This window comes from Paraburkholderia sp. GAS348 (assembly GCF_050434205.1).
GTDB lineage: Bacteria > Pseudomonadota > Gammaproteobacteria > Burkholderiales > Burkholderiaceae > Paraburkholderia.
Map to the genome: position 1 here is coordinate 339,953 of NZ_JBNPVT010000001.1, position 115,343 is coordinate 455,295.

General features: G+C 60.8%; 102 protein-coding genes and 6 pseudogenes (2 of these 108 running past the window's edge). 52 read left to right on the plus strand and 56 right to left on the minus strand.

The genetic code is table 11. The features are described 5' to 3' along the window. A protein-coding gene (locus P3T22_RS01620) for a methyl-accepting chemotaxis protein (protein WP_429324035.1) crosses the window boundary here: on the plus strand, positions 1-754 show its 3' portion. 422 nt of this gene lie to the left of the window's left edge; only the last 754 of its 1,176 coding nucleotides appear in the window; its start codon lies beyond the left edge, outside the window; the stop codon is at positions 752-754. A gap of 211 nt (positions 755-965) precedes the next feature. On the opposite strand, the gene P3T22_RS01625 is transcribed toward P3T22_RS01620, so the two are convergent. Then, positions 966-1,487 (minus strand): hypothetical protein, encoded by a 522-nt coding sequence (locus P3T22_RS01625; RefSeq protein ID WP_429324036.1) that lies wholly within the window; start codon positions 1,485-1,487, stop codon positions 966-968. A gap of 216 nt (positions 1,488-1,703) precedes the next feature. Here P3T22_RS01625 and P3T22_RS01630 point away from each other — a divergent pair, with 216 nt between their 5' ends. Then, the gene (locus P3T22_RS01630) at positions 1,704-3,467 is read left to right on the plus strand and encodes an FAD-dependent oxidoreductase (RefSeq protein ID WP_063500391.1); all 1,764 of its coding nucleotides are present in this window, start codon (positions 1,704-1,706) and stop codon (positions 3,465-3,467) included. A 32-nt stretch (positions 3,468-3,499) separates the two neighbouring features. On the opposite strand, the pseudogene P3T22_RS01635 reads toward P3T22_RS01630, so the two are convergent. From P3T22_RS01635 to P3T22_RS01645, 3 genes and pseudogenes are all read right to left on the minus strand, one after another. Beyond that, positions 3,500-3,840 (minus strand): annotated as a pseudogene (locus P3T22_RS01635) (VOC family protein); the annotation flags it as partial. An 80-nt stretch (positions 3,841-3,920) separates the two neighbouring features. After that, positions 3,921-4,607 carry a hydrolase gene (locus P3T22_RS01640; protein ID WP_063500390.1) on the minus strand — a complete coding sequence of 229 codons (687 nt, stop codon included), beginning with the start codon at positions 4,605-4,607 and terminating at the stop codon, positions 3,921-3,923. A 29-nt stretch (positions 4,608-4,636) separates the two neighbouring features. After that, the gene (locus tag P3T22_RS01645) at positions 4,637-4,978 is read right to left on the minus strand and encodes a carboxymuconolactone decarboxylase family protein (protein ID WP_063500389.1); all 342 of its coding nucleotides are present in this window, start codon (positions 4,976-4,978) and stop codon (positions 4,637-4,639) included. Between the two features lie 280 nt (positions 4,979-5,258). On the opposite strand from P3T22_RS01645, the gene P3T22_RS01650 reads away from it, so the two are divergent. Further along, complete coding sequence (locus P3T22_RS01650; RefSeq protein WP_063500388.1) at positions 5,259-6,014, plus strand: TrmB family transcriptional regulator; 756 nt, start codon at positions 5,259-5,261, stop codon at positions 6,012-6,014. A gap of 178 nt (positions 6,015-6,192) precedes the next feature. On the opposite strand, the gene P3T22_RS01655 is transcribed toward P3T22_RS01650, so the two are convergent. From P3T22_RS01655 to P3T22_RS01710, 12 genes are all read right to left on the minus strand, one after another. Then, a complete protein-coding gene (locus P3T22_RS01655; RefSeq protein WP_063500387.1) occupies positions 6,193-7,029 on the minus strand; it encodes an AraC family transcriptional regulator in 837 nt (278 codons plus the stop codon). A 123-nt stretch (positions 7,030-7,152) separates the two neighbouring features. Then, positions 7,153-8,667 carry a DHA2 family efflux MFS transporter permease subunit gene (locus P3T22_RS01660; protein ID WP_063500386.1) on the minus strand — a complete coding sequence of 505 codons (1,515 nt, stop codon included), beginning with the start codon at positions 8,665-8,667 and terminating at the stop codon, positions 7,153-7,155. A 210-nt stretch (positions 8,668-8,877) separates the two neighbouring features. Further along, positions 8,878-9,555 (minus strand): glutathione S-transferase, encoded by a 678-nt coding sequence (locus P3T22_RS01665; protein ID WP_063500385.1) that lies wholly within the window; start codon positions 9,553-9,555, stop codon positions 8,878-8,880. A gap of 151 nt (positions 9,556-9,706) precedes the next feature. Continuing rightward, positions 9,707-11,347, minus strand: a complete 1,641-nt coding sequence (locus tag P3T22_RS01670) for an AMP-binding protein (RefSeq protein WP_063500897.1) — start codon at positions 11,345-11,347, stop codon at positions 9,707-9,709. 71 nt (positions 11,348-11,418) lie between these two features. Next, positions 11,419-11,814 (minus strand): RidA family protein, encoded by a 396-nt coding sequence (locus P3T22_RS01675; RefSeq protein WP_429324037.1) that lies wholly within the window; start codon positions 11,812-11,814, stop codon positions 11,419-11,421. Further along, a complete protein-coding gene (locus P3T22_RS01680; RefSeq protein WP_063500383.1) occupies positions 11,811-12,254 on the minus strand; it encodes an acyl-CoA thioesterase in 444 nt (147 codons plus the stop codon). The genes P3T22_RS01675 and P3T22_RS01680 overlap by 4 nt, the downstream gene beginning before the upstream one ends. Beyond that, positions 12,251-13,441: an acyl-CoA dehydrogenase family protein gene (locus P3T22_RS01685; protein ID WP_063500382.1), complete on the minus strand. Its 1,191-nt coding sequence runs from the start codon at positions 13,439-13,441 to the stop codon at positions 12,251-12,253. The genes P3T22_RS01680 and P3T22_RS01685 overlap by 4 nt, the downstream gene beginning before the upstream one ends. 19 nt (positions 13,442-13,460) lie before the next feature. Then, positions 13,461-14,312: an enoyl-CoA hydratase family protein gene (locus tag P3T22_RS01690; RefSeq protein WP_429324038.1), complete on the minus strand. Its 852-nt coding sequence runs from the start codon at positions 14,310-14,312 to the stop codon at positions 13,461-13,463. Between the two features lie 181 nt (positions 14,313-14,493). After that, on the minus strand, positions 14,494-15,051 hold the full coding sequence (locus P3T22_RS01695) for a MarR family winged helix-turn-helix transcriptional regulator (protein ID WP_063500380.1): 558 nt from the start codon (positions 15,049-15,051) through the stop codon (positions 14,494-14,496). Beyond that, on the minus strand, positions 15,048-15,821 hold the full coding sequence (locus P3T22_RS01700) for an SDR family NAD(P)-dependent oxidoreductase (protein WP_429324039.1): 774 nt from the start codon (positions 15,819-15,821) through the stop codon (positions 15,048-15,050). The genes P3T22_RS01695 and P3T22_RS01700 overlap by 4 nt, the downstream gene beginning before the upstream one ends. After that, on the minus strand, positions 15,818-18,190 hold the full coding sequence (locus tag P3T22_RS01705; RefSeq protein ID WP_429324040.1) for a bifunctional salicylyl-CoA 5-hydroxylase/oxidoreductase: 2,373 nt from the start codon (positions 18,188-18,190) through the stop codon (positions 15,818-15,820). Before P3T22_RS01705 ends, P3T22_RS01700 begins: the two co-directional genes overlap by 4 nt. Positions 18,191-18,492: 302 nt before the next feature. Next, positions 18,493-19,425: a hypothetical protein gene (locus P3T22_RS01710; RefSeq protein ID WP_429324041.1), complete on the minus strand. Its 933-nt coding sequence runs from the start codon at positions 19,423-19,425 to the stop codon at positions 18,493-18,495. 552 nt (positions 19,426-19,977) lie between these two features. On the opposite strand from P3T22_RS01710, the gene alr reads away from it, so the two are divergent. The 3 genes from alr (at position 19,978) to P3T22_RS01725 (ending at position 23,532) form a co-directional block, all read left to right on the plus strand. Further along, positions 19,978-21,045, plus strand: a complete 1,068-nt coding sequence (gene alr / locus P3T22_RS01715) for an alanine racemase (RefSeq protein WP_429324042.1) — start codon at positions 19,978-19,980, stop codon at positions 21,043-21,045. 202 nt (positions 21,046-21,247) lie between these two features. After that, positions 21,248-23,182: a putative bifunctional diguanylate cyclase/phosphodiesterase gene (locus P3T22_RS01720; protein ID WP_429324043.1), complete on the plus strand. Its 1,935-nt coding sequence runs from the start codon at positions 21,248-21,250 to the stop codon at positions 23,180-23,182. Between the two features lie 125 nt (positions 23,183-23,307). Further along, on the plus strand, positions 23,308-23,532 hold the full coding sequence (locus tag P3T22_RS01725; protein WP_063500374.1) for a hypothetical protein: 225 nt from the start codon (positions 23,308-23,310) through the stop codon (positions 23,530-23,532). A gap of 287 nt (positions 23,533-23,819) precedes the next feature. Here the strand turns inward: P3T22_RS01725 and P3T22_RS01730 are convergent, their stop codons facing one another. The 4 genes from P3T22_RS01730 to P3T22_RS01745 are packed head-to-tail and all read right to left on the minus strand — an operon-like array spanning position 23,820 to position 28,290. Next, entirely contained in the window at positions 23,820-24,533 is a 714-nt protein-coding gene (locus P3T22_RS01730; protein ID WP_429324044.1) for a DUF2894 domain-containing protein, read from the minus strand. Beyond that, positions 24,526-25,173: an OmpA family protein gene (locus P3T22_RS01735; RefSeq protein WP_429324045.1), complete on the minus strand. Its 648-nt coding sequence runs from the start codon at positions 25,171-25,173 to the stop codon at positions 24,526-24,528. The genes P3T22_RS01730 and P3T22_RS01735 overlap by 8 nt, the downstream gene beginning before the upstream one ends. Then, positions 25,170-27,524, minus strand: a complete 2,355-nt coding sequence (locus tag P3T22_RS01740) for a DUF802 domain-containing protein (RefSeq protein ID WP_429324046.1) — start codon at positions 27,522-27,524, stop codon at positions 25,170-25,172. Before P3T22_RS01740 ends, P3T22_RS01735 begins: the two co-directional genes overlap by 4 nt. Positions 27,525-27,534: 10 nt before the next feature. Next, entirely contained in the window at positions 27,535-28,290 is a 756-nt protein-coding gene (locus tag P3T22_RS01745; protein WP_429324047.1) for a DUF3348 domain-containing protein, read from the minus strand. Between the two features lie 303 nt (positions 28,291-28,593). On the opposite strand from P3T22_RS01745, the gene P3T22_RS01750 reads away from it, so the two are divergent. Continuing rightward, the gene (locus P3T22_RS01750; RefSeq protein ID WP_063500369.1) at positions 28,594-28,905 is read left to right on the plus strand and encodes a hypothetical protein; all 312 of its coding nucleotides are present in this window, start codon (positions 28,594-28,596) and stop codon (positions 28,903-28,905) included. Positions 28,906-29,014: 109 nt separating this feature from the next. Here P3T22_RS01750 and gcvA read toward each other — a convergent pair whose 3' ends face one another. Further along, on the minus strand, positions 29,015-29,932 hold the full coding sequence (gcvA, locus tag P3T22_RS01755; RefSeq protein WP_429324048.1) for a transcriptional regulator GcvA: 918 nt from the start codon (positions 29,930-29,932) through the stop codon (positions 29,015-29,017). 111 nt (positions 29,933-30,043) lie between these two features. Here gcvA and P3T22_RS01760 point away from each other — a divergent pair, with 111 nt between their 5' ends. From P3T22_RS01760 to P3T22_RS01795, 8 genes are all read left to right on the plus strand, one after another. Next, on the plus strand, positions 30,044-30,889 hold the full coding sequence (locus P3T22_RS01760) for a transketolase (protein WP_063500368.1): 846 nt from the start codon (positions 30,044-30,046) through the stop codon (positions 30,887-30,889). Then, a complete protein-coding gene (locus tag P3T22_RS01765) occupies positions 30,886-31,884 on the plus strand; it encodes a transketolase family protein (protein WP_429324049.1) in 999 nt (332 codons plus the stop codon). Before P3T22_RS01760 ends, P3T22_RS01765 begins: the two co-directional genes overlap by 4 nt. A gap of 97 nt (positions 31,885-31,981) precedes the next feature. Next, positions 31,982-32,746: an SDR family NAD(P)-dependent oxidoreductase gene (locus P3T22_RS01770; RefSeq protein WP_063500366.1), complete on the plus strand. Its 765-nt coding sequence runs from the start codon at positions 31,982-31,984 to the stop codon at positions 32,744-32,746. 163 nt (positions 32,747-32,909) lie between these two features. Continuing rightward, complete coding sequence (locus P3T22_RS01775) at positions 32,910-33,953, plus strand: TRAP transporter substrate-binding protein (RefSeq protein ID WP_063500365.1); 1,044 nt, start codon at positions 32,910-32,912, stop codon at positions 33,951-33,953. Positions 33,954-33,957: 4 nt separating this feature from the next. Then, entirely contained in the window at positions 33,958-35,817 is a 1,860-nt protein-coding gene (locus P3T22_RS01780) for a TRAP transporter large permease subunit (protein WP_063500364.1), read from the plus strand. A 121-nt stretch (positions 35,818-35,938) separates the two neighbouring features. Then, a complete protein-coding gene (tkt, locus tag P3T22_RS01785; protein ID WP_429324050.1) occupies positions 35,939-38,008 on the plus strand; it encodes a transketolase in 2,070 nt (689 codons plus the stop codon). A gap of 18 nt (positions 38,009-38,026) precedes the next feature. Next, on the plus strand, positions 38,027-38,992 hold the full coding sequence (locus P3T22_RS01790; protein WP_429324051.1) for a D-2-hydroxyacid dehydrogenase: 966 nt from the start codon (positions 38,027-38,029) through the stop codon (positions 38,990-38,992). Positions 38,993-39,337: 345 nt separating this feature from the next. Beyond that, positions 39,338-39,940, plus strand: a complete 603-nt coding sequence (locus tag P3T22_RS01795) for a hypothetical protein (RefSeq protein WP_429324052.1) — start codon at positions 39,338-39,340, stop codon at positions 39,938-39,940. A gap of 82 nt (positions 39,941-40,022) precedes the next feature. Here the strand turns inward: P3T22_RS01795 and P3T22_RS01800 are convergent, their stop codons facing one another. After that, complete coding sequence (locus P3T22_RS01800; protein WP_429324053.1) at positions 40,023-41,315, minus strand: TAXI family TRAP transporter solute-binding subunit; 1,293 nt, start codon at positions 41,313-41,315, stop codon at positions 40,023-40,025. A gap of 131 nt (positions 41,316-41,446) precedes the next feature. On the opposite strand from P3T22_RS01800, the gene P3T22_RS01805 reads away from it, so the two are divergent. Next, positions 41,447-41,848, plus strand: coding sequence for a hypothetical protein (locus tag P3T22_RS01805; RefSeq protein ID WP_429324054.1), 402 nt, complete (start codon positions 41,447-41,449; stop codon positions 41,846-41,848). 31 nt (positions 41,849-41,879) lie between these two features. Beyond that, positions 41,880-42,926, plus strand: a complete 1,047-nt coding sequence (locus P3T22_RS01810; RefSeq protein WP_063500361.1) for a DUF1254 domain-containing protein — start codon at positions 41,880-41,882, stop codon at positions 42,924-42,926. Between the two features lie 89 nt (positions 42,927-43,015). Here P3T22_RS01810 and P3T22_RS01815 read toward each other — a convergent pair whose 3' ends face one another. Further along, positions 43,016-44,086 carry a rhodanese-like domain-containing protein gene (locus tag P3T22_RS01815; protein WP_063500360.1) on the minus strand — a complete coding sequence of 357 codons (1,071 nt, stop codon included), beginning with the start codon at positions 44,084-44,086 and terminating at the stop codon, positions 43,016-43,018. A 37-nt stretch (positions 44,087-44,123) separates the two neighbouring features. Continuing rightward, on the minus strand, positions 44,124-44,780 hold the full coding sequence (locus P3T22_RS01820; protein ID WP_063500893.1) for a peroxiredoxin: 657 nt from the start codon (positions 44,778-44,780) through the stop codon (positions 44,124-44,126). 427 nt (positions 44,781-45,207) lie between these two features. Between P3T22_RS01820 and P3T22_RS01825 the strand changes: the two genes are divergently transcribed. Continuing rightward, on the plus strand, positions 45,208-45,681 hold the full coding sequence (locus P3T22_RS01825) for a universal stress protein (RefSeq protein WP_063500359.1): 474 nt from the start codon (positions 45,208-45,210) through the stop codon (positions 45,679-45,681). On the opposite strand, the gene P3T22_RS01830 is transcribed toward P3T22_RS01825, so the two are convergent. The 3 genes from P3T22_RS01830 to P3T22_RS01840 form a co-directional block, all read right to left on the minus strand. Then, positions 45,662-46,894 carry an NAD(P)/FAD-dependent oxidoreductase gene (locus tag P3T22_RS01830; protein WP_063500358.1) on the minus strand — a complete coding sequence of 411 codons (1,233 nt, stop codon included), beginning with the start codon at positions 46,892-46,894 and terminating at the stop codon, positions 45,662-45,664. The two genes, P3T22_RS01825 and P3T22_RS01830, sit on opposite strands and share 20 nt — an antisense overlap. Before the next feature lie 225 nt (positions 46,895-47,119). Further along, on the minus strand, positions 47,120-47,788 hold the full coding sequence (locus P3T22_RS01835) for a DUF6923 family protein (RefSeq protein WP_063500892.1): 669 nt from the start codon (positions 47,786-47,788) through the stop codon (positions 47,120-47,122). 10 nt (positions 47,789-47,798) lie between these two features. Further along, positions 47,799-49,019, minus strand: coding sequence for a helix-turn-helix domain-containing protein (locus tag P3T22_RS01840; protein ID WP_429324055.1), 1,221 nt, complete (start codon positions 49,017-49,019; stop codon positions 47,799-47,801). Positions 49,020-49,149: 130 nt separating this feature from the next. Here P3T22_RS01840 and P3T22_RS01845 point away from each other — a divergent pair, with 130 nt between their 5' ends. Beyond that, on the plus strand, positions 49,150-49,917 hold the full coding sequence (locus tag P3T22_RS01845) for a DUF899 domain-containing protein (protein WP_063500356.1): 768 nt from the start codon (positions 49,150-49,152) through the stop codon (positions 49,915-49,917). Positions 49,918-49,925: 8 nt separating this feature from the next. Continuing rightward, on the plus strand, positions 49,926-50,771 hold the full coding sequence (locus P3T22_RS01850) for a DUF2182 domain-containing protein (protein ID WP_429324056.1): 846 nt from the start codon (positions 49,926-49,928) through the stop codon (positions 50,769-50,771). Positions 50,772-50,902: 131 nt separating this feature from the next. Here the strand turns inward: P3T22_RS01850 and P3T22_RS01855 are convergent, their stop codons facing one another. Together P3T22_RS01855 and P3T22_RS01860 are read right to left on the minus strand one after the other, a co-directional pair. Next, positions 50,903-51,907, minus strand: a complete 1,005-nt coding sequence (locus tag P3T22_RS01855) for a sterol desaturase family protein (protein WP_063500354.1) — start codon at positions 51,905-51,907, stop codon at positions 50,903-50,905. A 48-nt stretch (positions 51,908-51,955) separates the two neighbouring features. Further along, positions 51,956-52,162: pseudogene (locus P3T22_RS01860) on the minus strand (YncE family protein); the annotation flags it as partial. Between the two features lie 317 nt (positions 52,163-52,479). On the opposite strand from P3T22_RS01860, the gene P3T22_RS01865 reads away from it, so the two are divergent. Next, the gene (locus P3T22_RS01865) at positions 52,480-52,812 is read left to right on the plus strand and encodes a DUF2322 family protein (RefSeq protein WP_063500352.1); all 333 of its coding nucleotides are present in this window, start codon (positions 52,480-52,482) and stop codon (positions 52,810-52,812) included. Positions 52,813-52,897: 85 nt separating this feature from the next. Here P3T22_RS01865 and P3T22_RS01870 read toward each other — a convergent pair. Beyond that, positions 52,898-53,065 (minus strand): annotated as a pseudogene (locus P3T22_RS01870) (LysR family transcriptional regulator); the annotation flags it as partial. A gap of 28 nt (positions 53,066-53,093) precedes the next feature. Here P3T22_RS01870 and P3T22_RS01875 point away from each other — a divergent pair. Next, positions 53,094-54,116: an aldo/keto reductase gene (locus P3T22_RS01875; RefSeq protein WP_429324057.1), complete on the plus strand. Its 1,023-nt coding sequence runs from the start codon at positions 53,094-53,096 to the stop codon at positions 54,114-54,116. Positions 54,117-54,361: 245 nt separating this feature from the next. On the opposite strand, the gene P3T22_RS01880 is transcribed toward P3T22_RS01875, so the two are convergent. The 5 genes from P3T22_RS01880 to oxlT all read right to left on the minus strand — a co-directional run bounded on the left by P3T22_RS01880 (position 54,362) and on the right by oxlT (position 60,691). Next, a complete protein-coding gene (locus P3T22_RS01880; RefSeq protein ID WP_429324058.1) occupies positions 54,362-54,775 on the minus strand; it encodes a MarR family winged helix-turn-helix transcriptional regulator in 414 nt (137 codons plus the stop codon). Positions 54,776-54,864: 89 nt separating this feature from the next. Beyond that, a complete protein-coding gene (locus tag P3T22_RS01885; protein WP_429324059.1) occupies positions 54,865-56,016 on the minus strand; it encodes an HPP family protein in 1,152 nt (383 codons plus the stop codon). 259 nt (positions 56,017-56,275) lie between these two features. Beyond that, positions 56,276-57,526, minus strand: a complete 1,251-nt coding sequence (gene frc / locus P3T22_RS01890; RefSeq protein WP_063500349.1) for a formyl-CoA transferase — start codon at positions 57,524-57,526, stop codon at positions 56,276-56,278. Positions 57,527-57,552: 26 nt separating this feature from the next. Then, positions 57,553-59,295 (minus strand): oxalyl-CoA decarboxylase, encoded by a 1,743-nt coding sequence (oxc, locus tag P3T22_RS01895; protein ID WP_063500348.1) that lies wholly within the window; start codon positions 59,293-59,295, stop codon positions 57,553-57,555. A 64-nt stretch (positions 59,296-59,359) separates the two neighbouring features. Then, entirely contained in the window at positions 59,360-60,691 is a 1,332-nt protein-coding gene (gene oxlT, locus P3T22_RS01900) for an oxalate/formate MFS antiporter (protein ID WP_429324060.1), read from the minus strand. Positions 60,692-61,155: 464 nt separating this feature from the next. On the opposite strand from oxlT, the gene P3T22_RS01905 reads away from it, so the two are divergent. Further along, positions 61,156-61,545 carry a hypothetical protein gene (locus P3T22_RS01905; RefSeq protein WP_429324061.1) on the plus strand — a complete coding sequence of 130 codons (390 nt, stop codon included), beginning with the start codon at positions 61,156-61,158 and terminating at the stop codon, positions 61,543-61,545. 95 nt (positions 61,546-61,640) lie between these two features. On the opposite strand, the gene P3T22_RS01910 is transcribed toward P3T22_RS01905, so the two are convergent. From P3T22_RS01910 to P3T22_RS01920, 3 genes and pseudogenes are all read right to left on the minus strand, one after another. Continuing rightward, positions 61,641-62,864: a type II toxin-antitoxin system HipA family toxin gene (locus tag P3T22_RS01910; RefSeq protein WP_429324062.1), complete on the minus strand. Its 1,224-nt coding sequence runs from the start codon at positions 62,862-62,864 to the stop codon at positions 61,641-61,643. A gap of 2 nt (positions 62,865-62,866) precedes the next feature. Continuing rightward, entirely contained in the window at positions 62,867-63,166 is a 300-nt protein-coding gene (locus tag P3T22_RS01915) for a helix-turn-helix domain-containing protein (RefSeq protein WP_236721030.1), read from the minus strand. A 156-nt stretch (positions 63,167-63,322) separates the two neighbouring features. After that, positions 63,323-63,448, minus strand: a pseudogene (locus P3T22_RS01920) (thioredoxin); the annotation flags it as partial. On the opposite strand from P3T22_RS01920, the pseudogene P3T22_RS01925 reads away from it, so the two are divergent. Next, a pseudogene (locus P3T22_RS01925) lies at positions 63,448-63,558 on the plus strand (thioredoxin); the annotation flags it as partial. The pseudogenes P3T22_RS01920 and P3T22_RS01925 sit on opposite strands and share 1 nt — an antisense overlap. A 15-nt stretch (positions 63,559-63,573) precedes the next feature. Here the strand turns inward: P3T22_RS01925 and P3T22_RS01930 are convergent. The 3 genes from P3T22_RS01930 to P3T22_RS01940 all read right to left on the minus strand — a co-directional run bounded on the left by P3T22_RS01930 (position 63,574) and on the right by P3T22_RS01940 (position 66,949). After that, the gene (locus P3T22_RS01930) at positions 63,574-64,839 is read right to left on the minus strand and encodes an MFS transporter (protein ID WP_429324063.1); all 1,266 of its coding nucleotides are present in this window, start codon (positions 64,837-64,839) and stop codon (positions 63,574-63,576) included. Between the two features lie 196 nt (positions 64,840-65,035). Further along, positions 65,036-65,962: a LysR family transcriptional regulator gene (locus P3T22_RS01935; protein WP_063500343.1), complete on the minus strand. Its 927-nt coding sequence runs from the start codon at positions 65,960-65,962 to the stop codon at positions 65,036-65,038. Positions 65,963-65,968: 6 nt separating this feature from the next. Beyond that, positions 65,969-66,949 carry a LysR family transcriptional regulator gene (locus P3T22_RS01940; RefSeq protein ID WP_063500342.1) on the minus strand — a complete coding sequence of 327 codons (981 nt, stop codon included), beginning with the start codon at positions 66,947-66,949 and terminating at the stop codon, positions 65,969-65,971. A gap of 160 nt (positions 66,950-67,109) precedes the next feature. Here P3T22_RS01940 and P3T22_RS01945 point away from each other — a divergent pair. The 7 genes and pseudogenes from P3T22_RS01945 to P3T22_RS01975 all read left to right on the plus strand — a co-directional run. Beyond that, positions 67,110-67,253 (plus strand): annotated as a pseudogene (locus tag P3T22_RS01945) (SDR family NAD(P)-dependent oxidoreductase); the annotation flags it as partial. Between the two features lie 46 nt (positions 67,254-67,299). Continuing rightward, entirely contained in the window at positions 67,300-67,503 is a 204-nt protein-coding gene (locus P3T22_RS01950) for a tautomerase family protein (protein ID WP_429324064.1), read from the plus strand. A 29-nt stretch (positions 67,504-67,532) separates the two neighbouring features. Next, entirely contained in the window at positions 67,533-68,612 is a 1,080-nt protein-coding gene (locus P3T22_RS01955; RefSeq protein ID WP_429324065.1) for an NAD(P)H-dependent flavin oxidoreductase, read from the plus strand. 163 nt (positions 68,613-68,775) lie between these two features. After that, entirely contained in the window at positions 68,776-70,701 is a 1,926-nt protein-coding gene (locus P3T22_RS01960; RefSeq protein WP_429324066.1) for a potassium transporter Kup, read from the plus strand. A 149-nt stretch (positions 70,702-70,850) separates the two neighbouring features. Beyond that, a complete protein-coding gene (locus P3T22_RS01965) occupies positions 70,851-71,489 on the plus strand; it encodes a hypothetical protein (protein ID WP_429324067.1) in 639 nt (212 codons plus the stop codon). Then, a complete protein-coding gene (locus P3T22_RS01970; protein ID WP_429324068.1) occupies positions 71,486-73,264 on the plus strand; it encodes an ABC transporter ATP-binding protein/permease in 1,779 nt (592 codons plus the stop codon). Before P3T22_RS01965 ends, P3T22_RS01970 begins: the two co-directional genes overlap by 4 nt. Positions 73,265-73,532: 268 nt before the next feature. Then, positions 73,533-76,133: a DNA-binding protein gene (locus tag P3T22_RS01975; protein WP_429324069.1), complete on the plus strand. Its 2,601-nt coding sequence runs from the start codon at positions 73,533-73,535 to the stop codon at positions 76,131-76,133. Between the two features lie 257 nt (positions 76,134-76,390). Here the strand turns inward: P3T22_RS01975 and P3T22_RS01980 are convergent, their stop codons facing one another. From P3T22_RS01980 to P3T22_RS01995, 4 genes are all read right to left on the minus strand, one after another. Beyond that, positions 76,391-76,975 (minus strand): hypothetical protein, encoded by a 585-nt coding sequence (locus P3T22_RS01980; RefSeq protein WP_429324070.1) that lies wholly within the window; start codon positions 76,973-76,975, stop codon positions 76,391-76,393. A 436-nt stretch (positions 76,976-77,411) separates the two neighbouring features. Further along, on the minus strand, positions 77,412-78,263 hold the full coding sequence (locus P3T22_RS01985) for a carbohydrate ABC transporter permease (RefSeq protein ID WP_429324071.1): 852 nt from the start codon (positions 78,261-78,263) through the stop codon (positions 77,412-77,414). Next, positions 78,260-79,150 carry a carbohydrate ABC transporter permease gene (locus P3T22_RS01990; protein ID WP_429324072.1) on the minus strand — a complete coding sequence of 297 codons (891 nt, stop codon included), beginning with the start codon at positions 79,148-79,150 and terminating at the stop codon, positions 78,260-78,262. The genes P3T22_RS01985 and P3T22_RS01990 overlap by 4 nt, the downstream gene beginning before the upstream one ends. A 162-nt stretch (positions 79,151-79,312) precedes the next feature. Beyond that, positions 79,313-80,545 (minus strand): ABC transporter substrate-binding protein, encoded by a 1,233-nt coding sequence (locus P3T22_RS01995; protein ID WP_429324073.1) that lies wholly within the window; start codon positions 80,543-80,545, stop codon positions 79,313-79,315. Positions 80,546-80,929: 384 nt separating this feature from the next. On the opposite strand from P3T22_RS01995, the gene P3T22_RS02000 reads away from it, so the two are divergent. From P3T22_RS02000 to P3T22_RS02010, 3 genes are all read left to right on the plus strand, one after another. Further along, positions 80,930-81,703, plus strand: coding sequence for an SDR family oxidoreductase (locus P3T22_RS02000; protein WP_429324074.1), 774 nt, complete (start codon positions 80,930-80,932; stop codon positions 81,701-81,703). 106 nt (positions 81,704-81,809) lie between these two features. After that, entirely contained in the window at positions 81,810-82,892 is a 1,083-nt protein-coding gene (locus P3T22_RS02005) for an ABC transporter ATP-binding protein (protein WP_429324075.1), read from the plus strand. Positions 82,893-82,976: 84 nt separating this feature from the next. After that, entirely contained in the window at positions 82,977-83,840 is an 864-nt protein-coding gene (locus tag P3T22_RS02010; RefSeq protein ID WP_063500329.1) for a MurR/RpiR family transcriptional regulator, read from the plus strand. Between the two features lie 76 nt (positions 83,841-83,916). Here P3T22_RS02010 and P3T22_RS02015 read toward each other — a convergent pair whose 3' ends face one another. The 3 genes from P3T22_RS02015 to P3T22_RS02025 form a co-directional block, all read right to left on the minus strand. Next, positions 83,917-85,455: a Fic family protein gene (locus P3T22_RS02015; RefSeq protein WP_063500328.1), complete on the minus strand. Its 1,539-nt coding sequence runs from the start codon at positions 85,453-85,455 to the stop codon at positions 83,917-83,919. 222 nt (positions 85,456-85,677) lie between these two features. Continuing rightward, the gene (locus P3T22_RS02020) at positions 85,678-86,526 is read right to left on the minus strand and encodes an IclR family transcriptional regulator (RefSeq protein WP_429324167.1); all 849 of its coding nucleotides are present in this window, start codon (positions 86,524-86,526) and stop codon (positions 85,678-85,680) included. Between the two features lie 92 nt (positions 86,527-86,618). Then, positions 86,619-87,476, minus strand: a complete 858-nt coding sequence (locus P3T22_RS02025) for an IclR family transcriptional regulator (protein ID WP_429324076.1) — start codon at positions 87,474-87,476, stop codon at positions 86,619-86,621. 286 nt (positions 87,477-87,762) lie between these two features. Between P3T22_RS02025 and P3T22_RS02030 the strand changes: the two genes are divergently transcribed. The 6 genes from P3T22_RS02030 (at position 87,763) to P3T22_RS02055 (ending at position 94,440) form a co-directional block, all read left to right on the plus strand. Beyond that, positions 87,763-88,722 carry an MBL fold metallo-hydrolase gene (locus tag P3T22_RS02030; protein ID WP_063500326.1) on the plus strand — a complete coding sequence of 320 codons (960 nt, stop codon included), beginning with the start codon at positions 87,763-87,765 and terminating at the stop codon, positions 88,720-88,722. A gap of 58 nt (positions 88,723-88,780) precedes the next feature. Further along, a complete protein-coding gene (locus P3T22_RS02035) occupies positions 88,781-90,490 on the plus strand; it encodes an FAD-dependent oxidoreductase (protein WP_429324077.1) in 1,710 nt (569 codons plus the stop codon). 139 nt (positions 90,491-90,629) lie between these two features. Beyond that, complete coding sequence (locus P3T22_RS02040) at positions 90,630-90,875, plus strand: DUF2783 domain-containing protein (RefSeq protein WP_063500324.1); 246 nt, start codon at positions 90,630-90,632, stop codon at positions 90,873-90,875. A 75-nt stretch (positions 90,876-90,950) separates the two neighbouring features. Next, a complete protein-coding gene (locus tag P3T22_RS02045; RefSeq protein WP_063500323.1) occupies positions 90,951-92,279 on the plus strand; it encodes an MFS transporter in 1,329 nt (442 codons plus the stop codon). An 83-nt stretch (positions 92,280-92,362) separates the two neighbouring features. After that, positions 92,363-93,064, plus strand: a complete 702-nt coding sequence (locus P3T22_RS02050; RefSeq protein ID WP_429324078.1) for a 4'-phosphopantetheinyl transferase family protein — start codon at positions 92,363-92,365, stop codon at positions 93,062-93,064. A 140-nt stretch (positions 93,065-93,204) separates the two neighbouring features. Further along, on the plus strand, positions 93,205-94,440 hold the full coding sequence (locus P3T22_RS02055) for a YbfB/YjiJ family MFS transporter (protein ID WP_063500321.1): 1,236 nt from the start codon (positions 93,205-93,207) through the stop codon (positions 94,438-94,440). A 225-nt stretch (positions 94,441-94,665) separates the two neighbouring features. On the opposite strand, the gene P3T22_RS02060 is transcribed toward P3T22_RS02055, so the two are convergent. The 3 genes from P3T22_RS02060 to P3T22_RS02070 all read right to left on the minus strand — a co-directional run bounded on the left by P3T22_RS02060 (position 94,666) and on the right by P3T22_RS02070 (position 97,634). Next, positions 94,666-95,412: a glucose 1-dehydrogenase gene (locus P3T22_RS02060; protein ID WP_063500888.1), complete on the minus strand. Its 747-nt coding sequence runs from the start codon at positions 95,410-95,412 to the stop codon at positions 94,666-94,668. A gap of 230 nt (positions 95,413-95,642) precedes the next feature. Then, positions 95,643-97,052: an MFS transporter gene (locus tag P3T22_RS02065; RefSeq protein WP_063500319.1), complete on the minus strand. Its 1,410-nt coding sequence runs from the start codon at positions 97,050-97,052 to the stop codon at positions 95,643-95,645. Between the two features lie 384 nt (positions 97,053-97,436). Further along, complete coding sequence (locus P3T22_RS02070) at positions 97,437-97,634, minus strand: hypothetical protein (RefSeq protein WP_429324079.1); 198 nt, start codon at positions 97,632-97,634, stop codon at positions 97,437-97,439. A 378-nt stretch (positions 97,635-98,012) separates the two neighbouring features. Here P3T22_RS02070 and P3T22_RS02075 point away from each other — a divergent pair, with 378 nt between their 5' ends. Then, positions 98,013-99,158 (plus strand): alpha-hydroxy acid oxidase, encoded by a 1,146-nt coding sequence (locus P3T22_RS02075; protein ID WP_429324080.1) that lies wholly within the window; start codon positions 98,013-98,015, stop codon positions 99,156-99,158. Positions 99,159-99,300: 142 nt separating this feature from the next. Here the strand turns inward: P3T22_RS02075 and P3T22_RS02080 are convergent, their stop codons facing one another. After that, positions 99,301-99,465, minus strand: coding sequence for an FmdB family zinc ribbon protein (locus P3T22_RS02080; RefSeq protein ID WP_082855534.1), 165 nt, complete (start codon positions 99,463-99,465; stop codon positions 99,301-99,303). 294 nt (positions 99,466-99,759) lie between these two features. Between P3T22_RS02080 and P3T22_RS02085 the strand changes: the two genes are divergently transcribed. The 3 genes from P3T22_RS02085 (at position 99,760) to P3T22_RS02095 (ending at position 101,535) form a co-directional block, all read left to right on the plus strand. After that, positions 99,760-100,245, plus strand: a complete 486-nt coding sequence (locus tag P3T22_RS02085; RefSeq protein WP_063500318.1) for an adenosine-specific kinase — start codon at positions 99,760-99,762, stop codon at positions 100,243-100,245. Positions 100,246-100,307: 62 nt separating this feature from the next. After that, positions 100,308-101,225, plus strand: coding sequence for an ATP adenylyltransferase family protein (locus tag P3T22_RS02090; RefSeq protein WP_429324081.1), 918 nt, complete (start codon positions 100,308-100,310; stop codon positions 101,223-101,225). 148 nt (positions 101,226-101,373) lie between these two features. Next, the gene (locus P3T22_RS02095) at positions 101,374-101,535 is read left to right on the plus strand and encodes a hypothetical protein (RefSeq protein ID WP_181448450.1); all 162 of its coding nucleotides are present in this window, start codon (positions 101,374-101,376) and stop codon (positions 101,533-101,535) included. Positions 101,536-101,611: 76 nt separating this feature from the next. Here P3T22_RS02095 and P3T22_RS02100 read toward each other — a convergent pair whose 3' ends face one another. From P3T22_RS02100 to P3T22_RS02115, 4 genes are all read right to left on the minus strand, one after another. Then, positions 101,612-102,085, minus strand: coding sequence for an Lrp/AsnC family transcriptional regulator (locus P3T22_RS02100; protein ID WP_063500316.1), 474 nt, complete (start codon positions 102,083-102,085; stop codon positions 101,612-101,614). 316 nt (positions 102,086-102,401) lie between these two features. Next, positions 102,402-102,782: a hypothetical protein gene (locus tag P3T22_RS02105; RefSeq protein ID WP_429324082.1), complete on the minus strand. Its 381-nt coding sequence runs from the start codon at positions 102,780-102,782 to the stop codon at positions 102,402-102,404. 283 nt (positions 102,783-103,065) lie between these two features. Continuing rightward, a complete protein-coding gene (locus tag P3T22_RS02110; RefSeq protein ID WP_429324083.1) occupies positions 103,066-103,272 on the minus strand; it encodes a hypothetical protein in 207 nt (68 codons plus the stop codon). Between the two features lie 136 nt (positions 103,273-103,408). Further along, complete coding sequence (locus P3T22_RS02115) at positions 103,409-103,564, minus strand: DUF3309 family protein (RefSeq protein ID WP_082855462.1); 156 nt, start codon at positions 103,562-103,564, stop codon at positions 103,409-103,411. Positions 103,565-104,471: 907 nt separating this feature from the next. Here P3T22_RS02115 and P3T22_RS02120 point away from each other — a divergent pair. The 8 genes from P3T22_RS02120 to P3T22_RS02155 form a co-directional block, all read left to right on the plus strand. After that, positions 104,472-105,887 carry an undecaprenyl-phosphate glucose phosphotransferase gene (locus P3T22_RS02120; protein WP_063500314.1) on the plus strand — a complete coding sequence of 472 codons (1,416 nt, stop codon included), beginning with the start codon at positions 104,472-104,474 and terminating at the stop codon, positions 105,885-105,887. A 24-nt stretch (positions 105,888-105,911) separates the two neighbouring features. Further along, the gene (locus P3T22_RS02125) at positions 105,912-108,296 is read left to right on the plus strand and encodes a YjbH domain-containing protein (protein ID WP_429324084.1); all 2,385 of its coding nucleotides are present in this window, start codon (positions 105,912-105,914) and stop codon (positions 108,294-108,296) included. A gap of 19 nt (positions 108,297-108,315) precedes the next feature. Beyond that, a complete protein-coding gene (locus tag P3T22_RS02130; RefSeq protein ID WP_429324085.1) occupies positions 108,316-109,044 on the plus strand; it encodes a carboxypeptidase regulatory-like domain-containing protein in 729 nt (242 codons plus the stop codon). A 214-nt stretch (positions 109,045-109,258) separates the two neighbouring features. Continuing rightward, positions 109,259-110,443 (plus strand): polysaccharide biosynthesis/export family protein, encoded by a 1,185-nt coding sequence (locus P3T22_RS02135; protein ID WP_429324168.1) that lies wholly within the window; start codon positions 109,259-109,261, stop codon positions 110,441-110,443. Continuing rightward, entirely contained in the window at positions 110,440-110,880 is a 441-nt protein-coding gene (locus P3T22_RS02140) for a low molecular weight protein-tyrosine-phosphatase (protein ID WP_429324086.1), read from the plus strand. Before P3T22_RS02135 ends, P3T22_RS02140 begins: the two co-directional genes overlap by 4 nt. A 4-nt stretch (positions 110,881-110,884) precedes the next feature. Then, positions 110,885-113,098, plus strand: coding sequence for a polysaccharide biosynthesis tyrosine autokinase (locus tag P3T22_RS02145; RefSeq protein WP_429324087.1), 2,214 nt, complete (start codon positions 110,885-110,887; stop codon positions 113,096-113,098). A 3-nt stretch (positions 113,099-113,101) separates the two neighbouring features. After that, on the plus strand, positions 113,102-114,022 hold the full coding sequence (locus P3T22_RS02150) for a glycosyltransferase (protein WP_429324088.1): 921 nt from the start codon (positions 113,102-113,104) through the stop codon (positions 114,020-114,022). Between the two features lie 227 nt (positions 114,023-114,249). Beyond that, positions 114,250-115,343 carry the 5' portion of a glycosyltransferase gene (locus P3T22_RS02155; protein ID WP_429324089.1) on the plus strand. Its footprint extends 25 nt past the window's final position, so the window shows 1,094 of its 1,119 coding nt (coding positions 1-1,094); the start codon lies at positions 114,250-114,252; the stop codon falls past the right edge of the window.

Genomic DNA, 115,343 nt, shown 5'->3' on the forward strand with positions numbered 1-115,343 from the left:
CGCCGCCGGAAACCTTGACCTTTCCGCACGCACAGAAGAACAAGCTGCGTCGCTGGAGCAGACTGCATCCAGCATGACGCAACTGACCGAGACGGTGAAGCAGAACGCAGACAATGCGCGTCGTGCGAATGCACTGGCCACGAATGCCACGGACATCGCCGGTACAGGCAGCGATGTCGTTCAAACCATGGTTGCCACAATTGAGAGAATCAACGGCAGCTCGAACAAGATATCCGAAATCACGAGCGTGATTGAAGGGATTGCGTTCCAGACAAATATTCTTGCGCTCAATGCCGCTGTGGAAGCGGCTCGAGCTGGCGAACAAGGAAGAGGCTTCGCGGTCGTGGCCAGTGAGGTTCGTAGTCTGGCTCAGCGATCTGCGTCTGCGGCAAAGGAAATCAAGGAACTGATTGCCTCATCTGTAGCCACGATTCAGGATGGCTCGCAACAGGCCATTGAAGTTAGCACTGCGATGGGCGAGATTAAAAGTGCTATCAAGCGTGTTTCCGAAATCGTCGGTGAAATCGCTGGTGCGTCGGACGAGCAAAGTCGTGGCATAGAACAGGTCAACCAGGCCGTCAATCAGATGGACCAGGTGACGCAGCAGAATGCGGCGCTGGTCGAGCAGGCGGCAGCAGCGGCCCAGTCGCTCGAGGACCAGGCGGCCAAACTAAAAATCGCGGTTTCGTCATTCAAGCTTGCTGAGACAACGGGATCCGCGCTACCTATCGTTAGGCGTATGCGCCCTTCGTAGCATTGATTTCTGAAAGATTTTCATGGATCCACTGGATCGCCCACTTGTTCGAGAACGCGATGGCTTCAGCCTCGGTGGCGAAATGTGGAAGGTTGATGATAAGTAGCGGTAGCTATGGCGCTGCCTCTCTGTCGCCAGCAATGTTCGCGAGTGCTCTACTGAGGCCAACGGCAGCAGTGATAGACGTCCAGCGGAGACACGCTGCCCACGCTTACGAGCTGACGAATTTGAAGGCGAGCACTGCCAAGGCGGCGTCCCCTTCGCCTCGACGTTGCAGATCCTCTGCAAGCAGTTTCTGAAAGAGTGTTTCTTCCCGTTCGCCGTACAGTTTGCGAAATTCGCCGAGAACCTCAGCGATAGCGCTGTTCCGCGTGTCCGGACTCAGAGTACTGCTGATGTATGAACAACCTCGTGCCAGTTCAAGCACGTAGGCTGTGCGAGCATTCGCCATGGCGGCGCCACCGGTTTTTCCTCGTGGCATGAGGTCTCTCAATTTTTTTGCGCGCGCACATCCACTGCCGAGCGTACAGCCGGGCTGAGTTGCAATGAGCGCCCCACGATAGTGTGGAACTAATTTACCGCAGGGTGCTGAAGGAAAACTTAAGAAGCGCGATCTCGTGACCTGAGACACGAAGTCGATGCCGGATGGCGCCACCTCCCTCACTACTGACTCGACGAAACCTTCGATGCTCCATTTCGCAGCGTGATAGCCCGATTGTGTTGAATGGTTCATGCTGGGTCTCTTTGGCCGCGCCAGGAAGTCCGCTTGTGCCGGTCGCGACAACCACGAGGGCTCGGACACGAGCAAGATGGATGTTACCTATTTGCGGCATGTCGACGGCTAACCTATCTTGAATGAGTGGACGGCATTGACCCCGTGGGTTATCCAAAAGGGCAGGGGCGTGGCTCTCCGCCGGCCGGTTCCAACGCGCGTAGTCAGAGGTTCACGATGAATAGCGACGCAGCTTCGCCACCGGGCGGGCCAGAAAACCAGACAGAAGCCGGCACGAGCGGCGCCGATCGTTTTGCCGTGGCGGATGCGCAGACCCCATATAGCACCCCGCGCTGGCATCAGATATTTCCGGTACTGACTGACGCCGAGATTGATCGGATCAATCGCTTTGGTGCGATACACAGCTACGCCGCCGGCGAATTCTTATATCGCGCGGGTGGCATGAGTCCAGGCATGTTCGTCCTGTTGTCGGGCACGATTCGATACACGGCACGCGACGGACTGGGCCATCGACGTTTGCTGCGCTCTCAGGCGAAACGGGGCGAATTCACCTCCGACGTTGGCATGCTTTCAGGCAAGCCCGGCCTTGTCGATGCCGAGGTTATCGAAGATGTCGTGGCGCTCGTGATTTCGCCGGAAAAGCTGCGTGCCCTGATGATCGGCGAGGCGGAGCTCGGTGAAAGGATCATGCGCGCGCTGATCCTGAGGCGCGTCGCCGCGATCGAGCGCGGGCAAGGGGCGGTGCTCGTTGGCCCGCCCGACAACGAGCGGCTTCTCGCGCTGCAACATTTCCTGCAGCGCAATGCTTACCCGCATATGACGCTTGACGAAAGCGGTGCCGATGCCGTCGCGTTGCTCGAGCGCATGACGCCTCGGCGCGATGACATGCCGCTCGTTGTCTGCCCGGATGGCACCGTGCTGCGCAATCCGGACGACGGGCAGCTCGCCTCATGCCTGGGACTCGTGCCGGAATTCGATCCTGGGCATGTTTACGACGTCGCGATCGTCGGCGCCGGGCCTGCTGGCCTGGCGGCAGCCGTCTATGCGGCATCCGAAGGCTTGTCAGTGGCAGTCTTCGATTGCCGCGCGCCCGGCGGCCAGGCAGGCACGAGTGCCCGCATCGAGAATTATCTGGGCTTTCCGACCGGCATTTCGGGGCAAGCGCTAGCCGGCAGGGCATTTAACCAGGCGCAGAAATTCGGCGCGCACATCGCGATTCCCGTCGAGGTGAAAGGCTTGCATTGCAGCGCATACCCGCTCGAGGTGGGACTGGCCGGTTCGCAGCGCGTTGCGGCACGCACGGTAGTCGTCGCGAGCGGCGCGGAATATCGGCGTCCGGCAGTGAACGGGCTTGGGCGCTTCGAAGGTCACGGCGTCTATTACTGGGCGACATCGATCGAGGCCCGGCTTTGCCGCAGCGAAACCGTGCTGCTGGTCGGTGGCGGGAATTCAGCAGGACAGGCCATTGTGTTTCTTGCATCGCATGCTGCCCATGTTCATGTCCTCGTCAGGGGGCAGGATCTCGAACACAGCATGTCGCGCTATCTGATCGAGCGAATTGCCTCGTTGCCGAACGTGACGATCCATATGGGTTCCGAAATCACGGCCCTCGAAGGTGACGAACGGCTGGAGTCCGTCCACTATCGGCGACGCGAGGGGGGTATAGAAAGTCTGAAGACGCATCACTTGTTCCTTTTTATCGGTGCCGACCCAAACACGAAGTGGCTGCGTACGAGCGGAGTGTCGCTGGATCCGAGAGGATTTGTGTTGACCGATACCGACCTGGGAACACGAGCCAGCGGGCCCACGCTCCCGCTGCATACAAGTGTCGACGGCGTGTTTGCAATCGGCGATGTTCGATCGGGTTCCACCAAGCGCGTTGCAGGGGCCGTGGGCGAAGGGGCAGCCGTGGTCGCGCAGATTCACCGCTTTTTAGCCATGAAGCGCGCCGACACAGCCACGCGTTCCATGCATGTGTAAGCCGCCTGTCGCATCACCCCGGCGTCCCGTGTCTACTGCGCAACTGCGTGAATCTCGGCGATATAGCCACCAGGGAACTGCACGAGCGCGGCTTCGCGCTTATCCGAAGTGAACGGCGGGACCAGTACCGTGACGCCTGCCGCCTTCGCCTTCTGCAGCGTGTCGGCGAGATTCGTCACTTCATAGCCCGTCATCTCCCGGCCGAACGGCCAGGGCAAGTGGCCGTCGGTTACCAGCACCGTCATCTTGCCGAAGCCCGAGTCGATCCGCACGCGTCGGTACGTATCGCCCGGCCGGCCATTTCGACGCCAGGCGCGTTGTGATCATCGGAGACAACCTTGCCATGCGAAAAAGCCACGAAGTTGCGAATCAGTAAGCAACTCCCCCTGCCGGCTGGCGGCGTCACGCCGCACGGCCGGAGTCGGGACATCAAACGAGATGGCGGGCGGCTGATTATCCGGCGGGAACCGCAGGCACGATTTCGTGGGGACCATCGGTGCGCTGCGGTGCCTTGTGCACCATCGTGTACGCGTAGTCCACGCCCATCCCGTACGCACCAGAGTGTTCCCTGACGACCTTCATGACGGCGTCGTACGTTTCGCGACGCGCCCAGTCGCGCTGCCATTCGAGCATCACCTGTTGCCACGTCACAGGCACGACGCCTGCCTGGATCATGCGCTGCATGGCATAGTCGTGCCCGTCCTTCGACGTGCCACCCGAGGCATCTTCAACCATGTAGATCTCGTAGCCGCCTTCCAGCATGGCGCTGAGTGCGAAGGTGTTGTTGCAAACCTCCGTCCACAGGCCGGAAACCACGATCTTCTTGCGTCCATTCGCAGCCAGCGCGTCACGAACCTTCTGGTCATCCCAGGAGTTCATCGACGTGCGTTCGAGCACCGGCTGGCCGGGAAATACGTCGAGCAGTTCGGGGTAGGTAAAGCCCGAGAAACTTTGCGATTCGACCGAGGTGATGGTGGTCGGAATGTTGAATATCTTCGCTGCCTTGGCGAGGCCCACCACATTGTTCTTCAGCACCTGCCGGTCAATGGATTGGACGCCAAATGCCATCTGCGGCTGTTGGTCGATGAAAAGCAGCTGGGAGTTTTGCGGTGTCAGTACTTCAAGTTTTGGATTGCTCATGATCGGTTCCTTTCAGCGTGTTTGGGTAATCAGGCTTGCTTCAGCGTTTCGATGGCATCCAGCACGTGCGTGCTGTAGGTGATGGCAGCGCCGGCGTTCAGGTTGATGGCAACGCCGAGCGCTTCTGCGATTTCCGCGTCCGGGACGCCGAGCTTGACGGCCTCCGCTGCATGAAAGGCGATGCAACCATCGCAGCGCGTGGTGACTGCGACGGCCAGCGCGATGAGTTCACGCGTCTTCGCGCCAAGATGGTTGGTGTTGGCGCCCGCACCGGCGACAAGGGCAAAACCGCGAAGGGTGTCCGGCGTGCGTGTGGACAGTTCCTTGAGGCGAGAATTGATGTCGTGAATCGTCTCTTTCCACTCGACCATGAGATAGCTCCAATAGGATTACATAGGATGTAGGCGTGCGAACCGACCGCTCTGCCGCTCTGCTGCTTGCCAGCTTCGGGTCAATGTGGTTCATCGACTCCGGGCGTCAACGGATTGACTGAGATGAATGCTAATTGGGCGTCCGGCATGCGTCATTTGGAAACGTGAAAAGAATTTAGAATCTCGCCTATCTCATTGATTTGTATAGATTTTTGCTGTACTATTCAACCGAACGAATCGGCGTGCAGCGACCGTCACCTTCCCGGATCGGTTGGAGAAAATGAACCTTATCGAGATGCTCCAGGCGGCCGGCATCGACGGAAACAAGGCCGACTTCTATCTGGCTTCGCTCGAACTCGGCGAGGCGACGGTCGCTTCCATCGCCCAGAAGGCGGGTATCGGCCGCACCAATGCATACGAAGTGCTCGACCGGCTGCTCGCCGATGGACTCGTCGCGACCGTGCAGAAAGGCGCGCGCAGCTACGTGATTCCGCAGGATCCAATTGCTCTGCTGAGGCGTATCGAGGCGCAACGTCAGCTCGTTCAGGAAGTGCTCCCGCGACTGCGCTCGATTCACAACTCAGCCGGTGGAAAACCGAAGGTGCGCTATTTCTCGGGCATCGAAGGGATCAAGACCGTGCTCAACGAAACGCTCGAATGTCAGAGCAAGGAGTTGCGCGCCGTGATGTCGAACAGCGAGCTGTTTCAGATGCCCGGCGTCGAGGTCATCAGGGGTATCGTCGCGCAACGCGTCCGTGCGGGCATCAACCTGCGCGTGATCCGCTCGGGTCCAAGCGATACGCGCGATCTGTGGCGATCGTCGACGCGCGATCGCCGCGAACTCCGCTTTGCGCCCGCCGATTTCGAAGTGGGCATCACGACCTATCTGTACGACGACACCGTGGCCTTCATTTCATCGCGGGCCGAGCACTACGCGCTGTCCATTCAAAGCGCGGAGTTCTTTGCGTTCGAGTGCAGTCTGTTCGAAGTGCTGTGGAGCGCGAGCACGCCCGATCGGTTCGACAAACCCGCCTGAACCGCTTTCGTCCACTCCGAGACAGTACGGGGTGCTAATCCAAACACGCAGGCCGGAAAGATAAGTGAGCCCGCGTGCCAGTGTGTCCGATGTCTCCAGATGGCGGTGCAGCCGCTCTTGGCGACCGTACTGGCGCAACTGCCAGTTGACGCCGATGTGATTTTCTTCCTTGCGGGTCCTAAGAAGCCTTCAACGGCAGCCAGATCTCGAGCCCACCCATGCCGCTGACCGGATCGAACTTCTCGTCATAGCGTTCGAAGTTCGGCGCATCGGCGGGAGTATGTCCCGAAGCAGGCAGCCACTGATTCCAGATCGTGTTCCAGGTGCGCCGCACGGTCGAGATATGCTCGCGGTGGCTGAACACCGCGTAGCGCTGCGGGGAAATGCGCAAGCGGCCCAGCTCGGCGGGCAATGCCGAGAAGTCGCTGACTTCGACACCGCACAGATAATCGACATTGCCGGCGTCGTCGGCGTTGTAGCAGACGCCATACGCCACGTTGCCGACCTGGCCCGGCACTTTGCCGAAGTAGTCGCCAAAGCGCTGCCACTGCGAAGGAATCGCGGCGCAGGTTTCGCTGGTATAGCGCTCGCTTAAGCCCGCGACGAGAAACGGTTTGCCGTCTTCGAAACGCGGCGGTTCGAGATGCGTGAGAAGGGTTTCGTCCATTTTGATCGGCTCCACGATGGCAATGTTGTCGAGGTGGCCACGCGCGCGCAGCGCTTCGGGTGTGAGTCCGAATTGCTCGCGAAACGCGCGCGTGAATGCTTCGTGAGAACCGTAACCGGCGTCGACGGCGACCGTCAGGATGTCGGGGGCGCCGTCGGCGAGGTGCCGTGCCGCTTCGCTCAAACGGCGCGCGCGAACGTAGCGCATCACCGAAAACCCAGTGGCCGCTTCGAAAGCACGCGTCAGGTGAAAGCGCGACACGCATCCACAGTTGGCGATGTCGTCGAGCGTCAGCTCGCGGGCAAAATGGCTCTCGATAAACCAGAGCGCTTTTCCAACGGGGTTCATATCGGCTCTCATGTCAGCATGAAGCCAGCATAGCCAGGCGCGACGCGGCGCATTTGATCGCGCTTGCGGTTTTGCCGTTGGGCTGGATTGACCGCGATCGGCCTGGTTTCAGGTGGGAGCCGGTCAGTAGTTTTCTGTTGTCGCCGCATTCCCTGCGCCATGCGGTTGTGCCGGCGTGGACCCGCCGTGACCGTGTGCTTCCGCTTCGGCTTCGGCTACCGCTTTGGCGCCGCCTGGCTGCCCAGGACGCAACAGCAAACCGCCCAGCACACCCGCCGCCGCCGCGAAGATCGCACCGAACAGAAACGCCACGTGGTAGCCGCTATTGAGCGCCGCCGTAGCGCTTTCGGAAACCTGCATCGCGCCGCTGCGCGCGGCAGCGAGACTCGCGAGCACGGCGAGGCCGAGTGCGCCACCCATCATGAACGACGTATTGACGATACCGGACGCGAGGCCCGAATCGCTCGGATCGACATCACTCATGGCAGCCAGCAGCAAGGGATTGAACGCGATGCCCGCGCCGAAACCGAGCATGATCATGCCAGGCAGCACGTCGAGCACGAAGCTGCCGTTGACCGGTGCCCGTGCGAACAGCGCGAGGCCACACGCCGCGACGAGCAGCCCGACGGCAAGCGGAAGGCGCAGGCCGAAGCGCATCACCACGCGCGCCGAGAGGCCCAACGAAAAGAACGCCATGATCAGATTGGCCGGCAAAAACGCGAGCCCGACCTGCAAGGGCCGGTAACCTAGCACGCGCTGCAGATACAGCGCGGAGATGAAGAACCACGCGAACATCGCCGCCGCCCACAGTACGCCGACCACGTTGGCGGTCGCGACATTGCGCAAGCGGAACAGACCGAGCGGCATCAACGGATGCTGCACGCGCGCTTCAATAACGAGAAACACGGCCAGAAGCGCGAGCGCGGCGAACAGCAGGCCCAGCGTCTGCGCCGAGGTCCAGCCGGCCTCATTGCCGTTCACGACTGCGTACACGGCGAGCATCAGCGAAGCCGTCACCGTCACCGCGCCGGCCACGTCGAGCCGTTCGCCGTGAGCATGACCGCGTGCCGACGGCAAGAGCGCGACGCACAGCGCGTAGACGGCGATGCCAATCGGCAGGTTGACGAGAAAGATCCAGTGCCAGCTCAGCAGGTTGGTCAGCAGACCGCCGAGCAATACGCCGATGCTGCCGCCCCCCGCGCAGACAAAGCCGTACACGCCCATCGCTTTGGCCCGTTCGCCGGTCTCGGTGAACAGATTCATGATCAGCGACAGCGAAACCGCGGAGACGACCGCGCCGCCCAAACCCTGCACGGCACGCGCGCATATCAGCAGGATCTGCGAATTCGCCATGCCGCATGCGAGCGACGCCAGCGTGAACAGCGTGATGCCGCCGAGGAACAGCTTGCGGTGGCCGTACAGATCGCCCAGCCGCCCGCCCAGCAGGAGGCAGCCGCCGAAGGTAAGCATGTACGCATTGACCACCCACACCAGCGAGGTCTCGGTAAAGCCGAGGTCCGCGGCGATCGACGGCAAGGCAACGTTCACGATCGTCGTATCGAGCACGATCATGAGCACACCGAGGCACAGGACGATCAGCGCCAGCCAGCGTTTGTTGCCGTGGATGGAATGGGTCATGCAGGGACTCCTTTTACCTTGATCAAGCAGATGCAATCGCATGCAAGCGGGCACAAGCGGGCACAAGCGGTTCAACCGGGTGCCAAATGTGCCGCCGCACGGCACGAAGCCGGAAATCCGGTCGGCAACCCGTTGAGCGCAATAGGAAATTTTAGTCTAGCACCCGCGACTTTTGACCCACAACTACGAATTCCCAGGCGGCGTTTGCCGTTAATCGCCACCCAGTAGTTCGTACTTGCCGCCGCGCTCCAGCGCCCGTTGATAAGCCGGCCGCGCGTGAATGCGCTTCAGGAAATCGACTACGGCGGGAATCTGCCCTTCCATGCCGCCGCGTGCGGTGGCGGCTTCGAGCGGAAAGCTCATCTGCACATCGGCCGCCGTGAAATCGTTGCCGACGAACCAGCCCGTCGCGCTCAATTCCTTATTGATGTAGCCGAGATGGAGCTTCAACTGCGGATCGATGAAGCTCGATTGCAGCGTCGAGGCGATCTTGCGGGCGATCGGTTTGGCGAAGAACGGCATGGGTGCGCTGGCGATGCGCAGCGCCACCAGCTTGAGCAGCAGCGGCGGCATTGCCGAGCCTTCCGCATAGTGCATCCAGTAGGTGTAACGCAGCCGATCAGGCGTGCCCGCTGCGGGCGCGAAACGGCCTTGACCGTACTTGTCGACCAGATACTCGATGATTGCGCCGGATTCGGCGAGGGTCTGACCGTCGTCGGTAATCACGGGCGACTTGCCTAGCGGATGGACCGCGCGCAGCTCGGGCGGCGCCAGCATCGTTTTCGGGTCGCGCTCGTAGCGCTTGATCTCGTACGGCACGCCGAGTTCTTCGAGCAGCCACAACACGCGTTGCGAGCGGGAGTTGTTCAGATGATGGACGATCAGCATGGGTCGAGTGACGTTGGCCTGTGAAGTGTCACATCATAAGGATGTTGTGCCGAGGTGGGGCTCTAGTTGCTCGCCTCTTCGACGAAAGCAGCAGCCATGCGGTGGGTCCCATGCAAGATGGTTGCCGTGGAAAGAGGCGCTGGTTGACGGGCTACTTGAGCGTACGCAATTCAAAGCGTTTGAGCTTGCCCGTTTCGGTGCGCGGCAGCGAGTCGATGAAACTGATGACGCGTGGGTATTTATACGGCGCCACGCTGTTTTTCACGAAATCCTGCAGTTGCGCGACCAGTTTGTCATCCGGCTTATAACCTGGGTTCAGCACCACGAAGGCCTTGACGATTTGCCCGCGCGTCTCGTCGGCCACGCCGATCACACCGCATTCGGCCACCGCGTCGTGTTGCAGCAGCACGCTTTCCACTTCCGGGCCGGAGATGTTGTAGCCGGCGGAGACGATCATGTCGTCGGCGCGGGCCTGATAGAACACGTAACCGTCTTCGTCGAGATAGACCGAGTCGCCGGGGAGGTTCCAGCCGTCGCGGACGAACTTCATTTGGCGGTCGTCGGCGAGATAGCGGCAGCCGGTCGGCCCGCGTACCGCGAGTTTGCCGATTGTGCCCGCCGGGACCGGCTGCATGGCGTCATCCACGGCTTGGATGACGTAGCCCGGCACCGCGCGACCGATAGCATTCGGGCGGATCGCGTCGCCTTGCGCCGAGATGAAAATATGGATCAGTTCCGTGCCGCCGATCCCATCGATCATGTCGATGCCGGTAGCGTCGTGCCATAGACGTCGCGTCGAATCCGGCAACGCCTCTCCCGCGGAGACCGTTTTCGCCAGGCTCGAAACGTCATGATGCGCAACAAGCGGTGCCATTTGCCGATAGAAGGTCGGCGCGGTGAACATGATCGTCGCGTGGAAGCGTTCGACGATTTGCAGCAAGGTCTCGGGCGTGAGCCGCTCGATCAGCACCGTCGACGCACCCACTCGCAGCGGAAAGCACAGCAAGCCGCCCAGGCCGAATGTGAAGGCGAGCGGCGGCGTGCCGCAAAACACATCGCTCGATGAAGGCTTCAAAACATGACGCGGAAACAGATCGCACATCGCCAATACGTCGCGATGAAAATGCATGCAGCCTTTCGGTGCGCCAGTTGTGCCGCTGGTGAAGGCGATCAGGCAGACGTCGTCGGCCGCGGTGTCGCACGCGGTGAAGTGGTCCGGTTTGTTGATCGCGAGGGTGTCGAGCGAATCGGCGGAATCGTCATGAAACCAGCGTATCTGTTTCAGGCCCGCGCAATAGAACTCATCCTGAGGGTCGTTGCAGCGTGCGAGTTCATCGGTCAGGCGTGCGTCGCATAGCGCGGCGCTGACTTGCGCCTTCTCGATGATCTGCTTGAGTTCTTTCGCACGCAGCAGCGGCATGGTGGGCACCACGACGAGGCCGGCCTTCAGCGCGGCGAGCGCCGTCACCGCCATGTGCAACGTGTTCGGTCCGCGCAGCAGCACGCGGTTGCCCGGCTGCAAGCCCATTTCGTCGACCAGCACATGCGCGCTGCGGTTCACCAAGGCAAGCAGCTCACCGTAAGTGGTCGCCTGCGGTTTTCCATCTACGTCCGACCAGATCGCCGGACGGTCGCGATGTCCCGCTTCGATCGTTCTGTCGAGCAATTCCGTCGCGCAATTGAAGCGCGCCGGGTAAGCAACGTCCGGGTTGTCGAGCAGAAAGACAGGCCATTGATCTTGCGGCGGAAGATTGTCGCGCGCGAAGGTGTCGACGTGTGCTGACGGTTCCATCATTGTCTCCCCGGCCGTTGAGCCGGCTGAATGCGTTTCGGTTGGCTTGGTGGGTTTCGTGTTTCGCGTGCTTACTGAGGGATCACTGCCGTCGCTTCGATTTCGACCTTGGCTTCGTCTTCGATCAGTGCGACGACCTGGACCGCGCTCATTGCGATGTCGTAGTCGCCGATCAGTTCGCGAAATGCACGGCCGATATCTTTCAGCGAAGCGAGGTATTCGCGCTTGTCCGTGACGTACCACGTCAAGCGGACCAGATGCTCCGGTGCGCCGCCCGCTTCGTGCAGGACGGCCACGACGTTCTTGAGCGCCTGAATCGCTTGCTGTGCGAAGTCGGTGGTCTGAAAACGCGCCTGTTCGTCCCAGCCGATCTGGCCGGCGATGAACACTTGCGTGCCGGTTGCTGCAACGCCGTTCGCGTAGCCGCGCGGTTTGATCCAACTGGCAGGAAGGAGAGCTTTTTTCATGAGCGATGTGCCTCGATGGGTTCGGGCTGTGGGGCGAACGTCGCGAGTGCGCTCGCGATGTCGGTGGGAATGTCGATGGACGTACCGCTTTCGAGCGATGTCGTGACCAGCACCTGTTTCGCGCGGAAGCGGGTTTCGTCGCCGTGCTGGCCGACGATCTCGATGCTGATCGAGCGGCGCCCGACCTTTGTGAGGTTGAGTGCCAGCGTGATCGTTTCGCCCATCTGGCTCGGCCGCGAAAACTCGCAATCGAGTTTGACGATCGGCAAGCCGACGCGGCGTTGCGCGATCATTTGCGCATAATCGATCTGCAGGCCTTCGTTGAACCAGTCTTCGACCAACGCGTTGGTCATCACCAGATATTGCGGAAAGAACACGATGCCCGCCGGATCGCAATGCGAGAAACGGATGCGGACTGGTCTTTCGAAGGTCGTGTTCATTTCGCTGCGTCCTTGATGGCTTCCGCGGCGTGGGCCTTCAGGAGGTCGCGGCCGACAATCAACTGCTGCACCTCAGTCGCACCTTCATAGATACGCAGCGCACGAATTTCGCGGTACAGCATCTCGACCGCTGTGCCGCTTTGCACACCCATGCCGCCATAGAGTTGCACGGCGGCGTCGATCACCTGTTGCGCGCCTTCGCTGGCGTGCCACTTGGCCATCGCGGCTTCACGCGTGACGTTTTCGCCCTGATCGCGCAGCCAGGCCGCGCGATAGACCAGCAACGCGCTGCTGTCGATAGTCAACGCCATCTGGGCGAGCTTGGCTTGCGTCAGCTGAAAATCGCCGAGCGTCTGTCCGAACATCTTGCGCGACGATGCGCGCGAGAGACCCTCAGCCATGGCATGACGCGCGAAACCCAACGACGCAGCCGCCACCGACGTGCGGAAAATATCCAGCGTACGCATGGCGAGCTTGAAACCTTCGCCGGGTGCGCCGAGCATCTGGCTGCGCGGCACGCGTGCGCCGGCAAAGTGCAAACGCGCTAGCGGATGCGGTGCGATCACGTCGATGCGTTCGGCGATTTCCAGTCCCGGTGTGTCGGCTTCGACGATAAAGGCGGTAATGCCGCGTGCGCCCGGCGCTTCGCCGGTTCTGGCGAACACCACGTAGAAATCGGCGATGCCGCCGTTCGAGATCCACGTCTTGTCGCCGTCGAGTACGTAGAAGTCGCCGTCTTCGCGCGCCGAGAGGGACATCGCGGCGACGTCCGATCCCGCTTCAGGTTCCGACAAGGCGAAGGCGGCGATGGCCGACCCGTTCGCCACGCGCGGCAAATAGCGCGTCTTTTGCTCATGCGTGCCGCCGAGCGAGATCGCGCCCGAGCCGAGTCCTTGCATCGCCAGCGCGAAATCCGCGAGACCGGAATGCCTGGCGAGCGTTTCGCGCAACAGGCAGACGGCGCGTGTGTCGATGGTGTCGCCATTCCCGCCATAGGCCACGCCGCCGACACCGTATTTCAGCCAGCCTGCCGCGCCGAGTTCACGGACCAAACGGCGGCAGGTCGTATCGACGTCATCGTGCTCTACGTGCGAGAGATTCGCGCGGCACCATGCTTCAATACCCTTAGCCAGTTCGCGATGGCGCGATTCAAAAAACGGCCAGGCCAGTGCGCTGTGCAGATCCATATCGCTGTGAGTGCTCAATTCAATCTCCTTCGAACACAGGGCGCGACTTCGCGGCAAACGCGCTATACGCACGTTCGAAATCGCGTGTGCTCATGCAGATTGCCTGGGCTTGCGCTTCCGACTCGATCGCTTCGTCGATGCTCATGCTCCATTCCTGGTGCAGCATCGTCTTCGTGATGCCGTGCGCGAAAGTCGGACCGGCGACGAGATCGGCGGCGAGCTTTTGCGCGTCCGCGAGGAGCGCTGCCGGTTCGCACAGGCGGTTATAGAAGCCCCATGCGTGGCCTTCGTCGCCACTCGCCGAGCGGCCGGTGAACAACAACTCGGCGGCGCGTCCCTGACCGATGATGCGCGGCAGGATCGCGCAGGCGCCCATATCGCAACCCGCGAGGCCGACGCGTGAGAACAGAAACGCGAGTTTGCTGCGCGCGGTGCCGAGCCGCATATCCGACGACATTGCCAGAATCGCGCCGGCGCCGGCGCATACGCCGTCGACCGCGGCGATGATGGGTTGCGGGCAATGGCGCATCGCTTTGACCAGGTCGCCGGTCATGCGCGTGAACAGAAGCAGTTCCGGCATCGGCAGATCGATTAGCGGCGCGATGATGTCGTGGACGTCGCCGCCGGAGCAGAAGTTCTCGCCTGCACCGTGAATCACCACTGCCTTCACGTCGGTTGCATAGGCGAGTTGCCGGAACAGATCGCGCAATTCCGCATACGATTCGAAGGTCAGCGGGTTCTTGCGTTCGGGGCGGTTTAGCGTGATCGTCGCGACTTTGTCGGCGACCGACCAGCCGAAATGTTGCGCCTCGTAGCCGGCGAGCGTCAGGCGGTTGCCGGCAAGTAGCGCGTCGGTATTGGATCGTGTCATGAATGTCTCCGTGTCGACCAGAGTTCGCGCTTTAGCGCGTTACTCTGGTCCCATGCAAAAGCGGTCGACCAGAGTTCGCGCTTTAGCGCGCTACTCTGGTCCCATGCAAAGCGGTCGACCAGAATTGACGCAAAGCCCGTACTCCGGCCCCATGCAAAATAGTTTCTCGGTTCGGTGCGGGTCAGTCTTTCAGACTGTCGAGCAGATGCTTCTTAAGTTTGCCGAGGTGCTGATGGGTACGTGATTTTTCGTCGAGGCTCAAGCCGCCGAACAGTTCGACGACCCACTGCTCATGCGCCACGGCCATCTTGTCGAACGCCTTGCGGCCAGTGGGCGTAAGGCACACGCTGATCGAACGGCGGTCGTTCGGATCGGTGTCGCGCGAAACCAGGCCGTCTTTTTCGAGCTGATCGGTAATGCCGGTCACGTTGCCGCCCGTCACCATCAAACGGCGCGACAGTTCGGTCATCTTCAGACCTTCCGGATGCCGTTCGAGCTGCGCCATCAAATCGAAGCGCGGCAGCGTGGTGTCGAATTCGTTGCGCAGGCGTTTGCGCAGTTCGGCTTGCACGAGATTGGTGGTGGTCAGCATGCGCAGCCACAAACGCAAGCCCATGTGACTATCGGCGCCGGTGCTCATTTCCAGATCCACGACGTTCTCCGCTGGTTTGGCGACGCCTTTGCGCGGCGGCTTGACGTCCACCGGCGAGGGCTTTTTGATGCTTGATGACTTGGTCACATTACCTCTCCCCCGGAGATGGAAATGGACTGGCCCGTAATCGCGTCCGAGCCGGGTTGGCAGAGCCAAAGCACGGCGTTGGCGACTTGCTCCGGGCTGACGAAGCGACGTTGCGGATTCGAGCGAAGCAAGGTTTCGCGCGCCTGCTGTTCGGTGCGCGAGGTCTTGCTGGTGATCTGTTCGAGCGACGCGTGCAGCAGCTCGGTCTCCGTGTAGCCGGGACATACTGCATTGACGGTGACGCCTTTCGTCGCGACTTCCAGTGCGAGCGAGCGTGTCAGGCCGATTACACCGTGTTTAGCCGCGCAGTACGCCGCGACGTAGGCGTAGCCGATTTGCCCCGCGGTGCTCGCGACATTGACGATGCGGCCGTGGCCGCGTTCGAGCATGCCGGGTAACACGGCGCGCGTGCCGAGGAACACCCCGGTGAGGTTCACGTCGAGCATGCGCTGCCAGAGCGCCATGTCGGTGTGAGCGAAGGGCGCGGCTTGCGCCTGGCCGGCGTTATTGACGAGGATGTCGATTGCGCCGGCTTGTGCGAATGCCTTCTCGACCGACTCTTCGCTTGTGACGTCGACGCTGATGCAGGCGACCTCGCCGAGCCCGTTGAATTTTTCCCGCTGCGCATCGAGACGTTGTGCGTTGCGCCCCATCAAGGTGACTCGGGCACCGGTGCGCAACAGCGCTTCGGCCACCGCTGCGCCGATGCCGCTGCCGCCGCCTGTGACGACAGCGTGCTGTCCTGCGAGCGTTCTAGTGGATGTATTCACGTGGTTCCTTCTGCGCGTTGCGCGCGTTCTTGTGGTGATAGGCCGGCGTTCGCCGCAGCTTGAGCGCGTTCACGTTCCAGATTGCGTTCGAGTTGCGACTTCGCTGCCGTGTAAGGCTTCGGCCACGTCACGTCGAAATAGCCGATTTTTGCGGCTTCATTCAATGTCCACGCCGGATTGGCCAGATGCGGGCGCGCAATCGCGCAGAGATCGGCACGGCCCGCCGCGATGATGCTGTTCACGTGGTCCGCTTCCGAGATCGCGCCAACAGCGATCGTTGCGATACCGGCTTCGTTGCGCACACGGTCGGCGAATGGCGTCTGGAACATGCGGCCAAACACGGGCTTTTCCTGCTTGCTGACCTGGCCCGACGAGACGTCGATCATGTCGGCGCCGGCCGCTTTGAACGCACGGGCAATTTGCACGGCGTCGTCAGGCGTGGTGCCGCCTTCGACCCAATCGTTAGCGGAAATACGCACGGAAATCGGTTTGTTTTGCGGCCAGACTGCGCGGATTGCCTTGAAGATCTGCAATGGGTAGCGCAGACGGTTTTCGAGCGAGCCGCCGTATTCGTCCGTGCGTTGGTTGGTCAACGGCGAGAGGAAGCTGGAGAGAAAATAGCCATGTGCGCAGTGCAGTTCGAGCCAATCGAAGCCCGCCTCTGCGGACATTTGCGTGGCGCGCACGAACTGCACTTCGATTTCGCGCAGTTCGTCCCGAGTGGCTTCGTGCGAAACCTGACTGACGCCGCTCAAGTATTGTTGTGGCGAAGCGGACACGAGCGGCCAGTTGCCTTCGTCAAGCGGCTGGTCGATGCCTTCCCACGAGACACGTGTCGAGCCTTTCGCGCCGGAGTGCCCCAGCTGAATGCCGATCTTCGCGTCCGACTGACGGTGCACGAGATCGACGATACGCTTCCACGCCGTGAGATGTTCCGGCGCGTACATGCCGGGACAGGCGGGCGTGATGCGCGCTTCGGGCGATACGCAGGTCATTTCCGTCATGACCAGCGCGGCCCCGCCCATGGCGCGGGCACCGAGATGCATCAGGTGATAGTCACCGGCGATCCCGTCGACAGCGGAGTATTGCGCCATCGGCGAGACCACCACGCGGTTTTTCAGCGTGACGCCACGCAACGTGAAGGGCGTGAACATCGGCGGAACGGAGTGCTTTTCAGGCGCGCGGTCAATGCCTGAACGGTGTGCGAGCCAGTCTTCGAATGTTGAGAGATAGGTTGCGTCACGCTCCCGCAAATTCTCATGCGAAATGCGCTGCGAGCGAGTCAGCAGCGAATACGCGAACTGTTCCGGTTCGAACGACGTATAGCGATCGACATGCTCGAACCACTCCGTCGAATTGCGCGCGGCGTTCTGGATGCGCAATACGTCGATGCTGCGGACGTCCGTGTAGTGCTTCAACGCAGCGGGTAAGTCACCGGGATGCGCGCCGATGCTGTTGGCGAGTTCGATCGAATCTTCGAGCGCCAGCTTGGTGCCCGAGCCGATCGAAAAGTGTGCGGTGTGCGCCGCGTCACCCATCAGTACGATCGGTGTTTGCGTGCCATCGGCGTTGCCGCGCCAATGCACCCATTCCTCGTTGATGACGCGCGGGAAGCGAATCCACTGCGAGGACCCGCGCAAATGCGCGGCGTTCGATAGCAGCGGGTTGCCGTCCAGGTACTTGGCGAACAGCTTCTCGCAGAACGCGATGCTGTCCTCCTTGCTCATTTCGTCGAGACCGGCGGCGCGCCACACGCGCTCCGGTGTTTCCACAATGAACGTGGAAGTCTGATCGTCGAAGCGATAAGCGTGGGCCTGGAACCAGCCGAACTCGGTTTCTTCGAAGGCGAACGTGAAGGCGTCGAAGAGCTTCTTGGTGCCGAGCCAGACGAAGCGGCAATCGCGCATGTCGATCGCGGGCTTGTAGGTGGCGGCGTGCTTCTGACGGATTGCGCTGTTGGCGCCGTCACAGGCGACGATCAGGTCGGCTTCGTAGGTGGTGTCTTCCGTGACCTGGGTTTCGAACACCAGCTTGACGCCCAACTCTTCGCAGCGCGCCTGCAGGATATTCAGCAGACGTTTTCTGCCGATGCCGCAGAAGCCGTGGCCCGACGAACGAATCTGCCTGCCGCGGAAATTGATCTCGATGTCGTCCCAGTGATTGAAGGCGTCGAGGATCGCGTCCGCGCTCGGCGCGTCGGCGGCGCGCAGGTTGCCGAGCGTCTGGTCGGAGAAGACCACGCCCCAGCCGAAGGTGTCATACGGGCGATTGCGCTCGACCACCGTGACGTCATACGCCGGGTTCCGGCCCTTCATTAACAAGCCGAAGTACAACCCGGCTGGGCCGCCGCCGATACAGACGATGCGCATGTTGACTCCATGGGTGGACGTTGCTGTGGAATGTAATTTAGGTCTATATAATTTAGATGTCAAGTAAATGGTGGAGGAAATCGGCGTGCAGGCGTGTTGCCTTGTGACCTGAAAGAATAAAGGCCGTCAACGGCGCGATGCTCAGTTAGGCGATTGCATCGACGAAGGCGCTCGGCGGCAGCTATCGCGCCGATCCGCCCATCGAACCGAAGCCGCGTTGAGCGACCCGCGGACAGCGTTCATTCGGCATCGATATGGCAAAACTGCCCGGATACGGTCCGGGCAGTCCTCGGGGATCCAACTCAGATGTCGGCGTAGTCGATACCGGTCAGCACACCCAGATGAGCAACGGTGGTGAAGTGCGACTCCTGCTTCGTATCGATGTCCAGCTCGCGCACGTTGCCGCCCAGATCGGTCACAAATGCGCGGCGCCCCTGTGGGTCCAGAGACACGCCAATTCCCTCTTTCAGCTCGCGGGCAAGCACCTGGCGATCAACCAGTCCGGACGCCGTGATTCTGGCGCGATTCAGTGTATTTCCGTCATGCGTATCGTCGCCACGATCCGTCCAGTAAAGCATGGCGTCCTGGTGATCGATATCGAGATCGATCGGCTCGGGCAGATCGGCCAGCAAGCATTCGACGTCTGGGCGCCGCTCGGGTGTCGCACCAGGCGGCAGCTCGATGCCCGCCCTGAAGATGCGGCCCTCTCCGGCATCCGGCGGTCCCTTTTGCGTCCAGTAGACATGCCCGTTTGCCTTATCCAATGCGATGCCTACGCAATGGCGGGTCGCGTCGCCCGTATCCTCGGGGAAATTTCCGGTGCGGACGAGTTCCGTCACCTCCGTGCCGTCCAGCCGCGCGCGCATGACTCGCATGCCTTCGCGATCGCACCAATACAGGTGACCGCCCTCCGTGTCCAGCACGAGCTCCTTGGGTGTTCCGGCCCTGCCGGAAGGCACCAGCACACGATGCTCGCTTCCGTCGAGCTTCGCGCTTTCGATCGTGCCGTCGTTCGGGGGAATTGCGCCGGAAGCCGGATCGCCGTCGACCAGATGGATGCCGGTTCCCATGTTGGTCCAGTAGACCACCTGGTTTTCAGCATCGACCTTGATGCCGTCGGGCGTGCGCGTAAGGTTCGCGAGAACGACCTCGTGTGAACCGTCCGGTGATAGAGCGATGATCGCCGGTGGACGTGCCTGCAGGACATACAGCGTACCGCCATTCTTCGTAGCCACAGTAAGTACCCTCCATCAGGTTTCTAAAACCGTCGTCGTACTGGCGGAGTCGATCCATAGACCCGCCGCTGCTGAACAGCTCCAGACAGACTACCTTAGGTTGTGCGAGAACTTCGTGAATATCGGTCAAGAGGCTGGGCGCGCCGCCGCGAACCGCTCAAACAGCATGCGGGGCAGGATCAGTTGCATCGGCAGGGTACGGCAATGGACGAAGCGCGACTCGCCGATGCGTCTGTCGTGCTGCGCTCGCCCGCACTAACTCAACCCAAATTATCCCGTCGAGTTCCGACGCCCAGACGATGGTGGGAATCAGCATCGCGCCTATTTTCTAGTCGTTGCGCCGTGCTGCAATTGCTGGCCGTTTCGATGCGGAAAAGGAGCGATTGGTCGACGTCCGTGTCGCCAACAAATAAACCCAAAAATCAAATCAATACAGTAACAAAAACTGGCTTGAGCTAGATACGATAGTGGAAAAAGCTGTCTGTCAGCGATAACACGGGTCCTCAATAACGGGCCTCCATTCCCTTTCCAAACCAGCCCTCAACGCCTCCTATGCCACGCCCCATCGTTGCACAGATTCATCCTGACGCAGTCAGCCACAACCTCTCCCTCGTCAAGCAGAGAGCGCCCCGATCACGGGTCTGGGCCGTGGTCAAAGCCAACGCATACGGACACGGAATCGATCGCGTTTTCCCGGCACTCGCGAAGGCCGACGGTATCGCGCTGCTCGATCTCGACGAAGCGGTCCGTGTGCGTGAGTTGGGTTGGACCAAGCCGATTCTGCTTCTGGAAGGTATTTTCAGGCCAGGCGATGTGCCAATCGCCCAGCAGTTCGATCTGTCCATGGCCGTGCATTGCCGTGAGCAACTCGATCTGTTGCGTCTGTCGTCGTCGCATGAACGCGTCAATGTGCAGCTGAAGATGAACTCCGGGATGAATCGTCTTGGATTCCGGCCCGACGCATATCGGGCCGCGTGGGAACAGGCGAGGGCGATTCCGGCCATTGCAGACATCACATTGATGAGCCATTTCGCAAATGCTGACGATGGCGACGTGGCATGGCAGATGGATCGCTTCGATGCGGTGACTCACGACTTACCGGGCCAACGAAGTCTCGCGAACTCAGCGGCCGTTCTATGGCATCCCCAGGCGCATCGCGACTGGGTGCGCCCGGGTGTCGTGCTCTATGGCGGTTCACCCACCGGTCAGTCGCGCCACATTGACGACGTGGGCTTGCGCGCGTCGATGACGCTCAGGAGCGAAGTGATCGGTATGCAGTCGTTGTCGGCGCAGGAAACAGTCGGTTATGGCCGCGCCTTCGCCGCAAATCGTGAAATGCGCATTGGCGTGGTCGCATGTGGCTATGCGGACGGCTATCCCCGGCACGCATCGACGGGTACGCCAATCGCGATCGACGGCGTCATGACGCAAGTGGTGGGCCGTGTTTCGATGGACATGCTCACCGTCGACCTGTCGCCGTGCCCGCATGCGCGGATCGGTTCAAAAGTCGAGCTATGGGGCGACCAGGTCAAGATCGATGACGTCGCTCACGCTTCGGGGACGATCGGGTACGAACTGATGTGCGCATTGGCAAAACGGGTGCCGGTAGAAGTCGCCTGAACGACCTTCTTTCTCGCCGGAGCGCGAGTTAATCCGCAAGGAGTAGTCGCGTCTTCGGCCGAGTTGTGGCGCAACATTTTTGCTGCATAGACGTCGGGGCGTTTAAAGCAGCACTATAACGTTGCACCGGACATGTTGTGTTTACGTAATAATCGCGAGGCGCGTCCTATTCGACCCCCTAACCATTAAAAATGCGTAGGTCATGGCTTTCAGCGAACCAAGGTCTCCATTTTTCAAATGGCTGGTGTCCTCCGCTCAGAATCTGAGCGCCGACAACCGGCAAATATTGCTTGCCAACCTGTTCACTCGAACCGCATCGATTGTATTTGCGTCGATCTGCGAAATCAGTGTGTGCGCGACCGCCTACTATCTGTATCCAAGAGCCCTTTACGCGTGGTGGGGCAGCGCCGTGGCCGCGCTGCTGATTACGCGTCTCACGTTGATCCGGCAGTGCTGCCGGCGCAGCGCTCGCAACCTGCCGACTCCTACCTCAGCCTTTCTCTTCGCTAGCCTTCTCTGGGCCGCCTTATTTGGCTTCGGCACCTTTTTATGCAATACCAGCGGAAACCAGACGCTTTTTCTTCTCGGCAACGTTTGCGCGGTGGGTGTAATCGGTGGGCTAGCCGGACGTAATGCAGGCACACCCCGGCTGGTGCTTCTCCAGATTTCGTTCATTCTCGCGCTGTTGGGTTGGGGGGCGGCGCTTTCTCCCGGTTCCGGCAAGCTCGTGCTGCTATTTCAGGCGCCCTTTTGTGCGGCGGGTTTCTTTACCGTGGCATTGCGCAGCAATCGCGACACCGTTGCGTTACTGTTGGCGCGCGAAAGCAGTCATCGGCTCGCTCACCAGGACAGTCTCACTGGCCTGCCCAACCGTGCGCGCATTACAGAGCTTCTGCTGGAGCGCACCGCGGCAGGCTCGTTACGGCAAGATTATCGATTCGCGGTGCTACTGATCGACCTCGACGGTTTCAAGGCGATCAATGACAGCCTGGGCCATGCCGCCGGTGATCAGATCCTTGAGGAGGCCGCGATGCGCTTGCGTGAAATCCTGCCGGCCGGCGATCTGGTCGGACGCCTGGCCGGCGACGAGTTCGTCGCCATGACCGACTGCACGGCGTTGGCCCGCGACGTCCATGTGTTGGCAGACCGTATCGTCAAAACGCTGGCGCGTCCTTTCGCATTGAGCGAGGCGTTGGTGCATATCGGCGCGAGCGTGGGCGTCTCGCTCTATCCGGAGCATGCAAAGACCGGGCCGCAATTGCTGATCTGCGCGGACCGCGCGTTGTACGCGGTCAAGCGCAGTGGCAAAAGCGCCTTCGCTATCTTCGATGCCGTCAGGCACGCATCCGACGAAAGTTTGAGCCTCCTGCGAAGCGATCTGGAAGGCGCGATGCAGTCTTATAGCGATTTGCGCATGGAGTACCAGCCCATTGTCGATCTCGGCAACGACACGATTTCCGGCCGCGAGGCACTGCTTCGCTGGACGCACCCGACTCGCGGCGAGCTTTCTCCGTCCGCCTTTATTCCCACCGCCGAACGTACGGGCCTGATCCTCGCACTCGGCGAGTGGGCCTTGCTGCAATCATGCACGGAAGCTGCCACCTGGCGTGATGCAGTGAGCGTCGCTGTGAATGTTTCGCCGGTGCAATTGCGGGAGGAATCGTTCGCCTCGACGGTCGCATTGATTCTTGCCAGGACGGGTTTGCCGCCGGCGCGTCTGAATATCGAAGTCACAGAAACGGTGTTGTTGCGCGACGATACCGTCACCCGGCGCAACGTCGAGAAGCTTCGCGCGTTGGGAATCGGTCTCGCGCTCGACGACTTCGGCACTGGCTTTTCAACCATGTCGACGCTCGTGCGCTTCTCATTCGACAAGCTCAAGATCGACAGTTCGTTCGTGAAGGAGTCCGTGCATCGGCGCGAATCCGCGGCCGTGGTTCGCGGGATTGTGGCTTTGGCACGGGAAATCGGCATACCAACCACGGCGGAAGGCATCGAAACGCAGGAACAGCTGAATTTTGTGCGCGTCTGCGGATGCACGCATGCCCAGGGTTTTCTTCTGGGCAAGCCAGTCCGGGGTGAGGAGATTCCGCACGTGGAGAAAAGGCTTGCCGCGCATTGCGCGGATAAGGTGTGAGAGGTAGCAGTTGCTGATGATGTCATTTCGGATCGGCGGCAAACTGGTAAGTCAATTTTACATTTGGCGACAAGGCATGGAGTTCGTGAGAGGATGGCATTTCACTTTTTCTCGCGGAGGGCGAAATGGGACTCTTGGATGAAGTAGGCAAGATCGCTGGGGCAGTAGCAGCCGTTGAAGCGGCAGAAAAAGTCGATCCGGAAGCAGGTCTGCTAACGAAAGGCGTTGCAGCGGTGGCGGGCTTTGAAGGCGCCGGTGCACTGGAGTCGCTGGTCGAGAAGAAAGACGGCGAGAAGCAGGACGACGCCGACAATGCTCAAGCCACAGACGATACGAATCCTCAAGCGTGATTTCGCGCGGTGAGCGGGCCAGTCCTTCGCAGGACTGGCCCGTTTTTTTATGGCGAGGAAACCAATGACTATGCAATCCTGCGCCCACACGCGACGTGTTCCGCTTTTCATTGCGGCCTATTACGATGCGCTGGCGCTTGGCATGCCCACTCGGGAGGCTGTCTTGCGGGAGGTCGGTGCTGTATTTGTGAAGTGGACTTTGGATCGGACGTGAAAGCGGTGCAAACCGGCGGATTGTTTTTGGCCGGCTTGTGATGGCTCAGGGCTTCGACTGATCTGCCCCCGCGCTAACGGGGTTTGCCTCGGGCACTCTTCCTGGTGCTCGCAGTACGAGGCGCATCTTTTGCCGGCGAGGCGCTGCCGCCGTTCATCTGCTCCATCCACGACAAGGCGTCGACGTACGACAGGAACTGCTGGAGATACCCGGGCGACAGCTCGCGCATTAGCGAGAGCGACCGATGCACAAGGCTGCTCGAATTGAGCGGACCGGCGTTACCCGGCGCTTTCTTGAGCGACTGCCGCAACTGTTTCTCGGACCGGACCTTGGACCAGGTCTCCCTGAAGTACTCGAGCGCTTCCAGTTCCGGATAAGCGGGGCGCCGGGGCGCGGCGTCACCCGTTGCAGGGCCGGTTCCATCTGCCGACGCGTGGCTGGCGATGTAGCCGATCAGTGCGGCCAGCGCTCCGCGTGCGGGTTCGCTGGATGATGCCGCGGTGCCGGTGCCGGTGCCAGTGCCAGTGCCAGTGCCACCATCGGCAACCTTGGATGCCGTACGCGCGAGATCACCCGCATAGGCCTCGATCAGTTTGGACAGCCTGTCGTCCAGCAGACGCCGCACTTCGCCGTTGTGGCTCGCTGCACGCCGATCCAGCGCCTCGATGAAATGAAAGCGGATGGGATCCAGACGATCGGCGCCGCGCTCGCGCCATGCGTCGAGCGTTGCCCGGGCGCTGCTTGCCACGCGGCTAGCGCCACCGTTCTCACTAGTCTCGCTACTCAAGGGACTTCACCGTTGCGCTCGAAGGCCTCGGAACCGGCGCTATTTCCACTCGCCGGTTCTTGGCCCGGCCCTGGTCGTCGGCATTCGAGCTGACGGGCTGCTGGGCGCCGAACGCAGCCGCAAATACGGACGAAGCGGGAACCCCTTCATCGATCAACGCGCGGGTCACCGTCAACGCGCGCTGGGCCGACAGCTCCCAGTTGTCGGCAAAGCGGCGGTTAGCCTCGCGCACTTGCCGGTCGTCGGTAAAGCCGCTCACCATCAGGATCTCGTCATTGGCCCGGAGATAAGCGGACAGCGGCCCCGCCAGGCTCTTCAGGACGTCCCGGCCTGCGGGCTGCAATTGATCGGAGTTCAACGCGAACAACACGCTGCCGTTGATGCCGATGCGCCCGTTGACCAGCGTCACCCGGCCCGCTGCCAGCGGCCCTGCCAGTGCCTGTTCCAGAGTCTTGCGGCGCTGCGTTTCCAGCTGACGCTGCTTGACCTCCTGCTCCAGCCGGGTCGAGAGTTCCAGTTGAACGCCGATGACGCCCACCAAAATCAGCACGAAAGCGCCCAGCAGCACCGACATCAGATCGCCGAACACGGGCCAGATGGGCGCCGTGGCCTCCATGCCGCCGTCGATTTCCTCGCTCATGCCGCTTCAGCTCCCGCGGACGCCCGCTTGCCCGCGAGGTGCTGCAGGTCTTCGACGATCTGCCTCTGCGACATCATGCTCAGGTCGATGACTTCTCTCGCCTGGGCCACGTAATAAGCCAATTGCTCGTCACTGCGCGCGAGGGACTTGTCCAGCGCGGCTTCGATACGCTGCAGATGCGCGACCAGCGTGGTGTTCGACTCGCCGAACAACTGGACGGCCGCGCCGAATGCTTCGCCGAGGCTTGCCACTTCGACGGCGCTGCCGGTGACTTGCGCGGCCACCGCGCCCAGCTTCCCGGTCTCGAGTTCGACCTTATCGGTGAAACGGGTGCCGACACGATCCAGCAGATCCGCCGATGTGGCGACCAGCGCGTCGACGGCTGTGCGCTGCTCGGTGGAGGCATGGTTCACGGCATCGAGCAGGGTTTCCAGCGTTGCCAGCAGTCGGCTGCGCTCTTCCAGCATCGCGGTATCGCGGACCATGCTGTCGGAGAGCTTCTGACGCAGTTCGGCGACGACTTCCGCTGCGGCCCTGGGTGCTTCCGACGCGGCTTGCACGAGTTGGGCGATCTCGGCGATCGTGCTGCTTGCGTGCGCCTGCGTCTGAGCTGAGATGTCGTGTGCCGTTTGTGCCAGCGTGTCGCAGATCTGCTGCTGCCGGCTTGCGGTGTGCGCGCCGACCTGCTCCCATTCCTTGCTCAACGTCGTGGCCATGGAACCGAGCGTCTCGGTCCATGCGGCCAACCGCTGCTGGTCCCGGGCGGCGAGTTCTGCCTGCAGGTCGGCCGCGGCCTTGGGGGCTTCCGCCGCCGCTTGCACGAGCCGGTCGATCTCGGCGATCGTGCTGCTCGCGTGCGCCTGTGTCTGGGCCGAGATGTCGCGCGCGGTCTGTGCGAGGACGTCGCAGATTTCCTGCTGCCGGCTCGCGGTGTGCGCGCCGGCCTGCTCCCATTCCTTGCTCAAGGTCGTGGCCATCGAACCGAGCGTCTCGGTCCAGACCGCCAATCGTTGCTGGTCTCGCGAGGCCAATTCCGTCTGCAAGTCCGTATGCGATTGGCCCACTGTGCGTAGCAGCGACGCCGAGTGCTGTTCGAAGGCCGCAGCGGCCGCCGCCAGGGCTTGCTGGTTGTGGCCCGCCAGCTTCTCGCTGACCTGTTCTTGCCGTGACAGCGCCTCGTGCCATGCTGCCGACACGCTGCCAGCCGTTGCGTCGAGGCGTGCGGCGACGCCATCCAGCAGGCCGGCCGAGCGTTGCTCGAAGGTCTCGGTGAAGCGATCCAGCGACGTGCCCAGATGTTGGGCGAGCGCCTCGCTCGAGCGCTGCTGCCCCTCCAGGGCTTTGTTCCAGATGTCCGCGACGGTGGTGGTGGTGGCCTCGAAGCCGGTCGAGAGCCCGTCCAACTGCCGCTGCACGGCGTGCGTGACGGTATCGTGCAGTGCGGTTGTCTCACGCGCGAGACCCGCCATCGTGGCCTCCATGACCGGCTGCAGCGCCGCGCTGGCGGCGCGGGTGCTTTCGGCGACGCTCTCCTTCAACGACTGCTCCACGGAGGCAGCAAGGCGCGTGTAGGCCGCCTCGGCCTTGCTATGGAAGACGTTCTGGCTGGCGATCTGCCGCTCGTTCAAGGCGAGGCTCTGTTGCTCGATGGCCGCCATCATCGTCTGCAGACGATCGACGAGGGTGGGCATCACCTCGGCCTGCCGCTGCAGAAGCTTGAAGCTTTCCTCGCGCTGATGGGTCTGCGAGTAGATGCGCAAGGTTGTCGCAATCTTCACGTCGAGCATCTGCGCGGCATCGATCCTCTCGCGCCGGCACAACGCCGACAGCAGCCCCAGCATCGCGGAGGTGGCCACGCCCGCAATCGAGGTGCCGAACGCGAAGCCCAGCCCCTTGACCGGTGCGGCGAGCGAATCGCGGATAGCCTGCAGGTCCGTCGCGCTTTCCAGCGCCATGCCGGTGCCCCGCAGGGTCGCCACCATGCCGAGGAGCGTGCCGAGCATGCCCAGCAGCACGAGCAAGCCGACCAGATACGGCGTCAGCGGCGGGCCCGGCAAGGCCACACGCTCACCCTCGACGCGCAGGCGTACTGCGTTGCGCAGGCTGGGATGCAGCGGCTCAAGCCAGGCGCCCAGGCTGGGCGGCGGCCCGGACATGTCCGCGGCCGCACGCGCCAATGTGGAAGTGGCCTCGCCGTAGCGCCGCAGTTCGAGCGCGCCCGCCAGGTAGCAAACGCCGATCAACATCGTGACCGCCAATGCCAGCGCGTTCGAGCCGACGTAGCCGGCACCGATCCAGCACACAGCGGCCAGACCTACCAGAAAAACAACGAGATTGAGATATCTGGACATAGTGTCCCAGTTAGCGGGTGCGAAGGGCCGCGAGCAACCCTTCGACCGGTTGTAAACGAACATCCAGTTCGGCAAGCAACACGCTCTGCATATCCTTGCGGAACGCGTCCAGCCAGGCGCCGGGCGTGGCGGGTTTGGTGGTTGCGGCGTCCCCCGAGGCTTCAGCGTCGGCCAGCGCCTGTTGCTCCGCTTGGCGCAAACGCTCGAAGTGTCCTGCGAGCAAGCCGGGCACGGCGGCCAGCAGACTCCGTTCACGCTCGCTGAGCGCGCGTTCCATCACGGCGTCCACCACCGCGAGCCGGGCCATGGCGGGCGTTTTGGCAGCCAACATGGCCCGCAGACGGCCGCGCAGGTTGCCGATGCCCGTCTCCATCGTCTGCTGCATGGAGTGGTAGCGCTGACGAAAAACCGCGTAATCGACCGGCGCATCCACCGGGGCTCCTTGCGGGAGCGCTTGCGCCGCAGACCCGCGACGCCTCGCGCCGGCCAACACGCTATCGCCGACGATGGCATTCGCCAACGACGTGCGCACGCGGGCGCACTCGCTCTCTTCAGCGTCGCCGAACGCGCGCGCGCCGGCGGCGCCGGCAGGCGGAGGATTGTTCAGCGCCGCGGACAACGCGATCGCGTCGGTCCAGCCGAGCCATTGGCTTAGCCGGTCCGAGAGCGATTGGCTGGATTCGGGAACATCGACGTCCGTCAGGCGAGCAAGTAAGCGAATGAGCGCCGGGCCACTGAAAGCTGTGCGCTGTGGGGCTTGCACCATACCACCAGAGTCAAAAAAGACAGCAGTTTACACGCCGGCGGGGTGAGGGATGCAGCCCCTTAATGAATCGGGCTGCCGGGCGCGGCATTTCAGCGTGGCCGACAGGCCACTCGCGATGCCTGGATTATTTCAGCCGTCGTGACTTGGAGCCCGGCAGCATTCGGGCGTCGGGGCTCCGCGCAAGGTGGACAGACTGCTCGACGGCTGCCTTGAACTGCGATTCGGTCGTCCACATGCTAGGCTGTCAGTGCTGGTGACTCTATTTGGCTATGCTGGTTTTAAACGACAACGTGGAGCCTGCACATGGACGTGAGCACGGAAACGCTGGTTGAACTGCTGCGGGAAGTGGAAGCCGACGACCCGATCGACTACGCGGACCTTCCATTTGGAGAGCAGGAACTCAGGCGCCTCGTCATGAGTTCACTGGTTGAGCGTCACCACCTGGTCGAAGCAGGCAACATGTCGATCTCCGACATCCACGCGCTTTATCTGCTAAGCACCGCCAAGCTTGTTCTCGAGAATACGGTGCTTCACGCGAGGCTGCTTCTGCTCCAGGGGCAGCAGGTCGATGTCCAGTCACTGTTGGCTCCGTTTACCCTCAAAGGCAAACCTTAAAGGCCGGCTGGCGGCTCTGCCCGCGGCAGCGCATCGGCGCCGGCCTGGGCAGACCGCGGTGGCCTGCCCGGCATTGTTTGCGAATGACCGGATCAGCGCCGCGCGCGCGTCACTTCTCAAGTTCCGCAAATAGCCAATCCTGAAAGCTGTGCAGCTTCGGCAATTCGGCGCGAGATTTCAGCAGGTTGAGCGTATAGCCGCGCACGGTGAGCCCTTCGACGCCGAACGGTGCCACCAGCCGGCCCGTTTCCAGTTCGCGTTGCGCCAGAAGCAGGCTTTCAAGGCAGACGCCCAGGCCGTCCACCGCCGCGCTGATCGCCATGAACGAGCGATCGAAGCGCGGACCGCGTCCGATGTCGAGCCGCGTTTTGCGATACAAACGCATCCAGTCACGCCAGCTCACCAGACACCCCTCGCTATGAATCAGCGGATGCTGCTGCAAATCCGCCACGCTGCGCAGCGGATGCTCGCCCGCCATGAGCACCGGCGAACACAGCGGCACGATCGTCTCGGGCGGCAATTCGAGCACCATCGTACCGGCCGGCTGGAGCTTTCTCGGGCCGTAGCGAATGTCGATATCGACCGCTTCCGAGATCAGATTCACCGCCTCTGACGACGCATTCAAACGCACATCGATATCCGGATGCGCCGCGCTGAAGCGCGCGATGCGCGGCATCAGCCATTGAGTCGCAAAGCTGGGCGTGCAATGGATTGTGAGGATGTCGCTCTTGGCGGCCCGCCCGATCTCGCGGGTGGCTGAGTCGATCCGCGCGAACGCCGCGGTGATTTCCTCAGCGTATTGCCTTCCATTGTCCGTCAGGATCACGGTGCGGTGCAGCCGATGGAACAGACGAATGCTCAATTGCTCTTCGAGCAGCTTGATTTGGTGGCTGACGGCGGAGGGCGTGACAAACAGTTCGTCTGCTGCGAGCGCAAACGACGAGAGCCGTGCGGCGGCTTCGAATGCCTGTATCGACTTGAAGGTGAAGCGATTGTGCATGGCAGCATCAACGTGAATTGAATTCATCCATTGACCCATCTTAATTCGTTTGAGCGCGTGTGAGCGCGAGATTACGCTTGACTCACTGGGATCGGCATCACAGCGGCCCCTGCAAAGCGATCCTCAAGGAGACAATCAGTGACCACTAGCGAAACCGCGCCGTACCCCCAGCTCGCGGAGCACGCCTATCAGATTCGCCGCAACGCGCTGCGCATGGGTGAAGTGCAGGGGCAGGGCTATATCGGCCAGGCGCTCGATATCGCCGATGTCCTGGCCGTCGCCTACTTCCGCGCCATGCGCTATCACGCCGACGACCCCGAATGGGAAGGCCGCGACCGCTTTCTGCTATCGAACGGCCACTACGCCATCGCGCTGTACGCCGCGCTGATCGAGGCCCGCATCATCGCCGACGAAGAACTGGAAACCTACGGCAGCGACGACAGCCGTCTGCCGATGTCCGGCATGGCCAGTTATACGCCCGGCATGGAAATGTCCGGCGGCTCGCTCGGGCAAGGGCTGACGATTGCGGTCGGCCGCTGCCTGGGTCTGAAGCGCAAGGGCTCGGATGCCCGCGTCTACACCCTGTTCTCCGACGGCGAACTCGATGAAGGCGCAATCTGGGAAGGCCTGATGTCCGCGGCCCACTGGAAGCTCGACAATCTGATCGCGATGGTCGACGTCAATAACCAGCAGGCCGACGGCCCGTCGTCGAGCGTCATGGCGTTCGAGCCGCTGGTCGAGAAGCTCCAGGCGTTCGGCTGGTTTGTGCAGCGCGTGGACGGCAACGATCTCGCGGCCGTCGTCGCCGCGTTCGATGCGGCGCTGGCGCATCCAGAAGCGCAACCGCGAATCATCGTCTGCGATACGCGGATGGGTTGCGGCGTGCCGTTCCTCGAAGCGCGTGAGAAAAATCACTTTATCCGCGTCGATGCGCACGAGTGGCAACTCGCGCTGCAGGCGCTGGAAGCCGGGAGAAAAGCATGAGCGCCGCCGCACCGAAACCGCGTTTGAAGACGTCGGCGATGATCGCATCGATCGCCGGAGAAGGGCAGATCACGCGTTCCGCGCCATTCGGCCACGCATTGGTCGAACTGGCACGCAACCGGCCCGAAGTGGTCGGCATGACTGCCGACCTCGGCAAGTACACCGACTTGCATCTGTTCGCGAAGGAATATCCCGGGCGCTACTACCAGATGGGCATGGCCGAACAACTATTGATGGGTGCCGCGGCCGGCATGGCGCACGAAGGCGCGCAGCCGTTCGTCACCACGTACGCCGTGTTCGCCGCGCGCCGTGCTTATGACTTCATCCATCAGGCGATTGCCGAGGACAACCTCGACGTCAAGATCGTCTGCGCCCTGCCTGGCCTCACCACCGGCTACGGCCCGAGTCATCAGGCGGCGGAAGACCTCGCCCTGTTCCGCGCGATGCCGAACCTCACGGTGATCGACCCGTGCGACGCCATCGAAATCGAGCAGATGGTGCCGGCCGTCGCCGAGCATCGCGGCCCGGTATATGCGCGGCTGTTGCGCGGCAACGTGCCGGTCGTGCTCGACGAATACGATTATCAGTTCGAGCTCGGCAAAGCGAAGCTGCTGCGCGATGGCGCCGAGGTGCTGATCATTTCGTCCGGGATCATGACGATGCGTGCGCTGGAAACGGCCAAGGCGTTGGCTGCGGATCGCGTCGACGTGGGCGTGCTGCACGTGCCGACCATCAAGCCGCTCGACACCGTCACGCTGCTGCGCGAAGCGCGCCGCTCAGGCCGCCTTGTGGTGTTGGCGGAGAACCATACAGTGATCGGCGGTCTGGGCGAAGCGGTGGCGGCGGTGCTGCTGACCCATGGCGTCACGCCGCCGTTCCGTCAGATCGGCTTGCCCGACGCGTTTCTCGACGCGGGTGCGCTGCCGACCTTGCACGACCGCTACGGCATTTCCACCGAGGCGATGTGCGACACGATCAGAGGCTGGCTGCGGTAAAGGCCGACAAGCGCCCATCAGGCGTGGCAAACACGAGTAGTAGCCGATAGCAAACAACCTGGCAAACCATAAGCTTCATATTCAGGAGATACGCATCATGTCAGAGTCACGTCTACTCGACGGCAAGGTCGCCGTCATTTCCGGCGGCGCGTCGCCGCGCGGCATCGGCATGGCGACCGCCCGGATGTTCGCGGCGCATGGCGCACGCATCGCCATCTTCGATCTGGACGAAGCCGCCGCGGTCGAAGCCGCTGCGTCGATCGGGCCCGAACATCGTGGCTATGTGTGCAACGTGACCGACCGTGGCGCCTGCCAGGCCGCTGTCGAACGCACGGTTGCCGATTTCGGATCGATCGATATCCTGATCAACAACGCCGGCATTACTCAGGCCGCCAAGCTGCTCGAGATCGATCCGGAAAGCTGGGACCGTATCCTCGACGTCAATCTGCGCGGTGTGCTGTATCTGTCGCAAGCGGTCGTCCCGCAGATGAAGAAGCAGAAGAGCGGCTCGATCGGCTGCATGTCGTCGGTCTCGGCGCAGCGCGGCGGCGGCATTCTCGGCGGCCCGCATTATTCGGCGGCGAAGGCGGGCGTGCTGGGCCTCGCCAAGGCGATGGCCCGCGAACTCGGCAACGACGGCATCCGCGTGAACTGCGTGACACCCGGTCTGATCCAGACCGACATCAACGCAGGCAAGATCAGCGACGACAAGCGCGGCGAAATTCTCGCCGGCATTCCGCTCAATCGCCTGGGTGTACCCGACGATGTGGCCGGCGCATTCCTGTTCCTCGCGTCGAACCTGTCGTCGTATATTACCGGCGCGGTGATCGACGTGAATGGCGGCATGCTGATTCACGGCTAATCCTGGTCCGGCAGGACGGGCCGTCCGACGGGAGCCCGGCGGCGGCGATGGAGACCTTGTAGTAGAGAACAGACGACCGCGGCGAGCGACACGTGCAGCCGCCGCGGTTCAGATACGAAAAAAAACCATAACGACGCGCGATCCAGGATTGGAGGAAGACACCATGACAACCCGTTCGAACGCCCCGCAGGGCATCAGCCGCCGCACCTTTCTGAAGGCCGGTGCGGCCATGTCAGCCGCCGCGCCGCTATGGAGCATCTCGCGAAGCGCGATGGCGGCCCCCGAGTTTTCGTACAAGCTCGCGACCGGCCAGGACCCGACGCATCCGGTCAACATCCGTGCGCAAGAGGCGATCAATCACATTCGCGAAGCGACCAAGGGCCGCCTCGACATCAAACTCTTTCCGCAGAATCAGCTCGGCTCCGACACCGATCTGCTCTCGCAGGTGCGCAACGGCGGCGTCGAGTTCTTCAACCAGGCCTCGTCGATTCTGGCGACACTGACGCCCGCCGCGGGCATCGTCAACACCGGCTTCGCATTCAAGGACTACGACGCGGTCTGGAAGGCGATGGACGGCGATCTCGGCAACTACATTCGCGCGCAGATCGGCAAGTCGGGCATCGTGTCGGTGAGCAAGGTGTGGGACAACGGCTTCCGGCAGATTAGCTCGTCCACCAAGGCGTTGCGCGCGCCGGCCGATCTGAAAGGCTTCAAGATTCGCGTGCCGCAAGCGCCGATGCTGACCTCACTGTTCAAGGCGCTCGACGCCGGCCCTGCGCCAATCAATTTCAACGAGCTGTATTCGGCGTTGCAAACCGGCGTGGTGGAGGGTCAGGAAAACCCGCTGCCGATCATCGCGACGGCCAAGCTCTATGAAGTGCAGAAGTACATCAGCCTCACGTCGCACGTGTGGGACGGTTACTGGATTCTTGGCAATCGCGCCGCGTGGGAGCGCCTGCCGGCCGACATCCGTGCGATCGTCACGCGTGAATTCGAAAACGCCGCGATGCTGCAACGCGCGGATATCGCCAAGCTCAGCCTCTCGTTGCGCGACGACCTGAAAAAGAAGGGCATTACCTTTATCGATGTCGACCGCGACGCTTTCCGTGGCGCGCTGGCCAAGACGAGCTTCTATCACGACTGGAAAGCCAAATACGGCGACGAGGCGTGGGGGCTGCTGGAGAAGTCCGTCGGAAAACTGGGGTAATGCGATGATCTCGATCTCCTATTCGCACGAGCGGCAGCATCGGTTCGCCTGTGCGCTCGACTCCGCCCTCGGCCATCTGGTCGAGATTCCCGCTGCCTTGCTGGTACTCGCGGAAATCGCCGTGCTGCTGGCTGGTGTGACGAGCCGCTATCTGCTGCACGCGCCGCTCGTCTGGTCCGATGAACTCGCATCCATGCTGTTCCTGTGGCTCGCCATGCTTGGCGCCGTGATCGCCTTGCGGCGCGGCGAGCATATGCGGATGACGGCGCTGGTCGGCATGGCGCCGCCGGGTGTGCGGGCCTTTCTCGACGTGGTCGCGATCGCCGCGCCGATCGCGTTCCTTGCGATGGTGATCGGCCCGGCGATCAGCTTCGCGCAGGACGAATCGTTCATCACCACGCCGGCACTCGAATTGTCGAACTCGTGGCGCGCGGCGGCATTGCCGGTCGGCTCGGCGCTGATGCTGCTGGTGGCAGTGGTACGGCTCGCACGCATGGGCAATTGGCGGCTGACGCTTGGCGCGATCGTGACGGTCGGCGCGCTGGTCGGCATCTTCATTGCGCTGGGACCGCTGTTCCGAGATCTCGGCAATATCAACTTGCTGATCTTCTTTGTCGGCCTGGTGGCGTTGGGTGTGCTGAGCGGCGTGCCGATTGCCTTCTCGTTCGGACTCGCCACCTTCGGCTACCTTGCGTTGACCACGAATACACCGATGCCGGTGGTGGTTGGCCGGATGGATGAGGGCATGTCGCACCTGATCCTGCTCTCGGTGCCGCTCTTCGTGTTTCTCGGGCAATTGATCGAGATGACCGGCATGGCCGCGGCGATGATCGCGTTCCTCGCGAGCTTGCTGGGGCATGTGCGTGGCGGCCTGTCGTATGTGCTGGTCGGCGCGATGTATCTGGTGTCGGGCATCTCGGGCTCGAAAGCCGCGGATATGGCGGCGGTTGCGCCCGTGTTGTTTCCGGAGATGAAAGCGCGCGGTGCGAAGCCGGGCGATCTGGTGGCGCTGCTCGCCGCGACCGGCGCGCAGACCGAGACGATTCCACCGAGCCTCGTACTGATCACGCTCGGCTCGGTGACCGGCGTGTCGATCTCGGCACTCTTCACGGGCGGCATGCTGCCGGGCATCGTGCTGGCGATTACCTTGTGCATCGTGGTGCAGTGGCGCTATCGGCGCGAAGACATGTCGGGCGTCAAGCGTGCAACGGGTGTCGAGATTCTGCGCAAGTTCGTGATCGCGTTCCCTGCGATCGCCTTGCCGTTCGTGATCCGCGCAGCGGTGGTCGAAGGGATCGCGACGGCAACCGAAGTCTCGACGATCGGTATCGCCTACGCGGTGCTGGCCGGCCTGCTGATCTATCGCCGTTTCGAATGGGCGCGGTTAAAGCCGATGCTGATCGATACCGCGACATTGTCCGGCGCGATTCTGCTGATTATCGGCGCGGCGACGAGCATGGCGTGGGCGTTGACTCAATCGGGTTTCTCGGGACAGCTTGCGCAGACGCTCGGCGGCTTGCCGGGCGGCGCGGCGATGTTCATGGCCGCTTCCATCTGCGTGTTCGTGATTCTCGGCAGCGTGCTCGAGGGCATACCGGCGATCGTGCTGTTCGGCCCGCTCATGTTCCCGATCGCGCGGCAGATGGGCATTCACGATGTGCACTACGCCATGGTGGTGATCCTGTCGATGGGTGTGGGCCTGTTCGCGCCGCCGTTTGGGGTGGGCTATTACTCGGCATGTGCGGTGAGCCGCATCCATCCGGACGAAGGGATGAAGCCGATTCTCGGCTACATCGCCGCGTTGATGGTCGGCCTGATCATCGTCGCTGCGGTGCCCTGGATTTCGACCGGCTTCCTGCATTGATCCGCTGACGGACGAGGCTGCGCCGCGCAGCCTCGTATGAAGTTCTTTCGCCCAATCCGATTCAATCCGCTTTGATTGCCGCCGCCCTGCATGCCAGGGCGGCGTAGAGGAGCCTTTTGTCATGTCCACTACTGAAGCTCAGCCTGCTTCACCGATTGCTTCGCTGGCAGCATCGCCATTGCTGTCAGTTGCGGCGGCGCAAACGCGACCCCAGGAGCCAGCACTCCGATTACCGCTCGCCGACGCGATCCGCTTCCTCTCCATCGATGCGATCCTGCAAGCCGGCGAGGGCCATCAGGGTGTGCCGCTCGGCATGGCTGAAATCGCGACCGCGCTGTTCACCCGGCACCTGAAATTCAATCCCGCCGATCCAACGTGGCCCGACCGCGACCGCTTCGTGCTGTCCAACGGCCACGGTTCGCTGCTGCTGTATTCGCTGCTGTATCTGACCGGCTATGCGGCGATCGACCTCGACCAGCTCAAGACCTTCCGCGAACTCGGCTCGCACTGCGCGGGACATCCGGAGTACGAACCGGCACATGGTATCGAAGCGACCACCGGTCCGCTCGGGCAGGGTATCGCCAACGCGTTCGGCATGGCCATTGCCGAAGCGTATCTCGCGGCGAAGTTCGGCAGCGAGCTCGTCGACCACTACACGTATGCGTTTGTCGGCGATGGTTGTCTGCAGGAAGGCATTGGTCAGGAAATGATTTCGCTGGCCGGGCATCTGCGGTTGGGCAAACTGATTCTCTGCTGGGACGACAACCAGATCACCGACGACGGCAGCACCTCGCTTTCGATCAGCGAAGACGTCTGTGCACGATTTCGCGTGGGCGGGTGGCAGGTGATCGAAGTCGACGGACATGATCTTGAAGCGGTATCCGCGGCGTTGACAATCGCGCGCCTGGACCCGCGCCCGTCGATGATTGCTTGCAAGACGGTCATCGGCCGCGGTATTGCGCGCTTGCAAGGGCAGCGCGGCGGGCATAGCGGCAAGCTGTTTCAGGCAGACGCCGACGCGGCGCGCGCACAACTAGGCTGGCCGCACGCACCGTTCGACGTGCCCGCGGACGTACTGAACGCATGGCGCGAAGCGGGCCGGCGCAGTAGTGAGGAATACAACGCGTGGCACGCGCGCCTCGCGGCTTTGCCAGACGTGCAGTGCGCCGAGTTCGAGCGGGTCCAGGCGGGCGGTTTGCCGGAAGGCTGGCGTGATGTGCTCGACGCTTACCGCAAGCGCGCCGTTGAACGCGACGAGCCGCAACCGGGCATCACAGTGTCGGGCGAGATCAGCGATCTGTTCGCGCGGCTGCTGCCCGAGCGCATGATCGGCTGCGCCGATCTCGAAGCGCCCACGGGCCACAAGCGCCAGTTGCACGCATTCACCGCCGACGACCGCAGCGGTGCATACGTCCACTGCGGCGTACGCGAACATCTAATGGGTGCGATGGCCAACGGCATGGCCGCGCATGGCGGTATCGTCGCGACCAGCGTGACCTATCTGGCGTTCTCCGATTATCAGCGTCCGGCGATGCGCATGGCCGCGTTGATGGGCTTGCCGGTGCACTTCGTGTTCAGTCACGACTCGATCGGGGTCGGCAAGAACGGGCCGACGCATCAACCCGTCGAGATACTCGCCTCATTGCGCGCGATGCCGAACATGCGCGTGCTGCGTCCCGCCGATGCGGTGGAAGCCGCCGAGTGCTGGGCCCTCGCGCTCGAACACCGCGGTGGCCCGAGCACGCTGGTATTTGCGCGCCAGGCATTGCCGCTAGTGCGTCGCGAACATAGCGCCGAGTCCTTGTCGCGGCGCGGTGCTTACGTGCTGGCTGAGGCGGAGGGCGGGCCGCGTGCGGTGACCTTGCTCGCCACCGGTTCCGAGGTCGTGCTGGCGTTGCAGGCACGCAACCAACTGCAGAATGAAGGCCTCGCGACTGCAGTGGTGTCGATGCCGTGTTGGGAAATCTTCGACGAACAGGACGCCGACTATCGCGCCGCGGTGTTGGGTTTAAATACCGTGCGCGTCGGTGTCGAGGCAGCGCTGCGTTTCGGCTGGGACCGCTATCTGGGCGAGCGGGGCGGCTTTGTCGGGATGACGGGCTTCGGTGCTTCCGCCTCTGCGGAGACCTTATACGAGCATTTCGGTATCACAGCGCAGCATATTGTCGCCGAAGCCAAGCGGCATCTGTAAATCATCGAGGAGATGAGCATGCAAAGAATCGTTTTTCTCGACCGCGCCACGCTTGCGCCGCAGATTGTGTTGCGCGAGCCGCGCTTCGATCATCAACTGACCGAGCACGATCGCACGACACCGGATCAATTGCTGAAGCGGCTGGACGGCGCATCGATCGCGATCACTAACAAGGTGCCGTTGACGAAAGAAGTATTGGCGCAACTGCCCGACCTGAAACTCGTCGCGGTCGCTGCCACCGGCACCGATTGCGTCGACAAGGCGGCCTGCCAGCAGCTCGGCATCGCGGTGTGCAATATTCGCGGCTATGCGATCAACACCGTGCCCGAGCATACCTTTGCACTGATCCTCGCGCTGCGACGCAATCTGATCGCTTACCGCGACGACGTGCTCGCCGGCGAGTGGCAGAAGTCGGGGCAATTCTGCTTTTTCACGCATGCGATTCACGATCTGGCCGGCGCGCGCCTTGGCATCATCGGCGAAGGAGTGCTTGGGCAACGCGTTGCGGAAATCGGCAAAGCCTTCGGCATGCTGCCGATGTTCGCCGCTCACAAGGGGAGGGAGGGTCTCGGCCCGCTTTACACGCCGTGGGACGAGGTGCTCGCCACCAGCGATATCATCACCGTGCACAGTCCGCTCACACCGAATACGCGGAACATGCTGGCCATGCCCGAGTTCCAGGCAATGAAGCGCAAGCCTTTGATCATCAACACGGCGCGCGGCGGCCTGGTCGACGAAGACGCATTGGTGCAGGCGCTTGACGAAGGTTTGATCAGCGGTGCGGGTTTCGATGTGACCGCGAGCGAACCGCCCTCTGAGGACAATCCGCTGATGCGTGCGGCCGGCCGCCCGAACGTCATTCTGACGCCGCATGTCGCATGGGCGTCGGACGAGGCACAACAGCGTCTTGCCGATCAATTGATGGACAACATCGAGAACTTCGTCGACGGCGCACCGACCAACCTGGTGCGAGGGGCGTATTGATCGGCGGGGGACGCTGCGTCACACTGTAGTCCCCTATGGCCGCGGGCGCACAAAATGCCCGCGGTTTTGGCACTATTTCGCGTGGACCTCGCGTCCGTTCAGCACAGATTGTTTTTTCGCATTAGCATACGAAGTGTCCCGTGCCGTTCGGTCGAGTGGATCACCGGACCATTGCCGCTGGACCATCAACGTGTGCGGGTCACGCGAATCATCCCCACATCAACCCATCGCCGGCTCACGCTGGGAACCTGCTGTCCGACGTGTTTTTCGAACGGGCGGCCGTCATCAATCCAATCGCATTGATTGAACGAATCGTTGGTTAATATGAGGAATGTACGTACATCATTGATCGTCGGAGTGCTTCTCGTCGAGTTGGTGTTCGGCGCTTTCTTATTGTTACAAAAAAGCCAGCGCTCGACGGCCGACACCGACACCGACGTCGCGACAAATAGCTCAGCGGAATTGGCCGCGACTTCCTCCCAATTGGCTGACACTCATGTGACCGCGGGAAGCGTGGTCGTTGCAGCGCCTCTCTCCGGCAACACAGTAACTGACCCTAAACAGCCTGCGAGCCAGTCTGCGAACGGGACAGTGGTGACGGAAGCCAGCTTGCCGGTTAGCAGTGCCGTGCAAGCGCCGCGACTGGACACGCATACGCGCGAACCGGTCGTGGTTCATGCCGTCGTCGTGCCGAAGGCCGACCCGGTGCCGCGAACCGATAGCAGGCGTGACAGTCTGCACCGTCATGGTTCGAATCCGGCCGCGTCCGCGATCACGGATGAGCTGGTCAAAGAGTCGGCTAAACTCGATCCGGCCCTGCCGCCGCCGGCCCTGCCTAGTCGTAACGACCCGTATCGTCCCGGCTCGAACCCGGTTGCGGCTGCCATGACCGATCAGCTAGTGAGAGAGTCCGCGAAACTCGATCCGGCCCTTCCGCCGCCGAACTAGCCCGACCTGAAGTAAGCGCGCGACGCGAAGAAACGCGGGCGGCTATCTGCGTGTGCGGACGGTTGGCAGCTCGTTCGCGCAGCTATTGCTCCCTTGCTACACGGGAAATTCGATCCCGCACTACGCCAATCGCCTGCTTGAGTGCATAAACGTCATGGAAATAACGCTGCGGCATCTTAATCTGGTTGGCATGCGCATCGATGTGCTCGATCTCATCCCGCCATTGCGCAATCTGGTCCAGCGTTGGATGGCTGTTCTTCCATATTTCATCTTCGAGCGCTTTGATCTCGCGATACCAGACAATCAGGCGTTTCTTTATGCGTGCCTCCGCCATGCGCGGCAACGCCTGCAGCAGGCCCAGCAATACAGCCATGAAGGGGAGCAGGATCAATAGACGTCGTTCGATAAAGCTGGCCAGCCAGAACGGCAGGTAGCGCTGCAGGAAGGGGCGCCCCGTTTTGAAGTAACGCTCGCTCTCTTCGGAAACAGGAAATTCCTCGGTGTTCAGATTGGGAAACACGCCGAGCGGCGTGAAGTAATCTTCGCCGCCGTGGACGGTTTTAGCCGCGTCCAACAACAGGTAGGCGAGCGCGGGATGCAGCGTGTCCTTGGAGACGAGCAAAGCCGTGGCGGCGAGCAGCGTGACGTCGGCTTGCGGCAGATCGTTGACGATGCTGGTCGCGGCGCGCGGAAAGACAACCTTGGATAGCGACGGGAATTTCTGCACCAGTGCATCGGCCTGCGCAAAACTCATCAGCTTGAGATCGCTGTTCAAGAGGGTTGTCTGCATGGGCGCATCGGGCCTGCCGATAAAGAAAGCCGCATCCAGTTGACCGTTTTCGAGGGCTTGATAGGCTTTGGCTGCGTCCATTTCGAGCAGCGTTGTATTGTCCCGCGTGATGCCGCTGTACCTGAGCAATACCTGGGAGACGTTCAGCAGACCACTGCCAGGCACACCGATTGAAACCCTCTTGCCGCGCAGTTGTGCCAGCCGGTTGATGGTGGACTCGCCACGGTAGAACACCCAGATCGGTTCATAGGAGACGGCGGCGATGGTCTGCAGGTGGTCGGTTTCTTTGGGGCTGGTGGTGCCGGACTGGATAAAGCCCACCTCATATTCGCTGTCAGGATCCTTCAACCGCTCATAGTTTTCGCTCGAACCCGAGGAACTGCGGATATCGAGCTTAATGCCATCGCGTTTCAGGATGGGCGCATAGCGATCTGCAAAGCCGCGATAGATCCCGTTGTCTGCTCCGGTTGTAATGACGATCGTATGGCGGAAGGCGGGTTCGAGTATGACCGAGAGTCCCCAACCTAGTGCGGCCGTCACCAGGATCACGCCGGCGACGAGCAGCCGCCGGCGACCTGGTGTCATGGGAATTTTTTCATTGCGATGAAGCGCTGGGTGGTGCCTGGGCATTGTTCGCCTCTCTCGTTCGGCGCTGCTCGCCAGGTCTCTGCCGCGCGCGGGTGGTGTCCAACAGACAGCATGGATAATGCAGCGCCTTGAACGCCTTGTCCACATCCGCACTCAAGGTGGCGATCGTCGCGATGCGTGATAAATCAGTGCTGCAAGGACTGTTGCGCGCCGTCCGGCACGAACACATAACCATGCATGATCTGGTCTCTTTAACGGAGCAGCCAGCGGGAATCCGTCGCCGAATGTTGATTTTTTTGTTTTGGCGGAGCGCATGGTTTGCGCGGCATCACGCGACCTGTGCAGCAACGGTATTTAGCCTTTACGACTTGCCTGATACAGCCGATACTCGGGCGGTTTTCGCATTCGCGAAGACCACCAGGTCGAAACCGGGATCGAGCCTGGACGATATGCAAAACGAATTGTTTTTGTCTGCGCGTGCAGACCGGTGTGCCGCTTCAGACAGTACTTCGCCGCCATTGGGATGTTGACGGCTCTATTCCAACAGAAAAAAGGCTATTCATGAAAACGACACTGATCGCCACCTGCGTTACAGGCATAGTCCTCGCAGCCGTTGGCACTACTCAGGCGCAAACCGCCGCGGCGCCGTCAGCGGGAGCGGCGGTTCCCGTTACCGTCGACAATTTTGTTCGCGCGGAATCAGACATGTATGTCGTTGCGTTGGCAAAGCAAGGGGGGCTGGGGAAACTGCTCCATCGCCGGGAGCCGGCATCGATCGACCATCAAACCGTCATCCGGCTGAATCGCGACACGCTCTATTCATCGGGTGTCTTCGACCTCGACGCCGGGCCTGTCACGATCAGCATGCCTGATCCGGGAAAGCGTTTCATGGCGATGCAGGTCATTAACGAGGACCACTACGTACCGAACGTATTCTACGGCGGGGGTACGCATACCTTGACGCGAGAGAATGTCGGTACGCGTTACGTGGTCGTCGCGATACGAACGCTGGTCGACCCGAATAGCCCGGACGACATCAAGCAGGTCCACAGCCTGCAGGACGAGATCACCGTCAGCCAGAAGGCACCCGGCACGCTCGACATGCCCAACTGGGATGCAGTGAGCCAGAAGAAGGATCGCGATGCGCTCCTGGTTCTCGGTTCCACGATTCCGGATTTCAAGCATGCGTTCGGCACCAAAGAGGAGGTCGACCCGGTACGGCGCCTGGTCGGCGCCGCGGCAGCGTGGGGCGGCAATCCTGACAAGGACGCAACCTACCTCAATTTCACGCCGGCGAAGAACGACGGAAAGACCGTCTATCGGCTCTCGGTCAAGGACGTCCCCGTGGATGCGTTCTGGTCAGTGAGCGTCTACAACGCCCAAGGGTATTTTGAGAAGAACCCGTCAAACGCGTACTCGATCAATAACCTCACCGCGAAGAAGGGAGGTGACGGCTCAATTACCATGCAGTTTGGCGGTTGCGATGGACAGGTGCCCAATTGCCTGCCTGTTGTTGCTGGCTGGAACTATACCGTGCGGCTGTACCGCCCGCGCGCCGAAATTCTCAGCGGCGCCTGGACTTTTCCGGCGCCTGAGCCAGTCAACTGAGCTGACGTTTTCTATCCCGCTCGCCGCCGGCATTCGTCGACATGCGATCGGCGATCCCCGGCGCGACGGTTCTGGATCAGGATCAACCGTTACATGCTGGCGTTTTCGACGACGCGGCCTTCTGCACGCCAGCGAAGCATGCCGCCGGCAAGGTTGGCAACCCGCTCGAATCCGGCCTGTCGCAGCATGATCGTGGCTTGTGCCGACCGTCCGCCGGCCCGGCAGACCGTCACGATCGGGCGTTCCTTCGTGAGCTCGGCGGCGCGCCCGGCCAGCTCACCCAATGAAATGAGCGTGGCTGAGGGGATACGCCCCAGCGGTCCGTCGAACTCGTCGGGCTCGCGCACGTCGACGATCTCGACGGCACGCAGATTTTCCTCGAGCCACTGGGCATTGATTTCCCAGATGCCCGCAAAGCTGCATGTCAGTGGCGCCCAATCGGGCTCCGTCATCTGCGCGGGGTAGCTCGCCGCCAGGCCGCATTTCAGGTTCGCGGGCACCGCTACGTCGATCTGCTTTGGATGCGGCAGGTGCAGGTTCTTCATGTATCCGGCGAAATCGTCTTCACACAGTTCACCGCCAAGGCGTGGATTGAAGCGCCGCTCCTCGCCCACGCTCGTGACCGTCAAGCCGCGATAGTCGTGGGCCGGATAAAGCAGGCACGCGGCGGGCAGCGTAAAAATGTGGTTGTGGACCGCCCGAAACATGGCGTGCGCGTCACCGCGCTGGAAGTCCGTGCGGCCCGTACCTCTGATCAACAGGCAATCGCCGGTAAACGCCATGGTCTCGTTGTCGAGTACGAGCGTGATGCATCCATCGGTATGACCCGGTGTCGCACGTACTACCAGGTACCTCGCGCCGAACTCGACCTTGTCTCCATGGCTCAGATAGCGGTCCGCGCCTTCGGCGCCGCTCGCAGCCGATATCGCAATCCGGCTGCCTGTGCGGCGATTCAGCATCCATGCGCCGGTCACGTGATCGGCGTGGACGTGGGTGTCGATCGTGTAAAGCAGGTGAAATCCAAGTTCTTCGATCAGGGCAGCATCCCGGCGCACCTGTTCAAATACCGGGTCGATCAGCACAGCCTCTCGCGTAGTGCTATCGGCGAGAAGATACGTGTAGGTTGACGATTGCTGATCGAATAGCTGCCTGAAGGTCAACACGATTTCGCTCCGCGGGCCGCTTTTTGCAAGCGCTTTACTTTGGTTGCGCAACGTACCGCAGGTAAGGCTTCACGGTTTTGAAACCCTGCGGATATTTTTGCATCGCGGCATCGTTGGAAACGGATGTTGGAATGATCACGTCTTCACCTGGTTTCCAGTTCACCGGCGTGGCCACCGTGTGCTTCGCGTTGAGCTGCAGCGCATCGAGCAGCCGCAGCACTTCGTCGAAATTGCGGCCTGCACTCATCGGATAGACGAGCGTGGCTTTGACCTTCTTGTCCGGCCCGATGAGAAATACCGAGCGTACGGTCGCGTTGTCTGCCGCGGTGCGTGGGCCGCTGCCGCTCGCCTCGGGATGAATCATGTCATAGAGCTTCGCGACCGTCAGGTCCTCGTCGCCGATCAGCGGGTAGCCGACCTCGTGGCCCTGCGTCTCCGCGATATCCTTGACCCACTCCTTGTGGTCGCTGACGGGATCGATGCTGAGCCCGATAATTTTTGTGTTGCGCTTATCGAATTCTGGCTTGAGGCCCGCCAGGTATCCGAGTTCCGTGGTGCAAACGGGGGTGAAATCCTTCGGATGCGAAAACAGGACCACCCAGTGGTCGCCGATCCACTCGTGAAAACGGATCGTTCCTTCGGTGGTTTCGGCGGTGAAATCGGGAGCGTCTTCTCCTAGTCGAATCGACATCATCAGTCTCCATAGGGCGGGTGCACCTGGATACCAGTGCCGCGGGCGGAGTGCCGTCCCCGGGGCTGTCTGGGTGTTTAGTCAGGCGATTGGTCTGACTTGAGATCACCCGCCGGCTGGTTGCACCGTTTCGCGCTGGCGGGCCATCTGCGGGCGCGCAGCGGATTCAGAGGCTCTCCCCAATAGTCGTGATGCGGGAAAGAGATCGGGACGCGCTGCAGGTCGCCCATATAGGGTAGAACAAAAAAGACTATCGCTGTAGGCCGGAGGTAGGGCGCTCTTGTGATGACAAGTTGTGGTTCCCGGCACTGCGTCGGGGTGACTATACTCAAAGAGGCCGCCTCTGGTTCAGGTTCACCCGGGTCAGGTGAGAGAGGCGCCGGGCAGGATTTCAGCGCGAACCGGCCGAGTCGCGGGGGAGACAGGTATGTTCAAGCATCTGCTGGTGCCGACCGACGGCTCGGCGCTTTCTGAGGCCGCCATTCAGATGACGGTAACGCTCGCCGTGGAGAACGGAGCCAAAGTCACGGGACTCCATGTCATCCCGGAGTTTCATATCCTCGCCTATGGCACGGAGATGATCGCGGACAACGAGGACCGAATCATCGAGGCCGCGCGAAAGCGTGCGGATGACTACCTCGCGGTTATCAAAAGGGCCGCTGCGCAAGCCGGTGTCGAGTGCAATACGGTTGCCGTGAATCGCGCCCATCCTTATGAAGCGATTATCAGCGTTGCGGCACAACAGGACTGTGATCTCATTGTTATGGCGTCCCACGGTCGAAGCGGCATGCGGGCGTTTTTGCTCGGCAGCGAGACCCAGAAGGTTCTGACGCACAGTCAGATCCCGATCCTCGTCGTCCGGCAGTCGACGCCAGCGGGTTCTAGAACCGCTCCACCCTGAACGGCCGCGTGTCCACGAGCGTTTCCTCGCCGGTCATCATCTCGGCGATCAGCCGGCCCGTGACGGGGCCTAACGTCAGCCCGTGGTGTGCATGGCCGAACGCGAACCACAAGTCTTTGTGATTTCGCGCGGGTCCGATGATCGGCATCATGTCGGAGGTGCAGGGACGCCGTCCCATCCAGGCTTCGTTGTCGAGACGCTCGCCCAATGGAAACAGCGTGCGCGCAATCGGCTCGACCGCGGCGAGTTGCGTGGGCGTCCTGGGCGCATCGCAGTGCGCGATTTCCGCCCCCGTGGTCAGGCGGATGCCCTTTGCCATGGGCGCCAGCAGGTAGCCGTTCTCGACGTCCAGAACCGGATGATTCAGACAGGCGGCGGCCTGCGGCGCATAGTGCATGTGGTACCCGCGTTTGACGGCGAGCGGCAAGCGGTAGCCGAGTCGCGTACTCACGCGATCCGACCACGGCCCCAATGCGACGACCGCCGATGGAGCGCTGATCGTTCCGGCTTGTGTGTCGACCGCCCAACCCTCACGAAACGAGTCCGCATCGCCGATGAAGAACCGTCCACCCAGCGCTTCGAAATACTTCGCGTAGGCGGTGACAAGCGCGTTGGGATCGTTCACGGAATAGGATGCCGTATAGCGCAAGCCGCCTAACAAGGCCTTGTCGAGATCGGGTTCTTTCTGTTGCAGGTGGGCTGCATCCAGCGATTCGAATTCGACGCCATATTCCCGATGCCACTGTTCAGCGTGCTGGATTTCCGCGTCCCGTACTTCTTCGGTGCGAAACACCTTTATCCAGCCGGTTGGGCGCAATAACGCGCTCGCGCCGGCCTCGGCCGCCAGCGCGCGGTGCTCGTCCACGCAATGCTCGATCAGAGTCGAGTACGACCTGGCGATGGCGGCGTGCCTTGCCGGGTGAGAATTGCGCCAGTATTGCCACAGGAAGGGGGCCGTCTTGAGGATGGCATCGGCATGGTAGCGAACGTCCGGCGACTGGTTGCGCGCGTACCGAAGCAAGGTGCCGAGGTCACGTGGAAACGCATAGGGATACACACCTTCGCGCTGGATCAGCCCGGCGTTACCGAACGAAGTTTCGTTGCCAGGCTGCTTGCGGTCGACCAGTGCGACCTGACGGCCACGTTTCTGAAGATGCACCGCCACGCTTACGCCGACAATGCCCGCGCCGAGCACGACGGCATCGAATTTCATTGTTGTCATCAACTCACCTGTTGCCGGTTACGCGACATCTTCACGTAACGATGACGGGTTGGCAAGCTGACGCCCGCATTCGAAGCATGCGCCTACCTACGTCACATGCTTCAAGAAGTCCCTCAAGCGTTGCTTAGTCGGGTTGTCGATCAGCATCGCCAGTTCGCTCTCCTTCGCAATTCTCCTGTTGGTCATAAACAGCAAGCGTGTCCCCACCCGCCTCGCTTATTCGCTCGCAGACTCGACGGGAAGCTCGGCGCCTCGCTCGGGCCGGCGGACGGCTCGCACCTTCCCGCTGTTTCCGCCGCCGCAGAAGAACTGATCGCCGCCATCGGCTTCCAGCCCTGATACGACTAAGCCGGGCGGCATTTCGAGGCTTTCCAGCACTTCTCCCGTACCAGGATCGACTCGCCGCAACTCGCTCGCGTCATCTTCCCAGGTGCCGTGCCAGAGTTCTCCGTTGCTCCAGGTGACGCCGGTGACGAAGCGGTTGGACTCGATGGTGCGAAGAATCGCCCCTGTTTCGGGATCGACCTGATGAATCTTCCGGTCGCTATAGCGCCCCACCCAGAGCGTCCCTTCGGCCCACGCAAGCCCCGAGTTACCCCCACCGCCGGGCGCCGGAATCGTACCCAGCACACGGCCGGTATCCGGATCGATCTTCTGGATGCGATCATCGGCGATCTGAAACAGATGCTGGCCGTCAAAGGCCGTTCCTGCTCGCGCGACGACGTCGATCGAGCGCACCGTTTCTCCGCTTGCCGGATCGAAGGCTGTCAGCTTGTCTCCGGTAGCAATCCACACGCGCTGACCGTCATACGTGACCCCACCCACGTTGTCGACGCCCGGAAAGGGTCCATATTCACGCACGATTTTGGCGGCTGATCGATTCATGGTTTCCATCCTAATCACTCGGTAGGGGGGCGGGGAGTAACAAAGTCGTCGTGAATCCGGGCATGGGCGGCGTCATCCAGCGTCGCGCCCGTCCGCGGCCGAACGATTGCACCTTGCCGGCTGCGGCTAGCGAGTCGAGTGCCCGCTGCATGGTGCGCTGGCTGGCGTCCAGCGCAATCGCGAGCGCCGAGCTCGACCACGACTCGCCGTCGGCGAGGAAGGCGAGCACCGTTGCATGCGGCTCTTCGACCGGCCGCGCGAGCACGACGACCTCGTGCGCGCCATGCGGCACCAGCGCAAAGCCCCGCTTCGTCGCGCTCACGCCTGCCAGCGTCCCAAGCAACGCGCGAAGCCGCCCGACTTCGACGCGCAGCCGCGCGCGATGCGATTCATCGGCGTGCTTCGTCCGGAATGCTCGCGCGATGAGTGCGTCCCTCGACACATCTTCGGGCCACGCTTCGGCTAGTGCGCGTGCGAGCGTGAACAACACCGGGCGCCTGGCGAGTGGAACCACGATGTTTGCTTCACGTACGACATAACGGCAAGCGTCCACAACGAGCGCCTTCGACGCCAGTAACGCCTCGACCTCCTCGAGCAGGAGGGGCCGCTCCTCGCCATGCGCGAGCAAGCGCGCCGCTGGCGTGTTCAGCAGAAGGAGTGCGCTTTCGACCTCTGCGATCAGCGACGGGATACCTGCATGGCGCGCGGCGCGCTCGGCCCTCGCGAGCGCAGCGCGCGCTATCTTCGTCTGGAGGCGGCGCATCGCGATCCCCGCGACGACCAGCTCGTGGGCGGCTCGCGGCGCGGGTGGGAAGGGTGCGGGATCGAGTCGGGCGAGCAGGCGCTCGGCTTCGTCGAGGCGCCCGATCAATAGCAGGCGCCGCACTTCGAGATACCGCGCATGCGCGGCGTTCAGCCTGTCACCGTGGGCTTCGAGCGTCGCCCGCGCGGCGTCGAGCGCCTTTGCGGGCCAGCCCAGATCGCGCGAGGCGAGCGCGATTTCGGCTTCGGCGACCACACATCTCGCGCGGGCCACCGGCTCCTTAGGACCGAAGGCGCGCGCCGCACTTCGCACGAGCGCTTTCGCTCGAACGAGATCGCCGAGCTGCGCCATCGCAATGCCTCGCAGCGCGAGGGCGGGCGCGTCGTCGCGCAAGGCGACCCGGTTCAGTGCGCCGAGCGGATCACCCGCCGCCAGCGCCCGTGCCGCGGCCGTTACAAGCGAGTCCATGGTCTATTCGAATCCCGCCACACTTGTCACTCCCACCGTTCGGGTGCCTGTGACTAATCTAGCACGACCACCAACCAGTACGTCGTATCGACAACTGAACGAACGACGAAGGACGCCCAAGGAGGCAAGCATGACCACGACACATACGACCGCGACACGTGAAGAGTGGCTGGCGGCGCGGCTCGAACTGCTCAAGACGGAGAAGGCGCTCACGCAGCAGAGCGACGCGGTGGCGCAGCAGCGGCAGGCACTGCCCTGGGTGCGAATCGATAAGACGTACCGATTCGAAACCGATGCGGGAAGTGCCTCGCTGGCCGACCTCTTCAAAGGACGCTCGCAACTCCTCGTGTACCACTTCATGTTCGGGCCCGACTACAAGGCGGGGTGCCCGTCGTGCTCGTCGATTGCGGATGGGTTCGACGGCACCGTAGTTCATCTGGCGAATCATGACGTCACGCTGACGGCGGTGTCGCGGGCGCCGTTCGAGAAGCTGCAGACGTACCAGCGCCGGATGGGGTGGACGTTCCCTTGGGCGTCCTCGTACGGAAGCGACTTCAACTTCGACTTCAACATCGCGTTTACCGAGGCGCAGCAGCGTGAAGGGAGCATCGAATACAACTACGAGCGTGGCGGACACGCGATGGACGAAGCCCAGGTTCCGGAGCCGGTCGCGCAGTTCGCGGCCACCTGCGGAACCGACCCGGCGACGTACACGCGAGATAGACCGGGCTTGAGCGCGTTCGTACTCGAGGACGGCGTCGTCTATCACACGTATTCCACCTATGCGCGTGGGGTGGACGGCATCTGGGGCATGTATCAGTGGCTCGACCGCGCCCCGAAGGGCCGCAACGAGACGGGCGTCTGGTGGAAGCGTCACGACGAGTACGAGACGCGCTGAGCCAGGTGATGGAACACGTTAGCGCAACCGGGGGACGGGAAATGCCGGGACGTCCGATCAACATGCTGGTTTCGCAGCGGGCGTTCCTCAGCGTCTCGGCGCTGCTCTTCGCCGTCAGCGCGGCGGTGACGATCGTTAGCGCCGCGTCCATGTCGGCGATGGGCGAGATGCCGATGCCCGGCGGCTGGACGATGTCGACGGCATGGATGCGGATGTGCGGACAGACGTGGCCCGGCCTCGCGGCGTCGTTCCTCGGCATGTGGATCGTGATGATGGTCGCGATGATGCTGCCATCTCTGGTTCCCATGCTGTGGCGCTATCGCGTGGCCGTCGGCGGGACTGGCGAGACGCGCCTTGGCGGGCTGACGGTGCTAGTGGGCGTGGGGTACTTCCTAGTGTGGACCGCGTTCGGCATGGCCGTATTTCCGCTGGGCGTTGCGCTGGCGGCGCTCGAGATGGCGCTGCCGGCGCTGGCGCGCGCCGTTCCGCTCGCCGCAGGTGTCATTGTGTTGATGGCCGGGGCGCTGCAGTTCACGGAATGGAAGGCACGGCACCTTGCCTGCTGCCGCGAGGCGCCGGGGCGTTGCCTCATGTTGCCAGGGTTGCCCGCCGACGCTGCCACGGCATGGCGGCACGGCCTGCGCCTCGGCGCCCACTGCAGCTATTGCTGTGCCGGCCCGACCATGGTCCTTCTCGTCGTCGGCGCCATGGATTTGCGTGTGATGGCTGTAGTGACGGCGGCTATCACCGTCGAACGTCTTGCCCCACGTGGTGAACGGGCAGCGCGGGTGATTGGGGCCGGTATCGCCGGCGGAGGGGTGTTGCTGATCGCGCGCGCAGTGGGATTGGGATGAGGCCGCCGCCATCGCTAATCGCTCGTTTTCGCTGGACGGCTTTCGAGGTGGCAGCCGGGGCTTCAGTCGCTGTCTGCGACTTGACGAGCGGGTAGCGGTGAGAGCCGCACCCGCCCCATGGCGATGGCAGATCAGTCTGTCACACCGCCGTAATTGCGTTGTCCCCGCAGACGCAGGGCGATGCGGCCAAACGCGCGCCATTGCTGGGCGATCATACCGTCACCATAGGAGCGCCCTGCGCCGTGCGGTACGGGCAACTGGTCACGAATGCCGGTCGGCTCGACGGTAGGGTTCCACGACGCGGTCCTGAACATCATGTCCCACCACGGAAACAGCACGCCGAAGTTACAGCCGTAGCGTGTGCCTTCATGGCCGTAACCGACCGCGTGATGACGCCGATGAAAAATCGGGCTCACGATCACGCGTTCGAGCAGCCATCCATACAGCAAGCGCGCGTTCACGTGCTGCACGCTCTGCATGAAGTTGCCGACCGCGACCAGCACGACGAACTGCGTCGGCTGCACGCCGATGAACAGCGAAATTGCAGCGAAGAACGCGGCCTGAATGATGTCGTCGAGAAAGTGATTGCGGTCGTCGGCCCACAACGACATCTGCTGTTGGCTGTGGTGCACTGCGTGCAGTTCCCACCACACGCCGAAGCGGTGCTGCCAGCGGTGATACCAGTATCCGAAGAAATCGAGCACGATCAGATAGATGAGGAACGACACTACCGGTTGATCGGTGACCCCGGGCCACAGCCCGTCGATATCGATGTTCGGCACGTCGTAGATCGCCATCAGGCTCTGCCAGTGATCGAACAGCGGCTGCAGCATGAAGAAGAACGCGATATTGATGATGCCGAGCTTGGCGATCCACGTGTAGATCACATCGGCTCGCAGCGCTTTTCGATCGGACCACGCTTCGATGGGACGCAGCGCTTCCAGCGGCCGCAAGGCGATATAAGTGATCAGTATTTCCAGCACGCCGATGATCACCCAATAGAGCGCATCGTAGGTGTCCTCGTCGTATCCCATCAGGCCGAAGCGGTAGAAAAACGGCTGTACCACGTCGACGTACAGGAGTGTCTGTAACGCCGAGATGCCATTGTCGAGTTGCGCGACGATTTCGTGAATCATCGAAAACCTCTTGAAATTGCGGGTGCTGTTATCAAAACGAAAGTCTGGTCAGTCTGGATTGGGCGCATACACGGGTGCACGGTTGGCAAAATACAAACCGTGCGGTGAGCGTCCGACCGCGATTGTGTCGATAAGTTTATGGGTTGTCAGATCAATGATGCCGACATGCCGCGAAAAACGGAATGTGACCCACAGGTAGCGGTGATCCGCGGACAGTTCCATGTCGTCAGGGCCAGGCATGAGTCCGGTGATGTCGGCTGCCTGCGCCGGCATCGCCATGGTTAGCGTGCAGTAAGTTAGCGCGGCAAGTGCGCAGGCCTTTGTAATCGAAGCGATAGAAATTGGCATCTGAACGATAGACTGGCGGGAAAACAAATTGGGGGAACATCGTGGTGGCGGGCGCAGGCGGATTCAGCGTGCGTTGACCGCGCTCAAACCGTTGGCGGCTTAACGCGCCAGTTCGCTCTGCCGATGACACGCGACACTTTGTTATTTATATGAAGGGTTCGGCGATGGCTGGGGCCAGTAAGATACGGCTCGCCGAATTTTTCCGAATAGAAGGAGTGTTTTCAGTGATTCAACCGAGCAACGTGTTCAAGGATAACCTCGCCCAACTGCCTGCCATTGACGGTATCGCACGTATCGATCTGCTCGACGGCAAGGGCGCCGTGGTGGCAAGCATCGAGAACAAGCCGGGCAAGCAGGGCTCGCTGGCGGTGTACCACTATCTGCAGCAGACCTTTGGCACGCTGGACGCCAAGGCGGCCGAACACGGCCTTGCGGTGTTCGCCGAGCATACGGCCGACGCGCGCAACCGTCCGGGTGCACACCCGAACGTCGACCATCTGCTCGCGATTGCGGCCGGTGCGGAAGCGTTGCGCATCGACGTCGTCGCAGCCGGCTAGGCGCACCACTGTTGCGCGGCGCGGCGTGGATCGCGTGACACCGGGCCGCGCCATAACCCGTATCGATTCACGCTAGCGTTCCGGTCTACGAATGAGTGCCTGAATCGTTGGCGGCAAGAATAAAATCAACGAATGCCCGGAGCGGAGCCGGCATGTGCGTTCGGCTCGGGTAGTACAGAAACGGTCCGGTGAAGGATTGACGCCACTCATCGAGCACCGGCGCGAGCGCGCCTTGCTCTATGGCCGGCCGCAGAAACGCGGCGCAACTTCCGAGGCACATCATGAAACAACTTCAACTAGGTAAGACGGGTCCGCTAAGCTCTGCGATCGGTCTTGGCTGCATGGGTATGTCAGGCATGTACGGTCCCTCCGACCGCGCCGAAAGCATCGCAACGATTCACGCCGCGCTCGAAGCCGGCATCACGCTGCTCGATACGGGCGATTTCTATGGCTCCGGCCACAACGAAATCCTGATTGGCGAGGCCCTCAAGAGCGCGCCGCCGTCACGTCGCGATGCGGCGATCGTCAGCGTGAAATTCGGGGCCATGCGCGACCCGGCAGGGGGCTGGTCGCTCTACGATGCACGTCCCGCGGCGGTCAAAAATTTTCTCGCCTATTCGCTACAGCGGCTGGGCGTCGATCATATCGACATCTACCGTTCCGCGCGGCTCGATCCCAACGTGCCGGTCGAAGAAACGGTTGGAGCGATTGCCGACATGATCAAGGCCGGCTATGTGCGGCACGTCGGTTTGTCCGAAGTGGGCGCCACGACCATTCGCCGTGCGGCAGCGGTGCATCCCGTGAGCGATCTGCAGATCGAGTACTCGCTGATTTCGCGCGGCATTGAAGACGAGATCCTGCCGACGTGCCGCGAGCTCGGGATCGGCGTGACGGCGTATGGCGTATTGTCCCGCGGCCTGATTAGCGGCCACTGGAGCAAGGATTCTGCGGGGAAAGGCGATTTTCGCGCTATGAGTCCGCGGTTCCAGGGGGACAATGTCGATCACAATCTCGCGCTCGTGGATGCGCTGCGCAAGGTGGCAGATGCAAAAGGCGTCTCGGTTGCGCAGATTGCGATTGCGTGGGTTGCAGCGCAGGGCAGCGATATCGTGCCGCTCGTTGGGGCGCGCCGGCGCGATCGTCTTGCGGAAGCGCTCGGTGCGGTTGACGTGACGCTCACCGCGGAAGATCTCGCTGCGATCGCACAGGCAGTACCGATCGGGGCTGCCGCGGGTGAGCGTTACGCGGCGGCGCAGATGGTGCATCTCGACAGCGAACAGGGTAGCCGCGGATACACTGCCTGACGCGCTGACGCCGCGAACGTCATTCGCTCCGATTCAAGAAGCCACGCTATCTAGCAGCGGGCGGCGGATGCGAAACCGTTCGAAGGGCCGTCGCTCACGAGCGCGGCAGCACAACGATCGAGACTACATCGCATCATAATTTTTATATATCATCATGTGATGTATATGCGCTTTACTCCGGCACCCTGCATGGTTTGACCCCGATGTGTTCGCGTCAAAGGAGGGGCTTCGAGACTCATGGGGACTCAGAAATCAATCTGAGGGACGTTAAAGGCGCCTTTGAGCGACTTCAGTTCGGCGCGGTGCATCTCGGCGAGACGGGCAAGCACCAGTTCGCCCGCTTTCAACAAATGAACCTCGACCTGGCGGCGGTCGGTCTCACTGACCTTTCTGCGGACCAGATCGAGTGCCTCACAGCGGGATACGAGCGCAACCACACCGTGATGCTGCGCCTGGAGCCTTTCCGCAAGCTCGCCGACGGTGGCCCAGTCGCGCTCCGGATAGCCCTTGATGTGCAGGAGCAGCAGATACTGCAATGGTGTAATGCCTTCGCCCTGGGCAGCCTGCTCAGAAAAACGCTCGAAGCGCCGCATCTGGTAGCGAAACTCGGACAGCTGCTCGAAGTCCGTCTTGGTCAAGCCGCGAGCGAGTGTTTTCATCGGAGTTCTGTGGAGAAAAAGGTCGGGTGCAAACTATATCATGTCGTGATATTTATGCCTGTATTCAACTCTGGTGACGGGGGCAGCGGCTATGCAGCGGTGTGTCGGTGCTGGGCGTAAGCCTGGCGATACAGCCCCGCGATGAGGTCGGCTTGCGTGATCATTCCGGCAAGCCGCTGATTCGAATCCAGAACCGGGATATGGTGGTGCCCGTAGTTCGCGAACACGGGCACCAGCTCGACGATCGGTGTCGTCGCGTCGACCGTATGAACGTCGACGTTCATCAAGGCGCCGACCAGCGGCGCCGGGGTGATGCTGCGCCGGAACCAGCGTCGCATGGGAGACGACAGAGCGGCCCCTTTGCTGAACGCGCGTTTGTCGACGAGGTCGGCGCGGGTCACGATGCCGATAACGTGCTGCCTCTCGTCAGTGACCGGGAGTGCCTTGATACGGCGTTGTTTCAGCAGACTCCATGCGGCGGAAGCTCTCGTGGCTGCCGATACGGCGACCAGGGAGCACGACATGATGTCCGCGCAGGTCAGTTCGTTGAATATGCGGGCATAGGCCTGCAACTGAACATCGCGCAGCAGGGATTCCAGATCGTCCGTGTCGATATCGAGCAATTCGCCGCGCCGGTTCAGCACCGACTCGAGGTCCGCGCGCGTGAAGCCTTCGTTCGCCGCCGCGCCTTTGCCCGAAATCTGGGCGACGTGCGGGTATCGATGCCCGGTAGCCGCGTGGTAGGCGATGGCAGCGCATAGCAGCGCTACGGACTGGATCGCAATCGGTTCGGCCACAAAGCGGTAGCCCAGCGCGTGCACCGCCGGACCGCCAAGGACCGCGGTCAGCGCAACCGCGCCCGACGGGGGGTGAACACATCGCAGCGCGAACATCGCACAGATCGCCAGCGCCACGGCCAGAGCGGCGGCGCCCACCGGATCGGCGATCCAGCTTGCACAGGCAACGCCGACCGTGGCGGAGACGATATTGCCGCCGATGATGGACCACGGTTGCGCAAGCGGACTGGCCGGAACCGCGAATAGCAGCACGGCCGAAGCACCCATTGGAGCCACAAGGAGCGGAATGTTTGCCGCCGGTCCGAGAAGGACGTGCATTGTCCCGCCGGTGAACGCAATCCCCAGCAATGCGCCGAGACACGATCTGAAGCGTTCTGGCCACCGGACGGCAATGGGGTGGGGAGTAAAGCTGGAAAGCCAGCGAATAAGAGCGTAGCGGGACAAGGTTCAGGTAGGAAAGGGGGGTATCCCGTGGGACGCCACCGCACCTTGCGGGAAAATCCTCACGAAGCGAAAGAACGTGTCGTCATGATTATAGTTCATTGTGATATAAAATACGTTTCGGATCGTCGCGATCCGAAACGTACTGATCACAGGGTCAGACTGATTCTGCGTCTGGTGCAGAAATACAGCACCCGCGAAGGATGCCCTATCCGCAGACCCGAGCAACCACGCGGGCCCGCGGCGCGACACCGCGATACCGTTAAACCGCTTTGACTTCGCGCAGGTTGAAGATGTCCTGCTTGGTGTAGCCAAGGCTCGCCAGCACTTCGTCCGTATGTTCGCCGAGCAGCGGCGACGCGGTGACTTCCGGCTTCATATCCGAGAACTTGATCGGGCTGCCCACCGTCAGATACGAGCCGCGCTTCTTGTGCGGCACTTCGACTATCGTGCCGCTCGCGCGCAACGACGGATCGTTGGCCAGTTCCTTCATCGTCAGCACTGGCGCGCACGGAATGTCGAATTTACGCAAGATGTCGACCGCTTCGAATTTGGTCTTGTCGGCGAGCCACGCTTCGATGGTTTTGAATATCCCGAAGATATGCGGTTGACGCGCTTCGGCAGTCTTGTAGGCTGGGTCGTCGATCCACTCGGGTTTGCCCAGTGCCTTGCAGATCGGCTCCCACGCATGGCCCTGGATCGTGAAGTAGATGTAGGCGTTCGGATCCGTTTCCCAACCCTTGCACTTGAGCACCCAGCCCGGCTGGCCGCCGCCGCCCGCATTGCCGCCGCGCGGCACCACATCGCTGAATTCGCCGTGCGGATATTGCGGATATTCCTCGAGGTAACCCACGCGCTCCAGCCGCTGCTGGTCCCGCAGCTTCACGCGGCACAGGTTCAGCACGCTGTCCTGCATCGATACGGCGACCTTCTGGCCTTTGCCGGTTTTGTCGCGCCCAAGCAGTGCGGTCAGAATGCCGATCGCCAGATGCATGCCGGTGTTGCTGTCGCCGAGCGCTGCGGCGCTGATGGTCGGCGGACCGTCCCAGAAGCCGGTGGTGGACGCCGCGCCCCCTGCGCATTGCGCGACGTTTTCGTAGACCTTGAGGTCGTCGTAGTGATGGCCGTCGCTGAAGCCCTTCACCGAAGCGACGATCATCTTCGGATTGAGTTCGTTGAGGCGTTCCCACGAAAAGCCCATCCGATCCAACGCGCCTGGGCCAAAATTCTCGACCAGCACGTCCGATTCGCGGATCAGTTTTTCGAGTACTTCCTTGCCTTCGGGCTTTTTCGTGTCCAGTGTCAGCGACTTCTTGTTGCTGTTGAGCATGGTGAAGTAAAGCGCGTCGGCGTCGGGGATGTCGCGCAACTGGTTGCGCGTGACGTCGCCCGAACCCGGTCGTTCAACCTTGATTACGTCGGCGCCGAACCAGGCGAGCAACTGGGTGCAGGCGGGGCCGGCCTGAACGTGGGTGAAGTCGATGATCTTGATGCCTTCGAGAGGTTTGGTCACTTTGATATCTCCTTGGTTACGCTGGATCACTTTTTCATTGCCGCGCTTTGCGGATTCAGATTGGTCAGGCGGCCGCTTTCGGTGCCGGCCGCTTCGTCGATCACGGCATTGATCAAGGTCGGCTTGCCCGATGCGAGCGCTTCGACGAGCGCCTTCGTCAGTTCTTCCGGTGTGGTCGCGTGGTAGCCGACACCGCCGAATGCTTCGATCATCTTGTCGTAGCGCGCACCCTTCACGAACACGGTCGGCGCGACGTCCTTGCCGCCCGTCGGGTTCACGTCGGTGCCGCGATACACGCCGTTGTTGTTGAAGACGATCGTGCAAACCGGCAAGTCGTACCGGCAGATGGTTTCGAGTTCCATGCCGCTGAAACCGAACGCGCTGTCACCTTCGATCGCGACAACCGGTTTGCCGCTTGTCACCGCCGCGCCGATCGCGAAGCCCATGCCGATGCCCATGATTCCCCACGTGCCCGAATCGAAGCGTTTGCGCGGCTCGTACATGTCGATGATGCTGCGCGCGTAGTCGAGTGTGTTCGCACCTTCGTTGACGACGTTGATGTCCGGGCGCGTCTTCAGAACATCGCGGATTGCGCGCAATGCGCTGTGGAAATTCATCGGCGACGGGTTCTTGTCGAGCGTGGCGGCCATCTTTGCGAGGTTCTTGCTCTTGCGCTCGGCGATCGCGCCGGTCCACTCAGCGCCCGGCTTCGCGAATCCCGCATCGAGGCCAGCACGCAATGCCGCCACGCACGAGCCGATATCGCCGATCACCGGCGCGGCAATCGCGACGTTGCTGTCGATTTCGGTCGGCGAAATATCGACCTGGACGAACCGCTTGGGCTCCGCGCCCCACGTTTTGCCCTTGCCATGCGAGAGCAGCCAGTTCAGACGCGCGCCGATCAGCACGACGACGTCGGCTTCCTGCAGCACGAACGAGCGCGCCGCCGACGCCGATTGCTCGTGGGTATCGGGCAACAGGCCCTTGGCCATCGACATCGGCAGATACGGAATGCCGCTTTGCTCGACGAACGCGCGGATCTCCGCGTCGGCCTGCGCATACGCGGCGCCCTTGCCGAGCAGGATCAGTGGACGCTTGGCGCTCTTCAGCACATCGATCGCACGCTTGACCGATTCCGGCGCCGGCAACTGACGCGGCGCGGCGTCGACGACTTTGACCAGCGACTGTTGTGCCTTCACGGCGTCAAGCGTTTGCGCGAGCAACTTGGCCGGCAAGTCCAGATACACGCCACCCGGACGGCCCGACACCGCGGCACGGATCGCACGCGCCACGCCGATGCCGATGTCTTCCGCATGCAGCACGCGGTACGCGGCCTTCGCATACGGCTTGGCGGCATTCAACTGATCCATCTCTTCGTAATCGCCCTGCTGCAGATCCACGATCTCGCGCTCGCTCGAGCCGCTGATCAGGATCATGGGGAAGCAGTTGGTGGTCGCGTTGGCGAGCGCGGTCAAGCCGTTCAGAAAGCCCGGCGCCGACACCGTCAGGCAGATGCCAGGCTTCTGCGTCATGAAACCGGTAATGGCCGCTGCGTTGCCCGCGTGCTGTTCATGACGAAACCCGATGAAACGCATCCCTTCCGCTTGTGCGAGCCGCGCGAGGTCGGTGATCGGGATGCCGACAAGACCAAAGATGGTGCTGATGTCGTTCAGTTTCAGCGCGTCGATGACGAGATGAAATCCGTCGGTCGTCTCGGCTGCCTGTTGCTTCGGGGTCGCTTCTTCTGCGGGCCTATCGGCTTCTGCCATGATGTCTCTCCTTGGTCACGGGGCGTTGTGGGATTCGTCGCGAGTTGCGCGCTCACGTTGTTGTTTATTCAGGCGAGCCGCCGGACGACGGTTGCAGCCGCGCTTCGGCGATGACCATGCCAGCCGGCGCGCCCGAGTTCTCGATCCAGCGTTTTCTCATGGGGGCGAGGATGAACTTCGCGGACACCGCTGCCGCGATCGAGATCGCCGCCGCCGAGATGAACACGGTGCTCCACCCGCCGTTCGCCGACAGCACCGATGCGATCGGCACCAGCATCGACGCGGTCCCCTTCGCGGTATAAAGCGTCCCCGCATTGGCCGCGGCGTATTTGCTGCCGAACGTGTCCGCGCAGGTGGCCGGGAAGATCGAGAAGATCTCGCCCCAGCACAGGAACACGGTGGCTGCGAAGAACATGAATGCGTAGGGGTTGTGGCCGAACTGCATGAGTCCCAGCAGCGCGACGCCTTCGCCGAGAAAGATCATGAACATCGTGTTTTCACGGCCGATGCGGTCCGACAGAAAACCGCACAACGGACGCGTGAAGCCGTTGCACAGATTGTCGATCGACAGCGTCATCGTGAGCAGCGGCAGCGTGACGCCCAGCAGATTCACCGGCAGTTTGGCAAAGCCGAATTCCTTCGCGATCGGCCCAAGCTGGGCGGTTGCAATGATGCCGCCGGCCGCGACGAACACGAACATCAGGTACAGCACCCAGAAGAGCGGCGAACGGATCATCTCGCCGGGCGTGTAGTCGATCTTGCTTGCCACCACGCGTTTGGCCGTGGCTGCGGTTGCGGGCGGTTTCGGCCGTATCAGCATGGTGCCGAGCAGCAGCATGCAGGCGCCCTGGAAAATGCCGAAGAACATGAACGTGTGTTCGTAGCCCGAGCGCTGAATCATGTTGGCGATCGGGATTACGGTGACGGCCGCGCCGGCGCCGAACCCTGCCGCGGTCAAACCGGCCGCGAGACCGCGCTTGTCCGGAAACCATTTGAGCGCCGTGCCGACGCAGGTGCCATACACGCAACCCGCGCCGATGCCGGCGATCACTGCCGCGACGTAGAGCTCGGCGAGACTGCTCGCATGCGCGTCGATGATCCAGCCGAGCGCCGCACACAGCGAACCGCCAATCACGACCGGGCGCGGCCCGAACTTGTCGACCAGCCAGCCTTCGACAGGCACGAGCCAGGTTTCAGTGACGATGAAGACGGTGAACGCGGTCTGGATTGCCGCCTGGCCCCAATGGTGGGCGTTATCCATAGGTACGACGAAAAGCGTCCACGCATATTGCAGATTCGCGACAAGCCCCATGCACACAATGCCGATCGCCAGTTGCACCCAGCGGTGATGCCAGAACGCCGTACTGCCGCTCCGGGATACGTTGGAATGTCCCATGTCTTTCGTCTCCTGTAGATTCCGTCGCGCTCGGGTGGCGCGTTGGACTTACGTGATCGAATCGCTTCATTGCCGGTTTGTCGGTGGGCAATGGCGCGCCAATGGTCGGCCAGCGGGAACTGCACTAACGAAAACCCTTACCCGTCGATCGCACGACAACTGGGTGAAAGGTGTTTGGCGTGGAGCGCGTCTGAGGAGATGCTGCGCGAGAACGGCGATAAGTGAAAGTTAAAACATTTTATGGTTTGCATTAGGCATACCTAATAGATAGGCGTGCTGCTACTGACTATTGGGCTGTGAGCAACGCGATGCAGCTGTCCGGACATCCGGATTGGGTCGCTGCCGTACTGGAGGGGAATCGAATGTATAAACAAAACACTATTGTTTTTCGAAATAACTTTAATTGTTGTTTATCTACGTGTGCTCCTATTGTTGGTCATGCCATTTGCCTGAAGGAGACGAACATGAACCAGTCCCAGTTCGACGCTTGCGACAGCACGCATGATCCGGAAGTCGAGGCGCAACTGTGCGCCTATAACAGTGCGTTCGATGAACTCGGCCTGCGCTTCCGTTGGAATGCGAGCACGCTGGCGCTAGTCGCCATGATCGACGGTGAGGAGGCGCAGATTGCTGCGTATATCGAAGCGCACCATGCGCACTTGCTGAAAGCGTATAGCGCCGGGTTTCTGAGCCGGGCCATTCTCGAGAAGAAAAACGCCCGCTATCCCGCGCGCTTACCGAGGCGCGTCGAGAGCGCGGCGCAACTGAGCGACGTGGCACATCAGCCACCGACAAGCAGCCGGCGCGTGCGCGTGTCGTACGAGGTCGAGTTGCCGGCGCTGGCTGGTGTTTAGACGCGGCGGCGGATGAGGTCGAAGCGGCGATCGCGGCGTGCACTGCCTCATCAGCGGCGCATTCCGCTAATCAGTGCTCATTCATTGATCTCGCTTCACAGCATGCGCGCGCGATTCGTTTCTATCTTGCCTGCGATCAGGCTTACCGTTGCGCGCCGAATAGGAAAGCTCCGCGCGTGATCCCGAAACCGGCCGGCCACCCCCGCAGTGCGTTCAATGACCGCCTCCGCGGCACGGGCCGGTAGGCCCGTCAGGCTGGCAAGCTGCAACAGATGCTTACGCGCCGGCGCGCGGCTCTCGCCGCACACGTCCATTTGATGCTCACTGCCCGGCCCTTCGTTGAAGGTCAAGTCGTAAGCCGGTGAGAATTGCCACTGCCCCTGCGCCGACAGTCGGAAAGAGAAGTTTTTCGTGTGGTCGTCCCGATTGTTGAACACCACATTGAACACACAGCGCTCAAAGGCCCGCAACACTTCACGCTCGTCCCGCGTGATGAAGCGAGTCAATTTCAGAAGCGAACCATAGTCGATCGACGGATATCGGAAGTTGGCGTTCAGCGCGCCGGCAGCGGTGTGCATTGGCACGCGCTGAGCGCCAGACCGGTCGAAACGCTCGATGCCGAATGCTGAAAGAGACGGACCGAGATCAAAGTACCTTGTTAACGGCACGGGAATCTCACATGCTTCGGCAAGCACGGCATACAGCGCCTCGACTGCGCACACCTCCTTGTGGTCGTACTGGGCGGGAAACTTGACCAGCCAGGGCGTGCCGGCACGCTGCTCCGAGTTCGACATGCGGCCACTGTGCGGGTCGAAGTTGACCAGCACTTTAGGCCGGGCGCCGTGCGGCGAGCCGCCCATCAGGACGAGTTCGCGCAGCAACTCGGTACTGCCGTCCGTCATCACTTCGCGGACCTCCCGGGCAAGCTCGATAAGCTGCACATCGGAAGGTTGAAGATCGTCTCCCTGAGCCGGCTCAAAAACAAGGGCACCCATTGCCTTCTCGCCAATGAACGCAAGACGGTCGAGCGGGGACATCCGCGCAGGCTCCCAGCCTCGCTGCCGAAAGAGACGGTCCATTAGCAGCATGCCCCAGCCGTCGGGCAGCGCATCGGAAACGAGCCCTGGCAAGCGAAACTGGTGGTCCGGAAAGCTATCGTAGGCCTGCTGACGCAATGCCAGATGCAAGGGCGAAAGCTCGAGACCGCGTTGCAGCGCTTCGGAGGAGTACTCAAATATCAGGTTTGTCCCGTCGTCCCCGAGCTTGCCCAGTTCGAAACGCTCGCTCCAGCCGGCGTAGACGACGCTCAGTTTTTTCATCGTCACCTCCGGGAAGCCCGCTCACGCGCGGCGCTCGCCTTTTCCATCGCGCGAATGGAGTTCGGTTTGTATTCGAACAGAGGCGACAGCGAGCCGGTCAGCCCAAGCGCCATCGCTACCCGGAGAAGACTCTCAAGCGTTGCCTTCCCGGTACGTTCGAGGTTGCGTACCGCGCGCTCGGACACCCCGGCGCGGGCGGCCAGTTCGCTTTGCTGAAGATTCTGAGCGAGGCGCTGCACGCGTAGCCGTTGACCCAGTTCAAGCGCGATTTCGTCCGCAGTAGCGAGATCAAAGAGCAACATTTTGCCGGTTATCCATCAAATTTGCCGATAAACGTTAATATTTTACCGGTTAATGTTCATTGGAACAATGCGATCCTATTTAACAGGTAAATATGTGCCGTTTATACTATATTTTTCGAGTTAACCAGCCAGAAAATGATGATTACTCGAAGTCGCTCACGATCGCGCGGTTGCACAGCATGCCTGCACGGCCGGCGATGAGTTTTCCGCCAGCAAGGCCTTGATCTTCGCTTCGGTCTGTTCGTAGTCGCCTTCGCCGAAGTGCGTGTAGACCACGTGCCCTCAAAACGGCGATCAAACGCTTCGACATTACGTTCCCGGTGGCGCAGGACAACGACTATGCAACGTGGCGCGCCTGCGACAACCAGTATTGGCCTGCGTTTTATCTGGTCGCCAGCCGGAGACCATCACGCGTGCATCGGCCGGCTGCGCACAACCTGACCCAGCACGGCACAAGCAATCAACAGCGAGCCTGTGACGAAGAACACGGCGTGCAGGCCAAGATGAACGCCGATCACTCCACCGATCAACGGCCCGATAACCTGGCCGGCGAATTGCGCCGACTGAAGATACCCGAGCATCGTTCCCGACTGCTGTTCACTGGCCGCGTGCCGGACCAGTTTCGCAATCGACGGCAGCAGGCCAGCCAATGTCATGCCCATCAAACCGCGCAGAAGCGCCAGTTGCCACCACTGCGTGACGAACGCTTGCGGCACCATGACGAGTCCGGTCAACACGAGGCATCCGATAATCACGTTCCAACTGCCGATCCGATCCGCCAGTGCGCCAAGCCGCGCCGCAGTCAGCATGCTGCCGAACGCCGAGCACGCCATCACGATGCCGGCCGTGCGGGCCAGGTGGTCGGTCGGCACATTGAGGTGTGCGATATACACGGTGATGATCGGTTCGATCGACATGTTGGCGAGCAGCACCATCATCGCGGTCAGCAGCAGCGCGACCATCACGGTGCGGTTGGTCAGCTTCGGCGCCGCCGCGCTTGTTGGGGCGCGCGCCTTGGCATCGGCGTCGGGGTGAAAGTCTTCCCGTACGAACAGGATCGTCAGCACGGCGGCGACCGCGATCATGGCGCCGCCGGCGAAGAACGTACTGCGAATGCTGATCAACGAGGGCAGCAGACCGCCGACCAGCGGACCCGCGAGACTGCCGGCCAGCGAGCCGGTCGAGAGGATGCCGAGTGCCCATCCCGCGCGTTCGCGAGGCGCCTGGGTGCCGATCATCACAATCGACGCCGATGCATATCCCCCGATCAATCCGGCCAGCAGCCGCAACACCACCAGCTCGGTCACGTTGTGCGCCATGCCGATCAACGACATCACGATCGCCATGCCGACTGCTGCTCTTACGAGCATCGGCTTGCGCCCATAACGATCGGCCAGACGCCCCCAGAGCGGCGCCGTGACGGCCGTGCCGAGAAAGGTCGCGCCGAACGCCACGCCTGACCACTGCACGATCGCGGCCTGCGAAGTTACACCGAGTTGCTGCACATAGAGGGGCAGAAACGGCAGCAACATGCTCAGACTGACCAGTGTGGTAAACGAGCCGAACACGCAAATGAAAAGGTTGCGGCGCCAGTAGCGTGTATTCCGTTCGGCGTAGCTGGTGGCGTTCGTGAACCCGGCCCCAAGGGGCGCCACATTGGCTGCCTGATTCATATCGCCCCCCGTGATTCCGCGCGCATCTGCGCACCGGCGACGAGTACCACGTTCTGTTCCGAGTCCATTGCCTGCTCCATGCGTTTGGCGTTGCAACCAGGTTTGGCCGCAGCTGTTACCCATGGAAAGCAGTTTAGGGACGAACGCGTGGCGAGAGAATCGCCGCCGCGCGGCAGACATTCTTCCGCGTGACGGTTTAATCCGCGTCGGTGATCGCTTTGAGCGTGCTGAAATGGGTGCGTAGACGCGGTACCGCGAAGTCGACGAAGGCCCGGACTTTCGGCACCGAGAGACGGCCTTGCGGCGTGAGCAGATGAACAGGGAGCGGCGCTTGCTCGTAACCGGCCAGCACGATCTTCAACGAAGCTTCGCGGACCTGCTCGGCGATGTGATACGAAAAGAGCCGCGTGACCCCGTAGCCGTCGACGGCGGAGGCCACCGCGCCTTGCACGCTGTTGACGATCAGCCGCGGCGTGAAGTGCACCGTTTGTGGAGCCGCCGAATTGTTCGATGACGGAAAGCTCCACGAATCGACGCCGAAATGCGTCATCGAAATGATCCGGTGTTGGGCGAGATCGCCGGGTTCCTCGAGACGCGGATGGTTGGCGAGATAGCGCGGCGCGGCGGCGACCACCCGGCGGACTTCGCCGACCGGCGTCGCGATCAGCGTCGAATCGGCCAGGTGGGCAATGCGCAGCGCGACGTCGATCCCTTCGTCGATCAGGTTGGCAGGGCGGTCGAGCAGATAGAGGCGCGCGGTGACATCCGGATACAGGTCCACAAACTCGTCGAGCAGCGGGCGCAGAAAGTCCTGACCGGCGGCCACGGGCGCGGTCAGCGTCAGCGTGCCGCGTGGCGCCGCGCGTTCGCCGGCGATCATCAGATCGGCTTCTTCGAGGTCGGTCAGGATTCGCCGGCACGAGGCAGCGTAGCGCTCGCCGGCTTCGCTCAGCTTGATCGTGCGCGTGGTGCGATGCAGCAGCGCCATGCCGGCATGCGCTTCGAGAAACGCAATGGCCCGGCTCACGGCGGCGGGCGAGCGGCCGAGGCGCCGGCCTGCCGCGGCAAGGCTGCCCTCGTCGAGGGCGGCGACGAATACCTTCATCGCGTCGATTCGATCCATTGCCGTTCAGCCGTCAAGGAGGGAAGAGGCGAGCTGATTGCCCGGAGCGGAGCCGAGCGTCGCGACGAGAAAATCGACGAAGCGCCGCACCCGCAACGACAGATGGCGTTTGTGGGGATACAGCAGCACGAACGGCCGGGAGGCGCCGCCGAGCGCCGGCAACACTTCCACCAGAGCGCCTGTCGCCAGGTCCTGCTCGACGACGAAACGATACGTCTGGAACAGCCCGGCGCCGCTGCGCGCCAACGTCACGCCGCCAAGTACATCGCCCGCGCTCGAATAGCCGCCATCGGTGAAATGCTCCTGCACGTCCGCCCCGCTTTTGAACAGCCAGGGAATCTTGCGGCCACTGCTTGGCAGGTCGAACTGAATGCAATCGTGGCGCGCGAGGTCCTCCAGCGACGACGGCGTTCCGGCTCGCGACAGATAAGCGCGGCTGGCCACCACGACCAGTTCCGCGTCTTCGAGCTTGCGGGCGATCAGATTCGATTCGCCCGGCGCGCTGCCGCGAATGGCCAGATCGAAGCCTTCTTCGGCGAAGTCGATGTTGCGATTGCTGATGTGCACGTCGACCCGCACCTGCGGATGCCGTTCGCGAAAGGCCGGCAGGATGGGCAGCACGCGATAGTGCGCATAGGGCGTCGGCATGCTGATGCGCAACACGCCGGCGGCGGCGGACTGCTGGCCCGTGGCTTCGCGCTCTGCGTCGACGAGTTGTCCGAGCGCCTCGCGACAACGCTCGTAGTACGTCCTGCCCGCGTCGGTCAGCCGGATACGGCGTGTGGTTCTGACGAAGAGCCGCACCTCCATGCGCTCCTCCAGCCGCGACACCGAGCGGCTCACTGCCGCCGGCGTGACGCCGGCTGCGGTGGCGGCGTCCGTAAAGCTCTCCAGTTCCGCCGCGAGACAGAACAGCTCGATGCTGCCGAGCATCAAGTCGTCGAACTGGCGCTTGCTGTTTCGTTCGATGATCCGTGAGCTATTCATTACCTGATGTATCAAATGAATTCGACTTGGGCGTATTTATCGACGCGAGTGGCATAAGTATAGTCAGTTACATGGGAGCCGGACAGCCATCGCGACTCCCAGCGATGCCCGCCGATGCGTGGCTCGGAGCCGTTTTCCTTTACCCATGGAGCCGAGCGTCATGAACAGGCAAAACAAGACTGTCGTCGTCACCGGTGCATCTAGCGGTGTCGGCTTTGCGCTGGCCGAGGCCTATGTGGAGCGTGGCTACAACGTCGTCGGCAATGCCCGCACGCGCCTGGATGGCGGGACGGCTGCCGGTAAGTGGTAATACGTCCCGTCGAACCCGGGGCAACTGAAAGGAGTGCATGATGCCGTACATCAATATTCAGGTGACGCGCGAAGGCGTTACCCGCGAGCAGAAGGCCGAGTTGATCAAGGGCGCGACCGATCTTGTGGTGCGCGTGTTGCACAAGGACCCCGCGGCCACTTTTGTCGTGATCGAGGAAATCGACACGGACAATTGGGGCTGGGGGGGTGAATCCATCACAGACATACGCGCACGGGAACGCTGAGCGCGTAGCGATTGCAAGGAGCTGAGGACATGAAGGACTCTCCGAATCTGCTCGCCCGGTTGGGCGTTGCCTTGCCGATCATCCAGGCGCCGATGGCGGGCGTGGGCACGCCGGCGCTTGCCGCGGCGGTGTCGAACGCGGGCGCATTGGGCTCGCTCGGTGTCGGTGCGATGAATGCGCAGAGCGCGCGGGCGGCGATCCACGAAATTCGCGCATTGAGCGGCAAGCCGTTTAACGTCAATGTGTTTGTGCATGCGCCGGCCGTTGCCGATCCCGTTCGGGAGGCGCGTTGGCTCGACTATCTGGCGCCGCACTTCGCGCGCTTCGGTGCTCAACCACCCACGGCGCTGCGCGAGATCTATACGAGTTTTGTCGAAGACGATGCGATGCTCGAGATGTTGCTCGACGAGCGTCCGGCTGTGGTCAGCTTTCACTTCGGGTTGCCGTCGGCCAGGAAAATCGCTGCGTTACGCGAAGCCGGGATCATGCTGCTTGGGAGTGCCACCAGTCTTGACGAGGCAGCTCGGATCCATGCAGCAGGACTGGATGGCATCGTTGCGCAGGGCGCCGAGGCCGGCGGTCATCGAGGGAATTTCGACCCGTCGGCCCCGGACGAGTTGCTCGGCACAATGGCGCTCGTGCGGCTGATTGTTCGCGAGATTCCACTGCCGGTGATCGCGGCCGGCGGCATCATGGACGGCGCGGGCATCGCGGCTGCGTCGGCGCTGGGCGCACAGGCGGCGCAACTCGGCACCGCATTCGTTGCCTCGCCCGAATCCGCCGCCGACGCAGCCTATCGGGCCGCACTGCTGAGTCCGCACAGTCGCACGACATTTATTAGCGCGATCTCTGGACGTGCGGCGCGCGGCATCGAGAACCAGTTCAGCGAGTTGGGCGATGATCCAACGCGCCCCGCGCTGCCTGATTATCCGATTGCTTACGACACCGGAAAGGCGTTGCACGCGGCCGCCAAAGCGCAGGGAAGCGCTGCCTATGCAGCTCAATGGGCAGGGCAGGCCGTGCGGCTTTCGCGTGCGATGCCGGCGGCGGAACTGGTTCAGACGCTGGTTCGCGAAGTCCGTGAAGCGCAAACTGGAACGGCTAGGTGAACGCTTGAAGTGTGCCGTACGCGGAAACCGACCGCGCACGACGCGTGCAGTCTGCACTGTTAGATCGAGCCGTTTTGTCGTACGGTGAAGTAACTGACCTGGATTGCGCGCCGGCGCACCGTTCGCTGGCGGAGGGCCCCCACCCACTGAGAAGGAGCCATTCATGGAATCGTCTTCAGGCCCGCAATCGGGCGCCCAGGCCGACCACGGCGCGCAAGGCAGCCACGGCTCGATGGTCAAGCTGGCGCTGGCCGCCATCGGCATCGTGTTCGGCGACATCGGCACCAGTCCGCTCTACACCATGAGCACGGTATTCGATTCGGGTCACGGGCTGGTGCTCAACCGCTTCAATGTACTGGGCGTGGTGTCGCTCATCATCTGGTCGCTGATCATCGTGGTGACGCTAAAGTACGTGACGCTGATCATGCGCGCCCACAACCACGGCGAGGGCGGCATCATGGCGCTGCTGGCGCTGGCCTCCAGTTCGGTGGTGGACCGGCCCCGCCTGCGCAACGGGCTGCTGCTCGCCGGCGTGTTCGGTGCGGCGCTGTTCTACGGCGACGGCGTCATCACGCCGGCCATCTCGGTGCTCAGCGCGGTGGAAGGGCTGGAAGTGGCGGAGCCGCAGCTCAAGCCCTTCGTGGTGTCGATCGCGCTGGTCGTGCTGATCGCCTTGTTCCTGGTGCAGCGGCGCGGCACGGCCGGCATCGGCGCGGTGTTCGGGCCGGTGATGGTGCTGTGGTTCGGTGTGATTGCGGTGGCGGGACTGCTCAGCATCGGTCGCGCGCCGGGCATCCTCGACGCGTTCAACCCGTTCGTGGGCCTCGAATTCCTGATGCGTAACGGCTGGCGGGCCTTTGTCTCGCTCGGCGCGGTGGTGCTGGCGCTGACCGGCGCCGAGGCGCTGTATGCCGACATGGGCCACTTCGGCGCGCCGCCGATCCGCCTGTCGTGGTTCGCTCTGGTGCTACCCGCGCTGGGGCTCAACTACCTGGGCCAGGGCGCGCTGCTGTTGTCGGACGCCAAGGCCGTGGACAACCCCTTCTTCCACCTGTTCCCTTCGGTGACCCTGTTTCCGATGGTGCTGCTGGCCACGGTGGCGACTGTGATTGCGTCGCAGGCGGTGATCAGCGGCGCGTTTTCCATGACCAAGCAGGCCATGCAACTGGGCTTCATGCCGCGCATGGGCATCGTCTACACCTCCGAGCGCGAGGTCGGCCAGATCTATGTGCCTGCCATCAACTGGCTGCTGCTGATCGCGGTGGTGGGGGCGGTGCTGGGCTTCGGCTCCTCTACGGCACTGGGTTCCGCCTACGGTATCGCCGTAACGGGCACCATGATGATCACCACCTTCCTCACGTTCTACGTGGTGCGCTACGCCTGGCACTACAACTGGTTGCTGTGCGTGCTGGCCACCGGCTTCTTCTTTGTCATCGACTTCGCGTTCTTCTCGGCCAACCTGCTCAAGTTCGTGGATGGCGGATGGTTCCCGCTGCTGCTGGGCGCGATCATGTTCACCGTCATGTCCACCTGGCACCGCGGCCGTGCGCTGATGGTCGAAGAGGCCAGCATCCATGCCGGCGCGCTGCCGCTGACCAGGTACCTGGACAGCCTGTTCGCGAAGGAAACGATACGCGTGCCCGGCACCGCCGCGTTCCTGACCATCGACCCCAGCACCGTGCCGCATGCGCTGATCAACAACCTGGCGCACAACCACGTGCTGCACGAGCGTGTGCTGTTCGTGCACGTGACCAACCTGGATGTGCCCTATGTGACACGCGAGCAGCGCGTGGCGATCACGCCGCTGGGCCACAACTGCCACAGCATCCTCGTGACCTACGGCTTCAAGGACGAGGCCAGCCTGCCGCAAGCGCTGCGCGACTGCGAGCCGAAGGGCCTCGTGGTCGATCCGGCGCAGGTGTCCTTTTTCCTCAGTCATGCCACGGTGGTGGCGACCGGAGGCAAGGGCATGCCGGTGTGGCGCGAACGAGTGTTCAGCGTGATGGCGCACAATATCGGCAACCCTGCGGCTTATTTCAAGCTGAGTTCAAGCCGGGTGATCGAACTGGGCTCGCGCGTCGAAATATGAGGTGAAACTTCCGCCGGGCTTCGAACTCTTCGAGTCGATGACCCCGACGAGTGGCCGCGTCGGGATGTCAATCGGTGAATCGTGGGTGTCGAGGACGCCGTTGCTCCATTGCGCGATGACAATCTCGCAGGACGAGAAGGACCGCGAACATGAAGAGGCTTTTCGTTTGCTGTGACGGCACATGGAACTCGGATAGCGACGAGTTTCAGGGGGTGCCCGTTCCAACCAATGTCGTTCGCTTTTTCTTTCAGGCTCCCTATCGACCGAACATAGACCCTGCGGTGGCGGTCCAGGTGCGGGTTTTCGCCAGCCCGTTGTGGAATTGGACTGGTATTTTCATGAAGGAGGGCGTGCGCTACCGGTTCAAGGTGCCTGAAGGTCAAACGTGGCTGGACGGGGACAGCGCATCTGGAGCGGAGGGGACGCCAGGCAACTGGATGCAACGCCTGTTTGCGTGGTGCAAGCGGGTCAGGGGGGCGAACTGGTTCGAACTCTGCGGTGCAATCTCATATCCAGGGCAACCGGGCGAGGCAGGCGTGCCACCTCAACCCTTCTACTTCAGAATCGGCAGGGAGATAGAGATCGAGGCTCCATACTCGGGTTACCTGTATTGCTTTGCCAACGATGCCAGCTGGGCGTATTGGAATAATCAAGGAAGTCTGCGGGTTGAAATCGCCGAATCAGCCGGCATGCCGGCGGGCAAGGGGGCGGCATACGCGCCTTCAGACGATGACCTGACCGCGCCCGCAACAGCACCCGGAGGTTCTGGCGCAGGCCAACCATCATGACGCGTCAGGCAGATGGTCAGGCCGGCCCTGGATCCGGGCAACCAGATCGTGTCTCAGCCTGGAGCCTGATCAGACCGTACTGGGTCTCCGAGGAACGCAGAACCGCGTGGGGTCTGCTGATCACGATCATCGCCATGGACCTGATCCTGGTTGGCATCAACGCCCGCTTGAACACGTGGAACCGTGACTTCTACAACGCACTGGAAGGCAGGAAGGTGCATGAATTCCCGCAGCTGATGCTGTTTTTCAGCGCGCTCGCGTTCGCGTTCGTCGGGATTTCCGTCTATAACCGCTATCTGCGTCAGATGCTTGGCTTCCGCTGGCGCCAGTGGCTGACCACGCGTTATCTGCAGGAATGGCTGGGCGACGGCACCTTCTACCGCATCGAGCGCGATCGCCTCACCGACAACCCTGACCAGCGGATCGCCGTCGATCTCGAGTCATTCGCCAACACCACACTTTCGCTCACACTCGACCTGCTCTCGACGCTCGAAACACTCATCTGGTTTTCGACGGTTCTATGGAGCACGGCGGGCGCGCTGGCAGTCATGATTGGCGGCACGCCCGTCCAGATTCCTGGCTACATGCTCTGGGCAGCCATCGTCTATGCGATTGCCGGCTCGCTCCTGACAAACAAGGTCGGTCATCCGCTTGTGTCGATCAACTACCAGTTGCAGCGCGTCGAGGCGGATTTCCGGTTCGGCCTGATCCGTCTGCGCGAGAATGCCGAGCAGATTGCGTTCTACGACGGTATGCGGGCCGAGGAATCGACCGCTCAGGACCTGTTCGGCCGGATTCGTGAAAACTGGTGGCGCGTGATGAAGTACACGCGGCGCTACAGCTTCGTGCTCAATTTCTACGGTCAGATCGCCGAAATCTTTCCGATCGTCGTGGCGTCGCCCCGTTATTTCGCCGGTGCGCTCAGTTTCGGCACGCTGATGCAAATCGCCGACGCATTCGGTTCGGTTAGCGAATCGCTTTCGTGGTTCATCAACAATTACGACACGCTTGTTCAATGGCGCGCAACGGTCAATCGTCTGCGCGAGTTCAGGCGCGTCATGCAGCTGCCTCATCTGAAGGAGTCCGTGTCGCCCGCAACCGAGCATGGCGGCATCAATCTGCACTACGTCGACGAGAGCCAGCTCGTCACGCACAACCTCACGCTTGCGCTGCCCAACGGCGAGACGCTCGCGAGCGTGCGCGACATCGCCGTCAAGCCTGGTTCGCGCTGGCTCGTGCGCGGACCGTCCGGCTCGGGCAAGAGCACGCTGTTGCGCGCGCTGGCTGGTCTCTGGCCGTTCGGAAACGGCTCGATCGACGCACCTGTGAACGCGCGCATGATGTTCATCCCGCAGCAGAGCTACCTGCCGGTCGGCACCCTGAAGGCTGGGCTCACCTATCCCGCAGCGGCCGCCGATTTCAGCGACGAGGCATGTTGCGAGGCGCTGCGTCTGTGCCGGCTTGAGGGCTATGCTGACCGGTTGCACGAATCTCACCATTGGTGGCGCATTCTTTCTCCGGGCGAGCAGCAGCGGCTAGCGGCCGCACGCGTGCTGATGCACAAGCCTGACTACGTGTTTCTCGACGAAGCAACGAGTGCGCTCGACACCGAGAACGAAGCGCATCTGTATCGCCTGTTGATCGAACGGCTGCCGAAAGCGGCGATTGTCAGTGTCACGCACCGCAAGTCGCTTGCGAAGTTCCACCAGGAGACCCTCGATATTGCGCATGCGCGCGAGCACACGGTGGCAGATACACGGCCGCCGCCGACGTGATCGTTTGACTGCGGAGGGGATGCCGCAAACGCTTTCATTTCCACGCATTCCCTGCCACTTCGGGGCATCCGGGAGGGCGCATCCAACACAACCAGGGCGACAAGCATCATCCGTCATAATGTCGATCGTCGATAAACATGGCTGTTACCGGTCTCCAATTCGAACGCACCGCTCAAACTTGCGATCCTTTCATCGGAGGTGTGGCCGGATGGAGTACCGTATTGGGGACTCAATTTTTCGTCAGGTCAAAATGAGCTTTGAGGCGCTTATGTCTACGGACGCAGACACAATCACGGACGAACTCGTCGCGGGAATCGCAGATCGAATGGTCGACGAAGGCCGGAAAGTTTCCCCAGTGACCATTTGGCCCGAGATCCCTGGCGGGTCGATTGTTGCCATTGCGGCGGCCTTGCAACGCTGGCGCGAAGCGCGGCAGCCCCTCATGCCCCATGTGCAGGTCCAGGCCGGGTTGCCGGAGCACATTGCCGAAACCATGATGAGCGCCGCGGATCGGCTCTGGATGGCCGCCCAGGGCGAAGCTGACCGGGCCGTCAGTCAGCACCTGAGCGCCGTGAACCAGCACCTCGACATGGCCCGCGCGGAACGGGACGAGGTTCTTGTCGAGTATCAGAAGTCGACGGAAGAAGTCGCAACCGGGCGTGAGCGGCACGTTGCGCTGACGGGCGCGCTGAGTGCCTCGGAGGAGACGTCCGCACGCCTCGCGGCGGAACTTGCGACAGCGTCTGGCCGCGCGGAAGCTGCGGAGGCGCGTGTGGAGGAACTGGCACAGCGGGTGTCCGTGGAAGAGGCCGCGCTGGAACATACCAAGGCGGAACTCGACGAGGAGCGTAAGGCGCGTGGAGAGTTGGGCGCTGTTGTTTCCAGCCAAAACGATCAGATCGCACAGATGAAGCAGGAGCTTGACGAGGCGCGGCAGGAGATCACCTCGTTGGGTTATGACTGTCAGGCGAAGTCCGCGGAGGCGGATAGAGCGTTGCAGGAGGCCAGCGCGGCATCATCGCGCGCGGAAGCCGCCACGGCGCAGACGAACGAAAGCCTCGCGCGGGCTGCCGCGCTGGAGGCTGAACGGGATGAGACGCGCTTCGCGCTCGAGGCAGAGCGCCAGACTAGCGCAGCGCGCCGCGAAGAAGCAGCGATTCAGTTTGATGAATTGCAGCGCGTTAGTCGTGAACTTGAGGCGGCGCGGGAGCAGGTCGCCGCCATCTCTGAAGCGAAAGCGGCTGTGAGCGCTGAGTTGGCTCAGGTTTCGCAGGACGCCTCTGTCGCGAGCGCTGAATTGGCCCGGGTCTCGCAAGAGGCGTCTGCCGTGAGCGCTGAACTGGCACAGGTCTCGCAGGATGCTTCTGCCGCGAAGGAGCGGGCAGAGGCCGCGGAACAGCATGCGGCGACGTTGGCGCAGCGCCTCGCAGAAGTCGAGCAGGCGAAGGCGGCCGAAGCGGAACGATGGGCGCAGGAATCCAGCGCGGCTTCGTCGCGTGCTGAAGCCGCTGCGGCGCAGATGAGCGAGAGTCTGGCGCGGGTCGCCGCGCTTGAGGCTGAACTGGACGAGGCGCGCAACGCGCTTGCTGTAGAGCGTCAGACGAGCGCAGCGCGGAGCGAGGAAGCGGCGGTTCAGCTTGGCGAACTGCAGCGCGTTGGGCGGGAATTTGAGGCGGCGCGGGAGCAGGTCAGTGCTATGACTGAAGCGAAAGCGACTGCGGATGCCGAGCTGGCCCGGGTTGCGCAGGATGCGTCTGCCGCGAGCACTGAACTGGCCCGGGTTTCACAAGATGCTGCAGCGGCAAAGGAGCGGGCAGAGGCCGCCGAGCAGCATGCGGCGACTTTGGGGCAGCGCCTCGCGGAAGTCGAGCAGGCGAAGGCGGCCGAAGCGGAACGATGGTCGCAGGAATCGAGCGCGGCTTCATCGCGTGCTGAATCTGATGCGGCGCAGGTGAGCGAGAGCCTGGCGCGGGTAGCTGCGATTGAGGCTGAACTGAATGAGGCGCGCACCGCGCTTGCTACGGAGCGCCAGACAGTCGCAGCGCGAAGCGAGGAAGCTGCGGTTCACCTTAACGAACTGCAGCGCGTCGGTCGGGAACTTGAGGAGACGCGCGTCGCGCTCGAAGCCGAGCGTCAGACAGGCGCAGCGCGGAGTGAGGAAGCGTCGATTCAGCGCAACGAGCTGCAAGGCGTTGCCCGTGAGCTTGAAGAGGCGAGGAAACAGGTCAGCGCGATGACTGAGGCGCAAGCGGCTATGAGCGCTGAACTAGCCCAGGTTTCGCAGGGTGCGTCTGCCGCGAGCGCTGAGCTGGCCCGGGTTGCACAGGATGCGTCGGCTGTGAGCGCAGAACTGGCCCGGGTCTCGCAAGACGCGTCTGCGGCAAAGGAGCGGGCAGAGGCCGCCGAACAACGTGCGGCGACATTGGCGCAGCGCCTCGCAGAAGTTGAGAAGGCTCGCGCCGAAGAAGCGCGACGCAGCCATCAACTTGCCGCTCAAGCGGGCGAATCTGCGACGGCGGAAGAAGTCGCCGAGTTACAACGCCAGATCTCGGCTCAGGCCAAAGCGCATGAGAAGGCCTTTAATGAGCTTCGTTCGATTGCTGAACAATGGGTGGCGCATGCCAAGGACCTCAAGGGACGGCTCGGTTCGGCAAACGAGAAACTATTGTTCATCGACTCACGCAGCACAGGAGAAGTGGCGCTCATCCGGAAACTCTCGTCCGAACTCGAGCGGCTTAAGCCAGATAGTGAGTTGATATCGCGGGACATTCAGCAAAAGCTTATCGGAGCGACGATGGCCGAGCGACTTTCGCAGAAGGGTTATCGGTATGACCCGGCGACGGCGGTTATGTCGAAAGTGGAGCGTTGAGGTGGGTATAGCAGTTCGAGGGAGGGCGTCGCCACCGCGTTGTCCGGAGGCGACGTACTGCCCGCCTCATGCTGCGACCTCGCTGGTACTTCTTGGACCGCCTGACACTCGCTTGAGGTAGTGGGTGCACGGGCACATAGAAGCGTATAGCAGACCGGGGTTTCGCAAAAACCGGCGAGCCTTGTGGCTCCCCCCATACCACCCGCCCGTTTTTTGCGTCCGCGATTGAACTTCCGCTAGCGGCAACGCCACTCCGATCAGGGTTTCTGTTTCGAGACTTTCCACAGGCCGGTCATGTGGCTCGGATCAAAGTTGACACCCCGATTCGAGAGAACAGACGTGAATACCTGATACCTGGTGTTAGGGTGGGTTGAGTTTTCACAGCTGTCGAGAAATCCACCGCGGGTGTTGTCATAGTCGTTGAGCAAGCGGACTACGTTATCTTCACGGAGTTTCCCGTCGTAGCCCTCTGTCGACTCAACGAAGAGGCGCCAGGTGAGTACGTCGTTGGGGCGTTCACTCTTGTTTGCAGTGACGACGCGGTATAGTTCGGGCGGGTTCGCAATGTTATTGGTGCCGAGGTATCCGCCGTCGCCCTGGTGTAGGTTGAACAGGTAGACAGAATCACAGCTCTTCACTTCGCTGCCGAAAGCTTTCCCTTCTGCCGATTCGATTCGCCACGTGCCGCTGTTTCCGTCGCGGTTCGGTGTGGTTGCGGTCACCACATTCAATTTTGATGCTGGGAGATCGGCGAGACCGCAGCTGTCCAGATAGCCACCGTCGAAATTCTGAAAGCCGTTGAGAAAGTGAAGCAGATCACCGTATAGAACAACGCTTGCCATGTTGCCTCCAAAAGGTAGGTGTGTGGTCGATGGAGAGATTAGTCTCCAGCCACGCCAGACTCTAAACGTACCGTCTTAGGCTCAGCAACTACCAAAATTGGAGGTTCCTTTGTATGGCCGGCACTGATCCGCAAACTCGACCGTATTGACGACAGTTACCGTTCGTAGAGAAGCGGTCCTGGATGGACACGACCGACTAGTCGTTTCGAGAAAGGGGGGGGCCTCCTTTTCTCGTTTCCAGGCCCTAACGTAACAAAATGTGCCTGGAACAGGCGATTCCACTAAAGCTGATTGTCGGTCCGGCAGACCCCATCTCTGGCAGCCATAGGGTCAGCCGTTATCGCGAACTGGTGCCACACCCGGACGTCTCGGAATTGGCATGTATCCTGGCTAAGCGGGCGCGGCAAGTTCACCCTTGCCGCAGATCACACCACACCTACTTCACCGCCCCCAACGCCAACCCCTTCACCAGGAACCGCTGCAGCCACGCGAACACAATCGAAACCGGCAGCGTTGCACAGAGGGTAGCGGCCATCACCAGATGCCATTCGACGACGTACTTCCCGGCGACCATGTCAGTCACTTGAACGGTCAAAGTCTTATTCTCCGGCGACCGAATCAACGTATAAACGACAGCAAACTCATTCCACGCATTGATAAAAGTAAAGATCGCCGTCACAACAATCGCTGGCACGGCCAACGGCAGGAACACCTTAAAAACAGCCCTGGTCCTCCCGCACCCCTCAAGCCATGCCGACTCTTCAAGATCACGCGGAACAGTCTGAAAATAAGAAGACAACATCCAAACTGCGAATGCGATATTAAAGGCCGCATAAGAAACGATGACTCCGATCTTTGAGTCGACCAGATTCCCATCCCCATAAGGAATCATCGCCGCCAGTCGGAACAGGCCGACAACCAGCAAGATAGGCGACAACATCTGCGTCACCAGCAGAAACTGCGAATACCACCCCTTCCCGCGAAACGGAAACCTGGCCAACGCATAAGCCGCCGGCAAACTCACTGCCAACGCCAACGCAGTCGACAAGAAACTGATCACGCAACTATTCCTCAGCGCCACGCCGAAATTAGCCGCGACCCACATGTCCGAAAAATTGCTCCACTGCCAATGCACCGGCAGCCACCTCGCCGGATAAACAAAGATCTCCGTAGCCGGCTTCAACGCAGTAAACAACATCACCGCAAACGGGAACAGCACGGCCACAATCAGCGGCGAAAGTGCCAACCAGCACCACAGCGAGCGCTTCATCCTGACGCTGAGACTCATGACGTCTCTCCTTCTTTCGCGGGCTGCAGGCGCAGATAGGCGATCGAGAAAACGAACAGCATGACGAGCATGATCAGCGACACCGCCGCGGCTTCGCCGGGACGTCCCAGCCTGAAACCAAGCTCGTAGAGATACGTGACGAGAATATGCGTGCCGTTGTCCGGCCCGCCTTGCGTCATCACCCAGATGATCGGGAAAGAATTGAACACGTAGATCACGTTCAACAGAATCGTCATGTTGATGAACGGCCGCAAGAGCGGCATTGTCAGCTTGCGAAACTGCTGCCAGGCGCTGGCGCCATCCATCCGCGCCGCTTCATAAATATCGCCCGGCACCGACGACAACCCGCCCAGCAGAATCGTCACCGTAAATGGAATCGACACCAGAATGCCAACCGCGATCTCCACCGGAAATGCGAGTTCCGGCGTCGCGAGCCAATGTATCGGGCCGTTGATCAAGCCAAGCCGCTGCAACGTGACGTTGACCATGCCGTAGTCGTCGTTGAAGGCCCAGCGCCACACCACGGCGGTCATCGTCAGCGAGACGGACCACGGCAGCATCACAATCGTGCGCGCCACGCCGCGCCCATAGAAATCCTGATTCAGAATCAGTGCAACTGGTACCGAAATCAGCACCGTGCCGCCCACCACGCACACGGTCCAGACAATCGTCCGTTTGGCGGCGGCGAGAAACGCGGGGTCCGTGAAAATCGTAATGAAGTTCTGCAGACCGGTGAAATCGCGAATCGCGCCGAAGCGCGACACCTCGTGCAGCGATTGCCACACGATGTTGAAAATCGGATAGCTGATGATAAAAAGCGCCAACACCAGACTCGGCGCAATCAGCAACCAGGGCGCTTGCAGGCGCGAAGAAGCGGAACGGCTCATGCGTGCTCGATCGTAAGACGTGCCCACATTGAAAAGGCGGGCGCGACGGGATGGGCCGGATAGTGCATTACGTGCATTACGTGCATTGCGACCGGAACGCGCGCTGCCTTCACAACAGCCGCGCGCGTTCCGTATTCAACAAATCGCTCCGAGACTGCGCAATCACTTACCGAGCGACTTGTTCGCTTGCGCCGCCGCGGCATTCAACGCGTCAGTAGGCGTTGCCTTGCCCAGGTAAACCGATTGCATTGCATCGGTCACAGCCTTCGCGGTGTCCTCCCAACCGGTCACGGTCGGCGCGAAGTGAGCCGTCGGCAGTAGTGCGACGAAAGCTTTGGTATCCGGGTCGTTGAATGCCGGGTCGGTCGCCTCAGCCTTGGTGGTCGGCAGGAAGCCTTCGGTCGTCGTGAACTCGACGCGCGGTTCCTTCGTGAACAGATAGTCGAGGAACTTCCATGCCGACTTCTTCACCTTCGAGTTCTTGAACATCACGATCGAGTCCGTTACGGCATAGGTGGCGTGCGTCGTACCCATCGGGATCGGAACGATGCCGTACTTCAGGTTCGGCGCTTCCTTCTTGATCTGCTTCGCGAGGAACGGTGCGGAGATGTCCATCGCGACGCGGCCCTGCTTGAACAGGTTCTGCACGTCTTCACGGCTGTAACCGGTCACGCCAGGTTGCGTCAGGCCCTGGTCGATCATCATCTTGTACATCGTGGCCGCCTTGATGCCGGCGGGCGAATTGAAGGCCGCCTTGCCGTCCTTGCCGACCACGTCGCCGCCGTTGGTCCACAGCGCGTAGTAATAGTAGACGTCGGTTTCGATTTCCTTGCCCTGGATGCCGAAACCGGCAATGCCCTGCGCCTTCAGTTTCTTCGACGCGTCGATCACGTCATTCCACGTCTTCGGGCCGTCGGGATAACCGACCTTCGCGAGCAGATCCTTGTTGTAGTAGAGCGCCCGCGCGGAGGCGGCGATCGGCAGGCCGTACACCTTGCCGTTGATTTCGCCCGGTGCGAGGAACGGGCCGATGAAGCGGCCCTTGAAGCTGGCGTCCATGTAACCGTCGAGCGGTTCGGCGACGTCGTCTTTCACGAAGTCGAGCAGCCAGCGCGTGCCGACGATCGCGAGGTCGGCGTTGGCGTTGCCGGTAATGTCCGTCTGCAGTTTCTGTTGCAGCGTGTCCCAGCTCACGTCTTCGATCTTGATCGTCGTGCCGGGATTGGCCTTTTCGAAGTTGCGGGCCATCTTTTCGAAGTACGGCGCGGTCGCATCGCTGTAATGCGCGACTGTCACGCGGACCGTGTCGGCGTGAGCCGCGACGGCAATACCTGCAAACGCGAGCGCCACGGCGACTTTGCCGAGCGCGAGGGAAGCACGGGCATGCAACGACATTTCTCTCTCCTGTGTCGATCGGAGTTAGCGCTTTAGCTGTCGACCAGAGTTAGCGCGTCAGCGCGTTACTCTGGTCCCGTGCACAGCACTTACTCCGGTCCCATCCAACGATGGTGGGGTTGGTCTGCTGCCGTCGCCGGCCGCTTGGGTTGAATTGTTTGAAAAAATCCTACATGACGCAAAATAGCTTGTCACGTAGGGTCTGCCATATTTTTTCTCAGCCGGTTTTGTGCATAAGATGCTGTAAAGAAGGGATATTCTCGCATAGCGAGAAGCTGCGGATACCCAATCTTTGGGATGGCCGGGCAGCTGTGCGACGCCGGATTTGTAGGAAATTTACAAGCCAGATTGGTGCTGCAGCAGGGTTGAGGAGCGAGGGCGGACATGAATCGTGTGGTGTTGGTGACGGGCGCTTGCGGCGGTATCGGCAGCGTGTTGTGCAAGCGCTTTGTGGAGCAGGGAGATGCCGTGCTGGCGCTCGATATCGACGCGGTCGCGCTTCACGGACTGGTTGCGCAGTTCGGCGAGGCGCATGTCACGCCGATCGCGGTCGACCTCGGTGACGCTGCCGCAGTGCGGCAAGCGGTTGCCGAAGCCGTGATGGAGCGCGGTCCGGTGGACGTGCTGGTCGCCAACGCGGGTGCCGCCAAAGGCCTGACGCTTGCCACGACCGATGCCGCCAGCTGGCAGCGCGACATCCATCTGAATCTGAACGGCACGTATCACACGGTGGAAGCGGTGCGCGCGTCCATGATCGAACGGCAGAACGGTGTGCTGGTCCTGATCGGATCGGTGAACGGCATGGCCGCGCTTGGGCATCCGGCGTATAGCGCGGCGAAGGCGGGGCTCATCAGCTACACCAAAGCGCTGGCGATCGAGCTTGGCCGTTATGGGATTCGCGCGAACATCGTCTGTCCGGGCACGGTGAAGACGCAGGCGTGGCAGGCGCGCGTCGACAAGAATCCGCAGGTTTTCGAGGATCTGAAGAAGTGGTACCCGTTGCGCGACTTTGCGACGCCGGACGACATCGCCGATGCGGTGCTGTTCCTCGCATCGCCGATGGCACGTGTGATTACCGGCGTCGCGTTGCCGGTCGACGGTGGACTGATGGCCGGCAACCGTTTGATGGCGGAAGAACTGACGCTCGAATCGCTTTGAACGGATTGGATTCGCTTTGAACTGCATTGACCCGATGGCGTGGCGTGTTCCTTGCTCGATGAAGCAAGGCAACGCGTCCGCATGACAGCACGACGATGAGGACAGCATGGCAGCAGTGCAACTGAGCGGCATCTTCAAACGCTATGGCGACACGCAAGTGGTGCACGGCATCGATCTCCACATCGACGACGGCGAGTTCGTCGTGCTGGTCGGCCCGTCGGGTTGTGGCAAGAGCACGCTGATGCGCATGGTGGCGGGCCTCGAGGAAATCAGCGGCGGCGATCTGATGATCGGCGGCACGCGCGCGAACACGCTTGCGCCGCAGCAGCGCAATATCTCGATGGTGTTCCAGAGCTACGCGCTCTATCCGCATCTGTCGGTCTACGAAAACATCGCGTTCGGGCCGCGGATTCGCAAGGAATCGTCGGCGAGTTTCAAGCCGCGGATCGAAGCCGCCGCGAAGATGCTGAACCTCGGCGGTTATCTGGACCGCTTGCCGCGTGCGCTGTCGGGCGGTCAACGTCAGCGGGTAGCGATGGGCCGTGCAGTGGTGCGCGAGCCGTCGTTATTTCTGTTCGACGAACCGCTGTCCAATCTCGACGCCAAACTGCGCGTGCAGATGCGCACGGAAATCAAGGCGCTGCATCAGCGTCTGAAGAATACGGTGATCTACGTCACGCACGATCAGATCGAAGCGATGACAATGGCAGACCGCATCGTCGTGATGAACGCGGGGCGGATCGAGCAGGTCGGTCGTCCGCTCGACCTGTACGACCGCCCGGCGAATCTCTTCGTCGCCAGCTTCCTCGGTTCGCCGTCGATGAATTTTGCGGAAGGCGTGTTGACGAATCGCGCAGATGGGCAGGGCTTCGCGTTGAAACTCGCGGACGGTGGCGAGATCGTGCTGGAGGGCGCGCCTGCTTCCGCCATTGCCGGCGCAAAGGTCACGCTCGGTGTACGTCCCGAACACATTGAAACGATGGCCGACAAGCCGGACGCCACGATGGAAGTCGAAGTGGTCGAGCCGACTGGCGCCGAGACCCACTTGTACGGGAAAATAGGCGGCAGCACGTGGTGTGTGACGACTCGCCAGCGCTCGAAGGTCGAGCCCGGTCAGCGCGTCACGCTGCGCCTGCCGGCCGAGCATATTCATCTGTTCGATACGGAGAGTGGGCGCAGGCTGGTCTGAACCGCGTGTTGCCGCTTGAGGCTGATTCAAGCTGTTTGAAGCTGCGACGCAACGCGGATTCATTTAACCCTTAAGGAACACCGGGTGTCCGCACCGAACTTGATTCCCCACATCCGCGGCGCACTGGCCAATTTGCGGCCTGCGGAGCGCAAAGTCGCCGAGATGGTGCTGAGCGACGTCGACTTTGCGATGCGCGCGAGCATCACCGAACTCGCGCAGCGCGCGGACGTGTCCGAGCCTTCCGTCACGCGCTTTTGCCGCGCGATCGGTGCGCATGGTCTGCGCGACTTCAAGATGCAATTGGCGCAAAGCGTGGCGGGCGGAGTGCCGTATGCGTCGACGGCGGTTGCGCGTGATGATGATGCTCAGACGTTGATGGACAAGGTGGGGGAGGCCGCTGTCGATGGGATTACGCATGCGTGTGGTGCGTTGGATCCGGCAGTGTTTGAGAGTGCGGTTGGGGCGTTGTCGAGCGCGGGGCGGGTTTTCTTCTTTGGCGTTGGGTCGGGCTCGGGACTCGTTGCGCAAGATGCGGCTTTAAGGTTTTTGCGGCTGGATATCGCAGCTACTGCGTTTACCGATGGTCATTTGCAACGGCTTTACGCGGGTCTCATGGAGCCGGGTGATGTGGCGTTTGCGATTTCGCATTCGGGACGCAGCGTCGAAGTGAATGAAAGCATTCAGATCGCCAAGGAGCGTGGCGCGACTACGATTGCGCTGACTAATGTGGGCTCGCGGCTCGCGTGGCTTGTTGATATTCCGCTGCTGCTGCGCGTGCCGAGCCCGATCGATCCGAATACGCCAGGGGTGTCGCGGCTCGTGCATCTGTGCATCATGGATGCGCTGGCGATCGGCGTCGCGTTGAAGGCGAGGCCCAAGACGCTTGAAAAGATGCGGCACGCGAAAGCGCGCTTGTCGTCACATGAGCCGGAGGCGGCGGGCGACTGAAGCGAGCGTGATGCGCGTGCGGATGCCTGTGCGCCACGCAGATCCAAGCTCGCCGCGGAGGCCTTGACGGCGGGGCCTAGCGGTCGTTCTCGTCTGAAAATGCTTCGGTGACAGCCTGCACGATTTGCGCGCTCAGCTCCGGCCGCTCGTCAAACAGCGGATAGCGCTTGCGCAAGCTGTTCGATACGCTGTTGCCGTTCTGCCGGACGCTGCGAATGATGCCGTCCAGATCGTTGTCCGGTGCTTCGAGAAATTCCTTGATGGCGCGCCGTGCTGTGTCGTTGGCGTGCAGAAAGCGCGCTTCGGTACGCATTTCGTGCGTTAGCGTCACGTCGATCACGTTGGCAAGATAGATGACGTGTGCAGTCAGATCGGGGTAGCGCCACGCGGGCAGCGCGTCGTCATAGGCCTGAAAATGCAGATTGTATTCGACGCCGTCTTCCGCGATCTCGGTCTTGCCGAACGTGTACCGGTCCGCATAGTGTTTCATCAGCGGGCGCGAAAAACGTTCGAGCACCTTGTCGTAAGCGGCGCGATCGCGCGTGCTGTGAGTGATCGTAGCGGACACCGGCAAGATGATAGGCGCAGATACTGCGCCGTCGCGACGCAGAATGTCGTTGATCAGGAAGCGCGATATGCGGCCGTTACCGTCGGCCATAGGGTGCACATAGACAAAGCCGAACGATGCCGCGGCTGCGCGCACGATCGACGCCCCCCCTTCGGTGCGTTCCAGAAAGCGGCTCAGCCCCGCCAGCATCGTTTCGATGTGTTCCCAATGCGGTGCGATGTAATCGACCACCGGTTGATAGCGTGCGACATGTCCCACATACACCGGTGAGCGGCGGATGCCATAACGCAGCGCCGACTGCCCGAGGATGCCGCGTTGCAAGACGTCGAGCGTTTCAGCGTCGAACGGATTCGCATGCTGTCCGCATTCGCTTTCCATGACCGCAGCGAAACGGCGGATTCGGTCCTCTTTGTCCTGCTCATGTTCGATCAGAAAGCTCGCGCGGCTCTCTTTGACCGTCAGCCAGACGGCGCTGCGCATGATCAGATCGATGCCATAGTCTGCTTCCAGTTCGGCGAGCGGTGCGGCAAGGTCGTAAGCTTCGGCGCGGCGAACCGCTTCGACACGTCGAATCACCGGGCAGAAGTCCCGATTGCCCGGCAGGTTGTCGCGCACGCGCCAACGCGGGTTGTTGACCGGGGTGCCTACGATGAAGTCCTCGGGATTCAACGCATCGACATAATTTCCTCGGGAGACGCCCGGCGCGTCCAAGGGCTCCGGCATCAGCCATTCATAGAAGAAGCAGGCACGGCGCGCATAGGCGCCCGTGGGCTCGCGGGCGATCCATGCCTCCAGTTCGCCGCGTACCGACTGCAGTGCATAGAGCCGCGCGAGGAATTCCAGATGAATGCCCTCGTGCCGGAAGGCGAACGTCAGGTTATCGGTCAGGCTGGCGGTGGGGCGATAGGGCTCGGGATATACCTCCCGACGAATATCGCCGTCGGTGGACGTTGAGCGAACCCGTCCGATTTCGCTCTGAACGGCGAACGGGTGGACCGGTACGACGCCGTACGTGTTGGATAGCCATTGATAACCGATATGCGGCATGATTTTCGATCCGGGTGGCGGGGACGCGCGCGAGGACAGGTTGTTTCGCTCAGTTTCGCGCAGCTTCGATTACTTGGCTCGCAAAACGATTACAAAATACATATTTTATAAAAAAACGATTATACGGCGTCCGGGCATCGTTTCGATTACTGGGCTCGCAAAACGGTTACAAAGCGGCCATTTTCAGAAAAAACGATTACTTTGCCCTCGTCGAGGCATTTTTCAGGCCTCGCCCGCCACCGCCATCCACCCAAACCGCCGCGACAACCTCAGGGTTGCGGTGCGCAAAGTCTGCGCGGGGCCCCCCGCGATCTCGCTATCGAAGCTGCCGCTCGGCCCCATCAACGCGAGCACCAGACAGATGCTGCCGGTATGGTCCAGCACCGGCGCGGCCAAGGTGTCGATGCCAGGCACCGGCCGGCTCAATGCGGTATCGATGCCGTCCGCGCGGATTTGCGTGAGCCGTTGCGCATAGGTTTTTGTCAGCTGCGGTAGCGATGGCGCGGTGTCTTTGCGACCTGAGGCCGTGCCTGGATTTTCAGCCCCCGCCCCCGCCCCCGCCCCCGCAAAAATCTCCTCCGCTCCAGCCCCTGCCAGCCGCAAATGATCCTGCGCCAACAGCCCATTGCGCACATCGTCCGCGACATACGCAGCAAACACCCGGCCGATTGCCGTATTCACCAGCGACATCACCGTGCCGACCCGCAGGCTCACATGCAGCGGCCGCGCCGATTCTTCCAGGCGCACGACGGTCGGCCCGAGCGGGCCGAGCACCGCCATCGCGACACTCATTCCCGTCGACGCCGCCAGTTCGACCACCTCCGGCTCGGCTTCCCGCGTCGGCGACAAACGCTGCAAGCCGATCAACCCAAGCTCGAGTGCGAGCGGCCCGGCTTCGAAACAACCGGCAGCATCCCGATTGAGCAAGCCGATCTTGAGCAGACTCACCAGATGCGGAAACGCTTTGGCCGGCGGCATGCCCGCAGCCGCGGCAAGGTCGCGCAAGCTCAACGGCCGCGCAGCGGCAACCAGCGCACCAAGCAACTCGCCGGTGCTATCGAGCGACTGGATACCGCGCTGCGGTTTCGCCTCGGCGGATGCGGCGGAAGTGGGGGAACTGGCAGAAGCGCTAAAGCCCGCGGAAGAGGTGTCGAGAGAGGTGGTCACGATGCAGAAGAAGCTACCAAGGAAGGCTCTGCCGAAAGTTCAGCGCCGATATCACGAGCAGCGGCAAGCAGCGCGCGGGCCGTCGGGCCATCGGCGGCGACCTCGATCGCGCCGGTCGAGCCGATCACCGTCAGCGCCAGGCACAAGCGGCCGCCCGCATCGAGCACCGGCGCGCTCAAACTGCTGATGCCTGGACTCGGCGCATCGACGCTGCATTCCAGGCGGCGTGCGCGGATTGCGTCTAAAGCAGCTTCGAACGCGGCGCTTGCGTCAGGTGGCGTCATCGCGCTACCCAACGAGCCCGACTGATTCGCCCACATCCCCTCCAACGTTTCGTGGGGCAGATAAGCGCAAAACACGCGCCCCGTCGACGTGGCCGGCAGCGACATCACCGTGCCCACATGCAGATTCACGTGCAATGGAAAGCCCGCATGCTCATAGCGGACGATGGTCGGCCCTTGCGGCCCGGCAATACAGATCGCGACGCTGAACCCAATCGCTTCGGCCAACGCCGCGACGCGCGGCACCGCGGCGCGAAACGCCGGTTGGTTCTGCAGATGCATCAATCCAAGCCGCAACGACAGTGGGCCGGGTTCATAGCGGCCCGACAGTTCGTCACGTTTGATCAGACCTAAGCGGCTCAAGCTCACCAGATAAGCATGCGCCTGCCCCGGCGCAATCTGCGCGGCGGTGGCGAGATCGGACAACGCGAGCGGACTGCGCGCCTGCGCAAGCGCCAGAAGCACGCGGCCGCCGACCTCGACGCTCTGAATCCCGCGCTGCGTCTTGCCGCCATCTGCCGTCTCGCTGCCGCCCGCGCCTTTGCCGGTGGCTGGTTTTGCTGCTTTGCTCACACCCGCGCTCGTTCGTAAAAAGGGTCCATGTTAGCCGAAGCCTGCGCTGCCGCCCGCGCCTTCCTGTCGTTATCTTAGACGTTCTGAAGTTTGCATATAGCGATACATTTCGCTATTGACAAATAAACTCGCCCGGCCATAAGATGCATTCACCCCGACATACCGGTGCAGTCACAGAGTCAAAACGGGGCGAGACAAGCTCCACTACAGTCAGCCCGCGCATCTGAAATCTGAACGCGCGTAGCCGGCCGTCTCGCCTCACGTCCAACTTTTGAGGGAGACAAACATGGCAAAGGCATTCGCATCCCAGGCCGACCTGGAAGTCAAGAAAGTCACATGGACCAAGCTGTCCGAGAACGCTTACGCGTACACCGCTGAAGGCGATCCGAACTCGGGCGTGATCATCGGCGACGACGGCGTGCTGATCGTCGACACTACCGCCACGCCGGCCATGGCACAGGACCTCATCGCGAAGATTCGCAGCGTCACCGACAAACCGATCAAGTACGTCGTGCTGTCGCACTACCACGCGGTGCGCGTGCTCGGCGCGTCGGCGTATTTCGAAGAAGGCGCGCAGGAAGTGATTGCGAGCCGCGGCACGTACGAGATGATCGTCGAGCGTGGCGAAGCGGACATGAAGTCGGAAATCGAACGCTTTCCGCGCCTGTTCGCCGGTGTCGAGACAGTGCCGGGCCTGACGTGGCCGACGCTCGTGTTCGAAAAAGAAATGACACTGTTCCTCGGCAAGCTCGAAGTGCGTATCGCGCATCTGGGCGCGGGTCACACGAAGGGCGATACGGTGGTGTGGCTGCCGTCGCAGAAGGTGTTGTTCTCCGGCGACCTGGTCGAATACGACGCAGCCTGCTATTGCGGCGATGCTCAACTCGAACAATGGCCCGCCACGCTCGAAGCACTGCGCGCGCTGAAGGCCGAGAAGCTGGTGCCGGGCCGCGGTCCCGCCTTGACCACGCCGGAAGACGTCAACAAGGGCCTCGATTACACGAAGGACTTCGTCACCACGCTGCTGCAGCAAGGCCGCGAAGCCGTCGAACAGAAACTCGATCTGAAGGCCGCAATGACACACACGCGCAAGGCGATGGACCCGAAGTTCGGCCACGTGTTCATCTACGAGCATTGCCTGCCGTTCGACGTCTCGCGTGCCTTCGACGAAGCGAGCGGCATCACGCATCCACGCATCTGGACCGCGCAGCGCGACAAGGAAATGTGGGACGCGCTGCAAGCCTGATAAGCGCATAGAAACGCCGGAACGCGTCAAGCAGAGCAGAGAAGGACGGAGACACAAGATGAGCATCAACTACCAGACGCTGTCGTTCGAGTATCAGCCGTGCCGCGAACAAAGCAGGCAAAGCGATGCGGAGCAGACGACTTATCCCGTGATCGTGGTCGGCGCGGGACCGGTGGGCCTCGCTACCGCGATCGATATCGCGCAGCAGGGCGTGCCGGTTGTGCTGGTCGACGACGATGGTTCGTTATCCACCGGTTCGCGGGCGATCTGCTTCTCGAAGCGTTCGCTCGATATCTTCGATCGGCTCGGCTGCGGGCAGCGGATGGTGGACAAGGGCATCAGCTGGAATGTCGGCAAGGTGTTCCTGAAAGATGAACTGGTGTACACGTTCAATCTGCAGCCGGAGGCGGGCCACCACCGGCCCGCGTTCATCAACCTGCAGCAGTACTACGTCGAAGGCTTTCTGCTCGAACGCGCGCAGGAGATGCCGAATCTCGAGATCCGGTGGAAGAGCAAAGTGGTTGGCGTGCAACAGAACGGCACGCCAGGTACGCAAGACGCCAGCGTGACGCTGACCGTCGACACGCCCAACGGCCAGTACCCGTTATGCGGCCGCTATGTGGTGGCCGCCGACGGCTCGCGCAGTCCGATGCGTAATCTGATGGGGCTCGACAGCAAGGGCGTCACATTTAAAGACCGCTTCCTGATCGCCGACGTGAAGATGGAAGCGGAGTTTCCGACCGAGCGGTGGTTCTGGTTCGATCCGCCGTTCCATCCGAATCAATCGGTGCTGTTGCATCGTCAGCCGGATAACGTGTGGCGGATCGATTTCCAGTTGGGCTGGGACGCCGATCCGGTGCTGGAAAAAACGCCGGACCGTGTGATCCCGCGCGTGCGTGCGTTGCTTGGACCGGACGCGAAGTTTGAACTGGAATGGGTCAGCGTCTATACGTTTTCGTGTTTGCGCATGGAACGCTTCCGGCATGGCAACGTGTTGTTCGCGGGCGATTCCGCGCATGGCGTGTCGCCGTTCGGCGCGCGTGGTGCGAATAGCGGCGTGCAGGACGCGGAAAACCTCGCATGGAAACTGGCGATGGTCCTCGAAGGCAAAGCCTCCGACGCGTTGCTCGACACGTATGCAAGCGAGCGCGAATTCGCCGCCGACGAAAACATTCGCAACTCCACGCGCTCGACCGATTTCATTACGCCGAAGAGCCCGGTTAGCCGCGTGTTCCGCGATGCTGTGTTGAAGCTCGCACGGCATCACCCGTTCGCGCGACAGTTGACGAATAGCGGCCGCCTCTCGGTGCCGGCGGTGTTGCGTGATTCCCCGCTGAATACATCGGACAGCGACAGCTTCGAAGGTCTGATGGTGCCGGGGGCATCGTGCGTCGATGCGCCGGTTCATGCGGCGGGGCAACCGGCATGGCTGTTACAGCAACTCGGCCAGCAATTCACGGGCGTGTTGTTCTGCGGCTCGCAAGCTATCGATCAGGCGACGCAAGCTGCGTTCGATGCATTGCGAAGCGGGCCGATTCCGCTGAAGCTCGTTGTGGTGACGAGTGGTGATGCACAGGTCGCGGCGGTTTCGGGTGCAACGGTGGTGCGCGACATGGACAGTCTTGCAGCCGCTCGTTATGACGGCAAAGCTGGCACGTTCTATTTGATCCGCCCGGACCAGCATGTCTGCGCGCGCTGGCGGCAACTCGACGTGAGCTTTGTGGAAGGTGCGTTGAAGCGAGCGTTATGCGTGGAAGGCGCGGCCTGAGGGCGAGGCAAACGCAGCGAAGATGGCACAGGGCCAAAACGTGGTGAGCGCGGCAGGCGCACGATTTGCGGTGCATGCAGCCTGGCCGACACACGCAGCCCAGCAGCCCATCGGCAAAAGCAAATAGGAGGAGACAGTCATGGCATTGAACACGCAACCCAACCTTGCCCGCCCCGACGATTTCTACGAGGCGCTGATCGATATGCATCGCGATCTCGATGATGCGCAGAGTCAGTCGGCCAATGCGCAACTGATCCTGTTGCTCGCCAACCATATCGGCGATCACGCGACGCTGCTCGAAGCGATGCGGCACGCACGCGAAGGCGTGACCGACGCTTCGGTGCAGGGCGCACAGGCGCATCTGTGCGGCCGCATGCCGTTCTAGTAGAAACCAGAAACGCGGCGCATCAAGACGCCGGACCCAGCGGGTCCGTTGGACCCTCACGTTTGGAGATAACCGATGAGCCAATCCCTCGCCCCCACGCACGCGCCGGGTGCATCCGCTGCTGTGCAAGACGACCTGTTATATCGCAAGGTCTCGATGCGGATCATTCCGTTTCTGTTCCTGTGTTACGTGGTGTCGTTTCTCGACCGCATCAACATCGGCTTCGCGCAGTTGCAGATGAAGCACGACCTTGGTTTCAGCGACGCCATGTACGGTTTAGGCGCAGCGGTCTTTTATATCGGCTATGTGTTGTGTGAAGTGCCGAGCAACATGCTGCTGGCGCGCTTCGGCGCACGCCGCACCTTCACGCGGATCATGCTGCTATGGGGCATTGCATCGGTCGGCATGATGCTGGTGTCGAAGCCCCCGCATTTCTACGTGCTGCGGTTCATGCTCGGTGTGTTCGAAGCGGGGTTCTTCCCCGGCATCGTGCTGTATCTGACCTATTGGTACCCGGCGCGGCGGCGCGCCGCCGTGCTGTCGATTTTCTTCGCGGGCGTCGCGGTGGCAGGGGTGCTCGGCGGCCTGGTGTCCGGCTGGATCATGCGCGATATGGGCGGCGTGATGGGGCTGTTCGGCTGGCAGTGGATGTTCGTGATCGAAGGCGCGCCAGCCATCGTACTCGGTCTGCTCGCCGCGTTTTATCTGGTCGACGGTCCGCAACATGCAACGTGGCTCAACGCCGCCGAGAAGGCGCAACTGATTGCGCAACGCGATGAGGATCGCCGTGTTTCATCGGACGCACATTCATCGCGCTCCGTCATGCAGGCGCTGCGCAATCCGCGGGTCTATCTGTTCGCGTTCATCTATTTCTCGCTCACCTGCGCGTCGTTGACGCTGAACTTCTGGATGCCGTTGATGATTCGCGACTTCGGTGTTCACGATGTGCTGGCGATCAGCCTGTACACCGTCATTCCGAATGCAGTCGGCGCAGTGGGCCTGATTCTGATTGCGCGCAACTCGGATCGCCGTGGCGAACGGCGCCGGCACTTTGCGGTTTGCACGGTCGGCGGCGGCATCGCGCTTTCCCTGCTAACGCTGCATTTGAGCAGCTTCCCGGCGATGCTCGCGATTCTCTCGCTGGCAGCCGTGCTGATCTTCGCCGCGTTGCCGATTTTCTGGACCGTGCCGTCGGGCTATCTGTCCGGCACCGCGGCGGCGGCCGGCATTGCGCTGATCAGCAGTATCGGCATTACGAGCGGGATTGTCAGCCCGTGGGTGATCGGTTTGATCAAGACGCACACCGGCAGCATGGACAATGCGTTGTATGTGCTGACCGCGCTGCTGTTTGTCAGCGGTGTGGCGTTGCTGATTGGCGTGCCGAAAGAAGCGAAGCGCATCTAAAGATCGAACGGGGTCGAACGTCATATCGGGTAGAGTCGCGCGTATTCCCTTGCGACCACGCGTCTAACGTCCGAACCTTCGCGATGTATTCGATCGAACTTATTGCGTTATCCCATGACGGTCCGCCCGACATTTCGTTGTGGCGGGTCGATTTCGCTTTCGACACCTCACTGGACAACGCCGTCTTCGCGGCGCTCAGCGATGATGAGCGCGCGAGAGCCGGCAACTTTCGCCGCCACGAAGATGCGCTTCGTTTCGCGTCCGTGCGCGTGGCGCTGCGCGAGCAACTCGCAAGTTATCTCGGCATTGCGGCGCACGCTGTCCGCTTCACGCTCGATGCGAACAACCGTCCCTGTCTCGCCGATTCCAATGCATGCGACTTCAACGTCTCGCATGCGGGCGCGCATGGACTCATCGCGATGTCGTCGTGCCGACGCGTCGGCGTCGATATCGAGCAATACAGCGATACCTTCGATTGGCGTTCGATCGCATCGTCGACGCTTGATTCAAGCGAAGCGGCGTGGCTCGAGCGGCTAGACATCACGCAGCAGATCGGTGCGTTTTACGACGCATGGGTCGCGAAAGAGGCGTTCGTCAAAACGACGGGCGTGGGCATCACGCGCGGCTTACAGCATCTGACGGTGCTGCCGCGCGACAGCACGCTGGTGACGCTACGCAATGAGACTTCGGATGACATGCGCGAGATCGCTGCGCGCTGGATCTCGGCGCCGGAAGGTTATTCCGCATGCGTGGCGTGGTCGACGAAAACGTTCTGCACTAGTTGAAAACGCAAGGTTTCGGCAGCGCCGCCGCAGGCCATGAGCGCCTGTTCCGCAACTAACGGTCAGCCGCGCAAGGCGCCCCCGGATATGATGGCGAAATGCCGCAGCAAGCTTGCCGCACCCTTATCTACCCACGCTAGCCAATGCCGACAAAAACTCTCGACGCCGCATCGACCGACACGTCCACCGAAGCGGCGCAGCGCCTGCCCACCTTGATGCTGGCCGCCGGTCTGTCCTTAGGCAGCGCGATCGCACTGGGCCTTGCCCGCTTCGCGTACGCGCTGCTGTTACCGTCGATGAAACTCGACCTCGGCTGGAGCTTCGCTCAAGCTGGCGCGATGAATACCGCCAATGCGCTGGGCTATCTGCTGGGCGCGCTCGCTTTTCCGCGGCTCGCGCGCCGCTGGTCGGCCGGTGTGCTGTTCGGCGCTGGCTGCGTGACCACTGCGCTTCTGATGGCGATCAGCGGCCTGTTTGCCGACACGCATTCGCTGCTCGCGTTGCGCGTGATCACCGGCGCAAGCAGCGCGGCGATTTTCATCAGTGGCGGCGTGCTGGCGGCGCGGCTTGCGTCGGCGAGACCGCACGATGCGGGATTGGTGCTCGGTTTGTATTACGGCGGGACCGGTTGGGGCATCGTGGTCTCGTCGGTGCTGGTGCCGTTGACGATTTTCAACGTCGCGCATGGCTGGCAGTTTGCGTGGTTCGCGCTGGCGGTGGCATGCGTGGTGTTCGCCGCGATCGCCATCGGCGCCGCGAGGAAAGTCGAAAGCGCGCATGTCGCCGGGTCTTCTGCCGCGCATGTTTCCGGTATCGCCGACGCGCCACGTTGGCCGCGTTTCAGCCCCGCGCTGGCAGGCTACGGTTTGTTCGGCGTTGGCTATATCGGCTACATGACGTTCATCGTCGCGCTCCTGCGCAACGCGGGCATCAGCGCGGCGGTGGTGACGGGCTTTTACCTGTTGCTCGGCGTGGCGACCGTGGTATCGGCGCGCGTGTGGTCCGGTCTGCTCGACCGCATGCGCGGTGGTCACGCGCTCGCGATACTCAACGCATTGCTCGCGGTGGCGACGCTGCTGCCCGCGTTGTTCACGCAACCGTGGGTGGCGTTTGTCTCCGGCGTGCTGTTTGGCGCGACGTTTCTCTCAGCCGTCGCGTCGACCACAGCTTTCGTGCGCCACAATTTGCCGGTGAGTCACTGGGCCAAGGGCATCAGCGCATTCACGATCGTGTTTGCGTTCGGACAGATCGTCGGGCCGATGGTGATCGGCTGGGTCTCGGATGGCGCCGGTCTCGCGCGCGGGCTGGTTTATTCCGCGTTGCTGCTGGCGGCGGGCGCGGTGCTGGCGGTTTGCCAGAAGCCGTTACGCGGAGTCTGACATGATGTCTGGATGCGCGACAGCAACTCCGTATCGCTGCGCGCACGCGCAGACGGTTTGCGCCCGAGCCATGCGTAGAAGCCGCTGGTGGAGACCTTCAGCAGCCGCGCCATCGTGGCGATGGACCAGGTGGCCTGATTCTGTTGATTTGCCTTGAATTCCAACCCAACCAGCCGGAACGAGATGTTTGGCTGGTCGGGTGCACAGGAGAGATAGTCGAGTGGACTAACGCATTCCCCCGCTGGCGAGAAGTTGCTCGCCGGTCAGCCAACGTGCGTCGTCTGATGCCAGAAAGACCGCTATGGCCGCGATGTCATCAGGCTGGCCCAGACGGCCGAGTGGTGTCTGGCTGAGCACGGCCGCGTCGAAAGCGGATCCGATAATCCCCGCGCTGTGCGTGCCTTCGGTCACGATAACGCCCGGATTGACAGCGTTCACACGGATCTTTTTCGGACCCAGTTCACGCGCCAACACCCCGGTAATGGCGTCGACCGCGCCTTTGGTGCCGCTGTACACGGCACTGGCCACCGGGGTAATGCGGCTGACGACCGAGCTTATGTTGATGATGCTCGCGCCCTCGCCGAGGTGCTTTATCGCGGCCTGTGTCGTGAGCAGCAATCCAAGTACGTTGATGTTGAACTGCCTATGGAAGTGCTCTTCGGTGATCTCTTCGAGTGGAGCGAACTCGTAGACTCCCGAATTGTTCACGAGGATATCGAGACGGCCATAAGTCTCGATGGCAGCATCGATAATGCTTTGCGCATCTGCCGCCTTCGAGACATCACCGCCCACGGCGATCGCCTTACCATTGGCAGCTGTGATGGCCGCGACGACGGTCTCGGCACCGGCTTTGCTGGTGGCATAGTTGACCACCACCGACGCACCTTCTGCAGCGAGTGCCTTGGCAATGGCGGCGCCAATGCCCTTGGACGCGCCCGTTACGACGGCCACCTTACCTATGAGCTTATTCATGATCGTGTCCATTTGAAGAGGGTTTATGCGGGACTGAACGTCGAACATTATGCGGATCCATCTGCATTGCGACAAGGCGAACTGCAACGAGCAGTGTGTTGTCAAGTGCCGACCAGCCTTGTGTGGACGTTCAGGTCATCAGTGATTCTTCGAATCTGGAGTCGCACGGTCCAGACTCATCATGTTAGGTCGGAGCGGGTTGATGCAATCATCTATTGAACTCGACCCAATCAGACACCAACGGGTGAGGCGGGTTTGAATACGCCGACAAAACGGTAGATCAGAAAACTGACTGCACCAAAAGCCAGTGTGAGACCGACAAACGCCAGCTGCAACCGAACGTTCCAGCCGGGTACCGTGTGGAGAATAATTCCCATTAGCGCCACTCCCACCAAAGCGCCGATCTGACGGTTCGCATTGAGAGCTGCTGCCGCGCTGTTTGCGTAGGTGCGTCCGGCAATCTGCATCGCCAGAGTAGTCATCGCTGGTATAGCAACAGCGATAAGCGAAGACATGGTAGTCACACAGAGTAGCAATAGCGGATAGGGCATGTACGTTTGACCGGCCGCCACGGTAAGCGCCATTAGCGCTGCGGCGCCAGAGCAAACGAAAATCACTTTGGGCATTCCGAAACGCGCAGAGTAGCGAGATGAGGAGAGGTTGCCTGCTGTAATTCCGATCATTATGGGAAGAAGTTGTAAGCCGGCCTGTAGAGCGTCCGCGCCACGCGCCTGCTGTAGATACAAGCTCAAAAGGAATATCAGCCCAAACATACCGAAGTTGAAGAGGAAGCCAATGACATTGATTGCCGTAAAACTGGAGGTCTGGAACAATGCGCGCGGCAGCAGCGGATGGGCGCCCCTACGCTCCTGTTGCACAAGCGCGATCACTGTCACGCCAGTGATGGCCGCAGCAGACATCACAGGCGCAGAAAGCCAGCCGAGATTCGGCCCTTCGATCAGAAAGAAACTCAATGCGCCCAATGCAAGCACGGCGAGTCCATGGCTGATCAGCGATAGCGGGTGTTCGTGTTTGGGCGTGGCAGGGATCAAGAATTGTGTCAGTCCAATACCGAGCACACCAATCGGTAAATTAATCAAAAATACGCTGCGCCAGCCGAACTGATGAACCAGCACGCCACCGATCAGGGGTCCGACGGCCGATGACGCCCCGACCATAGCTGACCAGATGCCAAACATTTTTATACGCGCCTGTTCATCCTCAAAGGTTTGGGTGAGCAAGCTGAGCGAGCTCGGCATGAACATCGCCGCACCCGCTCCCTGTAACAAGCGCGCGCCGATGAGAACGCCGCCGCCTGGCGCGATTCCGCATAAGGCGGAACTCAGCAAAAAGACTGTCAATCCCGCTTGATAGATTCGCTTTGATCCGAGGCGGTCGGCTAACGCTCCGCCAGCTAGCAGTAGAGCGGCAAAGGTCAGGGTGTAACCATCGACCACCCACACCAGGCCGGTTAGCGGAACCGACAGATTCAGAGAGATGTCCGGCAGAGCGACGTTGACCGCGGTTACATCGATCATCGCCATGACGAAGCCGATCGCCAGTGTCAGCAGAATCAGCAGGCGACCTTTTGTCTTCGGGACCTGAGCGTTATCGAGGCTCAGTTTAGTCACCGTGTTCATTATTTCCAATCCTTGAGTGTCAGGCGAACTACATAACGATCTTTCCGATGCGCTCGCCCGGTTCCAAGCCTCGAACCAGTACGCCGCGATCATCCGCATGGCCACTGCGGTAAAGTGACAGACCTGTACTTTATTTTAATGTTACGGACAGGTCTGTGACTTTGTCAACTACATCAGCGAAATGAGAGGAGCTTGCGGAATGAAAGGAGGTGCCCGACCCCGGCGCGGCGGCCCTACGGCTTTCACGCAATCGGAGAAGTTGTCAGTCGTTGATTGACCGTGATTTTTTGGATCGAACCGCCAGAAATTGCACGGAAGGTACGCTTACTCCTGGTTCGGCCGCAGGGCGACAGACGGGATGAACGCGCGATCAGAAGCGCTGCGTCACGCCAACGATGGCGGCCACTGCGTGCTCGAGTAGGTTGAACCGCTGAAGTTGGCAACAGCGGCCTTGCCCGTCGAGTCCGTGCCTGCCGCGGCTTCGTAGAAGCCGTCCGCGTAGAGCGACGTGCGCTGCGCGTGTGCCGTAGACAAGGCCCGAAGCGGCCCAGTCGGCGCCCGAGGCGAACGTTCTGGTGGCATCGTTGCTCGCCGAGTATTGGCGCCCGGCGGTGACTTATCGACATAAGCTTTATGCGTCGAAGAGGCTTTGCCTACGCCACGATGCACCGGCCTGCGCCATGAACTATCTTTCGCTTTATATCGTTTAAGCGTTTCGTTATACAAATCACGAGAAGAAGATTAGAAACGGATTCGAGTTTGCGGTGACGTCCTAATGGTTGAAATTTCCCGCGACTTGTTTCTGTTCTCGGCCTGCGGGACGTTCATCGGGTACGTCACATCCCCATTCAGGCCACGCTTCAATGAATTTTCAACTCAGGAGACTAGGCATTCCCAGAATACCGGGCGACTGTCTCAAGAACGTACACTCGTCGCTTGTTCCCTGCGCTGAGAGAAACCGTGCCTGTCATCACCTGCATCGAAGATTTACGCGTGCTTGCTCAGCGGCGTGTGCCGCGCATGTTCTACGACTATGCCGACAGCGGCTCGTGGACCGAAAGTACCTACCGCGCCAATGAAAGCGACTTCCATCGCCTGAAGCTGCGCCAGCGAGTGGCGGTCAACATGGCGGGCCGCAGCACGCGCACGGACATGATTGGCCAGGAGGCCGCCATGCCCGTGGCGATCGCGCCGACGGGGTTGACCGGCATGCAACATGCCGACGGTGAAATCCTCGCGGCGCGTGCTGCGGAGAAGTTCGGTGTCCCGTTTACCTTGTCCACAATGAGCATCTGCTCGATCGAGGACGTGGCCGCTCAGACCACCAAGCCGTTCTGGTTCCAGCTTTATATGATGCGCGACCGCGATTTCATTGTGCGGTTGATCGAGCGTGCTCGCGCGGCACGATGCAGTGCCTTGATGCTGACGCTGGACCTGCAGATCCTCGGCCAACGCCACAAGGACATCAAGAACGGGCTGTCGGCGCCGCCCAAATTGAGCCCTGCGAACCTCATCAACCTCGCGACCAAGCCGCGCTGGTGCCTTGGCATGCTCGGCACCCGGCGGCGCACATTCGGCAACATCGTCGGTCATGCGAAGGGCGTGGGCGATCTGTCGTCCCTGAGCTCGTGGACCGCCGAGCAGTTCGATCCGGCGCTGAGCTGGGCAGACGTCGAGTGGGTCAAGAAGATGTGGGGCGGCAAACTCATTCTGAAAGGCATCATGGATGTCGAAGATGCGCGCCTTGCCGCCGACAGCGGCGCTGACGCGTTGATCGTCTCCAACCATGGCGGCCGTCAACTCGACGGTGCACCTTCTTCGATCTCGGCGCTTCCCGAGATCGCACGCGAGGTCGGCTCGCGCATCGAAGTGTGGATGGATGGCGGCATCCGCAGCGGACAGGACGTGCTCAAAGCCGTTGCGCTCGGCGCGAAAGGCACGCTGATCGGCCGTAGCTTCCTCTATGGCCTGGGTGCCATGGGCGAGGCGGGTGTCGCACAGTGCCTGCAGATCATCCACAAGGAACTGGACCTCACCATGGCCTTTTGCGGCCACACGGACATCCGTCAGGTGGACGAGCGGATCCTGCTGCCTGACAGGCGGTGAAGACTGACGCCCGGCGCGACACCTGGCGTTTGCGGGCATACCTGGCGGTAGCCGATCAAACGGGCGTTCATCGCCCGGACGCGAAGGGGCCGCGCCCTCAGTTGAGCATTCGCCTCATGAGCAAAATGATGCGGAGCAGATCTCAGCTCTTTCTTGACGTCTTGGCGACAAATGGCGTCGGGACGTGCTGACACTTCTCGCTTCCGCACTTCGGGCAAAGTGGGTGGGCGACCTGATGTTCAGCGAGATGTTCAGCGTGCTCGAACAACTCGCCACACTTCTCGCAACGATATTGATACGTCGGCATGCTCTCCTCCAACATGGAATTCCGCCGGCGCTGGCCAGAGACGGCTCGCCAGCACGGTCCAGTACTGTGAAAATTCATTCTAGTGCAGCAAACGCGCAGTCATACGTCTCATCTCGCCCAATGTTCACTGGCTACGACGGCGCCACCCGCGACCCGCGCTTCCGCTGACGGCAGGTTCGTACTAGGCTTGATTGTGGAAGGCAGTCGCCGGCTGGCAAAACTTGACGAACCGCGATCCGCTGACGAAAGCAGCCTCCCGCCCGGTGTTCCTGGCACCACAGAGCGAGGTCCGATATGCAAATGCTTACGGTAACAATCGTCAAACCCGAAGCGACGAACTTCATCTTGGGGCAAACCCACTTCATCAAGTCTGTCGAAGATCTGCACGAGGCCATGGTCGGTACCGTTCCGGGTATCAAGTTTGGTTTGGCCTTTTGCGAAGCGTCGGGTAATCGCCTCGTGCGCCGATCTGGCACCGACGCCGACCTGATCGAGTTGGCGTGCCAGAATGCCATGGCTATCGCTGCAGGCCACTGCTTCGTGATCTTTCTGGGCGATGGCTTTTACCCGGTCAATGTTCTGAACGCGATCAAGGCTGTGCCGGAGGTATGCCGGATCTTCTGCGCGACGGCGAATCCCACGCAGATTCTGGTTGCCGAGACAGACCAGGGGCGCGGTATCCTGGGTGTGGTCGACGGGTTCCCGCCACTCGGCGTGGAAAACGAGGAGGGCGTTCAATGGCGCAAGGATCTGCTACGGGCTATCGGTTACAAAGCGTAGATGCAGTTGCGTTCAATCCGCGACATGCGCGTTTGCCACATGCGCGCCGGTTTGCCTGAGCCATGGAACATCCACATCTCCAGCCCGGCGCCTTATGGCCGGCCATTCTGCGCCAGACCGAGCATGCGCTGCGTTGCGGTGCACTGCGACCGATAGAGACAATCCAGGTGCTGATCGAAGACCGTGGCATAGGCTTCCTTATCCGTCAGGTCTCAAGTCTCGCTCGCAAGGAGGAAACGCGACAGGCGTCTAAAGATAAGGCCGTGACGTGCAGTACGGTCAGTCCATTCCTTCCTTATGATCCGGATCTCTTTGTGGCCGATATCTCGGACACGCACGTCGCTTTGCTCAACAAGTTCAACGTTATCGACCATCACCTCCTGATCGTCACCCGCAGCTTCAAATCGCAGGAAACGTTGCTCGATCTCGCGGACTTTGCTGCATGGATCGCGTGCATGGCAGAGTTCGATAGCCTTGGTTTCTACAACGGCGGCGCGGACGCCGGCGCGAGTCAACAACACAAGCATCTGCAGATTGTGCCGCTGCCGCTCGGAGAATCAGGTCCGCCGCTCCCCGTTGAGGCCATTCTTGAATCCGCGTGCATGGACGGCCCGATTGGCACGATACCCGGTCTGGCTTTCAGGCACGCGTTTGCCCATCTGGAACCGGCTCCTGCCGGCTCAACGCACGCCGCACACGCCGCGCTCGATTGCTACCACGCGTTGCTCGCCGCGGTTGGCCTGCGAGCGAGCGAGGTGAATGGCGAACTGCACCAATCGGCACCGTACAACCTGCTTGTCACCCCGCGGTGGATGCTGCTCGTGCCACGGTCTTCGGAGCGTGTCGAGGGAATTTCGGTGAATGCGCTGGGGTTCGCGGGATCGCTCTTCGTGCGGGACGCAGCGCAGATGCAAGCCATCGAGAGGCTCGGTCCGATGACCGTGCTGCAACGAGTCGCGGTCTCCCCAGTCATGGGGTAATAGGGCCCGTCAGACGTCTTCGAACGCATTCGGGGTGCCGACTTCAAAAACACCCCTATGAAACGGATATAGACGAATGAAGACGGTCGTTGCTATTTCTCTGGTCACCTAAAATATAGGCACGGTTTTGACCTCAAAGGAGGTTGCCATGACCCAATCGATGATGAGTTTCGTAGTAGGAATCGTGGTGGTGCTGTGCCTCGTGATATTTACAGCAGCACGCTACAGGCGGGAACACAAGGATGACCAGCCGGTTGCCCGCTGGCTGCACGCGCATCCGATCAAGGACTGGCTGCACCATAAGCACTGAAGACGTGGGCGTTCCGTTGCTCGACCGGTAAGCCGGCGTGGCGACAACGCCCCGTTTTTCCCTTCGGCAAACCCGCCTAGATCGCAATCGACGGAATGCTCTTCATGCATCGGAGGGCAAACATCGAGCGGCTATGGCGGATGCCCGCGATCTTATAGAGCTTCTCGCGCAGAAACCGCTCGTAACCCGCCGTACCGTCGACCGCCACTTTGACCAGATAGTCGTATTCGCCCGATACCAGATACGCTTCCAGTACTTCGGTCAACGTCGCCAGTTCGGCGCCGAAGCGGGCGAGCGCGTCGTCGTCGTGACGGTCGAGCGTGACTTCGAGCAGCACAACGTCGGCGAAGCCGAGTTTCTGCTGATCGAGCAACGCGACGTAGCCGCGGATATACCCCTCGGTTTCCAATTGACGCGTGCGATTCCAGCATGCAGTGGTCGACATGCCGACCAGTTCGGCGAGTTCGGCGTTGCTCAGGCGCGCGTTCTTTTGCAGTTCGCGCATGATCTTCCGATCCTGGTTGTCCAGTGGGCGATTTCGGGTGGTCATGGCATTCTCGGAAGTTTATTCAGATAAATACCATTTTAATGGAAGATTGTCCCGATGTCGGCGGGTGGGTGCTTCGCTTTAAGAAGCATATCCAGCCGGTGCCCGGGTATATTTTCAGGGTGCATTCATGCCCGGGACAACCGTCCGGGCCGCCGGCCTCTGGCCTGCGGTTTCACACGGCCACAAGCTGCCATCCGGTGTCTCGCTGCCTTCACAGGAAGGCGGCACGCGGGCGAATTCCGGCGTTACCCGTGCCGGAAGACGCGCTCGCCGGGCATGAAGGCATTTTTCTTTCGAGGCAGATGACGGATTGCGTTCAGCCGGGTTTGGTTCGCGCTCTGACCGCGCTTTGTACCGCGACATTGCGATAGACGTCGCGACAGAATTGCATGCCGCCTTTATGCGCGCCGTTCGCGTCCGCCGCTATATGTGCTGCGTGTACTGCGCCTTCAACATGTTCAGGCACCGGTGGATTGACGAGGGCGGCGTCGATGGCGAGGGGGTCGCCAGATGAGACCCGCTTGATGCCGATGCCCTTGATTGTCACGGCGAGACCGGGGTCCGGCACTCGCGGGCCATGAGTAGCGGCGACGTTGAAATTGATGTTCAGCGTCCAGAAGCCCTCATGAATATTCTGATGAATGATCACTGCCTTCACCACGTCCTGATGTGACAGTGTGTATTCGTTGTTTGCCATCGGTCCCTCCTTGCTCGTACGCCGTCTGTGCGTGCGGGTGCAGATATGGCATTTTGCTCGGACTAGGGGGCCTAGTTTTACGCACCGTTTTGTTCAGCGCAAGTGGAAAGGCATGGGCGCCTGTACGCGATTTTGCGCTGACGTGGGAGGGCTCGATCGGGTGTGCTGGAAAATCGGGGCGCGCGGCGGCTGGGACAGGCAGAGCCGCGCGAGATAATCTTCAGGTGAACTGCTTATGTGGAAAGGGATTAGTGGAAAATCAGGTACAGGATGACCAGTACGATCAGCGGGACGCCAAGAAGCCAGCCGAGAAGGTAAGGCATGATGTGATCTCCTTTCGTATCAAAGTTTGAATACGATGGTGATTGAGCATCCGGCGTGCCCACCCCACTGCCGCACCCGAATTTGTCAGCGCTTGCGCAAGGCTATACCCGTTGCCGGGACTCGTGCCTGCGATCAAAGCAACCAGATGCGCGAGTAACTTTTCCATTGCGTTCTCCGGCGTGACAACGTGAACGTGTATCAATAGTCGACATAAGAAGGCCGCTGGATATCGATGCAGAGAGCTGCATCGATATCCAGCGGCCTTCTTGGTTTGGATTGCTGACCAGAGTACTTCAATTCGGCTATATCACGCCCGCGACGACTAGCACTATCACGACGATAACCACGATGCCGAGACCACCGGTCGGTCCATAACCCCATGAACGGCTATGCGGCCACGTCGGAAACGCACCGATGAGAAGAAGGATCAGCACGATCAGAAGAATAGTTCCCAACATATTAATAACCTCCGCTTGGGTTGATAGGACATGCCTGTCACGATAGCCATGCAGCGCGCGGTTGGGCGAGCTCGCGAAAAAGCAGTGCCGATGTCTCGGGTTCAGCAAGCCATGTGCCCAAAGGGGAAAGTCCGGGCGTGAATTTTTTTAAAACGACCATCCACGTCCATGCGAGGCGCTGTTCCGATTCATCGCGAGGTGAGGCGGATCGAGCCATATCCCGAGACTTGCTCCTGCTGCCGTAAGGCGCTGCTCCACACGGATCTCTTCAGACTTTTACAGCGCCGCATTTCCCCACTTCCGTCGCTTGATCGAACGGGGCCGTTACGGGCCACGTTACGTAACGGGCGCGTTACCGAACACGGTTTTGCATTTTATTTGCCGGTTTTCGGGTTGGCAGCGCCGGAGAAAAATGTATGTCCGACAAGGGTTTGCCCGATATCACCGAGGCAACTGTGAAAGAGATATAGCAATTGGCACGGTTGCTGCTTTAAAGGGTGTGCGGTGCAAGACACAGACAACACAAGCAGTAAGTGGTGGTGAAGTTCGAGTCAACGACTGGCCTGGTCGGGGGTATCAGGTCGGTGTCCTCAACGCACAAGCGGTGTGATCTTTTTGTTCCGATCTCGTCGCGGCGGCGTTTTGCCTGAGTACCCAAGTTAGACGGGTGCGAGCGGCTTGCGGTACATCCCCCATTGTTGTTCACGAACGTCCAGTCGTTTGGTTTCGCGCTGGATGAGTGAAATCCAGATTGTTCTGCATTGCGCGCTTCTTCGCGTGCCGGGGCGGTGTTGTTGCCGCGAAGAGCGTGGTGGTTGAAGTAAGAGGCGCATGAGCTGTTGAAGCGAACACAAGTTGAGCAGCTCGACAAGAACGTTTGGCGCGAGAGACCAGCGCGGGGATAAGTATGGATACGGCTAACTTTGAGCTGCAAAGAAGAACGATACCGGGGTTGCAGAGCCTGATCGCGCGTTTGCTCGATGTGATGCTAGTCGTCCTCGGGGCGCTGGCCGCATCGCAAGTGCGATTTGAAGATCTCACGCAAAGCCGTATCGATGCCGCTTTCGTCGCGTTTGCCGCGGCTTTTACGCTGGTTCTTTTCCCCGCATTTGGCGTGTACAGCTCGTGGCGTGGACGGGCAATGTTGCGCATGGCCGGTCAGGTATCGCTGGCGTGGTTCGTGGTTCAAGGCTGTGGTCTCGCGTTGATGTTCTCGCTGCATCGCACGGATTTCATCTCGCGTCTCTGGTTTGCCTATTGGATGGCAATGACGGGCGGCGCGCTGATTGTGTCGCGTCTGGCTGTGCACGCCGTACTCGCACGAGTCCGCCATGCGGGGATGAATCTCCGCCGGGTCGCGGTTGTGGGATGCGGGTCGCACTGCCACCAGGTCGTGCGCAATATCGAGGGCTCGACGACCAGCGGATTTCGCGCAGTAGCGGCCTTTGACGTGCGGCCGGTGACGGGGACGATAGGTTCAGGTGTACCGGTGTACGACGACATCACCAAGTTCGCCGCCTACGTGAGATCTCAGGACGTGCAGGAATTGTGGCTGGCGTTGCCGCTCTCCGAGGAACGCACGCTGTCGCGCTTTGTGGCCGAGTTTCGCGACGATCTCGTGAATGTGCGCTTTGTGCCGGATATGCGCAGCGTCGCGCTGTTCGATAGCGGCATGATCGACTTGATCGGTATGCCTGCGATCAACCTGGTCGCGTCGCCGGTGCCAGCTCCCGCGTTGGTGAAGAAAGAGATTTTTGATCGTGCGTTTGCTGCTTGTGCGCTGATTGCGCTTGCGCCGTTGCTGATTGCGATCGCGATTGCTGTAAAGCTCTCTTCGCGCGGACCGGTGTTCTTCACGCAGAAGCGCAAAGGTGCGGATGGACGCATCTTCAAGATCTACAAGTTCCGTTCGATGCGCCCTCACGCTGTAGAAACGGGCGTGGTGAAACAGGCCACGCGAGGGGATCCGCGGATTACGCGAGTGGGTGCGTTTCTCAGGCGTACCAGCATGGATGAATTGCCGCAATTCTTCAATGTACTGCGTGGCGATATGTCGGTAGTGGGGCCGCGGCCTCATGCGATTGAACACGACGAGCTCTATCAGAAAGTAGTGAACGGCTATATCCATCGGTACCGGATAAAGCCGGGGATCACAGGATGGGCACAGATCAACGGGTTCAGAGGGGAGACAGACCAGATCGAGAAGATGCAAGGGCGCGTCGAACACGATCTGTATTACCTGCGCAATTGGTCGTTTGGGCTCGACATGCGGATAGTCGCGGCGACGATAGCAAAGGGTCTGGTTCATAGCAACGCGTACTGACATCTACACACAATAAAAAAATACATGGCCATGAAATTACGCGGACAACAACCCCGATCGGCGCCGAGCGCGCTGGCGCTTGCTGCGGTTTTGGCGTTCTCTGCTTCAGCGCATGCGGCCGACCCTGCGCTGAATGCGCTCGGGCAGGTGGGGGGTTTGGTGATTCCGTATGCGTTTGCACTGCCGGAAGGGACGGTGGAAGCGCAATACAACAACTACATTGATCCGCGCTACGGAAAGCAGGCGACGGGCGCGCAGATGTATTTGGGGGCAGTGGGCTTGCTGCCTTATGTGGAGGTGTCCGGTGGACTAGCTAATTACCCGGCTGATGTCCACGCACCCTTCAGCGGCGCCGACCACTTCCTGTTTCGCCACCTGATGGGCGACGTCAAGCTCGAAGTGCCGAAATTCTTTAAGTATCAGCCACGCATTGCATTCGGTATTAGCGATATTGGCGGCCAGACGCATTTCTTCCGTTCGAAATACGGTGTGGTGTCGCAAGCGTTTGGACCGGTGACGTTGACCGCCGGTTACGGCCAGGGCGATCGCCTCAATGGTTTATTCGGCGGCGCGCAGGTCTCGCTGTGGAACACGGGATTGTCGTTGCTCGCAGAAGACGATTCGAAGACGCCTTATGCCGGCGTGCGTTATCAGTCTCCGCGGATTAGCTGGCTAGCCGATGCGAATGTGATTGGTACGTTCATGCGGTCGATCCGCTCGACGGATGGCGTGTCGCCGCGCACGTCGTTCTCGGTGGGCATTCAGATTCCACTGGGCAAACGTTTTAGCAGTGCACGTTGTGCAGGCGGCTTGTGCGAGGGGCCGGAAGTGTCCGCAGCCCAGACAGCGGATGCCGACGATGACGGCCCGATCCGCCTCGCTAGCTTGCAACCGGTGGACACGCTCAGTGCCGCAAGTAACGACAACGCGCTGGCCGCAGCGCCGATTACGTATGTGCTGCCGCTGCAGTCGTATGCATCTGTGATGCTGAGTGACGTGGCGGCGGCCAAATCGCCGGATGCGCAGTCTCAGGCCATTCCGGAGGCGCTGGATACCTCCGCGCTCGACAAAATCGCCGCGCAACTATTTGCCGCCGGCCTCGAGCGAGTGCGTGTCGGGATGAGCGGTCGAGATCTGGTGGTCGAGTACGAGAACCATCGCTACAACCAGAACGAAGCTGACGCGCTGGGCATTGTGCTTGGTGTGGCGAGCGTGAATGCGCCGCACGGCACCGACAAGATTCACGTGGTCATCAAGAAGGCCAATGAGCCATTAGGCGAAGTCATTGTCGATCGTGATGCATTTGCGCAGTTCGTTGCTGGCGGCGCGCCGACGGCTACAAGCGCGTCAATGACGATGCGCACACGCCCGACCTACGACGCGGATTCGATCGCATGGCATGGCAACGAGCACACGCATGGGCTGACGCGGATCCAGGTCGAGCCGATCGTCAGTTACCTGTACGGAACCGAGTACGGCGTCTTCGACGTCTCGCTTGGCGCCAACATTGAAGGGTTCGTGCCGCTGTGGCGTGGCGCGGAGTTATACGCGAGTTATATCGCATCGATCTACAACACCAAAAACATGGATGAAGGCCGAGTGTTTAGCGATTCCCGCTTGCGCGGCGGTCTGAATGCGGTCGCATTGGCACAAAGCTTCTGGATCATGCCGCAGGTGTTCAACGTGGCATCGGTCGGCAAGTTCGATTACTCGTATGTCGGCGTGCAAAACGAGACCACGGTGTTCGTGCCAGGCCGCCCTGATCTGGTTCGCTTGCGGCTCGCCTATTTGCACCACGAGCCGGGTCATGACGAATTGCCGAGTGAGAAGAATGCCGAGCTGACTTACCGATGGGTGCAGCCGTCCTGGAAGCTGTGGATCGAAGCGGGTGTGGCGCGCTTTGTCGGTGGGGACAAGGGACCAGTCGCGACGCTGACGCGCTGGTTCGACGACGTATCGGTGAGCGTGCACGGCGAGCATAGCGGGCAGGGCACGTTCGTGGGCGCTGCAATCAGCTTCCCGCTGACGTTGCGCCAGGGGATGAAGCCGGGGATCAGTCAGGTGTACGGCTCTGAACAGTTCGGGCTCGATTTCCGCACGCGGGTGGCATCGACGAATTATCTGTCGACCAATGCGGCCGAGAACGTGGCCTTCCCGTACAGCACGCAGCAGTACCTGCTGAATCAGGGCCGCTTTAGCGGCGAGTACTTCTCGACCCAGCTTTACCGGATGCGTGATGCGTATCTGCGTTACGGGCAACCCAGTAATGATGGAACGAAGCCGAAGCCGAAGCCGCAAGCGAGTGCACCTATTGTATCGACAGGTGCTGCGATTTCACATGGCATCTGCGGAAACGGTTTGCAGGGTGTAAGCGACGGACGGGCGTTGGTGCCAGTCAATTGTGAATGACTTTCTTTGGAGATGGGCGATGAAGCTTCTAAACGGCGCTACGCTGCGCACGCTGCAGTTCGGATCGATGGTGCTTGCGACCAGCGCGTTGGTCGCATGCGGTGGCGGGACCGGTAGCGGCGGTTCGCCGGCCGGGACGGTGAGCGGTACGGCTGCGGTGGGCGTGGCGCTGGCTAACGCAAGTATCACGCTGACTTGCAAGAACGGGTCGGGTAGCGCGACGGCTAACTCGAACGGCGCGTATTCGGCGACGTTTGCGTTCGATGGTCCTTGCGCGATTACGGCAACCGGGGGGGCGGTCACGATTCATTCGTTTGCGGCCGGTGCGGGTACGTACAACGTGACGCCGCTGACGGAGTTGCTGTTGGACTACCTCGCGGGGCAGTTGGGTACAACGGTTAGTGGGTTGCTCGCGGGGATTACTTCTAACCCGTCGTATCAAAGCGCGCTGTCGAATAGCACTGTGATTGCGAATGCTGAGGCGGCGGTTGTGAAGCTGATCAAAGACACGTACGGGATCACGCTTTCCTCTTCCTCGTTCTTGACGGTTTCGTTTACTCCGGGCACTCCGGGTGCGGATGCGGATCTCGATACGTTGTTGGCGGCCGGGGCGATTTTGAGTAATGGGCAGCCGAAGGCTTCGTTGGCTTCGGCTGCGCAGGCGGCTGGGGCGGCGGCGCCGATTAGCAGTGGGAGTAGTGGGCCGACGGGTGGGACGGGTGGGAGTGGGGGGGCAGGGACGCAGTAAGTCACATCTGTCGGACCTCGCATCGATAGGGTCATTCGACGGGTGGCAGTCGCCCGTCGAAGTGCAACGATGGGATGCAACTACGAATAGGTACCATCGTCGCGGAAATGAACGGCCAAAAGATCGGAAGTAGGCAAGCCTTGTTCGATGGACTGTATTGCAAGGATCACTGTTTGGAATTTCATAAAAAAATCAAAACTGGTACGAGGTAATGATGAGCTTCTCTGCGGCACGTCTCAAAGGTATTTTGTCACTGAATCAAGGCAGATCCGGCAAACTGCTTATGACAGTGGCGATGCTCGCCTGCACGCTTCTCTCGGCATGTGCAGTCGCACCGGGTATGCGCATGCAGAAGCCGGCCAGTATTGCCGCGCAGAATACCAGTGACGAGAACGCAAGTGCCGAAGCAGCGGTGCCAGTGACGGATATCAATCTTGCACTTATAAACAAGCTACGCCTTGAAGCAGGCAAAGAAAGTGACGCCCAAACGCAAACCTTGTTTGACAGCACTCCGGGGCCTTACAAGCTTGGAACCGGTGATGTGCTTCAGATTACGGTTTGGGATCATCCGGAGTTGGCGACCGCGGTGGGGGGGCAAATGGCCGCTAACAACCGTCCCTCAGATCCAGCGCAAGGATTTGTGATCGATAGCAATGGTGACGTCCAATTTCCCTACGTTGGTCGGATTCATCTTGCAAATATGCAACTAGACGAAGCCCAGGATGGCTTGATAGGACATCTATCGAAGGTATTCGTAAAACCTCAGGTAACAGTGCGCATTGTGTCATTTCGATCAAAACAGGTTTACGTTGACGGGGAAGTGCACGCCCCCGGACCACAACCGATCAACGACATTCCGATGACTTTGCTCGACGCGATCAGTCGTGCCGGAGGATTTACAGCCGCGGCGGATCAAAGTCGGATGATTCTGGTTCGGAGAGGCGTGTCATACACACTAGATCTTCCAAAAATGATGGATCGTCGCGAGAACATGGCGAAGATTCTGCTGAAAGATGGTGATCTGTTAAGAATCGTTTCGCGTGACGACAGCGGATCATTCGTGATGGGTGAGGTCAATAAACCGGTTACCGCGGTGCCAATGAAGAGCGGAAGGCTGACCCTGAGCGATGCTTTATCCCAAGCGGGAAGTTTGAATACGAATAGCGCGGACGCCGCACAGCTGTACGTCATTCGGGGATCGCTGGAGGGCGGAGTACCTGAAATTTATCACCTCGATGCACGATCGCCTGTGGCAATGGTACTTGCTAACCAATTTGAGCTTCAGCCAAAGGATGTTGTGTACGTTGACGGCAACGGCTTGGTTCGTTTGAGCCGAGTGCTTAGCCTTCTTTTGCCGGCAATCAATGCTGGACTTACCACGGCGATAGTGACGAAATGATCGACAGCATTCTCGTGGTGTGCGAGGGCAATGTTTGTAGAAGCCCTATGGCGCAAGGACTCCTTAAGAAACGGTTGCCAAACGCAGCGATTTTGTCTGCGGGTCTAGGTGCACTAGTGGGACGTGGTGCCGATCCGATTGCTATTGAATTGCTAGCCGAGCGCGGCATCGATATCGGTGAGCACAAGGCAGCAAGTCTGAATCTCAGCCACGTACGCGCTGTGCAGTTGGTGCTCGTGATGAACCAGATCCAGCTCAAGCGAGTCGAGACTACCTATCCGTTCGCTAAAGGGAAGGTATACCGCCTTGGAGAACATGAGCGAATGGATGTAATCGATCCGTTCGGTCAAGGAAAAAATGTTTTTCAAACTGCTTTGACGCAGATCGAGACCGGTGCGGATAACTGGATTCGTGTTATCGATAGATTAGGAAAATAAAAAAATGGCCACCTTAAACCATGATCGGCTTATAGAGTCATCGAGCGATGCTGAGGTGCATCTTTCCGAGTATCTCGCTGTGATCTTTGAAAATTGGAAGATGATAGCGGTCTTTACTATTGTCAGCGTTGTTTTTGGTGGGATGTACGCATTGATTGCACGCCCGGTGTATCGGGCGGACGCAATGATACAGGTAGAGGACAGTGCCAATGCGGCTAATGACGCATTGGGTAATCTTGCATCGATTTTTGATACGAAGCAGACCGCTGCCGGGGAAATGGAGTTGATCAGGTCGCGGCTTGTGGTTACTCAAACGGTAAAGAATTTGCACCTCGATGTCAGCGCACTTCCCCGTTACTTCCCGGTAGTAGGTGCTGTCCTTGCGCGGCACGCAAATGATGATCAATTGGCGCCCCCGCTCTTTGGCCTAAGCCGCTTCGCTAGCGGCGGTGAGCGAATCCACGTGACTCACTTTGAGGTTCCTCGAGCGCAGTACGGCGACAAATTTACATTGGTAGCGCGGGGAAACGGAAAATTCGCCTTGTTCGACCAGGACGACGGCGTGGTTCTAAATGGCAACGTCGGAAAACCCGTCTACGGAGGCCAGCCATTCGGTGCCGTGGAGATCGAGGTAGACAACCTGGTCGCGAGGGAAGGTACGCAGTTTGTCATAACGCGTGAGTCGACACTAGATACTATCGATAAGCTGCAAGCTGATCTTGTTATAAGTGAAAAGACAAAGTTATCCGGGGTAATCGGTGTGTCCCTGGACGGTTACGACAGCGCGATGACTGCAGACATAGTCAACACTATCGCTAGCGCATACGTCCAGCAAAACATCGACAGAAAGTCCGCGGAGGCAGAGCACACCCTCGCGTTCCTGGAGCAACAGCTTCCGCAGCTACGGGCGGAGCTGGATCACGCCGAGGACAAGTACAACGCCTTTCGAAACAAAAATGGAACTGTCGATCTCAGTGAAGAAAGTCGCATCCTCTTGCAGCAGATCGTAGAAAGGAAAACGAAGCTCGCGGACCTGCAGCAACAACGCATAGAAATGGCGCAGCGTTTTGCGGAAACGCATCCCGCGATTGTTGCACTTGATGGACAAATCGCGTCAATGGAATCGGAGCAGGGCAGCTTGAACAAGCGCGTTTCGATGCTGCCGGACATGGAGCAATCTGCGCTTCGCCTGCTGCGGGACGTCCGCGTCGATACCGAGCTATATACCAACCTCCTGAACAACGCGCAGCAGCTACGAATTATTAAAGCAGGGCAGGTCGGAAATGTCCGTGTCGTTGACTACGCAGTTCCGGCTGAACTCCCTGTTAAACCAAAGAAAAAACTGGTCGTCGCTTTGGCCGCGATTTTGGGTCTAGTACTGGCAACGTTTGCTGCATTTCTCAAGAAAAATCTGTTTGGCGGCGTTGAATATAGTGAGGAGATCGAGCAGGCGATCGGTCTACCGGTCTACGCCGTGATCCCCCATAGCGATGCACAGCAACGCTTGCAATCCGTTTCGAGAAAAATATCTAACCGTCGATATGTGCTGGCGGCAAGCTCTCCGGAAGATGTCGCGATTGAGGGTATTCGGAGTCTGCGTACCGCATTGGAGTTTGGTCTGCTGGATGCAAAGAACAACATTGTCGTCCTGACAGGACCTCGTCCGGAAGTGGGCAAATCCTTCATGTCGGTCAATCTGGCCGCCGTGCTTGCGAGCGGAGGAAAGCATGTTTTGCTGATCGACGCTGACATGCGCCGAGGCAGCACGCACGAATACTTCGGTGTATCACGCCAACCGGGTCTCTCCGAGGTAGTTGGCGGCTTGGAAATAGCAAACGCCATTGTTCCAGATGTGCTGCCGGGCTTGGATTTGCTACCCAAGGGGAAGTTACCACCAAATCCTGCAGAGCTTTTAATGAGCGATCGCTTCCAAGTACTAGTTGCCGAGCTTTCTTCGAAGTACGACCTGATCATAGTTGACACTCCCCCGGTTCTGGCAGTCACTGATTCAACTCTGATAGGTAAGCATGCAGGAACGACTTTGCTGGTTCTGCGGCACGGTCGCCATCCTTTGCCGGAAATCGCAGAGACCGCAAAGCGGTTGTGCAACAGCGGTGTGGTGCTTCGCGGAGTCTTGATGACGGACGTTCCGCAACGCAGGATTGGATCGGGTTCCTACTACTCCGGGTATTACGGTTACGCAAGCACACAGGAGTAAGCAATGGCAACCGGACGTTTAAACAAAATCTGTAGTGCCGGAGCGGACATGGAGAAGAACCCCTTAGTATCAGTTTACATTCCTACAAAAAACAGAAAGGAAACACTCGGTCGAGCCATGCGTTCAGTTGCCGACCAGGATTACGAAAATATTGAACTTGTCATCGTGGACGATGGGTCGACGGACGGCACACAGGAATATGTCGAAACGTTTGCTAACGACAAACACGGATCGATTCGATCAATTAAGTACCACAAGAGCAACGTCTCGAAGGGCGCATGTCTGGCAAGGAATGCGGCGATCGAAATTGCTACGGGCGCTTACGTTACAGGTCTGGATGATGACGACTTTTTTGAGAGTTCTCGCATTGGAAGATTCGTTGCTGTTGCAAATCTCCTAACCGATCACTCTTACCTGTTCACCGGTTACAGGTATCGAACATTAAGGCGGGGCGAAGACTTCTTCTTTAAATGGATTTCCGAGGTGGACGAAGTCACGCTTCTTCGGATTCTAAAGAGAAATTGTATTGGAAATCAGGTATTTACAACTCGAGAGCGCATGCTCGAGATTGACTCGTTCGATAAGCTACTGCCGGCGTGGCAAGACTATGACGTGTGGATTCGACTTATAAAGAGATTCGGCCCAGCAAAACGTCTAGATAACTATTCGTACGTCGTGGATACCGTGTCAGCGCCGGACCGAATATCGGACAACCAACAGAAAATAAGGGATGCACATCAGATTTTCTTGAAAAAGCATCCTGAATATATCGGGAAAAAGTTGGAGGCATTCCTGAATGCGACCTACATTTTCTATGGGAGTAAGTCGATGAGTCCAATGGATTTGATGTCGATTTTTTTCAAGGATCGAAAATACGCGTGCGAAGTGGTCAAGCAGATGGCTAGAAATATTTTATTCAGATGAATTTAAGATCAATGTTTTTTCGGATTTTAAGATTGAAAATTTATTGAAGTTGTTTTTAGGAAATTTTGATTCGCCGGCACAAGCATCCATGGCCTTGGTAGTTTGAGCGGAGACAATATAAAAAATAACCAGCGATAGGAAACAGCCGATCGTCGAGCTACGGCTTTTTCATGATTTGAGTGACGTTGGAAAGACCATATTGGTAAAAACACCGGGGCGCTACAATTATGCGAATCTTGCACGTGACAGAGGTGATAAAGGGCGGAATTGCGTCGTATTTGGACGAAGTCGCATCCTTTCAACGATTTGAATCAGATGTTGAGCAAGTAAATTTCTTCCTTCCTGCAGGTTGGCGCGCAGATATCAATAATATTACCTCGGACGAGGTAATAGAGTTTCGTCCAGTCTCACGTAAGCGGGTGATGGACTGGAAAGACTATTGCAGTGCGCTAAAGGCCGCGATAGTCACAACGCGTCCCGATGTCGTTCATCTCCATAGCACGTTTCCTGGATTCATTGGTCGCCCTCTTCTTCGCGTGCTTCGATTTAAAGGAGTGGTGGTATATCAGCCGCATGGCTGGAGCTTTGAAATGGACGTGGCTACACCGTTGAGAACTCTCTATCTTAATATGGAACGTCTGCTTCAATGGTGGTGTAATAAAATTATTTGCCTAACGAATTTTGAATATAGCTTGGTATCCGAAAAGAAATTTTCTCCGGCACGGCTCGCAGTAATTAGAACGGGTCTCGACGACCAGTACGAGGCGAACGAAGAAAGCGAGATCGGGGTGGAAGGCAAATTAAAACTATTGTTCGTTGGACGGATGGATCGTCAGAAGGGTGTTGATAACCTTCTGAAGGTCATGAGTGCCGTGCGCCGGAGCGATATTGAATTAACGATTGTGGGAGCGCCGAATAAGGGTTCGGCAGATTTCGAGATTCCGAAGAACGTCCGACTCTTGGGCTGGATTCCTCGCGAGAAGCTGAGCTCGCACTTTGCGTCATCAGACGTGGTGGTTATGCCCTCCCGGTGGGAAGGATTACCACTCGTCGCCTTAGAGTCGTTTCGCGCTGGTACGCCTGTCATTGCTAACTCAATAGGTGCGCTAACGGAAATTGTTGTCCCCGGAACTTCGGGATTTACGGTCGATTTCGAGGATCACAAGCAGGTTGTCGAGTTTCTTGAACAATTGGACGGTGCCGTCCTTCGGGAATTAAGGCCGAGTTGCAAAAAATGGTTTGCTCGGAATTTTCGATCCGGTGATATGAATAAGAAGATTATGAATATATACAGGAGTGAACTTTCAATGACGAGCTCAGG

Excerpts from the sequence above, each read along its gene's own strand:
- P3T22_RS02105 (WP_429324082.1), bottom strand. The coding sequence starts at position 102,782 with ATGGCAAACAACGAATACACACTGTCACATCAGGACGTGGTGAAGGCA.
- P3T22_RS01690 (WP_429324038.1), bottom strand. The coding sequence starts at position 14,312 with ATGACACGATCCAATACCGACGCGCTACTTGCCGGCAACCGCCTGACG.
- P3T22_RS01905 (WP_429324061.1), top strand. The coding sequence starts at position 61,156 with ATGAACCAGTCCCAGTTCGACGCTTGCGACAGCACGCATGATCCGGAA.
- P3T22_RS02050 (WP_429324078.1), top strand. The coding sequence starts at position 92,363 with ATGTATTCGATCGAACTTATTGCGTTATCCCATGACGGTCCGCCCGAC.
- P3T22_RS01850 (WP_429324056.1), top strand. The coding sequence starts at position 49,926 with ATGGAACACGTTAGCGCAACCGGGGGACGGGAAATGCCGGGACGTCCG.
- P3T22_RS01955 (WP_429324065.1), top strand. The coding sequence starts at position 67,533 with ATGAAGGACTCTCCGAATCTGCTCGCCCGGTTGGGCGTTGCCTTGCCG.
- P3T22_RS01975 (WP_429324069.1), top strand. The coding sequence starts at position 73,533 with ATGTCTACGGACGCAGACACAATCACGGACGAACTCGTCGCGGGAATC.
- P3T22_RS02150 (WP_429324088.1), top strand. The coding sequence starts at position 113,102 with ATGGCAACCGGACGTTTAAACAAAATCTGTAGTGCCGGAGCGGACATG.
- tkt (WP_429324050.1), top strand. The coding sequence starts at position 35,939 with ATGTCCACTACTGAAGCTCAGCCTGCTTCACCGATTGCTTCGCTGGCA.
- P3T22_RS02095 (WP_181448450.1), top strand. The coding sequence starts at position 101,374 with ATGACCCAATCGATGATGAGTTTCGTAGTAGGAATCGTGGTGGTGCTG.
- P3T22_RS01660 (WP_063500386.1), bottom strand. The coding sequence starts at position 8,667 with ATGACCCATTCCATCCACGGCAACAAACGCTGGCTGGCGCTGATCGTC.
- P3T22_RS01650 (WP_063500388.1), top strand. The coding sequence starts at position 5,259 with ATGAACCTTATCGAGATGCTCCAGGCGGCCGGCATCGACGGAAACAAG.
- P3T22_RS01990 (WP_429324072.1), bottom strand. The coding sequence starts at position 79,150 with ATGAGCCGTTCCGCTTCTTCGCGCCTGCAAGCGCCCTGGTTGCTGATT.
- P3T22_RS02055 (WP_063500321.1), top strand. The coding sequence starts at position 93,205 with ATGCCGACAAAAACTCTCGACGCCGCATCGACCGACACGTCCACCGAA.
- P3T22_RS01625 (WP_429324036.1), bottom strand. The coding sequence starts at position 1,487 with ATGAACCATTCAACACAATCGGGCTATCACGCTGCGAAATGGAGCATC.
- oxlT (WP_429324060.1), bottom strand. The coding sequence starts at position 60,691 with ATGGGACATTCCAACGTATCCCGGAGCGGCAGTACGGCGTTCTGGCAT.
- P3T22_RS01935 (WP_063500343.1), bottom strand. The coding sequence starts at position 65,962 with ATGGATCGAATCGACGCGATGAAGGTATTCGTCGCCGCCCTCGACGAG.
- P3T22_RS01820 (WP_063500893.1), bottom strand. The coding sequence starts at position 44,780 with ATGTCGATTCGACTAGGAGAAGACGCTCCCGATTTCACCGCCGAAACC.
- P3T22_RS01780 (WP_063500364.1), top strand. The coding sequence starts at position 33,958 with ATGATCTCGATCTCCTATTCGCACGAGCGGCAGCATCGGTTCGCCTGT.
- P3T22_RS01915 (WP_236721030.1), bottom strand. The coding sequence starts at position 63,166 with ATGTTGCTCTTTGATCTCGCTACTGCGGACGAAATCGCGCTTGAACTG.
- P3T22_RS01930 (WP_429324063.1), bottom strand. The coding sequence starts at position 64,839 with ATGAATCAGGCAGCCAATGTGGCGCCCCTTGGGGCCGGGTTCACGAAC.
- P3T22_RS01995 (WP_429324073.1), bottom strand. The coding sequence starts at position 80,545 with ATGTCGTTGCATGCCCGTGCTTCCCTCGCGCTCGGCAAAGTCGCCGTG.
- P3T22_RS01875 (WP_429324057.1), top strand. The coding sequence starts at position 53,094 with ATGAAACAACTTCAACTAGGTAAGACGGGTCCGCTAAGCTCTGCGATC.
- P3T22_RS01745 (WP_429324047.1), bottom strand. The coding sequence starts at position 28,290 with ATGGTGCAAGCCCCACAGCGCACAGCTTTCAGTGGCCCGGCGCTCATT.
- P3T22_RS01740 (WP_429324046.1), bottom strand. The coding sequence starts at position 27,524 with ATGTCCAGATATCTCAATCTCGTTGTTTTTCTGGTAGGTCTGGCCGCT.
- P3T22_RS01630 (WP_063500391.1), top strand. The coding sequence starts at position 1,704 with ATGAATAGCGACGCAGCTTCGCCACCGGGCGGGCCAGAAAACCAGACA.
- P3T22_RS01775 (WP_063500365.1), top strand. The coding sequence starts at position 32,910 with ATGACAACCCGTTCGAACGCCCCGCAGGGCATCAGCCGCCGCACCTTT.
- P3T22_RS02100 (WP_063500316.1), bottom strand. The coding sequence starts at position 102,085 with ATGACCACCCGAAATCGCCCACTGGACAACCAGGATCGGAAGATCATG.
- P3T22_RS01770 (WP_063500366.1), top strand. The coding sequence starts at position 31,982 with ATGTCAGAGTCACGTCTACTCGACGGCAAGGTCGCCGTCATTTCCGGC.
- P3T22_RS02135 (WP_429324168.1), top strand. The coding sequence starts at position 109,259 with ATGAGCTTCTCTGCGGCACGTCTCAAAGGTATTTTGTCACTGAATCAA.
- P3T22_RS01800 (WP_429324053.1), bottom strand. The coding sequence starts at position 41,315 with ATGACACCAGGTCGCCGGCGGCTGCTCGTCGCCGGCGTGATCCTGGTG.
- P3T22_RS01965 (WP_429324067.1), top strand. The coding sequence starts at position 70,851 with ATGAAGAGGCTTTTCGTTTGCTGTGACGGCACATGGAACTCGGATAGC.
- P3T22_RS02065 (WP_063500319.1), bottom strand. The coding sequence starts at position 97,052 with ATGAACACGGTGACTAAACTGAGCCTCGATAACGCTCAGGTCCCGAAG.
- P3T22_RS02085 (WP_063500318.1), top strand. The coding sequence starts at position 99,760 with ATGCAAATGCTTACGGTAACAATCGTCAAACCCGAAGCGACGAACTTC.
- P3T22_RS01750 (WP_063500369.1), top strand. The coding sequence starts at position 28,594 with ATGGACGTGAGCACGGAAACGCTGGTTGAACTGCTGCGGGAAGTGGAA.
- P3T22_RS02115 (WP_082855462.1), bottom strand. The coding sequence starts at position 103,564 with ATGTTGGGAACTATTCTTCTGATCGTGCTGATCCTTCTTCTCATCGGT.
- P3T22_RS01845 (WP_063500356.1), top strand. The coding sequence starts at position 49,150 with ATGACCACGACACATACGACCGCGACACGTGAAGAGTGGCTGGCGGCG.
- P3T22_RS02145 (WP_429324087.1), top strand. The coding sequence starts at position 110,885 with ATGGCCACCTTAAACCATGATCGGCTTATAGAGTCATCGAGCGATGCT.
- P3T22_RS01670 (WP_063500897.1), bottom strand. The coding sequence starts at position 11,347 with ATGGAACCGTCAGCACACGTCGACACCTTCGCGCGCGACAATCTTCCG.
- P3T22_RS01735 (WP_429324045.1), bottom strand. The coding sequence starts at position 25,173 with ATGAGCGAGGAAATCGACGGCGGCATGGAGGCCACGGCGCCCATCTGG.
- P3T22_RS01830 (WP_063500358.1), bottom strand. The coding sequence starts at position 46,894 with ATGAAATTCGATGCCGTCGTGCTCGGCGCGGGCATTGTCGGCGTAAGC.
- P3T22_RS01655 (WP_063500387.1), bottom strand. The coding sequence starts at position 7,029 with ATGAACCCCGTTGGAAAAGCGCTCTGGTTTATCGAGAGCCATTTTGCC.
- P3T22_RS01855 (WP_063500354.1), bottom strand. The coding sequence starts at position 51,907 with ATGATTCACGAAATCGTCGCGCAACTCGACAATGGCATCTCGGCGTTA.
- P3T22_RS01680 (WP_063500383.1), bottom strand. The coding sequence starts at position 12,254 with ATGAACACGACCTTCGAAAGACCAGTCCGCATCCGTTTCTCGCATTGC.
- P3T22_RS02030 (WP_063500326.1), top strand. The coding sequence starts at position 87,763 with ATGGCAAAGGCATTCGCATCCCAGGCCGACCTGGAAGTCAAGAAAGTC.
- P3T22_RS01725 (WP_063500374.1), top strand. The coding sequence starts at position 23,308 with ATGGGACTCTTGGATGAAGTAGGCAAGATCGCTGGGGCAGTAGCAGCC.
- P3T22_RS01825 (WP_063500359.1), top strand. The coding sequence starts at position 45,208 with ATGTTCAAGCATCTGCTGGTGCCGACCGACGGCTCGGCGCTTTCTGAG.
- P3T22_RS02035 (WP_429324077.1), top strand. The coding sequence starts at position 88,781 with ATGAGCATCAACTACCAGACGCTGTCGTTCGAGTATCAGCCGTGCCGC.
- P3T22_RS02045 (WP_063500323.1), top strand. The coding sequence starts at position 90,951 with ATGAGCCAATCCCTCGCCCCCACGCACGCGCCGGGTGCATCCGCTGCT.
- P3T22_RS01675 (WP_429324037.1), bottom strand. The coding sequence starts at position 11,814 with ATGAAAAAAGCTCTCCTTCCTGCCAGTTGGATCAAACCGCGCGGCTAC.
- P3T22_RS01910 (WP_429324062.1), bottom strand. The coding sequence starts at position 62,864 with ATGAAAAAACTGAGCGTCGTCTACGCCGGCTGGAGCGAGCGTTTCGAA.
- P3T22_RS01705 (WP_429324040.1), bottom strand. The coding sequence starts at position 18,190 with ATGCGCATCGTCTGTATCGGCGGCGGCCCAGCCGGGTTGTACTTCGGC.
- P3T22_RS02090 (WP_429324081.1), top strand. The coding sequence starts at position 100,308 with ATGGAACATCCACATCTCCAGCCCGGCGCCTTATGGCCGGCCATTCTG.
- P3T22_RS01665 (WP_063500385.1), bottom strand. The coding sequence starts at position 9,555 with ATGCTGATCGTCCATCATCTGAACAACTCCCGCTCGCAACGCGTGTTG.
- oxc (WP_063500348.1), bottom strand. The coding sequence starts at position 59,295 with ATGGCAGAAGCCGATAGGCCCGCAGAAGAAGCGACCCCGAAGCAACAG.
- P3T22_RS02060 (WP_063500888.1), bottom strand. The coding sequence starts at position 95,412 with ATGAATAAGCTCATAGGTAAGGTGGCCGTCGTAACGGGCGCGTCCAAG.
- alr (WP_429324042.1), top strand. The coding sequence starts at position 19,978 with ATGCCACGCCCCATCGTTGCACAGATTCATCCTGACGCAGTCAGCCAC.
- P3T22_RS02040 (WP_063500324.1), top strand. The coding sequence starts at position 90,630 with ATGGCATTGAACACGCAACCCAACCTTGCCCGCCCCGACGATTTCTAC.
- P3T22_RS01645 (WP_063500389.1), bottom strand. The coding sequence starts at position 4,978 with ATGGTCGAGTGGAAAGAGACGATTCACGACATCAATTCTCGCCTCAAG.
- P3T22_RS02125 (WP_429324084.1), top strand. The coding sequence starts at position 105,912 with ATGGCCATGAAATTACGCGGACAACAACCCCGATCGGCGCCGAGCGCG.
- P3T22_RS02140 (WP_429324086.1), top strand. The coding sequence starts at position 110,440 with ATGATCGACAGCATTCTCGTGGTGTGCGAGGGCAATGTTTGTAGAAGC.
- P3T22_RS01840 (WP_429324055.1), bottom strand. The coding sequence starts at position 49,019 with ATGGACTCGCTTGTAACGGCCGCGGCACGGGCGCTGGCGGCGGGTGAT.
- P3T22_RS01835 (WP_063500892.1), bottom strand. The coding sequence starts at position 47,788 with ATGAATCGATCAGCCGCCAAAATCGTGCGTGAATATGGACCCTTTCCG.
- P3T22_RS01720 (WP_429324043.1), top strand. The coding sequence starts at position 21,248 with ATGGCTTTCAGCGAACCAAGGTCTCCATTTTTCAAATGGCTGGTGTCC.
- P3T22_RS01640 (WP_063500390.1), bottom strand. The coding sequence starts at position 4,607 with ATGAGCAATCCAAAACTTGAAGTACTGACACCGCAAAACTCCCAGCTG.
- P3T22_RS01765 (WP_429324049.1), top strand. The coding sequence starts at position 30,886 with ATGAGCGCCGCCGCACCGAAACCGCGTTTGAAGACGTCGGCGATGATC.
- gcvA (WP_429324048.1), bottom strand. The coding sequence starts at position 29,932 with ATGAATTCAATTCACGTTGATGCTGCCATGCACAATCGCTTCACCTTC.
- P3T22_RS02015 (WP_063500328.1), bottom strand. The coding sequence starts at position 85,455 with ATGCCGCATATCGGTTATCAATGGCTATCCAACACGTACGGCGTCGTA.
- P3T22_RS02005 (WP_429324075.1), top strand. The coding sequence starts at position 81,810 with ATGGCAGCAGTGCAACTGAGCGGCATCTTCAAACGCTATGGCGACACG.
- P3T22_RS01970 (WP_429324068.1), top strand. The coding sequence starts at position 71,486 with ATGACGCGTCAGGCAGATGGTCAGGCCGGCCCTGGATCCGGGCAACCA.
- P3T22_RS01960 (WP_429324066.1), top strand. The coding sequence starts at position 68,776 with ATGGAATCGTCTTCAGGCCCGCAATCGGGCGCCCAGGCCGACCACGGC.
- P3T22_RS01940 (WP_063500342.1), bottom strand. The coding sequence starts at position 66,949 with ATGAATAGCTCACGGATCATCGAACGAAACAGCAAGCGCCAGTTCGAC.
- P3T22_RS02070 (WP_429324079.1), bottom strand. The coding sequence starts at position 97,634 with ATGCCACCAGAACGTTCGCCTCGGGCGCCGACTGGGCCGCTTCGGGCC.
- P3T22_RS01810 (WP_063500361.1), top strand. The coding sequence starts at position 41,880 with ATGAAAACGACACTGATCGCCACCTGCGTTACAGGCATAGTCCTCGCA.
- P3T22_RS02000 (WP_429324074.1), top strand. The coding sequence starts at position 80,930 with ATGAATCGTGTGGTGTTGGTGACGGGCGCTTGCGGCGGTATCGGCAGC.
- P3T22_RS02080 (WP_082855534.1), bottom strand. The coding sequence starts at position 99,465 with ATGCCGACGTATCAATATCGTTGCGAGAAGTGTGGCGAGTTGTTCGAG.
- P3T22_RS01985 (WP_429324071.1), bottom strand. The coding sequence starts at position 78,263 with ATGAGTCTCAGCGTCAGGATGAAGCGCTCGCTGTGGTGCTGGTTGGCA.
- P3T22_RS01880 (WP_429324058.1), bottom strand. The coding sequence starts at position 54,775 with ATGAAAACACTCGCTCGCGGCTTGACCAAGACGGACTTCGAGCAGCTG.
- P3T22_RS01685 (WP_063500382.1), bottom strand. The coding sequence starts at position 13,441 with ATGGATCTGCACAGCGCACTGGCCTGGCCGTTTTTTGAATCGCGCCAT.
- P3T22_RS01980 (WP_429324070.1), bottom strand. The coding sequence starts at position 76,975 with ATGGCAAGCGTTGTTCTATACGGTGATCTGCTTCACTTTCTCAACGGC.
- P3T22_RS01790 (WP_429324051.1), top strand. The coding sequence starts at position 38,027 with ATGCAAAGAATCGTTTTTCTCGACCGCGCCACGCTTGCGCCGCAGATT.
- P3T22_RS01950 (WP_429324064.1), top strand. The coding sequence starts at position 67,300 with ATGCCGTACATCAATATTCAGGTGACGCGCGAAGGCGTTACCCGCGAG.
- P3T22_RS02120 (WP_063500314.1), top strand. The coding sequence starts at position 104,472 with ATGGATACGGCTAACTTTGAGCTGCAAAGAAGAACGATACCGGGGTTG.
- P3T22_RS02130 (WP_429324085.1), top strand. The coding sequence starts at position 108,316 with ATGAAGCTTCTAAACGGCGCTACGCTGCGCACGCTGCAGTTCGGATCG.
- P3T22_RS02110 (WP_429324083.1), bottom strand. The coding sequence starts at position 103,272 with ATGGAAAAGTTACTCGCGCATCTGGTTGCTTTGATCGCAGGCACGAGT.